Annotated in this window: 99 protein-coding genes, 4 tRNA genes and 1 pseudogene (2 of these 104 cut by a window edge); 43 read left to right on the forward strand and 61 right to left on the reverse strand. The window is 38.5% G+C overall.

The window, feature by feature from the left end:
• Positions 1 to 484: the 3' portion of a universal stress protein gene (locus RI845_RS12915; RefSeq protein ID WP_348386577.1), read on the forward strand. Its footprint begins 380 nt before the window's first position; 484 of the gene's 864 nt are visible here — the last part of the coding sequence; the start codon falls outside the window, past its left edge; its stop codon occupies positions 482 to 484.
• 127 nt (positions 485 to 611) lie between these two features.
• Here RI845_RS12915 and RI845_RS12920 read toward each other — a convergent pair whose 3' ends face one another.
• From RI845_RS12920 to pspA, 4 genes are all read right to left on the reverse strand, one after another.
• The gene (locus RI845_RS12920; protein ID WP_348386578.1) at positions 612 to 1,691 is read right to left on the reverse strand and encodes an NAD-dependent epimerase; all 1,080 of its coding nucleotides are present in this window, start codon (positions 1,689 to 1,691) and stop codon (positions 612 to 614) included.
• A 159-nt stretch (positions 1,692 to 1,850) separates the two neighbouring features.
• Complete coding sequence (gene pspC, locus RI845_RS12925) at positions 1,851 to 2,282, reverse strand: envelope stress response membrane protein PspC (protein ID WP_348386579.1); 432 nt, start codon at positions 2,280 to 2,282, stop codon at positions 1,851 to 1,853.
• Positions 2,279 to 2,509: an envelope stress response membrane protein PspB gene (gene pspB / locus RI845_RS12930; RefSeq protein WP_348386580.1), complete on the reverse strand. Its 231-nt coding sequence runs from the start codon at positions 2,507 to 2,509 to the stop codon at positions 2,279 to 2,281. The genes pspC and pspB overlap by 4 nt, the downstream gene beginning before the upstream one ends.
• Positions 2,510 to 2,554: 45 nt before the next feature.
• Positions 2,555 to 3,253, reverse strand: coding sequence for a phage shock protein PspA (gene pspA / locus RI845_RS12935; protein ID WP_348386581.1), 699 nt, complete (start codon positions 3,251 to 3,253; stop codon positions 2,555 to 2,557).
• A 199-nt stretch (positions 3,254 to 3,452) separates the two neighbouring features.
• Here pspA and pspF point away from each other — a divergent pair, with 199 nt between their 5' ends.
• From pspF to RI845_RS12965, 6 genes are read left to right on the forward strand one after another with little or no spacing between them, the layout of a single operon-like run.
• The gene (gene pspF / locus RI845_RS12940) at positions 3,453 to 4,547 is read left to right on the forward strand and encodes a phage shock protein operon transcriptional activator (RefSeq protein WP_348386582.1); all 1,095 of its coding nucleotides are present in this window, start codon (positions 3,453 to 3,455) and stop codon (positions 4,545 to 4,547) included.
• On the forward strand, positions 4,537 to 6,180 hold the full coding sequence (locus tag RI845_RS12945; protein ID WP_348386583.1) for an ABC transporter substrate-binding protein: 1,644 nt from the start codon (positions 4,537 to 4,539) through the stop codon (positions 6,178 to 6,180). Before pspF ends, RI845_RS12945 begins: the two co-directional genes overlap by 11 nt.
• Before the next feature lie 2 nt (positions 6,181 to 6,182).
• Positions 6,183 to 7,211 carry an ABC transporter permease gene (locus RI845_RS12950; RefSeq protein ID WP_348386584.1) on the forward strand — a complete coding sequence of 343 codons (1,029 nt, stop codon included), beginning with the start codon at positions 6,183 to 6,185 and terminating at the stop codon, positions 7,209 to 7,211.
• Entirely contained in the window at positions 7,201 to 8,094 is an 894-nt protein-coding gene (locus tag RI845_RS12955) for an ABC transporter permease subunit (RefSeq protein WP_348386585.1), read from the forward strand. The genes RI845_RS12950 and RI845_RS12955 overlap by 11 nt, the downstream gene beginning before the upstream one ends.
• Positions 8,094 to 9,083: an oligopeptide/dipeptide ABC transporter ATP-binding protein gene (locus RI845_RS12960; RefSeq protein ID WP_348386586.1), complete on the forward strand. Its 990-nt coding sequence runs from the start codon at positions 8,094 to 8,096 to the stop codon at positions 9,081 to 9,083. The genes RI845_RS12955 and RI845_RS12960 overlap by 1 nt, the downstream gene beginning before the upstream one ends.
• Positions 9,084 to 9,085: 2 nt before the next feature.
• Complete coding sequence (locus RI845_RS12965; protein WP_348386587.1) at positions 9,086 to 9,865, forward strand: peptide ABC transporter ATP-binding protein; 780 nt, start codon at positions 9,086 to 9,088, stop codon at positions 9,863 to 9,865.
• Between the two features lie 59 nt (positions 9,866 to 9,924).
• Here RI845_RS12965 and RI845_RS12970 read toward each other — a convergent pair whose 3' ends face one another.
• From RI845_RS12970 to RI845_RS13015, 10 genes are all read right to left on the reverse strand, one after another.
• Positions 9,925 to 11,838: a SurA N-terminal domain-containing protein gene (locus tag RI845_RS12970; RefSeq protein ID WP_348386588.1), complete on the reverse strand. Its 1,914-nt coding sequence runs from the start codon at positions 11,836 to 11,838 to the stop codon at positions 9,925 to 9,927.
• 199 nt (positions 11,839 to 12,037) lie between these two features.
• Positions 12,038 to 12,310 (reverse strand): HU family DNA-binding protein, encoded by a 273-nt coding sequence (locus RI845_RS12975; protein WP_348386589.1) that lies wholly within the window; start codon positions 12,308 to 12,310, stop codon positions 12,038 to 12,040.
• Positions 12,311 to 12,599: 289 nt separating this feature from the next.
• Entirely contained in the window at positions 12,600 to 14,948 is a 2,349-nt protein-coding gene (gene lon / locus RI845_RS12980) for an endopeptidase La (RefSeq protein ID WP_348386590.1), read from the reverse strand.
• 326 nt (positions 14,949 to 15,274) lie between these two features.
• Positions 15,275 to 16,552 (reverse strand): ATP-dependent protease ATP-binding subunit ClpX, encoded by a 1,278-nt coding sequence (gene clpX / locus RI845_RS12985; protein ID WP_348386591.1) that lies wholly within the window; start codon positions 16,550 to 16,552, stop codon positions 15,275 to 15,277.
• Between the two features lie 172 nt (positions 16,553 to 16,724).
• Positions 16,725 to 17,312 carry an ATP-dependent Clp endopeptidase proteolytic subunit ClpP gene (gene clpP, locus RI845_RS12990; RefSeq protein ID WP_405054129.1) on the reverse strand — a complete coding sequence of 196 codons (588 nt, stop codon included), beginning with the start codon at positions 17,310 to 17,312 and terminating at the stop codon, positions 16,725 to 16,727.
• Positions 17,313 to 17,454: 142 nt separating this feature from the next.
• Complete coding sequence (tig, locus tag RI845_RS12995) at positions 17,455 to 18,765, reverse strand: trigger factor (protein ID WP_348386593.1); 1,311 nt, start codon at positions 18,763 to 18,765, stop codon at positions 17,455 to 17,457.
• A gap of 773 nt (positions 18,766 to 19,538) precedes the next feature.
• Positions 19,539 to 19,615 (reverse strand) — tRNA-Pro (locus RI845_RS13000).
• Positions 19,616 to 19,648: 33 nt separating this feature from the next.
• A tRNA-His gene (locus tag RI845_RS13005) sits at positions 19,649 to 19,724 on the reverse strand.
• A 27-nt stretch (positions 19,725 to 19,751) separates the two neighbouring features.
• A tRNA-Arg gene (locus RI845_RS13010) sits at positions 19,752 to 19,828 on the reverse strand.
• Between the two features lie 143 nt (positions 19,829 to 19,971).
• A tRNA-Pro gene (locus tag RI845_RS13015) sits at positions 19,972 to 20,048 on the reverse strand.
• Between the two features lie 316 nt (positions 20,049 to 20,364).
• Here RI845_RS13015 and folD point away from each other — a divergent pair.
• Positions 20,365 to 21,219 carry a bifunctional methylenetetrahydrofolate dehydrogenase/methenyltetrahydrofolate cyclohydrolase FolD gene (gene folD, locus RI845_RS13020; protein ID WP_348386594.1) on the forward strand — a complete coding sequence of 285 codons (855 nt, stop codon included), beginning with the start codon at positions 20,365 to 20,367 and terminating at the stop codon, positions 21,217 to 21,219.
• Between the two features lie 231 nt (positions 21,220 to 21,450).
• Here the strand turns inward: folD and cysS are convergent, their stop codons facing one another.
• Entirely contained in the window at positions 21,451 to 22,827 is a 1,377-nt protein-coding gene (gene cysS, locus RI845_RS13025) for a cysteine--tRNA ligase (RefSeq protein ID WP_348389544.1), read from the reverse strand.
• 239 nt (positions 22,828 to 23,066) lie between these two features.
• Between cysS and RI845_RS13030 the strand changes: the two genes are divergently transcribed.
• Together RI845_RS13030 and lpxH are read left to right on the forward strand one after the other, a co-directional pair.
• Positions 23,067 to 23,558, forward strand: a complete 492-nt coding sequence (locus tag RI845_RS13030; RefSeq protein ID WP_348386595.1) for a peptidylprolyl isomerase — start codon at positions 23,067 to 23,069, stop codon at positions 23,556 to 23,558.
• Entirely contained in the window at positions 23,559 to 24,287 is a 729-nt protein-coding gene (gene lpxH / locus RI845_RS13035) for a UDP-2,3-diacylglucosamine diphosphatase (RefSeq protein ID WP_348386596.1), read from the forward strand.
• Positions 24,288 to 24,409: 122 nt separating this feature from the next.
• Here lpxH and RI845_RS13040 read toward each other — a convergent pair whose 3' ends face one another.
• On the reverse strand, positions 24,410 to 26,275 hold the full coding sequence (locus RI845_RS13040) for a DUF885 domain-containing protein (RefSeq protein WP_348386597.1): 1,866 nt from the start codon (positions 26,273 to 26,275) through the stop codon (positions 24,410 to 24,412).
• A 160-nt stretch (positions 26,276 to 26,435) separates the two neighbouring features.
• Positions 26,436 to 27,191 carry a tRNA isopentenyl-2-thiomethyl-A-37 hydroxylase MiaE gene (gene miaE / locus RI845_RS13045; RefSeq protein WP_348386598.1) on the reverse strand — a complete coding sequence of 252 codons (756 nt, stop codon included), beginning with the start codon at positions 27,189 to 27,191 and terminating at the stop codon, positions 26,436 to 26,438.
• Positions 27,192 to 27,374: 183 nt separating this feature from the next.
• Here miaE and RI845_RS13050 point away from each other — a divergent pair, with 183 nt between their 5' ends.
• From RI845_RS13050 to RI845_RS13065, 4 genes are all read left to right on the forward strand, one after another.
• A complete protein-coding gene (locus RI845_RS13050; RefSeq protein ID WP_348386599.1) occupies positions 27,375 to 28,034 on the forward strand; it encodes a TetR/AcrR family transcriptional regulator in 660 nt (219 codons plus the stop codon).
• 53 nt (positions 28,035 to 28,087) lie between these two features.
• Positions 28,088 to 29,455, forward strand: coding sequence for an aldehyde dehydrogenase family protein (locus tag RI845_RS13055; RefSeq protein WP_348386600.1), 1,368 nt, complete (start codon positions 28,088 to 28,090; stop codon positions 29,453 to 29,455).
• Positions 29,456 to 29,581: 126 nt separating this feature from the next.
• Complete coding sequence (locus RI845_RS13060) at positions 29,582 to 29,857, forward strand: hypothetical protein (protein WP_348386601.1); 276 nt, start codon at positions 29,582 to 29,584, stop codon at positions 29,855 to 29,857.
• A gap of 488 nt (positions 29,858 to 30,345) precedes the next feature.
• The gene (locus tag RI845_RS13065) at positions 30,346 to 30,945 is read left to right on the forward strand and encodes a Yip1 family protein (RefSeq protein ID WP_348386602.1); all 600 of its coding nucleotides are present in this window, start codon (positions 30,346 to 30,348) and stop codon (positions 30,943 to 30,945) included.
• A 174-nt stretch (positions 30,946 to 31,119) separates the two neighbouring features.
• On the opposite strand, the gene purF is transcribed toward RI845_RS13065, so the two are convergent.
• The 10 genes from purF to fabB form a co-directional block, all read right to left on the reverse strand.
• Positions 31,120 to 32,637, reverse strand: coding sequence for an amidophosphoribosyltransferase (purF, locus tag RI845_RS13070; protein WP_348386603.1), 1,518 nt, complete (start codon positions 32,635 to 32,637; stop codon positions 31,120 to 31,122).
• A gap of 27 nt (positions 32,638 to 32,664) precedes the next feature.
• A complete protein-coding gene (locus RI845_RS13075) occupies positions 32,665 to 33,147 on the reverse strand; it encodes a CvpA family protein (RefSeq protein WP_348386604.1) in 483 nt (160 codons plus the stop codon).
• An 89-nt stretch (positions 33,148 to 33,236) separates the two neighbouring features.
• The gene (locus tag RI845_RS13080; protein ID WP_348386605.1) at positions 33,237 to 33,893 is read right to left on the reverse strand and encodes an SPOR domain-containing protein; all 657 of its coding nucleotides are present in this window, start codon (positions 33,891 to 33,893) and stop codon (positions 33,237 to 33,239) included.
• Between the two features lie 20 nt (positions 33,894 to 33,913).
• Positions 33,914 to 35,176, reverse strand: coding sequence for a bifunctional tetrahydrofolate synthase/dihydrofolate synthase (folC, locus tag RI845_RS13085; RefSeq protein WP_348386606.1), 1,263 nt, complete (start codon positions 35,174 to 35,176; stop codon positions 33,914 to 33,916).
• 15 nt (positions 35,177 to 35,191) lie between these two features.
• Positions 35,192 to 36,055 (reverse strand): acetyl-CoA carboxylase, carboxyltransferase subunit beta, encoded by an 864-nt coding sequence (accD, locus tag RI845_RS13090; protein ID WP_348386607.1) that lies wholly within the window; start codon positions 36,053 to 36,055, stop codon positions 35,192 to 35,194.
• Between the two features lie 244 nt (positions 36,056 to 36,299).
• Positions 36,300 to 37,079: a tRNA pseudouridine(38-40) synthase TruA gene (gene truA / locus RI845_RS13095; protein ID WP_348386608.1), complete on the reverse strand. Its 780-nt coding sequence runs from the start codon at positions 37,077 to 37,079 to the stop codon at positions 36,300 to 36,302.
• A 268-nt stretch (positions 37,080 to 37,347) separates the two neighbouring features.
• Positions 37,348 to 39,372, reverse strand: a complete 2,025-nt coding sequence (locus RI845_RS13100) for a FimV/HubP family polar landmark protein (protein WP_348386609.1) — start codon at positions 39,370 to 39,372, stop codon at positions 37,348 to 37,350.
• A 188-nt stretch (positions 39,373 to 39,560) separates the two neighbouring features.
• Entirely contained in the window at positions 39,561 to 40,577 is a 1,017-nt protein-coding gene (locus RI845_RS13105; protein WP_348386610.1) for an aspartate-semialdehyde dehydrogenase, read from the reverse strand.
• 56 nt (positions 40,578 to 40,633) lie between these two features.
• Entirely contained in the window at positions 40,634 to 41,752 is a 1,119-nt protein-coding gene (locus RI845_RS13110; protein WP_348386611.1) for a 4-phosphoerythronate dehydrogenase, read from the reverse strand.
• A 166-nt stretch (positions 41,753 to 41,918) separates the two neighbouring features.
• Positions 41,919 to 43,130 carry a beta-ketoacyl-ACP synthase I gene (gene fabB, locus RI845_RS13115; RefSeq protein WP_348386612.1) on the reverse strand — a complete coding sequence of 404 codons (1,212 nt, stop codon included), beginning with the start codon at positions 43,128 to 43,130 and terminating at the stop codon, positions 41,919 to 41,921.
• A 200-nt stretch (positions 43,131 to 43,330) separates the two neighbouring features.
• On the opposite strand from fabB, the gene mnmC reads away from it, so the two are divergent.
• Positions 43,331 to 45,364, forward strand: a complete 2,034-nt coding sequence (mnmC, locus tag RI845_RS13120) for a bifunctional tRNA (5-methylaminomethyl-2-thiouridine)(34)-methyltransferase MnmD/FAD-dependent 5-carboxymethylaminomethyl-2-thiouridine(34) oxidoreductase MnmC (RefSeq protein ID WP_348386613.1) — start codon at positions 43,331 to 43,333, stop codon at positions 45,362 to 45,364.
• Between the two features lie 24 nt (positions 45,365 to 45,388).
• Here mnmC and RI845_RS13125 read toward each other — a convergent pair whose 3' ends face one another.
• From RI845_RS13125 to RI845_RS13135, 3 genes are read right to left on the reverse strand one after another with little or no spacing between them, the layout of a single operon-like run.
• Positions 45,389 to 45,676 (reverse strand): YfcL family protein, encoded by a 288-nt coding sequence (locus RI845_RS13125; protein ID WP_348386614.1) that lies wholly within the window; start codon positions 45,674 to 45,676, stop codon positions 45,389 to 45,391.
• A 47-nt stretch (positions 45,677 to 45,723) separates the two neighbouring features.
• Entirely contained in the window at positions 45,724 to 46,860 is a 1,137-nt protein-coding gene (locus RI845_RS13130) for an ATP-NAD kinase family protein (RefSeq protein WP_348386615.1), read from the reverse strand.
• 1 nt (position 46,861) lies between these two features.
• A complete protein-coding gene (locus tag RI845_RS13135) occupies positions 46,862 to 47,446 on the reverse strand; it encodes an elongation factor P hydroxylase (protein ID WP_348386616.1) in 585 nt (194 codons plus the stop codon).
• A 160-nt stretch (positions 47,447 to 47,606) separates the two neighbouring features.
• Between RI845_RS13135 and RI845_RS13140 the strand changes: the two genes are divergently transcribed.
• The gene (locus tag RI845_RS13140; protein ID WP_348386617.1) at positions 47,607 to 48,071 is read left to right on the forward strand and encodes an Lrp/AsnC family transcriptional regulator; all 465 of its coding nucleotides are present in this window, start codon (positions 47,607 to 47,609) and stop codon (positions 48,069 to 48,071) included.
• A 75-nt stretch (positions 48,072 to 48,146) separates the two neighbouring features.
• On the opposite strand, the gene RI845_RS13145 is transcribed toward RI845_RS13140, so the two are convergent.
• The 5 genes from RI845_RS13145 to RI845_RS13165 all read right to left on the reverse strand — a co-directional run bounded on the left by RI845_RS13145 (position 48,147) and on the right by RI845_RS13165 (position 58,678).
• Complete coding sequence (locus RI845_RS13145) at positions 48,147 to 48,875, reverse strand: tetratricopeptide repeat protein (RefSeq protein ID WP_348386618.1); 729 nt, start codon at positions 48,873 to 48,875, stop codon at positions 48,147 to 48,149.
• A 274-nt stretch (positions 48,876 to 49,149) separates the two neighbouring features.
• Positions 49,150 to 50,292: a molecular chaperone DnaJ gene (gene dnaJ / locus RI845_RS13150; protein ID WP_348386619.1), complete on the reverse strand. Its 1,143-nt coding sequence runs from the start codon at positions 50,290 to 50,292 to the stop codon at positions 49,150 to 49,152.
• Between the two features lie 108 nt (positions 50,293 to 50,400).
• Positions 50,401 to 52,323: a molecular chaperone DnaK gene (gene dnaK, locus RI845_RS13155; protein WP_348386620.1), complete on the reverse strand. Its 1,923-nt coding sequence runs from the start codon at positions 52,321 to 52,323 to the stop codon at positions 50,401 to 50,403.
• 220 nt (positions 52,324 to 52,543) lie between these two features.
• Complete coding sequence (locus RI845_RS13160) at positions 52,544 to 53,593, reverse strand: HD-GYP domain-containing protein (RefSeq protein ID WP_348386621.1); 1,050 nt, start codon at positions 53,591 to 53,593, stop codon at positions 52,544 to 52,546.
• On the reverse strand, positions 53,594 to 58,678 hold the full coding sequence (locus RI845_RS13165) for a response regulator (protein WP_348386622.1): 5,085 nt from the start codon (positions 58,676 to 58,678) through the stop codon (positions 53,594 to 53,596). It abuts the gene before it with no gap.
• Between the two features lie 86 nt (positions 58,679 to 58,764).
• Here RI845_RS13165 and RI845_RS13170 point away from each other — a divergent pair, with 86 nt between their 5' ends.
• Positions 58,765 to 59,661, forward strand: coding sequence for a response regulator (locus tag RI845_RS13170; protein WP_348386623.1), 897 nt, complete (start codon positions 58,765 to 58,767; stop codon positions 59,659 to 59,661).
• A 97-nt stretch (positions 59,662 to 59,758) separates the two neighbouring features.
• Here the strand turns inward: RI845_RS13170 and grpE are convergent, their stop codons facing one another.
• The gene (gene grpE, locus RI845_RS13175; protein ID WP_348386624.1) at positions 59,759 to 60,394 is read right to left on the reverse strand and encodes a nucleotide exchange factor GrpE; all 636 of its coding nucleotides are present in this window, start codon (positions 60,392 to 60,394) and stop codon (positions 59,759 to 59,761) included.
• A gap of 179 nt (positions 60,395 to 60,573) precedes the next feature.
• Between grpE and nadK the strand changes: the two genes are divergently transcribed.
• The 3 genes from nadK (at position 60,574) to RI845_RS13190 (ending at position 63,872) form a co-directional block, all read left to right on the forward strand.
• Positions 60,574 to 61,455 carry an NAD(+) kinase gene (gene nadK / locus RI845_RS13180; RefSeq protein ID WP_348386625.1) on the forward strand — a complete coding sequence of 294 codons (882 nt, stop codon included), beginning with the start codon at positions 60,574 to 60,576 and terminating at the stop codon, positions 61,453 to 61,455.
• Positions 61,456 to 61,714: 259 nt separating this feature from the next.
• Entirely contained in the window at positions 61,715 to 63,379 is a 1,665-nt protein-coding gene (gene recN, locus RI845_RS13185) for a DNA repair protein RecN (protein WP_348386626.1), read from the forward strand.
• A 151-nt stretch (positions 63,380 to 63,530) separates the two neighbouring features.
• On the forward strand, positions 63,531 to 63,872 hold the full coding sequence (locus tag RI845_RS13190) for an outer membrane protein assembly factor BamE (protein WP_348386627.1): 342 nt from the start codon (positions 63,531 to 63,533) through the stop codon (positions 63,870 to 63,872).
• 100 nt (positions 63,873 to 63,972) lie between these two features.
• Here RI845_RS13190 and RI845_RS13195 read toward each other — a convergent pair whose 3' ends face one another.
• From RI845_RS13195 to RI845_RS13245, 11 genes are all read right to left on the reverse strand, one after another.
• Entirely contained in the window at positions 63,973 to 64,905 is a 933-nt protein-coding gene (locus RI845_RS13195) for a hypothetical protein (protein WP_348386628.1), read from the reverse strand.
• Position 64,906: 1 nt separating this feature from the next.
• A complete protein-coding gene (locus RI845_RS13200) occupies positions 64,907 to 65,611 on the reverse strand; it encodes an anti-sigma factor (RefSeq protein WP_348386629.1) in 705 nt (234 codons plus the stop codon).
• The gene (locus tag RI845_RS13205) at positions 65,604 to 66,152 is read right to left on the reverse strand and encodes an RNA polymerase sigma factor (protein ID WP_348386630.1); all 549 of its coding nucleotides are present in this window, start codon (positions 66,150 to 66,152) and stop codon (positions 65,604 to 65,606) included. Before RI845_RS13205 ends, RI845_RS13200 begins: the two co-directional genes overlap by 8 nt.
• Before the next feature lie 130 nt (positions 66,153 to 66,282).
• A complete protein-coding gene (locus RI845_RS13210; RefSeq protein ID WP_348386631.1) occupies positions 66,283 to 67,188 on the reverse strand; it encodes a hydrogen peroxide-inducible genes activator in 906 nt (301 codons plus the stop codon).
• 392 nt (positions 67,189 to 67,580) lie between these two features.
• On the reverse strand, positions 67,581 to 67,826 hold the full coding sequence (locus RI845_RS13215) for a DUF1161 domain-containing protein (protein WP_348386632.1): 246 nt from the start codon (positions 67,824 to 67,826) through the stop codon (positions 67,581 to 67,583).
• 267 nt (positions 67,827 to 68,093) lie between these two features.
• Positions 68,094 to 69,359, reverse strand: a complete 1,266-nt coding sequence (locus tag RI845_RS13220) for an inorganic phosphate transporter (protein WP_348386633.1) — start codon at positions 69,357 to 69,359, stop codon at positions 68,094 to 68,096.
• Positions 69,360 to 69,370: 11 nt separating this feature from the next.
• A complete protein-coding gene (locus tag RI845_RS13225) occupies positions 69,371 to 70,048 on the reverse strand; it encodes a TIGR00153 family protein (protein WP_348386634.1) in 678 nt (225 codons plus the stop codon).
• Positions 70,049 to 70,281: 233 nt separating this feature from the next.
• Complete coding sequence (gene phoU / locus RI845_RS13230; protein WP_348386635.1) at positions 70,282 to 70,986, reverse strand: phosphate signaling complex protein PhoU; 705 nt, start codon at positions 70,984 to 70,986, stop codon at positions 70,282 to 70,284.
• Positions 70,987 to 71,002: 16 nt separating this feature from the next.
• Positions 71,003 to 71,827, reverse strand: coding sequence for a phosphate ABC transporter ATP-binding protein PstB (gene pstB, locus RI845_RS13235; protein WP_348386636.1), 825 nt, complete (start codon positions 71,825 to 71,827; stop codon positions 71,003 to 71,005).
• 45 nt (positions 71,828 to 71,872) lie between these two features.
• Entirely contained in the window at positions 71,873 to 73,507 is a 1,635-nt protein-coding gene (pstA, locus tag RI845_RS13240) for a phosphate ABC transporter permease PstA (RefSeq protein ID WP_348386637.1), read from the reverse strand.
• 20 nt (positions 73,508 to 73,527) lie between these two features.
• Entirely contained in the window at positions 73,528 to 75,768 is a 2,241-nt protein-coding gene (locus tag RI845_RS13245) for an ABC transporter permease subunit (protein ID WP_348386638.1), read from the reverse strand.
• Positions 75,769 to 76,084: 316 nt separating this feature from the next.
• Here RI845_RS13245 and RI845_RS13250 point away from each other — a divergent pair, with 316 nt between their 5' ends.
• The 11 genes and pseudogenes from RI845_RS13250 (at position 76,085) to RI845_RS13300 (ending at position 83,390) form a co-directional block, all read left to right on the forward strand.
• Positions 76,085 to 76,504: a VOC family protein gene (locus RI845_RS13250; protein WP_348386639.1), complete on the forward strand. Its 420-nt coding sequence runs from the start codon at positions 76,085 to 76,087 to the stop codon at positions 76,502 to 76,504.
• Positions 76,505 to 76,716: 212 nt separating this feature from the next.
• Positions 76,717 to 77,181 (forward strand): hypothetical protein, encoded by a 465-nt coding sequence (locus tag RI845_RS13255; RefSeq protein ID WP_348386640.1) that lies wholly within the window; start codon positions 76,717 to 76,719, stop codon positions 77,179 to 77,181.
• 80 nt (positions 77,182 to 77,261) lie between these two features.
• On the forward strand, positions 77,262 to 77,753 hold the full coding sequence (locus tag RI845_RS13260) for a hypothetical protein (protein WP_348386641.1): 492 nt from the start codon (positions 77,262 to 77,264) through the stop codon (positions 77,751 to 77,753).
• Positions 77,754 to 77,844: 91 nt separating this feature from the next.
• On the forward strand, positions 77,845 to 78,216 hold the full coding sequence (locus RI845_RS13265) for a hypothetical protein (protein WP_348386642.1): 372 nt from the start codon (positions 77,845 to 77,847) through the stop codon (positions 78,214 to 78,216).
• Positions 78,217 to 78,331: 115 nt separating this feature from the next.
• Positions 78,332 to 79,033, forward strand: a complete 702-nt coding sequence (locus RI845_RS13270) for a DUF6090 family protein (RefSeq protein ID WP_348386643.1) — start codon at positions 78,332 to 78,334, stop codon at positions 79,031 to 79,033.
• A gap of 154 nt (positions 79,034 to 79,187) precedes the next feature.
• Entirely contained in the window at positions 79,188 to 79,565 is a 378-nt protein-coding gene (locus RI845_RS13275; RefSeq protein ID WP_348386644.1) for a DUF1428 domain-containing protein, read from the forward strand.
• Positions 79,566 to 79,660: 95 nt separating this feature from the next.
• A complete protein-coding gene (locus tag RI845_RS13280) occupies positions 79,661 to 80,389 on the forward strand; it encodes a hypothetical protein (RefSeq protein ID WP_348386645.1) in 729 nt (242 codons plus the stop codon).
• Positions 80,390 to 80,443: 54 nt separating this feature from the next.
• Positions 80,444 to 80,893, forward strand: coding sequence for an acyltransferase (locus RI845_RS13285; RefSeq protein WP_348386646.1), 450 nt, complete (start codon positions 80,444 to 80,446; stop codon positions 80,891 to 80,893).
• A gap of 41 nt (positions 80,894 to 80,934) precedes the next feature.
• Positions 80,935 to 81,192 carry a hypothetical protein gene (locus tag RI845_RS13290; RefSeq protein WP_348386647.1) on the forward strand — a complete coding sequence of 86 codons (258 nt, stop codon included), beginning with the start codon at positions 80,935 to 80,937 and terminating at the stop codon, positions 81,190 to 81,192.
• A 127-nt stretch (positions 81,193 to 81,319) separates the two neighbouring features.
• Positions 81,320 to 81,541 (forward strand): annotated as a pseudogene (locus RI845_RS13295) (helix-hairpin-helix domain-containing protein); the annotation flags it as partial.
• A 340-nt stretch (positions 81,542 to 81,881) separates the two neighbouring features.
• Positions 81,882 to 83,390, forward strand: coding sequence for a hypothetical protein (locus RI845_RS13300; RefSeq protein WP_348386648.1), 1,509 nt, complete (start codon positions 81,882 to 81,884; stop codon positions 83,388 to 83,390).
• A 149-nt stretch (positions 83,391 to 83,539) separates the two neighbouring features.
• On the opposite strand, the gene RI845_RS13305 is transcribed toward RI845_RS13300, so the two are convergent.
• The 3 genes from RI845_RS13305 to RI845_RS13315 are packed head-to-tail and all read right to left on the reverse strand — an operon-like array spanning position 83,540 to position 86,930.
• The gene (locus RI845_RS13305; protein WP_348386649.1) at positions 83,540 to 84,154 is read right to left on the reverse strand and encodes a DsbA family protein; all 615 of its coding nucleotides are present in this window, start codon (positions 84,152 to 84,154) and stop codon (positions 83,540 to 83,542) included.
• Positions 84,155 to 84,172: 18 nt separating this feature from the next.
• The gene (locus tag RI845_RS13310) at positions 84,173 to 85,525 is read right to left on the reverse strand and encodes a sensor histidine kinase (RefSeq protein WP_348386650.1); all 1,353 of its coding nucleotides are present in this window, start codon (positions 85,523 to 85,525) and stop codon (positions 84,173 to 84,175) included.
• Entirely contained in the window at positions 85,515 to 86,930 is a 1,416-nt protein-coding gene (locus tag RI845_RS13315) for a sigma-54-dependent transcriptional regulator (protein WP_348386651.1), read from the reverse strand. Before RI845_RS13315 ends, RI845_RS13310 begins: the two co-directional genes overlap by 11 nt.
• Positions 86,931 to 87,159: 229 nt before the next feature.
• Here RI845_RS13315 and RI845_RS13320 point away from each other — a divergent pair, with 229 nt between their 5' ends.
• From RI845_RS13320 to RI845_RS13335, 4 genes are all read left to right on the forward strand, one after another.
• Positions 87,160 to 88,506 (forward strand): efflux RND transporter periplasmic adaptor subunit, encoded by a 1,347-nt coding sequence (locus RI845_RS13320; protein WP_348386652.1) that lies wholly within the window; start codon positions 87,160 to 87,162, stop codon positions 88,504 to 88,506.
• An 89-nt stretch (positions 88,507 to 88,595) separates the two neighbouring features.
• Positions 88,596 to 89,276: an ABC transporter ATP-binding protein gene (locus RI845_RS13325; protein WP_348386653.1), complete on the forward strand. Its 681-nt coding sequence runs from the start codon at positions 88,596 to 88,598 to the stop codon at positions 89,274 to 89,276.
• Between the two features lie 48 nt (positions 89,277 to 89,324).
• Complete coding sequence (locus RI845_RS13330; protein ID WP_348386654.1) at positions 89,325 to 91,844, forward strand: ABC transporter permease; 2,520 nt, start codon at positions 89,325 to 89,327, stop codon at positions 91,842 to 91,844.
• Between the two features lie 58 nt (positions 91,845 to 91,902).
• Positions 91,903 to 94,335 (forward strand): ABC transporter permease, encoded by a 2,433-nt coding sequence (locus tag RI845_RS13335; protein WP_348386655.1) that lies wholly within the window; start codon positions 91,903 to 91,905, stop codon positions 94,333 to 94,335.
• A 39-nt stretch (positions 94,336 to 94,374) separates the two neighbouring features.
• Here the strand turns inward: RI845_RS13335 and RI845_RS13340 are convergent, their stop codons facing one another.
• The 11 genes from RI845_RS13340 to RI845_RS13390 all read right to left on the reverse strand — a co-directional run bounded on the left by RI845_RS13340 (position 94,375) and on the right by RI845_RS13390 (position 104,601).
• Positions 94,375 to 96,414: an efflux RND transporter permease subunit gene (locus RI845_RS13340; RefSeq protein ID WP_348386656.1), complete on the reverse strand. Its 2,040-nt coding sequence runs from the start codon at positions 96,412 to 96,414 to the stop codon at positions 94,375 to 94,377.
• A gap of 283 nt (positions 96,415 to 96,697) precedes the next feature.
• On the reverse strand, positions 96,698 to 96,922 hold the full coding sequence (locus RI845_RS13345) for a hypothetical protein (protein WP_348386657.1): 225 nt from the start codon (positions 96,920 to 96,922) through the stop codon (positions 96,698 to 96,700).
• A gap of 24 nt (positions 96,923 to 96,946) precedes the next feature.
• Positions 96,947 to 97,504 carry a ferritin-like domain-containing protein gene (locus RI845_RS13350; protein ID WP_348386658.1) on the reverse strand — a complete coding sequence of 186 codons (558 nt, stop codon included), beginning with the start codon at positions 97,502 to 97,504 and terminating at the stop codon, positions 96,947 to 96,949.
• The gene (locus tag RI845_RS13355) at positions 97,501 to 98,118 is read right to left on the reverse strand and encodes a 4'-phosphopantetheinyl transferase family protein (RefSeq protein WP_348386659.1); all 618 of its coding nucleotides are present in this window, start codon (positions 98,116 to 98,118) and stop codon (positions 97,501 to 97,503) included. The genes RI845_RS13350 and RI845_RS13355 overlap by 4 nt, the downstream gene beginning before the upstream one ends.
• Entirely contained in the window at positions 98,111 to 99,244 is a 1,134-nt protein-coding gene (locus RI845_RS13360; RefSeq protein ID WP_348386660.1) for an SDR family oxidoreductase, read from the reverse strand. Before RI845_RS13360 ends, RI845_RS13355 begins: the two co-directional genes overlap by 8 nt.
• Positions 99,237 to 100,145: a class-II aminoacyl-tRNA synthetase family protein gene (locus tag RI845_RS13365; RefSeq protein ID WP_348386661.1), complete on the reverse strand. Its 909-nt coding sequence runs from the start codon at positions 100,143 to 100,145 to the stop codon at positions 99,237 to 99,239. Before RI845_RS13365 ends, RI845_RS13360 begins: the two co-directional genes overlap by 8 nt.
• A complete protein-coding gene (locus tag RI845_RS13370) occupies positions 100,135 to 100,398 on the reverse strand; it encodes a hypothetical protein (RefSeq protein ID WP_348386662.1) in 264 nt (87 codons plus the stop codon). Before RI845_RS13370 ends, RI845_RS13365 begins: the two co-directional genes overlap by 11 nt.
• Positions 100,395 to 101,252 carry a diiron oxygenase gene (locus RI845_RS13375; RefSeq protein ID WP_348386663.1) on the reverse strand — a complete coding sequence of 286 codons (858 nt, stop codon included), beginning with the start codon at positions 101,250 to 101,252 and terminating at the stop codon, positions 100,395 to 100,397. The genes RI845_RS13370 and RI845_RS13375 overlap by 4 nt, the downstream gene beginning before the upstream one ends.
• Positions 101,249 to 102,199 (reverse strand): 3-oxoacyl-[acyl-carrier-protein] synthase III C-terminal domain-containing protein, encoded by a 951-nt coding sequence (locus tag RI845_RS13380; protein WP_348386664.1) that lies wholly within the window; start codon positions 102,197 to 102,199, stop codon positions 101,249 to 101,251. Before RI845_RS13380 ends, RI845_RS13375 begins: the two co-directional genes overlap by 4 nt.
• 9 nt (positions 102,200 to 102,208) lie before the next feature.
• Positions 102,209 to 102,775, reverse strand: a complete 567-nt coding sequence (locus RI845_RS13385; protein WP_348386665.1) for a methyltransferase family protein — start codon at positions 102,773 to 102,775, stop codon at positions 102,209 to 102,211.
• Complete coding sequence (locus RI845_RS13390; RefSeq protein WP_348386666.1) at positions 102,775 to 104,601, reverse strand: AMP-dependent synthetase/ligase; 1,827 nt, start codon at positions 104,599 to 104,601, stop codon at positions 102,775 to 102,777. The genes RI845_RS13385 and RI845_RS13390 overlap by 1 nt, the downstream gene beginning before the upstream one ends.
• A 532-nt stretch (positions 104,602 to 105,133) precedes the next feature.
• On the opposite strand from RI845_RS13390, the gene RI845_RS13395 reads away from it, so the two are divergent.
• The 8 genes from RI845_RS13395 to RI845_RS13430 form a co-directional block, all read left to right on the forward strand.
• Complete coding sequence (locus RI845_RS13395) at positions 105,134 to 106,441, forward strand: hypothetical protein (protein WP_348386667.1); 1,308 nt, start codon at positions 105,134 to 105,136, stop codon at positions 106,439 to 106,441.
• 365 nt (positions 106,442 to 106,806) lie between these two features.
• Entirely contained in the window at positions 106,807 to 108,435 is a 1,629-nt protein-coding gene (locus tag RI845_RS13400; protein WP_348386668.1) for a TldD/PmbA family protein, read from the forward strand.
• A 30-nt stretch (positions 108,436 to 108,465) separates the two neighbouring features.
• Complete coding sequence (locus RI845_RS13405; RefSeq protein ID WP_348386669.1) at positions 108,466 to 109,815, forward strand: TldD/PmbA family protein; 1,350 nt, start codon at positions 108,466 to 108,468, stop codon at positions 109,813 to 109,815.
• Between the two features lie 72 nt (positions 109,816 to 109,887).
• Entirely contained in the window at positions 109,888 to 110,586 is a 699-nt protein-coding gene (locus RI845_RS13410) for a DUF4159 domain-containing protein (RefSeq protein ID WP_405054021.1), read from the forward strand.
• Positions 110,587 to 110,598: 12 nt separating this feature from the next.
• The gene (locus RI845_RS13415) at positions 110,599 to 111,603 is read left to right on the forward strand and encodes an AAA family ATPase (RefSeq protein WP_348386670.1); all 1,005 of its coding nucleotides are present in this window, start codon (positions 110,599 to 110,601) and stop codon (positions 111,601 to 111,603) included.
• 8 nt (positions 111,604 to 111,611) lie between these two features.
• On the forward strand, positions 111,612 to 112,526 hold the full coding sequence (locus tag RI845_RS13420; RefSeq protein ID WP_348386671.1) for a DUF58 domain-containing protein: 915 nt from the start codon (positions 111,612 to 111,614) through the stop codon (positions 112,524 to 112,526).
• A complete protein-coding gene (locus RI845_RS13425) occupies positions 112,527 to 113,918 on the forward strand; it encodes a BatA domain-containing protein (RefSeq protein ID WP_348386672.1) in 1,392 nt (463 codons plus the stop codon).
• On the forward strand, positions 113,911 to 115,343 hold the 5' portion of the coding sequence (locus RI845_RS13430; RefSeq protein WP_348386673.1) for a hypothetical protein. 973 nt of this gene lie beyond the right edge of the window; the window shows 1,433 of its 2,406 coding nt (coding positions 1-1,433); the start codon lies at positions 113,911 to 113,913; its stop codon lies off the right edge, out of view. The genes RI845_RS13425 and RI845_RS13430 overlap by 8 nt, the downstream gene beginning before the upstream one ends.

Genomic DNA, 115,343 nt, shown 5'->3' on the forward strand with positions numbered 1-115,343 from the left:
TCATGCTCCAATATTAATTGCCGCAGATAAAAAGTGGCATAAAGCTCGAAATGTATTGGCGACAGTCGATTTAGAAACAGAGTTACCACACAAAAAGCAATTAAATGAAAAGGTGCTTAAAAACGCAAGTATTATTGCCAAGCAAATAAATGCTGAATTACACGTTTGTTATACTGTGCCATTTTCACCGCTGTTAAGAAAACTTGGTATCATTAATAAAGACAAATTAGAGAGTGAGCATAAGGCAGAGTTACAAGAAAAATTGATTCTGTTAGCGCACAGTTATGGAATCAAGCCTGATCAAATTCACATTAAAGCCGGTCAGGTAGATAAAGTTATCACCTCAGTAGCAGCAAACTGTAAAGCCAGTATAGTAGTAGTTGGCACCTTGGGTAGAGTGGGTTTAGAGCAAAAATTAATAGGAAATACTGCTGAAAGTATTTTAACGTTGCTTAAAACTGACGTATTAGCTATTCCAACATAGCCAAAGTAACGAATCACGAATACATTGTATTGATAGAGCCGAATTACGAATACGTTGCACTGCGCATACGGTACTTCGTACCTTCGAAGCGTAGCGTATCCGAAGGTGCAAAGCGCCGTATTCGTACCTAGTTATAAAACTCTTTATACCACTTAACGAAGTTTTCTACGCCTTCAGAAACACTAACCGCAGGTTTATAATCAGTGACTTCAAACAAGTCTTCTACTTCTGCATAGGTTTGGTAAACATCACCTGGTTGCATATCCATAAAATTCTTTTCAGCTTTAATACCTAATGATGTTTCCATCGCTTCAATAAAGTCTAACAACTTGACCGGATTGCCATTGCCAATATTATAAATTGAATAAGGTGCTGAGCTATTGGCAGCTGATCCCGTTTCAACAGTCCAATCTGCTCGAGATTTTGGCACAATATCTTGAATTCGAATGATGCCTTCAACAATGTCATCAATATAAGTAAAATCGCGGCGCATATCGCCATGGTTAAAGACATTTATGGCTTTACCTTTGGTGATAGCATCGGCAAAGAGTATTGGCGCCATATCAGGACGCCCCCAAGGACCATATACCGTAAAAAATCGCAGGCCTGTTGTCGGCAACCCATAAAGGTGTGAATAAGTGTGCGCCATTAGCTCATTAGACTTTTTAGTGGCAGCATACAATGATACAGGGTGATCGACACTGTCACTGGTTGCAAAAGGCACTTTAGAATTTAATCCATAAACAGAACTAGATGATGCGTAAACAAGATGCTGAATATTATTGTGTCTGCACCCTTCTAATACAGTTAGATGACCGACTAAGTTAGAATCAGCATAGGCTAGTGGATTTTCAATGGAGTAACGAACACCACCTTGGGCGCCTAAATGAATCACTCGATCAAACTTTTCATTACAAAACAGTGCTGCTATGCCGTCCCTATCGGCTAAATCAATCTTAATAAAAGTAAAATTACCGTTAGCATTTCGACTCGCTGAACTAGTCACAATATCTGAGCCAACGGCGATGTTTAACATGCCATTGACGACAGAGTATTTTTCAAGCTTGTTCAAGCGTGCTAATTTTAAATTAACGTCATAGTAATCATTTAGATTATCGATACCGACCACATCATGGCCCATTTCACATAAACGTTCACTGACAAAGTGGCCGATAAAACCGGCTGCGCCAGTAACTAAATATTTCATTTCCTTAAACAACCTATGCTTGTGTAATCTTGATTTAATGTCTCAGGTCTTTCATAAAACCTTTATTATAAAATAAGCATAGTGGAGTTTTCGCTTTTTGTTCAATTCATAAAAAGCAAAAAGGCCGCAAATTGCGACCTTTATAAACGAGATAAATATTTATAATTTATTTATTTCTCTTGAAACGGTAAATTCTGGTGAAGTTACGTATCGTTCCATATTGCGTAGTTCATGTTCTAATGATTTAAACTTAAGGCTAATGTCTCGAACAGCTTGTTTAGGTAATTCACCAGCTTGCCAAATTTTTGCTTTAACTTTAATAGATTCGTTAAAGATTTCTTCTTCATGAATTTTTTCTTTAACATTTTTGGCAACTTGTTTTGGTGAAAGTCGACTCGGTTTTTTATCTAAAATAAACCAACCTGCTATGTACAATATAACAAACCAGCCCATACCAAGTAATACACCTGACACAACCAATATTCTTACTAGCCATGCTTCCCAACCAAAGTACTCAGCCAACCCGGCACATACACCGGCAATTTTTCCTTTTGTGGGGTCACGAAATAATTCGCCTCTGCTTTTACTCATACTTTCTTTCTCCAGTCTGGAGTTTCAGCATCTAAAATAGCTTCAAGAGTTTTTATTCTTTCAGCCATTTGATCTGCTGTTTCAGATAAATCTGACAATTGTCTGTATTCATCTTCACTTAAACCTTGGCTTATTTGTCGCTTTGAACGGTAATGTAAAATTAACCAAATTGGTGCAACAATAACCATAAATATAATAATTGGTGCCATTAAAAGACCTGGATCCATCGTAATTCTCCTTAACGATTGAGCTTAATATATGATAAACGTTTGTTATTTTTTAGCTTTGCTAGTTTTTGTAGCTGCTGCTTTTTTTGGTTTTTGCATTTTAGCCTTTAGGGCCTCAAGCTCATTATCAATACTATCATCAGTTTCTAGATCTGCAATTTCGTCTGCTAAAGATTTCTTACCCAGATCATACGAATCAACTTGTGCTTCTAAATCGTCAATTTTTCTTTCGTAGCGATCGAAGCGACTTAATGCATCCTCTACTTTGCCACTATCAAGTTTACTTTTCACCTTTAAACGAGAGCTCGCTGTTTTACCGCGCATAACGATAGCTTTTTGACGAGCTTTAGCATCTGCTAATTTTTCTTGTAGTTGTGAAATTTCATCTTGTAGTTTTGCAATGTGATCATCAAAGCTATTTAATTCATCAGCCATTGATTGCGCAGTCTCTTCACATTTATTTTTTTCTACTAATGCAGCCCTTGCTAAATCATCACGTCCTTTACTTAACGCTAATTCAGCTTTTTGCTGCCAAGTTTGAGTATCACTTTCTAAACGTGTTATTTGACGGGTTAATTCTTTTTTATCTGCTAGTGTTCGTGCTGAAGATGAACGTACTTCTACTAAAGTATCTTCCATTTCTTGAATAATTAAACGCACCATTTTTTCTGGATCTTCAGCCTTATCTAAGATGCTGTTGATGTTTGAATTGATGATATCTGTAAACCTTGAAAAAATACCCATAATAACTTCCTCGTATCATTAAACTTTAATAAATTGTAATTTTATACCTATGCCAATACATTCATTATTGATGCCAAGTTTTCAAATTACCATAACCCATTGTTTATAAAGAAATTAATTATAAGTAAAAAGACTTTTCAGAACGCCGTTAATGAAATACACTATTTGTTAGTGAAAAAAACCAATAATTAGGTCACCTATGGCCCGCTTTAAACAACAAGACAATTTGATTGGCCAGTCTAATAGCTTTTTAGAAGTACTGGAACATATCTCACAAGTAGCTCCTCTTGCTAAGCCAGTGTTATTAATTGGTGAGCGAGGGACTGGTAAAGAGCTTGTCGCCGCTCGCTTGCATTACCTATCTAAACGATGGGATCAGAGCTATATAAAACTTAACTGTGCAGCATTAAATGAAAACCTTTTAGACAGTGAACTTTTCGGTCATGAAGGTGGTGCATTTACTGGCGCAAGTAAACGTCATGAAGGTCGCTTCGAACGCGCTAATGGCGGTACATTATTTCTTGATGAACTCGCAAATACTTCAGGTTTAATCCAAGAGAAGCTACTGCGTGTAGTTGAATACGGAGAATTTGAACGTGTAGGTGGTTCTCGCACAGTAAAATCGGATGTACGCTTAATCGCCGCAACCAATGAAGATTTACCAATGCTTGCCGAAAAAGGCGAATTTAGGGCCGACTTACTTGACCGTCTAGCGTTTGACGTAATCACCCTACCGCCTCTTAGAGAGCGCGTTGAAGACATTTTAATTCTTGCAGAGCATTTTGCTATTACTATGGCAAGGGAGCTTGAGTTTGAATTGTTCAGTGGCTTCACTGAAAAGGTTAAAAAAGCGATGCTAGCGTATCGATGGCCAGGCAATATTCGCGAGCTTAAAAATGTTGTGGAGCGCAGCGTCTATAGACATAACAATCCACACCTGCCGGTTAATCAGTTAATAATTGATCCTTTTGAGTCACCTTTTAGACCGAACAATCGCATTAAAACTGCCGACAGACAGGCCTCAACAGAGGATGCGAGTCAAGATATCACCTCAATAGCTAACTCTGATCCTGGTATTGCTAAGGCAAGTAGTTCATTATCACCATTACAGTATCCTGTTTCCTTAAAAGACATGTCTAATGAATACGAGATCACGTTATTAAAAGATGCATTAGCATCATGTCAATTTAACCAAAAGAAAACAGCAGAAGCGTTAAAATTAACCTACCATCAATTAAGAGGTTACTTAAAAAAATACAATCTATTGGAAAGTAGTGAGACTGATGAAAGTTAACTATTGGTTAGCAATTAAAAAAACTCCACTCGTTATTGTAGCGGCATTATTTACATTAATAGTAAGTAGTTGTGGAAAAGTCGGCAGCGACTCAATTTTGACAGAAGGTATCGTATATTGCTCTGAGGGCGCTCCAACTTCATTTAACCCGCAGTTGGTTACGACAGGCACCACTATTGATGCAACTTCAAAGCAAATTTATAATCGCTTACTAGATTTTGACCCAGGCAACTATGGTAAAGTCCCTGCATTAGCGAGATCATGGCATGTAACCAAAAACAATAAGTTGGTCACCTTTTATTTGCGTAAAGATGTGAAATTTCATCAAACGGATTATTTCACTCCTAGTCGCAACATGAACGCAGACGACGTGATTTTCAGTTTCAATAGGATCCTCGATAAAGAACACGCTTACCATCAATCGGTCGATGGAAAATTTCCCTTTTTTCAAAGTGTAAAGTTTAGCGAGTTAGTCAAAGATGTAGAAAAAATAAACGAGCACACTATTCGATTTCGGTTAAACCATCCGCAAAGTTCTTTCCTTGCCAATATAGCGGCACCGTTTTCAGTCATTTTATCAAAAGAATATGCTGATCATTTGATCGAACAAGAAAAAGATCTCACGTTATTAGATAGCTTACCAATAGGAACTGGTCCGTTTAAATACAAAGACTACCGAAATGGCTCGCTAATAAGGTTTGAACGCCATGACGATTACTGGCGTAGGAAAGTAGATATTGAAAAGCTGTTATTTAACATCAGCCCTGATAATACCAGCCGTTTAACGAAACTTCTCACTCATGAGTGTGATGTAATTTCTTACCCTATCGCTACGCAAGAAATAGCATCTAGGCCAGATCTAGCCTTAGAGCAAGTTACTTCTTTTAACGTTGCATTTCTTGCCTTTAATACAAAAGTGCCTCCGTTTGATAACCCTCTGGTGCGTAAGGCTGTCGCTCATGCGATTGATAAGGAGGCCATCGTTAGTGCCGTGTACTACGATCAAGCAGAGGTAGCCCAATCTCTTTTACCAAAAGCATCCTGGGCTTATTCAGACCAAGTAGAAGAAATTGCCTATTCAAAAGATCTCGCCAAAAAGTTATTAAGCGATGCAGGTTTAGCTGATGGCTTTAGTATTGATGTTTGGGCTGTACCGGTTCAAAGAGCATATAACCCAGATGCGAGAAAAATGGCAAAATTGATCAAATCCGATTTAGCTGATATTGGTATCGAGGTGAATATAATCACTTTTGAATGGGCTACTTTTTTGAAAAAACTTGCCAAAGGTGAGCATCAATCAGTGCTCATAGGCTGGGCTGCAGATCATCCTGATCCAGACAACTTTTTTTCTCCTTTGCTTAGTTGCGCATCAGTTAATACCGGTGGTAATAGAGCAATGTGGTGTAATGAAGAATTCGATCAGCTATTGCAAAAATCATTGCTAACAAACAATACCAGCACACGAAAAAATCTATACCTTCAGGCACAACAACTACTCCAAGAGCAGTTGCCCATTTTCCCTATTGCCCATGCAAAACGTGGCCAAGCTAAAGTTAAAGAAATAGAAGGCAATATTCTCACTCCATTTGGCGGTATTAGTTTCGAAGATGTCCGTAAGAAAGGAGCTGATTAACGATGCTTAACTTTACCTTACGACGCTTAAATTTACTGTTTTTCACCCTACTTATGCTTTCTATCATTTCATTTAGCTTAAGTTATTTGTTTCCGGGTAATGAATTGGTTAATTTAACCGGACAAGTAAACGCCGACGAACAACAACTTGCGCACCTTACCGAAGTTTACCAAATGGATAAAAGTATTTTCCATCAATACTTTGCTTATGTTGGTCAAATATTTGAAGGCAATTTTGGCATATCAATGTCTAGTCAAACTCCAATAAGTGTTGAGTTAGCGACTTTTTTACCCGCAACTATTGAGCTGTGTTTAGCCGCCTTGTTCATTGCTTTATTACTTGGTGTACCATTAGGCTTTTTAGCTGCGATATTTCATAACAAGGTAGTTGATAAGGTAATTTTAACCTTTGCCATGATTGGTTATTCTATTCCAGTTTTTTGGTTGGCATTAATATTAATTCTGGTATTTTCCATTACCTTGTCGTGGTTCCCCTCTTCTGGGCAATTAAACTTATTATTTGAAATTCCGCACGTTACTGGTTTCAAATTTATTGACATAATTTTGAGTGAAAGCCCTTACACCTGGCAAGCTTTAAAAGACGCTTTTATGCACATTATTATGCCAGCATTTGCTGTTGCCATGGCGCCAATGACTATATTCATTCGTTTAGCGCGCACTTCTATGCTCGACGTCTTAGAGTCTAATTATATTAAAGCAGCAAAAGCAAAAGGATTATCACAAACAAGCATTATTTATCATCATGGCATTCGTAACTCCTTAGTCGGCATTGTAAGACAAATAGGGCTAAACTTTGCTAACTTGGTGACCATAGCTATGATTGCAGAAGTAATATTTGATTGGCAAGGAGCAGGCAGTTGGCTTATTCAAAGTATATTTGAACGTGATTATACCGCAATACAAGGCGGCTTAATCGCCTTGGCAACATTTACGTTCTTTATCAATATTTTGACAGATTTTCTCTACGCTGCGCTTAACCCATTAGAGAGGCATAAAAAACATGGCTCGTGAGCATATTTATTCAGAGGAAGAATTTCCTTCACCAATTAGACAGTTGTGGTACACCTTTCGAAATACTCCTGTAGCAATGATTGGGTTCAGTTGTTATTTATTTTTAGTATTTATAGCCGTATTTGGCAGCTTTATTACGCCTCATGATGTTCTTGAAAATAACTTAGATCAACTGTTAGTGCCGCCCGCCTGGAGTGATGAAGGTAACATTAGTTACTTATTGGGTACCGATGATTTGGGTCGTGATATGTTATCTCGCCTAATTCACGGTACTTCTTTGACCTTTGGTTTGAGTTTTGTTGTGGTTATTTTTGCGATGACTATTGGGGTTATAATTGGTTCTATATCGGCGATTACCCGCGGAGTTAAATCAAGCTTTTTAACTCACTTTCTCGATGTTATTTTGTCAACACCATCGCTTTTACTCGCCATAATCATTGTCGCAATTTTAGGGCAAGGCCTTGAAAATGTGCTCTGGGCTATTGCTTTAGTGTCTATTCCTCAGTTTATTCATGTCACTCGTAATGCGATAAAAGAAGAACAAAAAAAAGGGTATGTGTTAACGCCTATTCTAGATGGTGCAACAGAAACAAGAGTATTAATTACCTCTATATACCCTAACATTATTGATAAAATTATTATCCAAGCTACGTTAGCGCAATCTGCTGCTATTTTAGATATTGCAGCATTAGGTTTTCTTGGTTTAGGTGCGCCTGTGCCAATGCCAGAATGGGGGTCTATGTTAAAAAATTCATTAGACTTATTTTATATTGCACCTTGGACCTCTTATTTGCCTGGCCTAGCCATTTTATTTACAGTGGTAGTAACCAATTTAGTTGGTGAAGGGCTTCGTCATTCTTTAAAACTACAAAAAGATAATTAATGAATTTACTCGATATAAAAAATTTAAGTATTGAATTAACTAGCCACGGTGAGAATATCTTAGCCGTTGATAGAGTATCCATGGCAATTAAAGACGGCGAGATTAGAGGCTTGGTAGGTGAGTCTGGCTCAGGCAAGTCGATCCTTGCACAAGCAATAATTGGCGTATTAGATGATAAATGGCATGTTGAGGCAGATAGGTTTCATTGGCAAGGCAAAGATTTATTACGCCTTCCATTGGAGGAGCGAAAACAAATTATCACCAAAGATGTCGCAATGATATTTCAAGAGCCAATGAGCTGTTTAGATCCGACCAATAGTATTGGCGAACAAATAGAAGAATCATTAGATAGTAAGCAATTCTCGGGTTATTTTTGGCAAAAAGCTCAGCAGAGAAAAGCTGCGGCAGCAAAGTTATTGCATAAAGTTGGTATTAAAAATCATCAAGCTTGTGCTAAAAGTTACCCTCACCAGCTTACCAATGCGTTATGTCAACGGGTGATGATTGCAATTGCACTAGCGAAAAGACCTAAGCTGCTTATTGCTGATGAGCCAACAGCATCGATGGAAGCGTCTAACCAAGCTCAAATATTTCGCTTATTAGCCAGCCTTAACCAACTTAAGAACATGTCCATTTTACTAATCAGTCATGAGTTAGAAAAGATCAGTCATTGGACCGACTATTTAACTGTAATGTACTCTGGACAGTTTGTTGAAGCAGGTACAACCGAACAGATATTCAATACGCCTTTTCACCCATATACAAAAGCGCTCATTGCGAGCACGCCTAGAGCCAAAAATGACGTAGAAAAAAAATCTCGCTTACATGCAATGCCAGGTAGTATTCCTGGTTTGCAACATTTGCCAATTGGCTGTCGTTTAGGTCCACGCTGTCCAAATGCACAAAAGAAATGTGTTCGAGCTCCTCAGATTGAGTCATACCATGGTCACCAGGTTAGTTGTCATTTCTCTCATCGTGAGGATTATTGATTTTGACAAGTTTAATTGAAGTTAAAAATTTAAGTAAGAGCTACAAAATAAAATCAAACTGGTTTAAAAAGAAATCGGTTACAGTCTTACACCCTATTTCATTTAAATTAGAAGCAAAAGAAACCCTTGCTGTAATTGGTGAAATTGGCTCAGGAAAATCTACGCTAGCTAAATTATTAGTGGGTGCAGCAAGACCAACCACTGGCGAAATCAGCTTGAATGGCCAGCATCTGCAAACGGGTAATTTTAAACAACGTTGTCAGCACGTGAGAATGATTTTTCAAAATGCTGGCGATACCCTAAACCCAAGTTTAACCATCAGGCAGCAACTTGAAGAACCTTTGCTGCTTAATACTCGCTTGGATGAAAACGAACGTAAAGCCGTTATAAGAGCCACATTGCATAAAGTAGGCTTGTTGGCCGATCATATGCATTTTTACCCTCATATGTTCTCTGGGGGGCAAAAACAGCGCATTTCGCTTGCTAGAGCAATTATCTTACAACCACAGTTGGTTATACTTGATGAAGCGCTGGCTTCGTTGGATTTATCCTTACGCGCGCAAATGATTAATTTATTGCTCGATTTACAACAACAAATGGGGCTTGCCTATATCTTGGTATCACATGATATTGACGTGGTTCAACATTTTAGTGATAAATTGATGGTGTTGCGTGAAGGTAAAGTTGTGGAATACGGAAATACAAGCGATGTACTCGCTAACCCTAAAGATAAATTTACTCGTAAGTTAATATTGTCGCAAAGAAAAACGAGAGTAAAATAATACAATCAGTATAAAAAAAGGCCGCTAATGCGGCCTTTTGTGTTTTCAACGTTAACTAATTAAAGTAACGGTGAAGAGTTTGTTGGTAAGTTACGTGTGATCTCTGCATTTGCTTTAAGGTTAGCAATATAACCTTCAAACACAGCTTGTGATACTGTCATTGCTTGTTGTTGTGCAATATTCGCATCCGCATCACCTGCAACGCCTTCAGTAACACTTACTAATTCAACAACAGCATAATCACCTGAAAGCATTAACGTGCTTGCTGCCGATACTTGACCTTCAACCGGGTGAGCTAAAGTAAACGCTTGCTTGGTAATATTGCTGCTTACTTCTGCGCCATTACGAGTGATATTATCAGCTGCAACAAAGCTAGAACCAGTAGCTGCAAGGTCTGCAGTAACGTCTTCGCTCGCTAATACTTTAGTTAGTATTGCTTCGCTTGCTTGTTGAGCCGCTTCGCTCGCTTTGTTGTTAACAAGTTGAACCTTGATTTGCTCAGACACTTCAGCTAACGGTTTCGTTGTTGCATCTTTATGTTCGCTAACACGAACAACCATTGCAAGCTCATCTGCTGCTACTTCAACAACATCTGAGTTCATTTGATCAAGTAGTACAACATCTGAAAAAGCAACTTCAACGATATCACTATTATCAAATGGCGCAGCATTATTACCACGAGTTAACCAGTTACTGGTTTTAATATCAGCATTGATTACGCTTGCAGCTTCTTCAAGAGAGTCAGGAGATTCAAAAGCAACTTCAGCCATTTGAGTCTGTAAGTCGTAATAAACTTCCAACGCTTTATCCGTAGTAATTTGCGTTAAAATGTCGGCTTTAACATCAGCAAAAGCTTCTGTAGAAACCTCTTCAATGTCAGTTAATTTAATGATGTGAAAACCAAAATCAGATTTAACAACGTCACTAAGGTTATTTTCTTTCGTTAATGCAAAAACTGCTTTATCAAATTCAACATCCATAGCGCCTTGTTCGAACCAATCTAAATCACCGCCATTCTCACCAGAGAATGTATCAGCAGAAAATTCCTTGGCAAGTGCAGCAAAATTTTCACCCGCATTCACTTTAGCTAAAATGTCGCCAGCTTGTTGCTCAGCAGCTTCTTCATCGTCGCCAAATTCAATTAGAATATGTGAAGCACGACGACGCTCTGTTGTAGAGAAAGAAGAAAGGTTATCATCGTAATAAGCCTGAACTTCACTGTCTTCAACAACTACGTCCTTTTTGATATTAGCAATATCAAGACTAATGTATTCAACTTTTACTTGTTCCTGAGTAGCAAAACGAGCTTGGTTTTCTTGATAATACTGATCAATTTCTTCATCAGTTACTTCAACAGTTGCTTTAAACTGTTCTGCAGTAATTGTTGCATAGCGAATGTTACGAGTTTGATTTGTTAATTTAACAGTCAAATCTTGTTGGTATGGCATGCTGAACTCAGTTGCCATAATACTTTGCATTAATTGGCGACGAGCCATATCTACACGTAAGTAATCTCTAAATGCAGACGGTTGGTAAAAACCAGCTTGGTTAATTACCATCAAGTAGCGATCGTTATTAAATACACCATCAACTTGAAACTCTTGCATTGAATAGATAGCTTCTTTTATTTGCTGATCACTAATGCGAATATTTAATTCACGAGCGTTTTGATCAAGTAGTTCTTCGTTAATCAAGTTCTCTAGTACATTACTACGCATAGATTGCATGTACATATCGTTACCAGCTAACTGTGCAAACATTTCACCGTATTGTTGTTCCATACGATTACGTTGATTTTGATAAGCTTGGTCAAATTTTTGTTGGCTTATTTTTTCACCATTTACTGTGGCTGCTGATGTATCTACAGAATTGGTATAACTACCAACACCGGCAAATACAAATGTTGCAATTACTAAACCTAAAATAACTTTGGCTGTAATTCCTGAAGAGCCTTCTCTTATTCTTTCTAACATGTGTGTCTCTTTAACATCGGGCAAAAAAATTCAATTCACGATTGTAGCAAACCCGTCAGCGAGCTTGAAGTATTAATATACAAAAAGTGGATTTATTTTTGGTATAAAAAAAGCCGACTCAAGTCAGCTTATTTTGCACAAATATGTGCTTATTCTCCCGAGCCATGAATGGCTACGGTAAGTAAACTAAAATTTAATTTTAGTTTACAGCGTCTTTAAGCGCTTTACCGGCTTTAAACGCTGGAATTTTAGCTGCTGCAATTTCAATTGTAGCACCAGTTTGTGGGTTACGGCCTTGACGAGCTGCACGGTCACGAACTGAGAATGTACCAAAGCCAACTAGAGCAACTTGCTCACCAGCTTTTAGTTCATCTGAAACGGCATCGATAAAAGAATCTAAAGCACGGCCAGCCGCAGCTTTAGAAATGTCAGCACCAGCTGCGATTTTTTCGATTAATTGAGACTTGTTCATTTTGTCTTCCCCTTTAATTGTTATTATTTGGAACTTAAAAAATACTCGGACATTTTATATCAGGCATTTTTAGCTACTGCAAGCTCCAGCTATTAAAAATATTGTTTATATTAAAATCAATTAATATCGGTCTGTACCTTGCTGCGACTATCCTGTAGAGCAGGCTAAACCTTAATTCGATAATCAGATTAACACAGATAAATTGTTTGAAAAGCCTTAATTTACAGTTTTACCAACTTTTCATGTAAAAACGTTCACTTTTCAAACAATATCGTACCAGTCAGCGAATTTAACTGGCAACAGACCACTTATCAGGGGACTCAGCTAAAGCAAGATCGAGTACATCATCAATCCATTTTACTGGATGTATTGCTAAATCAGCTTTAACGTTGTCTGGGATATCTTTTAAATCACGCTCATTATCTTTTGGAATAATTACCGTTTTAATACCACCTCGATGTGCAGCTAATAGTTTCTCTTTTAAACCACCGATAGCTAAAACTTCACCACGTAAGGTAATTTCACCTGTCATAGCAACATCGGCTTTAACCGGATTACCAGTTAAGCTGGACACTAATGCTGTACACATTCCAATACCGGCACTTGGTCCATCTTTAGGTGTTGCACCTTCAGGTACATGTACATGAATATCACGTTTTTCATTAAAGTCAGCGTTAATTCTTAAGCCTTCAGTTCTACTTCTAACAACCGTCATGGCTGCTTGAATCGACTCCTGCATAACTTCACCAAGTGAACCGGTAAACTGTAATTTTCCTTTACCAGGAACAGACGCTGCTTCAATCGTTAATAGTTCACCGCCAACTTCAGTCCAGGCAAGACCTGTTACTTGGCCAATACGATTTTCATCTTCAGCTTTACCGTAGTCACAACGTTGTACACCTAGGAACTCTTCGAGGTTTTCTTGATTAATTACTACTTTTTTAATGTCTTTATTAAGCAAGATTTTTTTCACTGCTTTGCGACATAACTTTGAAATTTCTCGTTCTAAACTACGTACACCGGCTTCGCGAGTGTAGTAGCGAATAATGCCAATAATGGCGCTATCTTCAATGTCGATTTCAACATCTTTTAAACCATTGCGTTTGATCTGTTTTGTTAACAAATGATTGCGAGCAATATTAAGTTTTTCATCTTCGGTATAACCTGATAAACGAATTACTTCCATACGATCTAATAACGGGCCAGGTATGTTCATACTATTTGATGTGGCAACAAACATAACATCAGATAAGTCATAATCAACTTCCAGGTAGTGGTCGTTGAAGTTGTTATTTTGCTCTGGATCTAAAACCTCAAGTAATGCAGATGCCGGATCACCGCGCATATCAGAGGCCATTTTATCTATTTCATCTAAAAGAAATAATGGATTTTTAACCTCAGCTTTCGCCATTTTCTGAATCAACTTACCTGGCATCGAACCAATATAAGTACGACGATGCCCGCGAATTTCAGCTTCATCTCTTACGCCACCTAATGCCATACGTACATATTTACGGCCAGTAGATTTAGCAATTGATTGACCTAAAGACGTTTTACCAACCCCAGGAGGGCCAACAAGACATAATATAGGACCTTTAAGCTGGGTCACACGTTGTTGCACGGCTAGATATTCAAGAATACGTTCTTTTACTTCTTCTAAGCCGTAGTGATCTTTATTTAATACATCTTCTGCCAGCTTAAGATTACGCTTTAACTTACTGCGCTTTTTCCAAGGTACAGAAATCATCCAGTCAATATAACTGCGAACTACCGTAGCTTCAGCAGACATCGGTGACATCATTTTCAGTTTTTGCAGCTCAGCCAAAGTCTTTTCTTTAGCTTCTTTAGGCATTTGTGCTTCATCGATTTTTTTCGCTAATTGCTCAGCTTCATCTGGCACATCATCCATATCGCCGAGTTCTTTTTGAATGGCTTTCATTTGCTCATTCAAGTAATACTCGCGCTGGCTTTTTTCCATTTGTTTTTTAACGCGGCCACGTATTTTCTTTTCAACTTGTAAAAGGTCTATTTCACCTTCCATAAGTCCCATTAAATACTCTAAGCGTTCGCCAACATTAATAATTTCGAGAACGTGTTGTTTGTCTTGTAATTTAAGCGGCATATGAGCTGCCATAGTGTCAGCAAGTTGCTCTGCACTATCAATACCAGAAACAGACGTTAACACTTCTGGAGGGATTTTTTTATTTAGTTTTACGTACCCTTCAAACTGCGAAACTGCGCTGCGCACCAATACTTCATGATTATCGATATCGCTTTGTTCAGCTTCTAAAAAGTCTACATCGGCAATGAAGTACTCTTCTGTTTCTGTGAATTCTTTAATATTGCCACGCTGCATACCTTCAACGAGTACTTTCACCGTACCGTCAGGTAATTTAAGCATTTGTAAGATCGTGGCAACAGTACCAATTTGAAATAAATCTTCAGCTTGAGGGTCATCAACACTGGCATCTTTTTGCGCTACTAGGAAAACTCTTTTGTCATTTTCCATTGCACGGTCTAAACAACGAATTGATTTTTCACGGCCTACAAATAATGGAATAACCATTTGTGGATAGACAACGACATCACGTAAGGCTAATACCGGGGTTTCTATTTGTCCTGAATGCTCTATAGTCATGGGAAATTCTCTTGGAAATGTGATGTTTTCACCTAACTTATCTTTCTCTATTGTTTTTGTTCTAGGGATAAAATAGTAGGCAGTTTTTTAACTTTCTATTAGAGTATATGGGGATAGGGTTAAAGGATTCAATAACTAAAACTAAAAAATTGAAAATAGTCATTAGTTCGAATACGTTTTACTTCGAATACGCTTTGCTTCGAATCCGCTGACGCTTCGATTGCTACTTCGTAATTCGGAATGAAATGTATTCGTGATTCGTTACTTGAACATAAAAAAACCAGTCACTAAGGACTGGTTTTTATGATAGCTAAAACTTTTATGTTTTACTCGTTCGCTTGTTTTTCTTCAGGCGCTTCAAACATGATGATTGGTTTTGTTTCACCTTTAATCACGGTTTCATCAACGACAACTTTACTTGCATCAACTAACGATGGTAAGTCATACATTGTATCAAGTAATACACCTTCAACGATTGAGCGAAGACCACGAGCACCGGTTTTACGAACCATTGCTTTATTAGCGATAGCTTTAAGTGCATCTTCTCTAAACTCTAGCTCAACACCTTCCATATCAAACAATGCAGTAAATTGCTTAGTTAGGGCATTTTTAGGTTCTTGCAAGATTTGAATTAAAGCATGTTCATCAAGTTCTGTTAATGTAGCAACAACAGGTAAACGTCCGATAAACTCAGGAATTAAACCATATTTAACTAAATCTTCAGGTTCAACGTTTTGAAAGCTTTCCGTTAATGTTTTTTTAGAATCACTGTCTTTAACTTTAGCGCCAAATCCAATGCCTGTGCCTGTGATTAAACGTTGCTCAACAACTTTATCTAAACCGGCAAATGCACCACCACAAATAAACAAGATCTTAGAAGTATCGACTTGTAAAAACTCTTGTTGTGGATGCTTGCGACCACCTTGTGGTGGAACTGCAGCAATAGTACCTTCAACAAGTTTTAATAATGCTTGTTGAACACCTTCACCTGACACGTCGCGGGTGATTGATGGGTTATCTGACTTACGTGAAATTTTGTCGATTTCATCAATGTATACAATACCACGTTGAGCTTTCTCAACATCGTACTCACATTTTTGTAAAAGCTTTTGAATAATGTTTTCAACGTCTTCACCAACATAACCAGCTTCAGTTAATGTTGTTGCATCGGCCATGGTAAACGGTACATCCAGCATACGAGCTAGTGTTTCAGCAAGTAATGTTTTACCAGAACCCGTTGGACCAATTAATAAGATGTTAGACTTACCTAATTCAACACCATTATGGCTATCGCCATTTCGTAACCGCTTATAGTGATTATAAACCGCTACAGATAATACTTTTTTAGCATGTGACTGACCAATAACATAATCATCAAGATTTGCTCTGATCTCTTGCGGAGTTGGTAATTTATCTGACTCTGTTTTAGGAGAAATATCTTTAATTTCTTCACGAATAATGTCGTTGCACAGTTCTACACATTCATCACAAACAAATACTGAAGGCCCAGCAATAAGCTTTCTTACTTCATGTTGGCTTTTGCCACAAAAAGAACAATACAATAACTTTTCGTTATCACCGCTACCTTTGATCTCGTCGGTCATACGGTTTTCACCTCAATCTAAACATAACCTATCAATACATTCGTTATTGATAGCGCCCTTTGCAGGGACAAAAAATTCTAGTTTCATTGTTAAGTATGTTCACAAATTACAATTTTAACAATGTGAACATATTATAACCTCCAAATTATTGGAGTATTAATTCAATTACTGACTATCTCTTAGTTAATATGGAGTCAACTAAACCATAATCAACGGCTTCTTGAGCACTTAAGAAATTATCTCTGTCAGTATCTTTTGCTACCTTGTCATATTTTTGACCGGTATGATCTGACATTAAACGATTAAGCTTCTCTTTAATAGACAGGATCTCTTTAGCATGAATTTCAAAATCAGATGCCTGACCTTGGAAGCCACCTAAAGGCTGATGAATCATCACTCGTGCATTCGGTAAACAAAAACGCTTGCCCTTTTCACCAGCTGTTAATAAAAATGCGCCCATACTTGCCGCTTGTCCCATACATACAGTACTAACATTTGGCTTAATGAACTGCATTGTATCATATATAGCCATACCTGCAGTTACCGAACCACCTGGCGAATTGATGTATAAGAATATATCTTTCTCAGGGCTTTCTGACTCAAGGAACAACATTTGCGCGACAATAAGGTTAGCCATATGTTCTTCAACTTGGCCGCAAAGAAAAATAACACGTTCTTTTAATAAACGAGAATATATATCGTACGAACGTTCACCCTTAGGTGTTTGCTCAACAACCATAGGTACTAATGCATTTTCGATTGGTGTTGAATTATTATTGGAATTAAACAAAAAAATATCCTTAAAAAAATAAAAATGGCTTATATGAAATACATATAAGCCATTTAAGCTATTGCAAGAGACAATGTCAATGCAAAAGACAATTAAACCACGTAAATAACTACTATGCGTTAGCTTGTGGGTTCATGATGTCTTTGAAAGCTGTTTTTTTATTTTTAACAGCAGCTTTTTCTAAGATCAATTCAACCGCTTGCTCTTCTAAAGCTACGTGTTGCATTTGTTGAAGAAGTTCTTGGTTGCCCATGTAGTAATCTACAACTTCTTTTGGATCTTCGTAAGCTGATGCAGCTGACTCGATTAATTCTTTAACCTTGTCATCATTAACTTTTAATTCGTTAGTTTTAATTACTTCACCTAGTAATAAACCAACTTTAACACGACGTTCAGCTTGTTCTTGGAACATTTCAGCTGGAAGTTGTGGCATGTTCTTAGGGTCCATTTGACCACCAAACTTTTGCATAGCTTGTTGACGTAACACATCAACTTCTTGAGTAACTAATGCTTTTGGCGTGTCAATTTCGTTTGCAGAAACTAAACCTTCAAGTACTTGCTCTTTAACTTTTGCTTTTACAGCTTGCGTTAATTCACGTTCCATGTTCTTTTGAACTTCAGCGCGAAGGGCTTCAATACCACCTTCTTCTACACCGAATAATTTCGCAAACTCTTCATCAATTTTTGGAAGCACTGGGCCTTCAGTTTTGTGAATTACGATATCAAACTCAGCTTCTTTACCTTTTAGGTTTTCAGCATGGTAATCTTCTGGGAAAGTAACGTTGATTGTTTTCTCTTCGCCAACTTTCATACCAGTAATTTCTTTTTCGAAACCTGGGATCATGCGACCAGCGCCTAATTCAAGTTCGAAAGCTTCGGCTTTACCGCCTTCAAATTCTTCGCCATCAACACGACCGTTAAAATCTAAAGTAAGCTTGTCGCCCTTTTTAGTTTTACGCTTGTTTTCTTTCCAAGTTTTGTGTTGGTTTTGTAAAGTAACAAACATTTCATCAAGATCTGCTTCAGTTACTTCAACAGCAGGCTTTTCAACTTTAATTGTTTCTAAACCAGCAAGTTCTACTTCAGGGTAGATTTCAAATGTTGCATCAAACTCTAACTCTTTACCTTCTTCGTTGCTCTTAGCTACGAATGCAGGACGACCAGCAGGGTTTAATTTTTCAGCTACGATTGCTTCTACGAAGTGACGTTGCATTAATTCACCAGCAACTTCTTGACGTACTGATTTGCCGTAACGCTTCTGGATTACAGAAGGTGGCACTTTACCAGGACGGAAACCGTTGATTTTTTGTGTTTTTGCGATTTGACGCAAACGGTTTTTTACTTCTACATCTACTGTCTCGGCAGGAACAGAAATTGATACTTTACGTTCTAAGCCTTGAGTAGTTTCAACTGAAACTTGCATTTTTGTACCTCAAATTCTGACGTTTATAACGCCTATTAATGCATCTCTATATATTTACCAGCAAACAATGCGCTTACTGCCTGTTCATCAGCCATTCTTATAATGATTGATGAGTCGAAAGATTAATCAATAACCTTTCGTAAAAAAGATGTTCTATCGTCTATACAACATAGACTCGATTAAAATGTGACGCGGAATTATAGCTATGCTAACCGCAGGTGTAAATAGCTGAGTTAGTAACTAATGCGCTTCAATGTAAATACAACCAAATTTTAAGCTGATTTTCAGCAAACAACGGCCTGTGAAGCACACAATTAGTGAAGTTATTGTTCTTTTTACTAACAACGACTTAGCATAGCGATACGTCACGCTAAGCGTTTATATATGGGCTTAGAATCAAAAAACAACAGTAAAAAGTAGAAAATTAAATTATTTTGTAACTGAACTGCTTTAATTTCGAATACGCTTTGCTTCGAATACGCCCTGCTTCGATTGCTGCTTCGAGATTCGAAATGAAATGTATTCGTAATTCGATACTAAAGTTAACAGTACCCAAACGTTGCTTTTGAACTTGAATATAAAAGGAGTTTAATTACTGAAAAAGAAGTGGTCGGTGATGCAAGATGTATAAAATACGTCCTGTATTTTCCCCTTCGGGCGCACAAGTGCGTGAAATTTTGTTCCAGACAAAATTTTAAAACTTGCTTCGCAAGTTCGAATATTTGATGTTTAGAGTATTAATACGATTTTGAGCATTGGGAGAGATAAAGAAGTGGTCGGTGATGCAAGATTCGAACTTGCGACCCCTTGGACCCAAACCAAGTGCGCTACCAAGCTGCGCTAATCACCGATATTTATACTTCATTCTTCTAGGGAGAAGAAATGGGGTGGCTAATGGGATTTGAACCCACGACAACCGGAATCACAATCCGGGGCTCTACCAACTGAGCTATAGCCACCACTGTATTACTTTTGCCATTTGGAAATGGCACGCCCTAAAGGATTTGAACCTTTGACCCACGCCTTAGAAGGGCGTTGCTCTATCCAGCTGAGCTAAGGGCGCAAAACAATCTTTACAGGGTATATTAATTTAAAACTTTTTCAAATTAATAAGTTAGATAAGTGGTCGTTAATGTAAAAACTCGTCAAGAATCGAACTTGCGGTTCTTGATTAACTTAAAACATTTTGAAACCACCAAAGAAAAGTGGTCGGTGATGCAAGATTCGAACTTGCGACCCCTTGGACCCAAACCAAGTGCGCTACCAAGCTGCGCTAATCACCGATATATTTTCTTGCCAACACATCACTGCGTTAACGGATGCGCATATTACCTAGCTGACCGTATGGCGTCAAACACTTTTTATAAAAAAATGTTTGTTCGGTTGTTTTTACGCCATTTTGTGCAAAAACCGACAGATTTTAACAAAAACGCACAAAAACAAAGCTGATTTACTAGTAGAAACTAGAAAACATTCGGCCTTATATTAAGCTCAGTAAAACAATCCCCTAAAATTAGTACATTGCTCGTCAATTTACTATCAGGATGCCTAGTTTTATGCGAAAATAGCGCCAATTTTTCACAACTACATTCAAACACAATGACAGCACAGCTTATTGACGGTAAAGAAATTGCCAAACAAATTAGACTCTCGGTAAAAGAGAAAGTACAAAAACGTATATCTGAAGGAAAAAGAGCTCCAGGTTTAGCCGTTGTACTCGTTGGTAGCGATCCTGCATCAGAAGTTTATGTTGGTAGCAAGCGCCGTGCTTGTGAAGAAGTTGGTTTTATTTCGAAATCGTTCGACTTACCCGCAACAGCAACACAAGAAGACTTATATAATTTAATTGATGAACTAAACAATGATCAAGAAATTGACGGTATTTTGGTACAGCTACCTTTACCTGAAGGACTAGATGCTAATTTAATTATTGAACATATTCATCCAGATAAAGATGTAGATGGTTTTCACCCGGCCAATGTAGGTAAGTTATGCTTGCGTCAACCGGGCCTTCGTCCTTGTACTCCTAAAGGTATTATGACCTTAATTGAATCAACGGGCGTTAAACCGCACGGTTTAGAAGCTGTTGTTGTTGGCGCATCAAATATTGTTGGTCGTCCAATGACCTTAGAGTTATTACTTGCGGGTTGTACAACAACTACTACGCATAGGTTTACTAAAAACTTAGAAGCTCGTATTCGCCAAGCTGATTTAGTGGTAGTTGCAGTAGGCAAACCTGAGTTTATTCCAGGCGACTGGATAAAAGAAGGTGCAATAGTGATCGATGTTGGTATTAACCGTTTAGAATCTGGCAAGTTGGTTGGTGATGTAGAGTTTAATGTTGCTAAAGATAAAGCTGCATTTATTACCCCTGTACCAGGTGGTGTTGGCCCTATGACTGTTGCAAGCCTAATTGAGAATACTCTTATCGCTTGCGAAGACTTCCATAGTTAGAAACTAGAAACTAGAAACTAGAAACTAGAAACTAGAAACTAGAAACTAGAAACTAGAAACTAGAAACTAGAAACTAGAAACTAGAAACTAGAAACTAGAAACTAGAAACTAGAAACTAGAAACTAGAAACTAGAAACTAGAAACTAGAAACGATAATAAAAAAGGCTTCAATATTGAAGCCTTTTTTATATTAGTTTAATGGATAATTACAACGGTTACGGAACGTTCAAACTAGCCTTTACGCCAAGTAGTTTTTCCAGCGCTATCTTCTAAGATCACGTTCATCGCTTTTAACTTGTCACGAGCATCATCAGCCATTGCCCAATCTTTATTGGCGCGTGCTGTATTTCGTTGCACAATTAATTGCTCAATTAACTCGGCGTCATCGTCGCTACCCGCTTTAAAGAACTCTTCAGGCTCTGTTTGAGCGATACCGATAATTGCACCAAGTTTTATTAAAATAAATGCCAACTCCCCTGCTTTCGCTGGTTCATCAGTTTTTAAGCGGTTCACTTCTTTTGCTAACTCGAAAATAACCGGCAGTGCTTCTGGCGTATTAAAGTCATCGTTCATCGCTTTTTCAAAGCGCTCAACATACTCATTGCCAGCTAGTTCAACTTCAACCGGTGCAACACCACGTAAAGAGGTATAAATACGCTCAAGTGACGCTCGCGCTTGCGTTAGGTTTTCTTGCGAATAGTTTAACTGACTGCGATATTGGCTAGATACTAAAAAGTAACGAACCGATTCAGCATCGTAAGTCTCTAAAACACTACGCAAAGTAAAAAAGTTATTTAATGATTTAGACATTTTAACTTTATCAACTTGTACCATTCCACCATGCATCCAGTAATTTACATACGTGGTATTTGAAGCACAACATGATTGCGCTATTTCATTTTCATGATGTGGGAATTGCAAATCACTGCCACCACCATGTATATCAAAATGATCGCCTAAATGCTTTGAGTTCATTGCTGAACACTCAATATGCCAGCCTGGTCGACCTTCTCCCCAAGGAGATTCCCAAGATGGCTCTCCTGGTTTTGCCATTTTCCATAATACAAAATCCATTGGATTATTTTTGGCGTCATCAACATCGACTCTCGAACCAGCTTGCAGCATTTCAAGGTTTTGCATACTCAACTTGCCATAGTCTTTATAAGACAGCACATCAAACATAACATCGCCATTCGAAGCAACGTATGCGTGCTTGTTAGCAATAATACGTTCAATCATCTCAATGATTTCAGGCATGTGTGTAGTAACTTTTGGATCAATATCTGGGCGCGCAACATTTAATGCATCCAAATCAGCATACATGTCTGCTGTCATACGCTCAGTTAAACTTTGACAAGTTTCATTATTTTCCGCAGCTCGTTTAATGATTTTATCGTCAACGTCAGTAATATTTCTAACATGAGTTAAATCATAACCGAGATGTCGAATGTATCTGGCAATTACATCAAACGCTACGTAAGTGCGAGCATGGCCAATATGACAATGGTCATAAATAGTAATACCACAAACATACATACCCACTTTTCCAGGATTAATTGGTTTAAACTCTTCCTTTTTACGGGTTAACGTATTGTATATCTGTAACATTGCTTCTCTCATTTATGCGCTAAAAGTTAAATCTTAATTTCGCGCAATTGTACCCGAACTAAAAACTATAAACTAGAAACTCAGCGCTAAAAGCACTGATATATTCATTTTTTATCCGATATTTCTCATTTTTAACACAAGTTTGTCGGTTCTTCATTCTTTTGGTCTTTACAGAATATCTCACTAGGTTACAATTCATCCCATAAATGCCGAATGGCAACTAACATAGGAAACAAGAGATGATCACTTTTAAAACAAATTTAGGCGATATTAAAATCGAATTAGACTTTGATAATGCACCTAAAACAGCTGCAAACTTTAAGCAATACTGTGAAGACGGTTTTTACAATGGCACTATTTTTCACCGTGTAATTAAAGGCTTTATGGCGCAAGGCGGTGGTTTTGAATCTGGCATGAGCGAAAAAACAACTCGTGGTGCTATCGATAATGAAGCAAACAATGGCTTAAGCAACACTCGCGGCTCATTAGCTATGGCTCGTACTCAAGATCCTCATTCAGCCTCTGCACAATTTTTTATTAACTTAGTTGATAACACATTCTTAGATTTTAAAAACGAATCAGTACAAGGTTGGGGATACTGTGTATTCGCTAATGTTGTTGAAGGTATGGATGTTGTTGATAAAATGACATTAGCTGCAACTGGTCGTAATGGTTACCACGACGATGTACCATTAGAAGACATTACAATAGAGTCTGTTGAGGTAGCATAATTGCTCACTTACTTTATTGCTGATTTACATCTAACTCAGGAGCGAGAGGATATAACCGATTGCTTCCTGAGTTTTTTGCGTAATGAGGCACCAAAAGCTGAAAAGCTTTATATTCTAGGCGACTTTTTTGAGTTTTGGGTTGGCGATGATGATGACGATGAATTTGTCTTAAACATTGCTAGGCAATTAAAAACCTTAAGCGAAAAAGGCACAGAGCTGTTTTTCATTGTTGGCAATCGGGATTTCTTACTTGGTAAAAAATACGCGAATAAAGCCGGAATGACCTTATTGCCAGATATTCAAGTTATCGATTTATACGGTAAAAAAACGGTGATTATGCATGGCGATTCGCTTTGTACTAATGATCTTGAATATATGAAGTTTAGAAAAAAATCCCGCTCTTGGTGGTGGCAAACCATAGTGCGATGTTTGCCGTTATCTACACGTAAAAAAATGGCGCGAAACTATCGAGCCAAGGTTGCACTGCGGGCAGAGAATCATAAGCCGCAAGAGATCATGGATGTTACCCCAACTGAAGTGGTTAAAACCTTGGAAGAGTTTGATTCACAATTAATGATCCACGGTCATACGCACCGTCCAAATGTACATCAACTCGATGCTAATGGTAAAGCTGCAAAGCGCATAGTATTGGGTGACTGGTACGAACAAGGCTCATACTTAAAAGTAACCGAAGATGGATTTGAGTTGTTGAACTCCTCGTTTAAATAACACAGAAAACTTAAACATCCCTCAATAATTGTTTCAATAAAAAAGAGCGGCTATTGCCGCTCTTTTATTTCAACTTATTATTCAAGCTCCCGAACTAGCCGGACATGAACTGAACTGCTATATCACTTTTGACTTGCTACCCAAGTGTTCACGCGACGCTCTAGTAGGTCTAGTGGCATTGCACCGCCACCTAGAATAGTGTCATGGAATCCGCGAATATCAAACTTGTCACCAAGTGCAGTCTTAGCATTTTTTCTAAGCTCTAAAATTTTCAGCATACCAATTTTATAAGCCGTAGCTTGACCAGGCCAAACAATGTAACGGCGTACTTCTGATACTACTGCTTCTTCAGGTACTGGCGTTTTAGATTTAAAATAAGCAACTGCTTCATCTTCAGTCCAACCTTTAGAGTGCAAACCTGTATCTACAACTAAACGTACTGCTCGCCATATTTCGGTAACTAAACGGCCAAAGTCCGAATAATCATCTTGATAAGCACCCATTTCTTTGGCGAGTAACTCAGAGTACAAGCCCCAACCTTCGCTGTAAGCGGTAAATCCTGCTTGAGTTCTAAATTCAGGAACAGAAGTTAACTCTTGGGCGATTGATATTTGCATATGATGGCCAGGATTACCTTCATGATAAGCAATGGCTTCCATTTCATTTTTAGGCATGGCACTCATATCTGACAAATGCGCGTAATAAACACCAGGACGAGAGCCATCTGGTGTACCAGCATTATAATGTTGCGCTGCGCCATCTTGTTCTCTAAATGCTTCTACACGTTTAACCACAAGATCGGCTTTCGGTAAGATGCCGAAATACTTAGGTAATTGCTCATTAATAAATGCCAGGTAAGTTTCGGTATCGGTAATGTAACCTTGTCTACCTTCATCGGTATTTGGATAATAGAACTGCTCACCTTTATCTACATGTTTGAAAAACTCTTGTAAGCTGCCCTCGAAACCAACTTTGGTTTTAATTGCTTCCATTTCAGATGTTAAGCGTGCAACTTCAGATAAACCAATTTGGTGAATTTCGTCTGCGGTTAGTGAAGTAGTGGTATTGGTTTTTAAACGGAAGTTATAAAATGCTTCACCATTTGGTTGTTTGCCAACACCTGTCGCGATTTCATCAGTATTACTGATATCTTCTTTAAACCAAGCAACTAATGCCTGGTAACTTGGCAAGAAGTTGTTCATTAACGCTTGTTTGCTATCCGCTAATAACTTGTCAGCCGTCGCTTGCTCTATAGTTTTAGCTTCTAATAACGCATTTACTTTGCGGTTAGCATCAGCCCAAAGTGCCGAATCTTGGTTCTGTTTATCAAAAGGCGCACCGGTAATTAAATTTTGTGCTTGCTCAATAACCCCTTCGTAAGCGAATCTTGGTGGCCTAACGCCCTTTTCCGCTCTTTTCTGTGCTCTTTCCAGTAGAGTGTTTATCGCAGTAGAAATACCGGCAATACGTTTGTTGTATGCATGCATGTCTTCTTCGGTATCAACCTTGTGAAAGCTAATTAAAAACTGCGCAGCAAATGCTTGAATACCCTGCATCTGAGTGAACACATAACCGTTTTCTCTAAATTGCTCGCCTTCAGCGTCACGTTCATATTGATAAACCCATATGTCGTAAGAAAGCTTTGCTTCATCGGTTAGTAAATTGTAATCAAAATTCTTTTTAAGCTCTGCCACATTATCAGCTTGCCATTGCAATTGGCGCTTTTCTTCAGCTTCACTCATGTCATCAATTTGGTCATACATTTCTTTACGACCTAGAAAGGTCATCCAAATTGGACTCATTTGTAATTGAGCTTCGTGTTTAGCTGCAAACCATTCGTTTAATCGCTCGGTTTCAGTTTGTGGACTCTGTTCTGTTTGAGCCACACTTGTTTCAGTGGTTGGCTTTTTTGCTTCAACTGAATCAGCGGCAGGTTGGCATGCACCTAATAAAACGGTGATGCCAAGTAATGGAATAATTTTTTGCATTGGTTAACTTCCCTACTATTTTTATTATTCTGAATGCCAAAATGGCAAAAATACCTAAAAATAATAGACAGGTTATAAGATAAAGCAACAGCTACGCTCAAATAATACGTAACAATTTATTTACAACTTATACTTACTTGCTAGTTATAGATAAAAATAATTATATCGGTAAGCCACTATGAAATTTAAAATCTTCATCTTCTGAGGCAATTAATTTAGCTTCTACTTCACCAAAAAACTTCACTCTCTCAGAGATGTCTTTTCCAGCAACTTGTTCAGCTAACGCAAGGTAATCTTGGTAGTGACGAGCTTCTGAACGAAGTAAAGACACATAAAACTTATTCAACTCATCATCTAAATGTGGTGCAAGCTTGGCAAATCGTTCACACGAACGCGCTTCAATATAGGCCCCACAAATTAACTTATCAATTAATGTTTCTGGTTCATGGGTTTTAACATGCTTCATCATGCCTTTTGCGTAGCGCCCTGCACTAATGTTTTCATAAGGGATGTTACGATCAGTCATAATCTCAAGCACTTGATAAAAATGATGGATCTCTTCTTTGATTAACAACACCATTTTATCAATTAAATCTTGGCTGTAATTAGAGTTACTCTTAGAAACGATAGTTTTGGACAACTTATTGGCCTTAGCAAGTTCCGCTAAACTGCCAGTCTTTTTATAGATGAATTGCTCAAAAGGGGCAAGCCAAGCTAATAATGCTGCGCCGCTTTCTTGGTCGACAGCATACTTTCGTATTAACCACATAGCCGTTTGTGCGGCTTTTAATTCACAAATTAAATGGTCCGTTAATAGAAGCTGCAAATGTTCAGGCTGCTTCGCTTTTTCTATCCACGCATTAGGTGTTTCACATTGTAAAAAAGAGTGTATTGGTGCTAATAGCGTTGAGTACATGCTAAGTCTCTATTGAGTTTTTGCGCAGTTTACCATAACGGCGTATTAGAAAAACCAGTAAAATTATTGAAATAATAATATTAACAAAAAAGTTGCTTATTTGGACTGTAGCATTTAAGTTAATGACTTAATTTTCATTGAGCTTTTTTCCCCACACAAAGCAATAACAAAAGCTAGGGTCATATGTCAACAGCACAAGTAAATAGAAGATCTAAGGGTGAGAAAACCCGCTTAAAGATATTACACGCGGCAATTGAAATCATTGCAGAGTACGGTATTAAAGGCACAACGCATAGAGCTGTAGCCGCTAAAGCAAACACGCAACTTTCTTTGACCACTTATTATTTTAAAGACATAAAAGAACTGGTTAGAGAAGCGATAACCTTAAGTTCAGATATTATTCTTAACTCTACCCAAGATGAATGGCACCAAGTATTTACACTACTAAAAAGTTTTGATGCTGTTACTTTACGAAAAATTTCAGTTAAAGAGGCTATCTGCAAAGAACTTAGCCAAATTGCCGCTGATCATATGTATCGAAATATCATTAATAACCGCACTACACTGGCCGTTGAACAAGTGTTTTTTACTGAGATGCTTTATTCTGAAGAGTTAAAAGACCTAGCTAAAGAGCACATAAACGCCCTATTAATTCCATTTACCCGATTTGCCTCTTTTTTTAATAAAGTAGACCCTGAAATAGATGGTGAATTAATGCTAATCGCAATTACTCGGCTCCAATATAAATACTTAGGTACGCCTAAGGATGAAGTTAATTCAGAAGAGTTACATAAACTTATAAAACGTCAAATTAGCTGGATAATGGGCTTGAAACGTCAGTAAATAAGCACCATTAATAAATAATAACAAAGCTTTGAGAGCGTAAAGGTACCGTTTTGGATTTTAAAAACTTATTCGAACAACAAAAAGAATTTTTCAATAGCAATGCAACCAGAGATATTAACTGGCGAATTCAGCAGTTAAAACAAGTTAAACAACTTGTAATTGAAAACGAAACAGCGCTGTTAGATGCGCTTAAAAGTGACCTAAATAAACCTGCTCAAGAGGCATGGATCACCGAACTATCATATATTACAGGTGATGTAGATCATGTTATAAAGCATTTACGTAAATGGGCTAAACCTCGTAAGGTTAGAACTCCACTTGTGGTAATGCCAGGTAAGTCATTTATTCAACCAGAGCCATTAGGTTCAGTGTTAATAATGGGCGCATGGAATTACCCGGTACAACTTGTTATGGCACCATTAGTGGCAGTAATTTCCGCAGGAAATTGTGCGGTTATTAAGCCTTCAGACTTAGCTCCTGCGGTTTCAGCTGTTCTTGCTAAATTAATACCTCAATATTTAGATAATAATGCATTCTCTGTCGTTGAAGGAGCTATTCCAGAAACTACGGCGCTATTAGAGCTCCCTTTTGATCATATTATGTATACAGGTAACGGTGCTGTTGGTCGCATTGTAATGGCAGCTGCGGCAAAACATTTGACTCCTGTAACATTAGAGCTTGGTGGAAAAAGCCCTGTTTATTTAGATAAAAGCACTGATATAAATATAGCTGCACAACGCTTAGCTTGGGGCAAATGGATGAATGCAGGACAAACTTGTATTGCGCCAGATTATGTCCTAACTACTAAAGAGATGGTTGAGCCATTAGTAAAAGCATTACAGCATCAAATCAACGAGATGTTCTCTCAAGATCCTGCAACAAGTAACAGCTATGGACGCATTGTAAACAAGCGCCATACTGAAAGGCTTTCAACTTATCTAGATAGTGGTGAAGTAGTACAAGGCGGTAATTTTGATGCTGAACAGCAATATTTTGAACCAACAATTGTAGTTAACCCTGAATTAGACTCAAAACTAATGACGGAAGAAATCTTTGGGCCTATATTTCCAATTATCACTGTTGATAATTATCTTTCTGCCAAGGAATTGGTGATCAAAAGAGATAAACCGTTAGCGGCTTATATTTTCACTAAAGATAAAAACCAACAACAGGATTGGATCAACACTATTAGCGCAGGAAGTCAGTGTATTAATGACGTAATAATGTTTAATGCTGTACCTGAATTACCATTTGGTGGTACAGGCTCTAGTGGTATGGGACGATATAGTGGCAAAAGTGGCTTTGATAACTTCAGCCATTTAAAATCAATACTGAAACGTCCATTTTTAAAAGATCTCCCGGTTCGATTCGCGCCTTACACTGATTTCAAGTTTAAATTACTGCGTAAAATTAGATGATTTAATTGTCCTGAATTTATTTCAGGATCAATTCAGTTACTATCCCCTATTAAAGGCAAGTTATCGCAACACGTTAACTTGCCTTTGCTATAATTAATTCTCCAAAGATCAGTTAGTAGAATATCAATGAGCAAAGATGTAAAAAAACTATTGGCAAATCATGAAGATTTAATTCATAGCGAAGGCTTAAAAGTCCTCTCTCATGTGCAGCGAAAAGAAGATGATTGGTACATAAACACCTTAATGCTTGAAGGCGTAGACGTGCCATTTAAATACAAACGCAAGCAGCCATATAAATCACTAAAAGGCACACAAGTAAACCTTACCTATTACCGTGAAGTGAATATCATTGCAGGTTTAGAATTTGAAACAATGAAAGTTGTGCGATTAAAGCAAAATTAACTTTACTTAAGGAACGAATCTCGAATACATTCCATTCCGAATACGTTTCACTTCGAATTAAGAGGTAGCAATCGAAGCAAAGCGTATTAGAAGTAGCGCAGCTACGTATCCGGAGCAACGCATATTCGAAACTATTTTTTTAACGAATCACGAATACATTTCATTTCGAATTACTAAGTAGATCTCGAATACATTCCATTTCGAATTACGAAGTAGTTTTTTGAAACTACACTACCATTGCAAAACTCACAAAAAGATCCTGAAATGAATTCAGGACGTCTAAAACAGAGTTTTTTTCCTAAAATTGCTTTTTTTTTGGTTGTTTATCAAACAAGTCTTGACGAATTGTTCAACATACTACATAACTTATATAAGCAGATTAAAAAAATAACAAAATAAATAAATCGCATCTGCTCAGTAGTTGTTCAAGAAATATACAAACAATTATATTTTCTTGGATATGGGGATAGTGAAAGAGGAAGTTATAAATGATATTAAATCACATTTGGGGCTTATATACCCATCCAAAAGAAGAATGGAACGACATTGATACTAAGCATGAAAGTATGCTCTATGGCTTAACTCATGTTCTGCTTGTTGCATTAATTCCATCAATTTGTGGTTATTATGCCGCAGCACATATTGGTTGGAGTATTGGCGCAGGCGATCCAGTTAAAATAACCGAATCCAGTGCATTAATATTAGCTAGCGGTATGTATGCAGCTATTATTGCAGGGGTTTTTCTTCTCGCCTATTTAATCCAATGGATGGCTCATACCTTTGATGCTACACCAAACTTTACACAATCATTAGAATTAGCTGCTTATGCCGCTACTCCGGTATTAATGGTTGGCTTAGCCGCCTTGTACCCGGTGTTATGGTTTGTGGCCCTAGCAGGTATGCTAGCAATAGCTTATTCTGTTTACCTACTTTATTCAGGTGTGCCAATTATGATGCATATCCCTGAAGAGAAAGGTTTTATCTATGCAAGCTCGGTAGTAACGGTAGGATTAGTGCTGCTAGTGTCTATCTTAGTCGTAACAGCAATGTTTTGGACTTTAGGTTTTGGACCAGAGTTTATGGGTTAAGTTTAACTCAGAGCATTCAACAAAAAAGGCGCATTTTGCGCCTTTTTTCTTTGAGTAACGAATACATTTCATTCCGAATACGTTGCACTTCGAATTACGAAGTAGCTATCGAAGCGCAGCGTATTCGAAGTTACGTAGTAGCGTATTCGAAGTAGCGAAGCTACGTATTAGAAACTACTCAGCACCTTCATTATGCATATCTAAAATAGAATCAGCTTCTTTGTCTGAGCCTTCTTTATTGTCGTTATTACGCAGAGCATCAAGTTGCTCAAGGTAATCATGATCAATATCTTTAGTTATGTAATGGCCATTAAATACTGATGTTTCAAATTCTTTAATGTCTTTGTTACCTTTACCAACAGCACTGATCAAATCTTCTAAATCTTGGAAAATCAGTTTATCAGCACCAATTAACTCACAAATGTCATCATTTTCACGGCCGTGAGCAATCAACTCGTTCGCGCTTGGCATATCAATGCCATATACGTTAGGGAAACGTACTTCAGGCGCAGCAGAAGCAAAGTAAACTTTCTTTGCGCCAGCATTACGTGCCATTTCAATGATCTGCTCTGACGTGGTACCACGTACAATTGAATCATCAACCAGTAAAACGTTTTTACCTTTAAATTCCGCTGCAATAGCATTCAATTTACGTTTAACTGATTTTTTACGCTCAGCTTGACCTGGCATGATAAACGTACGACCAACGTAACGGTTTTTTACAAAACCCTGTCGGTAAGGAATATCTAATTCATGAGCTATTTGTAATGCAATATCACATGAGGTTTCTGGAATTGGAATAACCACATCTATTTGATCATCTTCCCATTCACGAGAAATCTTCTTACCTAATGCGGTACCCATTTCAACACGAGAGCCGTAAACAGACATTTTATCCATTGTTGAATCAGGACGTGCAAAGTATACAAATTCAAAGATACAAGGGTTGTATGCAGGGTTTTGCGCACACTGCTGGCTAAATAACTGGCCATCTTCAGTAATGAAAATAGCTTCACCAGGGGCTACATCACGAATAAACTCAAAATCACAGGCATCTAGTGCTACTGACTCTGATGCAACCATGTATTCAGTGCCCTGTTCAGTTTCACGCTTACCGAAAGCTAATGGACGGATGCCATGTGGGTCACGAAATGCTACTAAGCCATGACCAACAATTAAAGCGACCGTGGCGTATGCACCGCGAACATGGCGATGAACATTGCTTACCGCTTTAAAAATATCTTCAGGGGTCAGATCTAAGCTGTCTGATTTTTGTAATTCATGAGCAAAAACATTAAGTAAAAGCTCTGAATCAGATGTTGTATTTACATGACGACGAGCATTATTGTATAACCAATCTGCTAATTCTTCAGCATTGGTTAAGTTACCATTATGCGCTAAAGATATGCCGTAAGGAGAGTTTGAAAAAAATGGTTGGGCTTCAGAAGAACTCGATGTTCCTGCTGTAGGGTAACGAACATGCCCTATGCCAATATCACCTTGAAGTCTAAGCATATGTCTGGTGTGAAATACATCTTTTACCAAACCATTCGCTTTTCTTAGTCGAAACTTGTTATCACTAATTGTAACAATACCAGCGGCATCTTGGCCACGGTGTTGAATTACTGTTAAAGCATCATATAGAGCTTGGCTTACTGGTGATGTACCTACTATGCCAACAATACCGCACATGAATCTTCTCTCCGCAAGAATATTGAATTAAGTTAGAAAACTTGATGTAGTTTTGATGTAATCAAAGAACCACTCAATTACTACCCTAAATTCAGGAATTAAAACTGCCTGTTGCCACCAAGTGCTCGACGGTGCTGGAGTAAACGCATCCATGAAAAAGAGTATGGCACTAACAACTAACGCCCCTCTTAATGCTCCAAACGCCAAGCCAAGAACTCGGTCTGTTCCAGACAATCCTGTTTTTGTTACTAGTTGCCCAATCAAATAATTGATCAGTGCCCCTAAAATTAAAGTCGTTACAAATAATATTGCGACAGCCGCTGCATTTCTGAACATCGGATCGTTAATATTTGTTAAATATGCCGCCAAGTCCTGATAAAAACTACTGGCCACAAAAAAAGCAGACACCCAAACAATTAACGACACGGCTTCTTTAACAAAGCCTCTGATTAAACTGATCAGTGTTGATATGCCTATTATTATTAGGATGGCATAGTCGATCCAAATCATATGCAAATTTTCCTACTTTTGTTGCGGCGCATTCTACCAGAATCACCGCTTTAGTTACTACTGATTTATTGCTTTTCTACCAAACCAAATTACTTGTCGATTGGTTGAAATACTGCAATTCGTCCCTGTACACCACTTAACTGTTTAAGTTTCACTAACTTAGCCTGCAAGGATGCTTTATTAATTTCTGGACCAATGAAAACTTTAGTTAAATTGCCGGCAGCAGTTCTGATCGGTTTAGTAAACACCGTGTAACCGGCTGATTTTAATTTTTTAACCAATTGATCAACATTTTTCTTATGTTTAAAGCTACCGAGCTGAATTACATAAGACTGGGTCTTTTTAACGGTAGGCGGAGTCACACTGATAACCTTAGGTTTATCCGTTGTGGCTGTTGTGTTTTGTGTTTTAGGTTGTTCAGCAGGTTTGGCTGCAACTTGTGTGCTTGCTTGTTTTATTGGTGGTTTTATAGATAGTTCATCGGCTGAATGGGTTATTGCTTGCTCGTCATTATCGTCAAGAGCAACATCGTCTGCTAAAGGCTTAGCTTCGTTCAACGTGTCAAAAGATTCGTTAGGAAATGCCTTTATGTCAATTTTCTTAACAGGTTTAGCGCCTTCTGGTACAGCTTCAAACTGTGCCTGATAAGCTTCTTTTTCCCCATCAAACACATCTGGTAAAAATATAATTGCAGCGGCGGCAACAATGATAGTGCCTACAATTCGGTTTTGAAACGGCGTCGACAAAACGGCTCCTTAAATCTTATTTAAAATTCTGATTTTTTAATTTTGGCTACCGTAAAAAACGAGCCAAAAATGAGAATCATGTCATTATTATTCGCATTAGCTAAAGCTATTCTATAGGCATCAACAACATTGTCAAAGCTATTACAGTCAATATTGGCATCTTTAAGGATTTGACTCAATTTTTGCTGCTTAGCACCTCGTGGTATTGATAAACTAGACACGTACCAAAAATCGACACAATCAAACATTTCAGCCAAGGTCCCCTGAATGTCTTTATCGTCTAGCATGGCCGTAATAGCATGCACTTTGCCATTACGGTTTGCTTTCACAAACTTATTCAAATATCGTGCTGCGTGTGGATTATGACCAACATCTAACACAACTAAAGGCTCTGATTTTACAATTTCGGTTCTACCTTCAAGTTTTGTTTTATCAATCCAGTGAGCAACTTTTTCTTCGCTCAATGTTATACCTAATACATTCAAAACCATTAACGCTGTTGCCACATTATCACGTGGGATAAACGGTGCGGGTAGATTTGTGAGCAGAGCATCATCCGCTTGCCAAGACCATGCACTGGCTAAACCTTTGCTGGACAGATGAAAGTCTTTATTTCGTATTTTTGTTATACAGCCTAAATCGACACTGTAATTAAGAACACTCTGAGGAATATCTAGATCGCCAATGATAAGTGGCGTGTTCGCTCTGGCAATACCGGCTTTTTCATAGCCAATAGCTTCTCGGGTGTTGCCTAAAAATGCTTGATGATCAATATCGATACTGGTAATTACAGCAACGTCGGCATCAATAATATTAGTGGCATCCAGTCGACCACCTAAACCTACTTCTAAAATTAGGTAGTCGGGCTTCACTTTCTCAGCAACTAGAAGCGCTGCTAGAGTGGTATATTCATAATAGGTTAGCGATATTTCTTGGCGCGTTTGCTCAATACGGCTGAAGGCTGCAATTAAACGCTTGTCATCAACTAATTCTTTATTAATACGTAAACGTTCATTGAATTTTTCAATATGAGGAGAGCTGTATACCGCGACACTGTGCCCTTCACTTTGCAGGGCATTTTCAATAAACGCACAAGTGGTACCTTTGCCGTTAGTACCTGCAACAGTAATAACCTTTGATGCGTTTAAAGAAATATCTAAGCGTTGAACAACTTCTCTGATACGAGTTAAGCCCATATCAATTTCGGTTGGATGAATAGACTCTAAATAAAAAAGCCACTCATCTAGGCTGGCTAGCTTCAAGTGGCTGTTTTGTTGATTCATAAAAAATCTTATAAATTAAATGGTTGGTTCTGGGTGACCCATAAATTTGGCGATCATACGAGCAAGAGTTGAACGCATTTCGCGGCGGTCAACAATCATATCTATAGCACCATGATCCAGTAAAAACTCAGAACGTTGGAAACCTTCAGGTAATTTTTCACGAACGGTTTGTTCAATAACTCGTGGTCCAGCAAAACCAATTAATGCTTTTGGCTCACCAACATTGATATCACCAAGCATTGCTAAACTGGCGGATACACCGCCCATTGTAGGGTCTGTTAATACAGAAACGAACGGTAAGCCTTTCTCACTCATTTTCGCTAATGCTGCACTGGTTTTAGCCATTTGCATTAAAGAAATAAGCGCTTCTTGCATACGTGCACCACCACTGGCAGAAAAACATACAAGTGGTAAATCATGCTTTAAACACTCTTCTGCGGCTTTAACAAATCTAGCACCTACAACCGATGCCATTGAACCACCTAAGAAAGAAAACTCAAACGCTACAGCAACGATTGGCATACCGGCAAGTTCACCGCGAAGTGCTACCAAAGCGTCTTTTTCACCTGTTGCTTTTTGTGCAGCAACGATACGGTCTTTATAACGTTTTGAATCTTTGAATTTAAGCTTATCTTGCGGCTCTAATTCTTTACCTAATTCAGTTTTTTCGCCCTGATCTAAAAATGACTCTAGACGCTTACGTGCAGTAAGACGCATATGATGGTCACACTTAGGACAAACACCTAATTGGCGTTCAAGTTCAGCCGTGTATAACACAGCACCACAAGAGTTACATTTACTCCAAACACCTTCAGGAATATTACGCTTACTTGAAGACGATGTTTTCGGTTTTGGTAGAATTTTTTCAATCCAGCTCATAATTTGAGTATACCTTTGTATTGGTAATTATTTTCAGCCGCGTAAACGTAATCATTTAGCCACTGAAATATTAACTTTTTTGCTTATCAAACATGAAATTATCAGATCAATAAACTTATAAAATAAATTAGCGCCAATTTAACCATAAATCGCCTATCAATTTATAGTAAAAACTGGTCTGTTGTGTCGTATTTTACCTTAAAATCAACACTTTTGCCTACTTTTTAAGCGATAGTCGAATAATTTACAAAAATAGCGGGCCATTTTCAGTCTGTGGAATATTAAAGTGTTCCGGGTAATCAACTTCAATAAAATACAAGCCACCTGATGGTGCTGTCATTCCGGCTTTGCATCTATTTTTGTGTGCCAATACTTCATCAATCCATTGAACCGTTTCAATTTTACGGCCTACACGCATTAAACTGCCTGCAATATTTCTGACCATGTGATGCAAAAATGCATTTGCTTTAATATCAATAACGACATATTCGCCCTGGCGAAACACATTACAATGAATAATGGTCCTTATCGGTGAATGAGATTGACAATGCACAGTACGATACGAAGTGAAGTCATGCTTGCCAACTAAGTGTTGGGCAGCTTCATGCATCAATGTAGCGTCTAAATGATCATGGCAATGGCTCAAGCCTTTATGAAAAATAGCGGGTCGCTTTGTGCCATTATAGATTATGTACTTATACCGTCTTGCTGTAGCACTAAAACGGGCATGAAAGTCTTCAGTAACCGTCTGACTCCACTTTACCGATATATCTTTTGGTAAATTAGTATTTACCCCTAATGTCCAGGCGCGATCACCTCTATCGACAGGAGAATCAAAATGTATCACCTGCCCTGTTCCATGTACGCCTGTATCTGTACGACCAGCACAAACGATCTCAGTTGGTTGGTTTACCACAACTGAGATTGCTTTTTCTAACTTTTCTTGAACACTCGCAACATGGCTCTGGCGCTGCCAGCCGCAATAATTACTACCATCGTATTCAATGCCTAATGCAATTCGCATCTATTACTAACCTTCTAACTCAACGAAATAAGCTAACTAAAAATTTTCGCTATTATCATCTATTTTGCATGGCAATGCTAATATCTAAGAAAGAGAACTGCACTCGATGTTTCACAACATTGCTATTCAGCTATATTGAGCATTTGATAGTCCCATAAATGAGAATACCGGCAATTGCCGGTATGTTACATCAGGGATGAGGGAATGCCGACCAGCCATGAATGGCTTTGAAGTCGGCTCACATCTGAAATGCTAGAGTGCTCGCATGCTATTTTATAGAATACAAAAGATCTTGTGCTTGCTGTTGCTGACCGGAGTTGCCAAGTTTCATCACACTTTTCAAAATGACGGCAGCATTATCCAAGTCTCCAATTTCTATATAAACTTGGGCTAAATCTAATTTAGCATTAACACCATGCTTATCATCATCCACGTTTACATGACTTACCTGTGACGTGAATTCCGGAAACTCATCTAAACCTACGTCAATTTTATGTTGGTCAAAAACACTTTCATCTAACTCTTCTGCTAATGCCGACTCTTCAAGCAAGGTATCAACAGCAATAAAGTCTTTTTCTAGCTTTTCTTCTGTAGCAGTGTCCAGTGCCTCGGGCTCTACTCGAGCTTTTACCTCTGTGGTTCTACGTAATTGGGTAACATTGCTTGGCGGCTTTATATGCTCAGATTCAGCAGATATTTCTGCGAGTAATTTATCGAACTCTACGTCATCAAAATCGTTAATTTCATGTACTTCAGAGCTGTTTGTTTCATGCTCTTCAGCGCTATTTATTGTTAAGCTTTCGTCATTAGATTCAACAGGAGTAACAAGCTCATCTAGCGGCGCTCTGGCTGAGCGAAGTTTTGCTGGCTTTGATTCTTCCTCAAGCATGTCGTCAATAATTTGTTCAATATCTAAATCATCTTCGGTAGCTTGAATTTTTACATTATCTTCATTGCGATTATCTTGCACGCCACCTGGTACTAGCTTAGCGAGCAACTCTTTATCGTCCAGGATTTCAAGTTCTTGCTTTTCAGGCGTAAGATCCATTGAAGTAAAAGCAGTAACAACATGTTCATTTTCTGAAGGAGTTGGAGTACTTTCTGTAGCCGTAACTTTCTCGGTTTGCTCTATTTCAGATACTTGTTCAGACTTTTCAGCTACAACAACTGGGGCTTGGGCCTGTTCATTAATTGGCTCTTTTACACTTTCTTCAATTGAAATCGTTGGCTGTTCTTTTATTTCAACTTCATTAGTGTTTTCAGCTGTTGGGTCTACAGCAATATTACTTGTCGTCTGTTCCATCTTTTTACGACGAGACACTAACACAAACAAAATAATAACTAATATTGCTAATAAACCATTAATAGACCAATACGTCATTGGGTTATTAAAAAACCCTTGCTGCTGCTCAGTAAGTTTACGCTGCTGGGCCAATAGTTTCTGTTCACGCATTTTTGCTTCTTTAAGCAATGCATTTTGCTCGGCCAGCTTGTCATCCATTTGCGCTTGCATCTCAGTTGCTTTTGCAACCTCATATTGCAAATAGGACAGCTGGTCATCAACAGCATTCAAACTTTCTTTAAGTTCACTATTTTCTGCTTTTAGAGTGACAACAGCTTCTTCTTCAATGACTTCTACTGTTGCAGCATCAGTTTGAGTGGTTAACTCTTTAACATCGGAAGCGGCGCTTTGCTCTACAAGAGCCTCAACGACAACTGTTTCTTCGGTATCAGCAACAGCTGCAACGGTAATGTTTTCAGATGATTCAACCGCCTCTGTAGAGTCTGCGGTTGCTGTTGTTTCTAATTCACTCTTGGCAACATCAACAGTTTCAGCTGTTTCTGCTTGTTGAGCATTACCGTATGGGTAAGGTGCAACTTGACGGATTTCTTCAAGAGTTGGAATTCGCAGAAATTGCCCTGCAACCATGGTATTAATATCGTTTCTTAAAAAGGCATTTGGGTTGGTATTAAACAATGCCATCATCACTTGATAATTCGACACGGTAGTATCTGGACGATGAGCAACTGCTATTTTCCACAAGGTATCGGTTGTTAGAATAGGTCCATATGAGGCTTTATTATCTTCATCAAAATTTTGACTTGAAGCGCTGGTATTTTCTGAATCCGTAAGCGCTGAGCTGGCAGTTGATGTGTTAACATTTTGACTTGTGTCACTCACCGGTACTAGTTCATCTTGTGCAAAAGCATGCAAAGGTGAAACTAGAATGAAAGCAGCACAAATTGATTGTGTTATCGTTTTAAATAACGACTTATTGTTATTGTCAGCCATGAAAAGATCCGTCCTATTCTGAGGCAATTTTTTTATTTATGTTAGCAAAGAGGGTCTAGAATCTCTTTTGCTTATATTTTTAGCTATTAGATACTATAAACCAGAAATAACGCGGATCCTATTAATATTTTCCGAGCCAATTTCTGGTTTATTTGACGCTGAATTTTACGAGTAAACGTTAAGCGTGTTTATAAATAATCTTTAACTAACAGTTCTGCAATTTGAATACTGTTCGTTGCCGCGCCTTTACGCACGTTATCGGCAACAATCCACATGTTAATACCGTTTGGATGAGAGATATCTTCACGTACACGGCCAATAAACACATCATCTTGACCGCTGGCATCACTCACTTGAGTTGGGAAGTCTTCATCTTTAGCAGCAAGTACAACACCAGGCGCTTGAGCAAGTAACTCTTTTACTTCTTCTGCAGACGTTTGTTGTGTTGTTTCAATGTGCAAGGCTTCACCATGCCCATAAAACGATGGTACTCGAACAGCTGTAGGGTTAACCAGAATACTTTCATCGCCAAGTATTTTCTTTGTTTCCCAAACCATTTTCATTTCTTCTCGGGTGTAACCATTATCTTCAAAAGAATCAATTTGAGGAATAGAGTTAAACGCTATTTGGCGAGAGAAAGCTTCAACTTTCACTGGTTTGCCAGATAATAAATCAGCACATTGCTTTGCTAATTCTTCAATAGCTTCTTTACCTGCACCTGAAACAGATTGGTAAGTACTTACATTAATACGTTCAATACCAACTGCATCGTAAATAGGTTTAAGAGCGACCATCATTTGAATTGTTGAACAGTTCGGATTAGCAATAATATTGCGATTACGGTAATCAGCTAACGCTTGTGGATTAACTTCTGGAACCACAAGTGGAATTTCAGGGTCATAACGATATTCAGACGTATTATCAATAACAATACAACCAGCATCGGCAGCAATAGGCGCAAATTTTGCTGACGTACTGCCACCGGCAGAGAAAAAGCCAATTTGAGCTTGGCTGAAATCAAACGTGTCGGCATCAAGAACTTCAACACTTTGGCCATTAAATTCAATAAATTCACCAGCACTACGGCTACTTGCTAATGGATAAAGGGTATTAACCGGAAATTTTCGTTCTTCAAGAATTTCCATCATGTGCTTACCCACTAGGCCCGTTGCACCTAATACAACTACATCAAATTTTTGTGCCATTTTCTTTCTCTACTTAATTCACTGGATTAATTTAATTTCTGCTACTACTTAATGCTCTAAACTTTAACCTTAAAGCCAAGGTTTTTTAATGTCTGTGGCCAGCTGTGCTGGGCCGATAATTCTAACGCACTAAACTCTCTTCTAACAGGGTAATTTTTACGTAAATAGTCAAAAGATTTAATATTTAGCTGTTCTCGGAAGATTTTATCATCTCGCCTTACATCATAAACATCAAAAACTCTCTGTTTTACTGTAATTAGCTCGTTATTGGGATGCTGCTTTTCATACTCAAATTCGGCTTTAGGTAAAAACTGCTCTAACTGTTTTTCAATGGGCTTATTAGCAAGTTTAGATAATGCCTGATAAAGCATCTCGGTGCCACGAGCTTTTCCTTCTAAGCTATAACCAGCAATGTGTGCCGTGGTTAACTCACAAAAGGCGATCAACTCCGTTAGAATCTTAGGTTCATTTTCCCATACATCCAACACAAGATGTGGTCCTCGATTATTCTGCTTTAATTGTAATAGTGCTTGATTATCAATGACTTCGCCGCGACACGCATTGATTAATATTTGCTGTGATGAGAGTTCTGTGAGCACAGCTTGATTAAACATGTGATAAGTACTGTGTTCACACTCTTTAGTGATCGGTACATGCAATGAAATAATGTCACAGTTAACTATCTCGTTTAATGAACTAAATGTTCGAGCATCACCAGACTTTTCTAACAAGGGATCACATAATAAATAGTTAATACCCAACGCATCTAACTTTTCAGATAAACGCGTTCCTGTATTGCCTGCTCCCACAATACCTATCGTTTTTGTTTTTAAATCAAATCCTAACCGCTCTACCAACACCATCAGCGCACTTAAAACATATTCTGCTACTGATATGGCATTACAACCAGGTGCATTGGTAAAAACAACATTTCTTTGCTTTAAATAACTTTGGTCAATATGATCAAAGCCAATTGTCGCTGTGCCAACAAACGTTAACTTGGTATTTAAATGCAATAATTGTTCATTGACCTTAGTAATGGAGCGTACTAATAAAACATCTGCATCTTTAACTTGCTCCGCACTTAGCTCTCTACCTGCAAACGGCACAAGCTCGCCAAAGTCATGGAAGAACTCCTTGGCATAAGGAATGTTTTCATCGTAAAAAATTTTCAATTTTATTTACTCAATACTAGTCATAGCAATTAGGTCCGAATGAATTAGCCCTTCGGAGATTACGTCCGAATAAATTAGCCCTTCGGGGATTACGTCCGAATAAATTCGGACCAACAACCAAAAAGGGCCGGGATATACCCAGCCCTTTAAAATAAACAATTAGTGTTTATTTATATTTCTTCATTACTAGTGTCGCGTTAGTACCACCAAAACCGAAGCTGTTTGACATAGCCAGGTTAATTTCAGTATCAAGCTTTTCAGTAATAATGTTTAAGCCTTCAGCTTTTTCATCTAACTCATCAACGTTAATTGAAGGAGCAACAAAGTTGTTTTCCATCATTAGCATTGTATAGATAGCTTCATGAACACCTGCAGCACCTAATGCGTGACCAGTCATCGCTTTAGTTGCAGAGATCATTGGAGAGTCATGACCAAACACTTCTTGGATTGCGCCAAGCTCTTTAACATCACCCACAGGAGTCGATGTACCGTGCGTGTTTAAGTAATCAACTTTGTCTTCAACACCGTGCATAGCTTGTTGCATACAACGTACTGCACCTTCACCACTTGGAGCTACCATATCGTAACCGTCAGATGTTGCACCGTAACCTACGATTTCTGCATAAATGTGTGCACCGCGAGCAAGAGCATGTTCTAACTCTTCAACAACAACCATTCCGCCGCCACCAGAGATAACAAAACCATCGCGGTTTGCATCATAGGTACGAGAAGCTAGTTCTGGCGTATCATTATATTTAGTAGATAACGCGCCCATACCATCAAACATCATAGCTAATGAGTAATCAACTTCTTCACCACCACCAGCAAATACAACATCTTGCTTGCCTAGTTGGATTAACTCTGCAGCATGACCAATACAATGAGCTGATGTAGCACAAGCAGAACTAATAGAATAGTTAACACCTAAAATTTTATATGGTGTTGCTAAACAGGCTGAACATGTACTCGACATTGTTTTAGGTACCGCATATGGGCCTACACGACGAATGCCTTTTGCGCGAAGCGTATCTGATGAATTAATTACGTTCATTGAAGAAGCGCCACCTGAACCGGCAACTAAACCAGTGCGAACATTTGATACTTGCTCATCAGTTAGTTTTGCATCATCAATTGCTTCTTGCATAGCAATATAAGCATAACCTGCAGCATCACCCATAAAGCGCATAACTTTACGATCTATATGCTCACTAGGAATAATGTTAGGTTGTCCCCAAACTTGGCTTTTTAAGCCATTTTCATCAAAACTTTCTGCACGGCTGATGCCTGAGCGGCCATTTTGTAAAGATTCTAGTACTTCGTTTGCATTGTTACCTATACTAGACACAATACCAAGACCTGTAATAACTACACGTTTCATATATTTAACCATCGTTAATTGATTTAATTGTGCGTATCATACTACGAAAAATTGTCGATCTGGTCTGTCCAGTGTACAGTTGTACGCTGATTTACCTTAGACTTTAGTAGATAATCGCTCGACTAAGGGTTAAAATTTAACAAAATTAACAGTTTAATGCACTATTTTTTGTTCATATTTAATAACAAGGTTTCTGCTTCGTGGTACAAATAAAAACGGCAAAAGTGAGTTTTAATGATGATGGAACCCCATTTTCTGCAGAGTTTGACGATATTTACTTTGATAGCAACCAGGGTTGTTCACAAAGTGTACAAGTGTTCGTTGAAGCAAATAATATCCCACATGTTTGGCAAGATCACAGTGAAGATTCATTCGTTATTGTTGAGACCGGCTTTGGTACTGGCCTAAACTTTTTACTTACGTTAGATCGCTTCGTTAAATTTAAACAACAAAGCAACTCTGCTTTGACCCTGCACTTTATCAGTACAGAGAAATTTCCATTAACTAAAAATGACCTCGCAACTGCCTTAGCTTTATGGCCAGAGTATGCAAAATACAGCAGTGAATTACTCAGTCACTACGATTTGCAAGAGGAGCAACTAACCGTATCATTTGCAGATATTGATGTTAGCTTAACTATTTTGTTTTCTGATTCAACCAAAGCATTAGCCAGTTTAAACATACCAGGCCAAGGGTTAGTCGACTGTTTCTATCTTGATGGTTTTTCACCTGTTAAAAATCCTGAAATGTGGAACAAGGGGCTATTTTTACAACTCGCCAGGATCGCCAAAAAAAATGCGACTCTAGCAACGTTCACCGTTGCCGGAATTGTCAGGCGCGGCTTGGAAGAAGTGGGATTTAAAGTGAGTAAGCTCGCCCATGATAAAGCTGACATTCAAAACAATGAACGCCTAGCTGAAAAGTCGCAATCTTTAACTGCAACATTTAAAGGCTTGAGAAAAGGCAAACCATTAACCGGCTTTAAAGTACGTGAAAAAGTTGAAAGTTCAAAACATGCCACAATTATTGGTGGAGGCTTAGCCAGTGCTTGCGTTGCACTAGCCTTGGCAAAAAAAGGCATTCAAGTAACCTTGCTATGCAAGGACGAAAACCTTGCTCAAGGTGCCTCAAGCAATGCTATTGGCGCTATTTATCCATTGCTACATCAAAATAAAGATACGATAAGCAATTTTTATCAGCTCGGATTCGAGCGCTCATTAACGCTTTATCAAGACTTATTAGCGCAAGGCTACAAATTCAGCCACGGCTTTAATGGTCTTATAGAAGTGTCATATAAAGAGGCACTGGTAAAAAGACAGGCTGTATTTGCTAAAAACCAGGTGTGGCCAGAAAACTTAATCCAAGCGATAACTGCACAGCAAGTAAATGATATAAGTGGTGTTGGGGTAAATCATCCAGGGCTATATATGCCAAGAGCCGGTTGGGTTTGCCCGCCTGAGGTTGTTAATGCGATAACCCAAGCAGCAATAGATACTGGTAAAGTAAAAGTGAAAACCAAGCGGACACTTGTTGCAATTAAAGCGTTAGAAAATGATCGTTGGCTTATTACAACTCAAAAAGGGCAAAAGCAAGAGCAAAAACAAGTGCAAAATCTGATCTTATGTACCGGAGCAGACAGTTTGCAAATTGATGCCTTAAACGACCTACCGTTATCGATAGTACGCGGTCAGGTTAGCCAAATGAAAACCAACGAAAAAATCAATAATTTAAAAACCGTGCTGTGCCACAAAGGCTACCTTACGCCGGTAAATAACAGCGTGCATTGTATTGGCGCAACATTTGATAAAGATGATGCTGATTTATCATCTCGTTCAATCGATGATACGTATAATATTGAGATGTTAGAGCGCTGCTTGGGCGACATAGGCCACTGGACTGATGAAGATGTAATTACAAGTAAAGCTAGATTACGCTGCTGTACCCCTGATCATTTGCCTGTTGTAGGTCGTTTGCCTGAAATTGATTTACACAAACAATACTATGCACATTTAAGTAAAGACAAAAACTGGCATTACCAACAAGTTGCCCCATTAAAAAATGGCCTTTATGTTTTAACTGGTTTGGGCGCTAGAGGTTTATGCTCAGCCCCCCTACTTGCTGATATTCTTGCCGCCGAAATTTGCAACGAAGACTATCCTGTCGATGAAGAAATGCTCTTTAACTTATCACCAAACCGATTTGTGATCCGTGATCTGATAAAATCAAAGAGCTAACTTTACGCTCTAATGTTATCAAGTTTATTGAGCACGACTGAACATAGGTTTAATTGCGCGCCAGAACTCAACAACAATGGCCTGATCAGGAGCAGATAACTCATCTTGAGCAGCAAGTATTTGCTTATCAACGTATGAGTAAAGGTTTGTTGATAATGGTTGTTGTTGGTGACCAAATTCAACGGCTGCCACTTCTAAGAAACCCCGCAGGTAACTACTAGCAAACAATTGATCATCACAATCTAATTCAATTAAGCCATCGAAATAACAGAATAATTGTTCAAGGTTTTCTACGTTTTCAGTGTTTATCATTTTCTACTTTTAATTTAAATCGTGAATGTGTTTGTGTGTTATTGCGTTTACTCTAAACCTGGGCTCGCAACGGGGTATAATACTTGGTCATGAAAACCGGTAACTACCGGTATAAAACCAGATAATTCTTTATCTAATTGTTGGCAACCTGTATCAACAATAAGTGGGCGATTATTAAGTGCTTGTAGTTTACTTTTGGTGGCAACGACTATAATATTATCCTTTCCAATAGCGCGGATCACTCGCGGACTTAATTGTTGATTGCCTCGACCAAAAATATGGCCCTGACCACCAATCACCGTAATAACCAATTTAACCACAGATTCTGAATTCACTACATACTGATATAGCTCACTTTCAATCACGTCGCTGTGCAATAGCTCTTGCTCTTGCAACACATCAACACCCAATAGAGTATTAGCGATAGCAAGTTCATCCATAATAGCTGCAACCGTTGAACCTGAGCCGATCACAAATAATTCGTCATCCATAAGCTCAATGACATGAGCCGCAATGTCCATCAGCACCATTTCATCCGTTTCTTTACCGCCCGACTTTACTGCTTGTATATATTGCAACTCGCTTGGAATTTGCATTTCACCATAGCGACGAGCTTTTACAACACCAGTTCGAAACGCTGCTTCATCAATATCCATAACATCAGCATCAAAAAATGACACCAATTCATTATTTATCATTTGCTCAACAACCCGACCGGCTGCTGTTGGTGTTAGTGCGTATACGCCCGAGTGAATTTTACAACCAGCAGGAATTCCTAACACAGGAAAATAACCATCAACTTGATGGCACACATTACGGGCGGTGCCGTCACCACCAGCAAATAACAGCAAGTCTACGCCTTTATGCTGTAATGCTTTAACTAACTGCTCAGTATCTTCAGGCACAGATTGAGTGCCCGAGTATTGATATACTCGTTCAACATTAAAGCCCAACTCTGTTGCTATATCTTCGCCCATATCGTCATTGGCGGTAAAAATGGTAATTTTATCTTTATATGGAAGCAGCACTTCCAGTGCCAATTTAGCTCGTAAATTAGCCTTTGGTGTTGCCCCTAAGCCAAGAGCAATTTGAGCTGTATCTTCACCGTCACTGCCCTTGAGCGCAACACTGCCGCCAATACCGGCAATAGGATTTACTAAAAATCCCAATTTAAATTGTGTCATATTAAATTATGCTTTCCATTGCGACGGTTGTGTTTGTATTTGTTTGATATAGAGGATGACTAAATTCGAACATCTCTGCTGTTAATATCAAACCTGGTTGGTAAAAATCGATAAGTGCGTTAATAAATAAACCGGCTCTGTTGGGAAAACCATGTTCTAAATAATTTAGAACTTGCTCAAAGACTTTAGTTTGAAAACCATACCTGTCGACTTCGATACCAGATAAGTTGTCGGCAGAAACATTAAACTTGAAGCCACTGGCAATACAAAATGCCCATTCAATTGCTTGTGGTTTAATTTCTACCTGTTCAAATTCTTTTTGCTGTATTGCATCGCGCCCATCAGGAGCATACCAATAACCAAAATCTTCTAATAAACGTCGCTCTTTACCCGCGATACACCAATGTGATATTTCATGAAATGCACTGGCATAAAATCCATGGGCAAAAATAACCCTATGATAACTACAGCTTTTATCTGCTGGTAGGTATATAGGCTCATCATCACCTTTCACCAAGCGAGTATTTTCAGACAGTGAAAATTGTTCAGAGAATATATGAATTAAATCTTGATAGTTGTGCGTCATGGAAATAGGCAGTAACAAATAATTGCCGATATTTTAGCAATAAAAACTGACAGCGTAAATCTGCGTGATTTTAAAATTATTAACCTGATCTAATATTCACTTTACGATATAGTGAGTGCTACTACCAACTTCACTAACAATAATTTACAGAGAACCAACGATGAAGAAGCTTGATGATGTCGACTTGCAAATATTAACCTTGTTATTCAAAGATGCGGACACCACCAACAAAGATCTTGCCGCATCTATTGGTATCGCCCCTTCTACCTGCTTGGAGCGAGTTAAACGGTTAAAATCTTCAGGGGTGATCAAAGGGTCTTTTATTGACGTAAATTACAACACCATAGGCGGTAATATTCAGGCCATGGCAGCGATTCAATTACAGCCTTACTCTGAACAGATTGTAAATTTATTACGCGATGAGCTTCTACCCTTACCTGAAATTGTCAGTATGTTTCATATGGGCGGTGCATTTGATTTTTATATTCATATGTCAGTTAAAGACACTGAGCATTTACGACGATTTGTCTTTGAAGCAATTACATCTCGGGATGAAGTAACAAATGTGGAAACTGCATTAGTTTTTGAACACAGTAGAAGCCCAGAAATACCTAATTTCAGTTAATAAAGCCAAAGGGGAATAGTAGCTTAATAAATAATATCAGCTACTCTCTCCTTTGAAGATTAATAGCCGTACGATTTAACCCTCAAAGCTAAACGGCTGGTAATCATTTTCGTCAGGGCTAATTTTCAAATATAATTCATCGGCACGTTCACGAGCACTTTTAATTTGTTCTCTAGATAACTTTTTAGAGTCCATATTCATGCTTTGTTCTGCAGGTTCATAACCATTAAACGCGGCAACGCGATTCCAAATATAAGACTTTTCTATGTCTTTGCTAACACCTAAACCATCAAAGTATAGTAGCGCCAGGTTGAATTGTGCCAAAGCAAAGTTTTGCATGGCAGCATCTTCATACCAAACAGCAGCATTGCGATAACTTTGCGTAACTACCTCACCCTTTTGGTACATCAGCGCCAGGTTGAATTGAGCTGCGGCCAAGCCTTTATCTGCAGCTCGACGAGTATATTCAAAACCTTGTGTTGTGTCTTTAGTACAGCCACGGCCTTCAAGATACATCTGTGCGATGGCAAACTGAGCTTCAGCAATTCCTCGGTTTGCAGCACGTTGATATAGCTCAAATGCTTTAACCTGATCTCGCTTAACACCCTGACCATTTTCATAAAGGGTAGCTTGGTGATACAACGCCGGTGGATAACCCAAGTCAACAAGTGGCTTTAGCTCTTCAGTAGCTTCAATAAAGTCGCCCCTATTGATCATATCTAACGCTTCATCATAACCAGATAATGCAGGGCTAGTAACGCTTATTAATAAGGTAAATAGTAAGAATTTTTTATTAGAAAACATTCGGTTAACTCCTAATAATTGATGTTTTTATTATAGTCTAAATTATTAATCTGATGATATATATTTTTAGAAACGAGCAGAAAAAGTTCAGCCCTTCAATTTTGGTTGGCGTGAGCGTTATGGTGAAGCAAGCTTCCTATGAACTTCCTGAACTTGTTTCAGGATCTACCTTTATTCTTAGATCCTGAAACAAGTTCAGGAAAAAATTAATATAGATTAATTAATAAAAAAGGCTGCAAATGCAGCCTTTATTAATAACAGTTTTAGTAAGCTGTTATTTCAAACCGTCAAAGAAGTTTTTTACGCCATCAAAGAAGCCTTGTTCTTTTGGACGAAAATGGGCAGCGGCTTTACCTTCACCCATACTAGCTTGTAACTGCTCTAGTAATTCTTTCTGTTCAGATTTTAAGTTTACTGGTGTTTCTATGACAACCTTACACATTAAATCGCCAGTAATTGAACTTCGTACTGATTTAACACCTTTGCCACGCATACGGAACATTTTTCCAGTTTGAGTTTCGCTAGGTATTTTCAGTTTAACTTTACCGTCTAATGTTGGTACTTCAATTTCACCACCAAGTGCTGCAGTAGTAAAACTAATTGGTACTTCGCAGTACAAGTTATTTTCATCTCGAACAAATATGTCATGATCTCGTACATTAACTTGTACGTATAAGTCACCTGCAGGAGCGCCCATTTCACCGGCTTCACCTTCGCCAGATAAACGAATTCTATCACCAGTATCTACGCCAGCAGGAACCTTAGCAGATAATGTTTTAGTTTTCTCAACACGGCCTTGTCCACGACATGATGTACATGGCTCTTTAATCACTTTACCGCGACCAGAACATGTAGGACAAGTTTGTTGTACAGCAAATAAGCCTTGACGCATTTGTACTTGGCCATGGCCGTGACAAGTTGAACAAGTACTAGCTGAAGTACCTTTTTTAGCACCGCTACCGCTACATGGATCACAATTTACATAAGTTGGTACTTTAAGCTCTACAGTTTTACCTTTAACAGCTTCTTCAAGACTCATATCTAAGTTGTAGCGTAAGTCTGAACCACGTCGGTTTCGAGATTGACCACCTCGGCCACCGCCGCCGCCACCAAAAATATCACCAAAGATATCACCGAAAGCATCACCAAAACCGCCACCGCCGAATCCACCGCCACCACCGTGACCGCCTTGTTCGAAAGCTGCATGACCGTATTGATCATAAGCAGCACGCTTTTGATCATCATTTAAAATTTCGTAAGCTTCTTTAACTTCTTTAAATTGCTCTTCCTTACCCTTATCACCTTTAGTTCGGTCAGGGTGGAATTTCATTGCTAAGCGTTTATAGGCTTTTTTAATATCACGTTCACCAGCGTCTTTCGACACACCTAGAACTTCATAATAATCACGTTTTGACATAGTTATCTTTACTTTAAAATAATCGTTTGCAAACAATAAAGCGCTGACTAATCTTTTCGATAGCAGCGCTTCATTAAATATCTAATCTAAGCTGTGCTTAGTTAGCTATTATTTTTTGTCGTCTTTAACTTCTTCAAACTCAGCATCTACTACATCGTCTGCAGATTGAGCTTGTTGCTCTTGACCTTCAGGAGCTGCGCCGCCTTGAGCTTGTGCTTTCGCTTGAGCGATTTCCATAAGTTTTGCAGACGCTTCAATTACTGCTTGAGATTTGGCATCAATTGCTTCTTTGTCGTCGCCTTTGATAACGTCTTCAAGTTCAGTTAAAGCAGCTTCAATTTTCTCTTTATCTTCAGCTGGTAAATCATCACCCGCTTCAGTAATTTGAGTACGAGTAGCATGAACCATACCGTCAGCTTGGTTACGTGCAGTAACTAATTCTTCAAACTTAGCATCCGCATCAGCATTAGCTTCAGCATCACGTACCATTTGCTCTACTTCATCATCAGACAAACCAGAAGATGCTTTAATGGTAATTTTTTGTTCTTTACCAGTATTTTTATCTTTAGCAGTTACGTGCAAGATACCATCGGCATCGATATCGAAAGTAACTTCGATTTGTGGAGTACCACGTGGTGCAGCATCAATACCTTCAAGGTTAAATTGCCCTAAAGATTTGTTTAAAGATGCTTGCTTACGCTCACCTTGTACAACGTGTACAGTTACAGCAGATTGATTATCTTCAGCTGTTGAGAATGTTTGTGACTGCTTAGTTGGGATAGTTGTGTTCTTATCGATAACCTTAGTCATCACGCCACCCATTGTCTCAATACCAAGAGATAAAGGAGTAACGTCAAGAAGAAGAACGTCAGTAACATCACCTGATAAAACACCAGCTTGTACAGCGGCACCAGAAGCAACAGCTTCGTCAGGGTTAACATCTTTACGAGGTTCTTTACCGAAGAAGTTAGTAACTGCTTCTTGTACCATAGGCATACGTGTTTGACCACCAACCATGATTACATCAGTGATATCAGACGTTGATAAGTCAGCATCAGCTAGAGCAATTTTTAATGGCTCTAATGTCGCTTTAACCATATCTTCAACAAGTGACTCTAACTTAGCGCGAGTTACTTTGATGTTCATGTGCTTAGGACCTGAAGCATCGGCCGTGATGTACGGTAAGTTAACATCAGTTTGTTGTGCAGAAGATAACTCACACTTAGCTTTTTCAGCAGCTTCTTTTAAGCGTTGCATAGCTAGTGGATCAGTTGTTAAATCCATGCCTTGATCTTTTTGGAACTCAGCTACTAGGTAATTGATTAAACGGTTATCGAAATCTTCACCACCTAAGTGTGTGTCACCGTTAGTCGCAAGTACTTCAAATGTGTGCTCGCCTTCAACTTCATCAATTTCGATGATTGAGATATCGAATGTACCACCACCTAAGTCGTATACAGCAACTACGCGATCGCCTTCTTGCTTGTCCATGCCGTAGGCAAGAGCAGCAGCAGTTGGTTCGTTGATGATACGTTTAACATCAAGACCAGCAATACGACCAGCATCTTTAGTCGCTTGACGTTGTGAATCGTTAAAGTATGCAGGAACAGTGATAACAGCTTCAGTTACTGTTTCACCTAAGAAGTCTTCCGCAGTCTTTTTCATTTTTGCGATTACTTCAGCAGAAATTTGTGGTGGAGCTACTTTTTCGCCTTTAGCTTCAACCCAAGCATCACCGTTGTCAGCTTTAACAATACCAAATGGCATGATAGAGATGTCACGTTGAACTTCTTTGTCTTCAAAACGACGACCAATTAAACGCTTGATAGCGAATAAAGTATTTGTCGGGTTAGTTACAGATTGACGTTTTGCTGGTTGACCAACTAAAGTTTCGCCTTCAGCAGTGTATGCGATAATTGAAGGAGTCGTGCGATCGCCTTCAGCATTTTCAATAACACGTACGCTATCGCCATCTAATACAGCAACACATGAGTTTGTTGTCCCAAGGTCAATACCAATAATTTTGCCCATTTGAGGATCTCCACTTAAAATATTTCAGATAATTCTTTGATATTCAATAAGTGGGGTGGGCTGAATTATATTTCAATAGAAAAACTAAAAAAAAACTAAAAAAATTAAAAAAAAGTGAACTTTTTATTAAAACGCCGAAAAAACGGTGGTTCACTTAGATAAATAACGGCTATTTTTATATTATTTACTCGATTGGATTGAACAAAGAGGAGTTAATCTCCTATTCGTTGCCATATGTCGTACGTTCATGCTCATCTGCGTACTCAGTCATAATCTCTTTGATTTGCTCTATACAATTTTTAAACGGCTCGATTAAATCAGGATCAAAGTGCTTCCCGGCTTGTTCATCCAAGTAATTAAAAGCTTTTTCAACCGTCCAAGCATCTTTATAAGGGCGCTTAGACGTTAACGCATCAAACACATCTGCAATAGCCACAATGCGTGCACTTAAAGGAATGTCTTTGCCTTTAAGTTGGTGTGGATAGCCACTGCCATCAAATTTCTCATGATGATATATACAAACTTCAACGGCTAAACTAAGCAAGGGCGAGTCATGATTCCCCAAAATTTCAGCGCCATAATCAACATGACGCTGCATTTCTTTCCATTCAGACTCATCTAATTTGTCAGGTTTAAGCAAAATGTTATCGGCAATACCTATTTTACCAATATCATGCATAGGCGCAGCATCAAAAAGCAACTCTGCCCAATCACAGTTAGCGTTAATTTCATCAGCCAAAAACTTTGAATAATAGCTCATTCTAATAACATGCATGCCAGTTTCATTATCTTTGAATTCAGCAGCACGACCTAAACGTCGAATGATTTGAGCTCGAGTATTTTCCAGCTCTTTTGTTCTTGCCTTAACTTTGTTCTCTAATTCTCGTTGCTGATTATATAACGCAATTTGAGTTTTAACCCGAGCTTGCACAATTGGCACACTAACTGGCTTGGTAATATAATCAACAGCACCTAGAGCAAAACCAATTTGTTCGTCTTCAATTTCAGATTTAGCGGTAACAAAAATAACTGGGATATCAGAAGTAATCGGGCTCGCTTTTAGACGACGACAAACCTCATGGCCATCCATGCCTGGCATCATCACATCGAGCAAGATCAGATCAGGCTTATGTTTTGAATTAGCTATCTTTAGTGCCAACTCCCCATTTAAAGCGGCTTTAACTTTATAAAATGGTCTTAAAATTCCATTCAATACGTCAATATTATCGGAGTTATCATCTACTACTAGCACTGTTGCTTGTTCGCTCATTTAAATTTCCATATCGTGAGTGTTTAAAAAATCTCGTAATTGCTCAGCCGCCAAGTCAAAATCATAACCTTCAATACTTGCTATAATTTTTTCAAACTGTTTTTTAATTATTGCATCAAATAGATCATCTGCAATTTTTTCAGCCAACTCGTTTGCATCTGTATCAAACTCGTTCACCATAGAAAGTAACTCAATTAACTTGGGCTGCAATTTGTCCAAGGATACTTCTTCAACGGGTGAATGAGCTATGTCGGAAGGTGTTTCAACATTTTTATGTTCAAAAAACTCGATAAGCTCAGACATCACACTTTGTAATTTTTGGCTACATAACTGAAATTCGGTACTAATAACTTCAGTATCGTCTTTATTCGAACAAGCGGTTTCCAAAGTCCCTGCTTGCTGTTGCAAAGTGGTGGCGCCAATATTCCCTGCTGCCCCTCTTAATGTGTGGGCGATTAATACCGCATCTTTAAGTTGCCCTTCAGCCCAAACTTCACCAAAGTTAATATAAAAATCACTTTGATTGCTCATAAATTTTTTCAATAAACGAACGTAAAGTTCTGAGTTCCCACCACTTATCGCAAGTCCAGCCTCAACATTTATATGACTAAAATTAGCCAAAGCTATATCGTTTACGGCTTTATTTGAGTAATTGATACTAGTTATAGACTCTTCAACAACTCGTTTTTGACTGGCAGATAAACCCGAGGGTTTAAACCAGCGGTTCATGGTTGAAAACATTTCTCCTAGGTTAATAGGTTTAGCAATATGATCATTCATACCTGCATCAATCACTTTTTCTTTATCACCTGCCATGGCATTGGCAGTCATGGCAATGATAGCTAAGTTAGGATGATCCTGACGAATAATACCTGTTGCAGTATATCCATCCATAATTGGCATCTGTAAATCCATTAACACTCCGTCGTAACGATGAGCATTTACCATTTCTACTGCTTGCTCGCCATTTTGCGCAAGCTCTACAATGATGTCAGCCTGTTTCAACAACTCAATTGCTAACTCTTGGTTAAGCTCATTATCTTCAACCAGCAATATTTTACAACCTGCCAACGCTTGTTGATATTCTCTAATTTCATCAGTTTTCTTAATTTTACGTGTCGTCGCAATATATGATTGCCCCATCAAACGCATCATTTCATCAAACACTGATGATGCGGTTACCGGTTTTGCTAAAAAGCTGTCTATTGATTTTTCACCAATAGAATCGACATGCTGTTTTATTTCCTGCTCACCATGAGCGGTAACCATAATAAAGTGTTTGGTTTTATCTGAGACTAAATTCTTTAGTTTATTAATTGTTTCAATGCCATCAATCCCCGGCATTTTCCAATCAATCATGGCAAAGTCAAATTCGCCTTCATAAGCTTGCGCAACCGCGATAGCCTCCAAGCCATTACTAGCGGTTGTTACATTGCATTTAAATGAGTGCATAATGTTGCTTAATACATCAAGCGCCATAGCATTATCATCTACGATCAATACATTTTTATCGGTTAACATTTGCATTTGTTCATTACTAAATTTTTGCTCTAATTCACCTTCAGGTAAATTAAGATAGATATCAAAAAAGAAACAACTACCTTTACCGATTTCACTTTCAACCCATATATCTCCATCCATTATCTCTACAAGATTTTTACAGATAGTAAGACCTAGTCCTGTACCGCCATATTTACGTGTTGTAGATGAATCGGCTTGTGAAAAAGATTTAAACAACTTTTTCTGTTGCTCTTCACTCATGCCAATACCGGAATCTTGTACTGCAAAGCGTAATTTAACTCTATTATCTGCAGAGCTGACGAGCTTAATCGAAATAACAATTTGGCCCTGCTCAGTAAACTTGCTTGCATTACTGGCTAGGTTAACAAGTATCTGATTTAATCGCAGTGGATCACCTTTTACAAAAACAGGCACATCGGTTGAAATGTTAAACAGTAACTCCAAACCTTTTTCGTGAGTTTGTATGCCAATAATATTTGAGAGATCATGCATGACATCTTCAAGGTGAAAGTCGACATTTTCCAGCTCAAGTTTGCCCGCTTCAATTTTTGAAAAATCAAGAATATCGTTAATGATGCCTAATAATGACTCTGCTGCTTTATTGACTTTCTGAATATAATTGCGCGGTTTATTTCCCATGTCGTATTCAAGCGCTAAATGTGACATACCAATAATTGCATTCATTGGTGTGCGTATTTCATGGCTCATATTTGCTAAAAAATCTGACTTGGCTTTGCTGGCATCATCAGCTAAGTTTTTAGCTTCAAACAGTGCTTTTTTGGCCATGTTCTCTTGAGTAGTATCACGAATAGAAATAATTACTAAATCTTCACCGTGTAAAGAGACAGGCGTATATACAGATTCAACTTCAATTGTTTGTCCACTTTTAGTGAGCATATCCAACGTACCGTCATCAATGCCACTACGGTGAATAATAGGGTCTCGCCAGTACTCATTGGTAAAAGCATGATGCTCATCCCGTCGGTGTTCTGGGACAATAGTGGCCAAGGGTTTACCTATTAACTGTTCAACTTCAAAACCTAGCATTCTTTCAGCGGTTGCGTTGGCTTGTTCGATGATGTCATTTTTGTTAACCACCAGCATAGTTATCGGGGCTGACTCTAATATTCGGTCTAAGCGCTCTCTTTCTTTTAACCTTCCGCTAATATCTTTAAACGCGATCACCGCTGCAAGTTCATCGCCCGCAGAAGTAATTGGCGCGACACTATATTCAACAAACACCTTATGGCCATCTTTATGCCAAAAGAAATTATTAGGAACATGCACTACTTGTTGCGACGACAAAGCATTAAAAATAGGACTTTCACTTATCTGATGTTTGCTGCCATCTTCATTGGTATGATGAAATAATGTTAAGTGCGGCTGACCAATAGCTTCTTTTTCACTGTACCCGAGTAACTGACTTGCAGATTCATTAAAGAATACACATCGGCCGTCTTTATCAATGCCAAAAATACCATCGGCTACAGAGCTTAAAACCGTGCGGTTCTTACTTTCTGAACGCGCTAACGCTTTCGTTCTTTCATTTACAATCGCTTCTAATTCATCTTTTGAGCGGTTATTGATTTCATTGGCTCTACGAGAAATAATAAACATAAACGCTGAAAGCGCGATAATAATTAACGCTGTTGCAACCAGTATGCCGATCAATAAATCTCGTAATTGCAAATACTCTTGTTGCGACTCGTCAAAATCTATTTCCACAACAGTAGACAAACTAAACTTTTCATTCCATTGCCACATACCGACAACATATTGCTCTCGATAATCTATGTAACCAGTCAAATCTTGTCCGGAAGCCCCAAGTAACGTACTTTGCACAATGCTGTTTTGCTCTATATCTGGTAGCGATACGTTAAGAATACTTGATTGGTTTTTGGATAATTTACCCAAACTGACTAATTGGTTTGTAAATCGACTACCTGAAACTAAAAACCCGCTACCATCTATTGCATAAGCATCGAACGACTCTCCATATTTAGCGCGAGTAAATATACTGGTAAAACTTTTATTAGGGTTGAAATTTAACGCAAATACCGCGATTACATTACCTGTGCCATCCGTAACAGGTGTGGCGATATAAAGTAATGCCTCAGATGATTTTCCACCATTATTTTCAGAAGTTCTATCTCTAACGGCAGGAAAAAATTTAGTTTTGCCTGCAAGCACCTGATTAAATATGCCCGGACGTTCCTTTATTAACACACTGGTTTTTCCGGTTAATTGTTCTGCATTATTAAACAAGTTAACACCATCTAAAGAGATAATATTAAAATCACGAGAATTGATTGTTGTTGATGGTCTGGCAGCAAAAAAGTCATGTAACGCATTTCTATTTATTTGCTCATTTTTAACATTTTTATTTTTTATTGAAGTATTAAGATCTCTCACTAACCTTTGAAATTTCTTTAACCGGCTTATGCCTTTAACGAGTGACTCTCGTGAGCTATACCAGCCTTTTAAATCATCATTAATTATTTCTTGGTTTAATGCTAAGACCCCTTCGACTTTTACCAACGACTTTTTCTTATAGTCTTTTAAAAAAACGGTTGTCGCCACGCTCACAACCATCACAATTAATACGATAATCATGATGTAGATAGCTTTAAAGCGCTCTGTACCAAACTTAATTGCTATTTCATCTGCATATTTACGACCTTTTAAAATAATAAGAACAACAATAATAAGTGCCAACAAAATAGATAAATAAAGAGGATAATTTATTTTTATTATCTCTATTGTTGGCTCGCGTTGGTCAAAGGAAGCACTCCAATCTAACTGCAGTTGTTGCCAGGCCTCTTCCCCCAGTTGCTCAATGCCCCAATTTAATATTTCAACTAACTCTGGCTTTTCAGTATCTACGCAAAACCCTAATTCAAATGGGGCGAAACCATCAAGGGCTATTGAACGAAAACGGTTCTCGCTTTGTTCCCTCTCGGCGTAAATTAGGTTTAATGACGTGGTAACAAAACCATCTAATTGCCCACGATTCATTTGTTCTAAACCTGCAACTAAATCAGTGACTTGTATGACATTTTCAGCGCCAACCAGAGCCTTAGCATGCTCGAAATTTGAGTATGCTTTAACCACGCCAATTTTTGTCGTTGATTGTATATCTGATATTGATGTTATGTGGGAAAGTGTTGGTACGACCAAAACTGACTTTCTATTGAGAATTGGTTTAGTGAATAATACTTGTCCTTTGCGAGTGTCACTGCGAGCACATAGCGGTATTGCGTCAAGTTTGTGTTCTTGCACAGCTCTGTACTCATTTGCAAACGTTGTAGCAGAGATAACGATTAATTCAACAGGCAAAACTTTATTTAGCTGTTTGCGGTACTCTGAGCCAATACCAACGGGAACCCCATCTTCATCAGTATAATCTAATGGAGCTAATCCAGAATCAATACCTATAGCTATTTGAGGGTTTGCTTTTGCCCAAGCTTTCAATGCTGGAGACAACTCGTTTGCTGATGTTGTAAAGCAACAGAGTAAGGCAATAATTGTTGCTATTAGGGCAATTAATTTATTTAAGTTATTCATTAATAGTTAATTTTTTCAGCTTTTATTCTAGTATATAAAGAGAATGAGAAATTGCGACTTTTTAGTTTGAATTGAAGAGAACAAACATGCCACAAGATGCATTAGCGTTACTACAGCAAAAATCGGTTCTTATCGTTAATTTCAATCCACAAGATGAACTTAACTTTGACTCCCGATTTAACGCTTTCAACTTCAGTAAAAACGTTGCCACATCTGTTGAACAAAGTAAGAGTTATCTGCAAATTAAAAAGTTCGATTTAATTATTAGTTTTTGGGAGAACATAGATAATGAAAATATTTTTGAGTTATTGAGTTTTGTTAGAAACAATGAACAAAATTACAAAATTCCTTTTATTGTTATTTCTAACATTATTACCCCAGTATTAATTGATAAACTTATTAAACATGGGATTACCGAATATATTGTACCGCCTTTTAACCAGGCTATATTGACCGAACGGTTACTGCATGCAATTAACTTTCCTATCAGAAATCAACCTCAAGCTATTGCTGACAAATTTAAAAGTAGCCGCTTTGCAGCAAAAACTACACTTGAAGAAATTCAGATTCTAGTGGTTGATGATGTAGCAATGAACATTGAAATTATTATTGGAATTTTAAAGCCGACATATAAAGTAAAAGCAGCAAACAACGCGAGTTCAGCAATGACGGTTTGTTTGTCAAACTCACCTCCAGATATAATATTACTCGATATTATGATGCCTGATATTGATGGCTTAACCTTTTGTAAACAGTTAAAGCGCAACCCTCTGACGCAAAACATTAGAGTTATTTTTACAACGGCCTTATCTGAGGTAAGTGACGTAATTAAAGGATTTGAACTTGGTGCAGTAGACTACATAACTAAGCCAATTATCCCTGAAATTTTATCAGCTAGAGTTAAAACTCATTGCCAACTAATTCTGCAACACCACGCCATGCAATGGCAAATAGATAACTTAATCAGAAAAACAAGAGAGTAAATTACGAGGATGACTGCATTGCTTCATCCTTGAAGCAAAAAAAGAGCTAGAAAGATAACTTTCTAGCTCTTTTAATCATCTAAATATATTCAGATGATTAAGCTTTAGAAACCATAACCATAGCAGGACGAATTAAACGACCATTTAGCTCGTAGCCTTTTTGCATAACAGCAATAACAGTATTTGGCTCTACACCTTCAACTTCTTGCATAGACATTGCTTGATGCAACTCTGGATTAAAAGGTTGATCTTGTGGGTCAACGGCTTTAACACCAAATTTCTCAAGTCCTGATGATAAGCCTTGTAGAGTTAAGTTAACACCTTCAAATATTGCTTTTTGCTCTTCGGCTTCAGCATCAATGGTTGCTAAACCACGCTCTAGGTTATCAACTACGTTTAGCATTTCACCGGCAAACTTTTCTAATGCAAACTTTTTCGCTTTATCAACTTCTTGAGCACTACGACGGCGCATATTGTCAACTTCAGCTTTAGCTCTAATAACAGAGTCTTTTTGATCGGCAACTGTCATTTGTGCAGCAGCTAATGCTTGTTCAAGCTCAGCAATTTTTTGTTGCTCAGCACTCAACTCAACAACCACTTCTTCTTCAACCACTTCGGCTGTTGCTTCAGTTTGTTCAACATCGTTTTGCTCAACAACTTGCTCTTCAGTTGTATTTACTTCAGCTTCTGTTGCTGAAACGTCTTTATCAGTATTTGTTGACTCAGTAGTCATCGATAACTCCACAATATCATTTCGCCCAAGACAGGACTTATTTTTCATAATTGTGGTAATTATGGGGGCTTTATTAAAGGTTTCAAGGACATTTTTTAACTATTTGCTAATTGCGCTCTTTACAATAGGAAAAATGTCGGTAAAACTGCCATAATAAACAATATATTAGCGCTATTCGAATGAGTAAAATGTATAAAACGATAGGCCTTATCGGAAAACCCGAACATGAAGGCGCATTAGCGACTATCGCTGCCCTTCATCATTATTTAGAAGGCAATGACTATATCGTCATGATCGAAACATCGGTTGCCAATAAGTTAAATAAAGCAGATGCCCATACCTTTGATATTGTTGATATTGGCAAGCAGGCTGATTTAGCAATAGTTGTTGGCGGCGATGGTTATATGCTGGGGGCCGCACGAGTGTTATCCAGTTTCGACATTGCCGTGCTTGGTGTTAACCGTGGCAACTTGGGTTTTTTAACTGATTTATCACCAGATAACTTAATAGAACCTCTTGAAGCAATTCTTGACGGACGTTCTAAAACTGAGCAACGCTTTTTAATTCAGGCCGAAGTATATCGACATGGCCAATTAAAAAGCTCAAACAGTGCAATGAATGAAGCGGTACTGCATCCAGGAAAAGTTGCCAGTATGATGGAGTTTGCCGTTTATTTAGATGATGTATTCATGTTCTCGCAGCGCTCTGACGGTATTATTGTATCTACACCTACGGGTTCAACAGCATATTCAATGTCAGCTGGTGGCCCAATAATGACGCCAACCCTAAACGCCCTTTCGTTGGTGCCAATGTTTCCACATACACTGAGCTCTCGTCCTATTGTGGTTGATGGTGACAGTGAAATAAGACTGGTAGTAGCCACAAATAATCATGAAGAATTGCAAGTGAGTTGTGATGGTCATGTGATTTTGGCTGTGATGCCTGGCGACGAAATACGCATAAAAAAATGTAAATATACACTTCGTTTAGTCCACCCTCTCGATCATGACTACTTTAATGTTTTAAGAACAAAACTTAGTTGGGGCAATAAAGTTTATTAGCACATTAGGTAAAAGTAACAGTACTTTTACCTTCTCAACTTGTCGGCGCAGCATCATCCCTGAGCTCGCCGAATTGCTACCATCCATGGTAATTCGGCATACCTTCATCCCTGAGCTCGCCGAATTGGTACCATCCATGGTAATTCGGCATACCTTCATCCCTGAAGGTAATTTAAATTTGCATTCATAAATAAACACTGATAACTTTACTGTATAAATCAACAGTACTTATTTCATTAATCAATAATTGAGTGTGATCATGTTATTAAATTTAGCCATAAGAAACTTCGCCATCGTCAGCTTTGTTGAAATAGACTGGCACAAAGGCATGACCACCATCACAGGTGAAACCGGTGCTGGTAAATCCATTGCCATAGACGCATTAGGGTTGTGTTTAGGTAGTAGAGCATTAGCCAACACGGTTAGGCCAGGTACCAGTAAAGCTGAGCTAACTGCAACCTTTGACATTACCGATACCCCAAAAGCATTAAAGTGGCTTGCTACTCACGACTTACAACAAGATGATGAATGTATCGTAAGGCGAGTAATAAGCGCCGAAGGTCGCTCTAAAGCATACATAAATGGCAGTCCTGTGCCTTTAGCTCAATTAAAAAATCTTGGCCAATACCTATTAAATATTCATGGTCAGCATGATCATCAATTACTAATGAAAAACCAGGAACAACGTCAATTATTAGATGATTATGCGAATCATCAACAAATGTTAACTGAGCTTAAGTTTTACCAAAACCAGTGGCGTGAACTGAAAAGTGAACTAGAAATTCTTCAACAAAATAAACAACAACGACTTGCTCAACAACAGCTATTACAATACCAAGTTAAAGAACTTGATGAGTTTGCCTTGCAGGCGAATGAATTTACCCAACTGGAAGCCGATTTCAAGCGTAACAGTAATGCGCAGCAATTACTGATGCTTTCTGAACAATGCGTACAAGAAATATCAGCGGATGAGCAATTTAATCTTCTCAGTCAATTACAAAAAGCAACTGAACACTTAAATCAACTCGCAGAACTCGACCCCAGCGTTGATTCGATTGCAACATTAGTGAATGAAGCGAGAATACAATTTGAAGAAGCAAGCCATGATCTAATTGAGTATCAGCAAAGTATCGACTTGAACCCGCAAACATTTGCATTAATCGAAGAGCGTTACTCTACCGCAGTAGATTTAGCGAGAAAGCATAAAGTAGCGCCAGAAAGTCTGGATAGTTTTCACAGTGAAATTTGTAAAGAATTACATGCTATTGCATCTGATGATTCACGCCTTGAACTCATTCATGATGAAATGGATGCTTGTCTTTTGGCGTACAAAGAGCTCGCTTGCAAACTTAGAGCAAGCAGAATTAAAGCTGCAACCAAGCTGGAAAAAGCGATCACTAAGTCGATTAGACAATTGAATATGCCCGATGCAATATTTAAATTAGCGGTAGATGAAAAAGACATAAATGAGCCAACTGCACATGGTACGGATAATGTTGAGTTTTTAGTAAGTATGAATCCAGGGCAACCGGTAGAACCAATAGCCAAAGTTGCATCTGGTGGCGAGCTATCAAGAATAAGCTTAGCCATCCAAGTGATTTTAGCTGAAAAAATTGTCACTCCCACCCTAATATTTGATGAAGTTGATGTTGGGATAAGTGGACCTACAGCAGCCAAGGTAGGCCAGCAATTAAATAAACTTGGAGAATCTACACAAGTCATTTGTGTAACTCATCTGCCACAAGTAGCCAGTAAAGGGCACCAACAATTATTCGTAGCAAAGCTGAGCGACGGAAAACATACTCAAACCAGTGTTACAGAACTTAATCTTGATGCCAGAGCAAACGAAATAGCTCGTTTATTGGCAGGGGATGAAATAACAAAAACAAGTTTAGCGAATGCGAAGGAACTTTTAGCGGGTTAATTAATCTATAGTCTTAATCTTGAAAACTGCAGGATTTCATAGGAAGGTAAGAATAATTATGATAAATTTTGCAAATATATGACAAAAACCTTTAATCTCTTAACTGGCTTGGTTATTATCCTTGCTCAGCAAAGATAGGAATAAAAAATAGATGTTATCTCGCGCAATAATTTTAAGCTTGGCATTATGCTTAGTTTCGGGCTGTGTTTATAGAATAGACATACCCCAGGGTAATTACCTAGAACAAAAACAAATTGATAAATTACAAGTAGGTATGACTAAAGAACAAGTTAAGTATGTACTTGGAAACCCAGTAATAAGAGACAGTTTTAACAGTGATACTTGGTACTATGTTTATGAGTTTCTTTCGGGTAAAGATGAAGCGTTTAATAAACGTAAAAAGTTAGTTTTAAGTTTTGATGGTGACATACTCACCAAAGCTGAAGGTGATTTTGAGGTTGGTGAAAACTTCCACGTACCTATGGGTCAGTAATCACAGTATCTAAAAATATTTAAAGCCCAGTATTTCACAATACTGGGCTTTTTTAATTCATGGATGAATTAACTTAGAATTGCCAATTATCTATTTCTAACTAAAACTGATAGCCATTAGCCTTACTTAGTAACCCGGCAGCATCAATACGCTCAAGTACACAGTTCTTAACGTCTAACTTGTTAAAAACCAAAACTTTGTCTTTCGTTCGTCCATGCTCTGTTGTTCCTGCACCTTTAATTATCATTGAAACATATTCAGAGTCGGGTAACTCTTTCAACCCACCACCATAACTACACAGAACATCAGTAATACTTGTTTCTAGTTGTGCATAAAACATTTGTTGCTGTTTGGCTTTTTCAGCTTGTAATTTTTTCACTTTAGCTCTGTATTCATCAGCACGTTTTTTAACTTTTAACTTAGCCTGTTCAATCGCTGCTTTGCGCTTCTCAAGCTGAGCTACCTCTTGTTGATATTCCGCTTTTTCATCGTCATCTAAATGCAGCTTTTCATAGTTCAAATCACGCTCTTCACGTGCTAAATCTCTTAACTCATAAGAAAGCTCGCGTTCTTGTTCTCGCAATTCTCGCTGTTCTTCAACTTCATAACGCATACTCTCATTTGCTATCTCCATCGCTATCGCAGCTTCTTCCATCGCTTCTTCAATAACGATCTCAAAATTTTCACCAAACAATTCCTCGCCTTCATGCCCTTTTGGACTGCGTGGCGCTAATGGAGCTCGCGGTGCTACTGGCATTACAGGCATAACCGGCGGCGCAACGCTATAACCATAATGTCTAACTCGTGACACATTAAGGTTAAACACAACACCCTGCCCTGCTAGGTAATGGCTTTCAATACGAGTAAGTTGAGCTCCTTTGTTGTCGTTTTGTTTCTTAATTGAGGTTTTAATAATATCGCTCATAATGTCTAGCTGTTGATGCAATTTATCAAAATCCATAGCATTGGCATTACTGCCAAACATCACTGATGCCAATGCCAGAGGTAAAACCGCTTTGTTAATATTTTTCATTTTATTGCTCCTGCACAGGTTGTTCAAAGTTTGCTTTATTAAGCATTGGGGAATTTAATTTGTTATCAATTGATTGCGACTGCAATGCATATTCAAGTTTCTGAAAACGTAACTTTTGATCAATAGCGTCTTCGTCACGTTGCTCATTTACAAACTTAACAAAGCTCGAAATGTCTTCTTTACGTTCTTGTCTGGCGGCACTCATTAAATAAGTGGCAAGTTTTAAGTTATTGTCTTGCTGGTCATCTTTTAAATCCGCTGCATAATTTGCCATAACAACTTGTTGCTCGGCGGCAAATTCTTTTAAACGTAGGTTAATAAGCTTGTCAACGTCGGCAGAATTATGTTGAACACTATTCCCACCAAAATTCACCAAAAGCCCATTGTCTTGCATGACTAATTCAACTTTAAAAATGACCAGGCAAATAGCAAATAATGAAAATGCCATAGACATTGCGGGTAGTCCTTGCCATTGCCACCAGGGTTTTGACTCTACGTTAAAAGTACTTTCCCGATCCCAAGCTGGAACGTCTTGCTCTTCATAACAATGTACTTGCTGTTCAATGAAACGTGCTGTTGCAAGTCTTTGCTGCATAGCTTCGTCATCAGCAATATCTTGTTCAAATTTCATGCTTTGCTCTGGGCTTAACTTTCCATCTAACCATAATTTAAATTCATGATCTTTTTGATTTTCTGAATTAGACATAATCTACCTCCAAAACACCTTTTAATTTATCCAGCGCGCTATATAAACGCGATTTGACCGTATTACTTGATATACCGAGTTGACCAGCGATCTCATCAAAAGTGAAATGCTGAAAGAATTTCAGTTCAACGACGGTACGTTGATTTATCGGTAATATTTTCATCGCCGTTGCTAATGCTTCAGACTGTTGTGATTGTTTTATATCATTCTCAGGGCAACTATCACTAATGTTGGCTTCTTGCTCAGGTTCATCATCAAGAGATTGATGGGGCTTCTTCCGCCGGTAATATTCAATACAACGATAATGGGCGATTCGAAACAGCCAGCTTTTAAATTTACTATCGCCGCGAAACGAAGCTAAATTTTTAAATACTGCCATGAAGATATCTTGTAATAAATCAAGCGCATCATCAGGGTTACTAACCATTCGTAATGTATAGTTGTAAATCGGCTTTTCATAACGTTTTAATAACGTCATCCAAGCAGATTTTTTCCCTTTTAAAGCAAGGTTTATCAACGTTTCGTCACTGCGCTCAAACAAAATATTTACCTAGCGAATTAATCATTGTTATTTCTTTATTTATATCGATTTACTATATATGTAGGAAGGAATAGAAAAAAAGTTTGAAAGTTTTGAATTATTTTTCAACTTTATTTTCTTAAGACGTTTATTAAAACAAGTCAGTGATCACTTTAGCCAATAAATTAAAGGTTTCAGAGCGAAGACTGCCGTTTCTTTCCAGCATTGCAATTTCTCTATATGGGTGTTTATTTAGCTTTTGAACCGTTAAATATGCATGCCCGGCAATCCCCTTGTTTATCGCCATTTCAGGTAAAAAGGTTAAGCCATTATGGTGAATAGTCATTTGCAAAAGTGTAGCTAATGACGTTGCAGCAAAAGGGTTTATTTTCGATTGGTTCACTAATTTACACGCTGATAATGCGTGGTCAGTTAAACAATGCTCCTCTGATAATAAAAATACACTTTCGTCTGGTATATTTTTATATCCTTCATCGCTTATCACTTGTTTTACTAGCTCTTCGTTACCGGCCAAATAGAACTCATCGTTGCCTAAATGGGTTTGTTTAAAGTTATGACTATGTTTGTTATCAATAGGTAAAGCGAGAATAGCAATATCAATGTCACCGTTAGCCAGTTGTTTGAGCAACTCATCGGTAGGTGCTTCTTTGATAAATAATTCAATATCAGGTAATAATTTTGAAGTGGCAGATATCACATCAGTTAATAAAAACGGTGCAATAGTAGGTATACAGCCTAAATATACATGGCCTTTACTTATTAGGCCCTGCGACATTGAAAACTCAACTAAATCAGTAGCACTATGAATTAACTGCTCTGCCATTTTTACAACAGCTTTACCATGTGCAGTAAAGACAAAACTTTTATGGTCACGCTCTATAAGCTGACAATCTAAAAGTTGTTCAAGTTTGATAATAGCGCTGCTGAGGGTTGATTGACTGACAAAACACGCATCCGCGGCGCGATGAAAGTGTTGATGATCGTTTAATGCGAGTAGGTATTGCAGATGCTTTAAATTTGGTAAATGTGTGTTCATCGATATTTTCAATCAAATTTACAATAGTAGGTTAATAAATTTAATCTATAAATTGAGTTTTTGCCAATATTAAATTTATCAACCTAGAACAGGAAATGGCAATTTGCAGTCCATCTTCCTTGAAGCAAACAGAAAATAAACCGTTTTTAATAGGGATATTATATATGCCGCGCTAACATGGATGTTAATGAGCGGTCCATGGCATTTCTGCATATAGCTCGTCCATGAGCTTTACAAACCTAGAACCATCCTTGGTGGTTTGCATTCCATCATCCTTGAAGCAAACAGAAAATAAACCATCCATGGCATTTCTGCATATAGCTCGTCCATGAGCAAAAAAAAAGCTCATCGATGTCGATGAGCTCTTCAGAGAAATTAGAATTTTAAAGGTTTTAGCCTTTATATAAGTTCTTGTATAGAACTTTTTGAGAGCCAGCTTCACAGCTGCCTACAACTTGATAACCATCATGATCTTCGACTTCATCATTATCAACAACTAACAAATCAAAATTTTCTACGCCATTGTTTGAAATTTTTGTATGTATTTCATCTTTTAATTCATCACAGTCTTTAACTTCTGCTTGCGCTGAAACTGAGAATAATAATGCACTGGTAATTAATACGATAAGTTTTTTCATGGATGATTCCTTAAGTAAGTTGACTGGGGATATATTAACAACCTGCCTAAATAATACTGCAATAGTTTGTTAGTAATTTGTTACTTTAATGTTAACGCAACTTTTCATTCCATGGCTTTGCATTCTTCCAATACTAAAGCTGTATACGCGCAAACAAGTTCATGCCAACTAAAGTACTCACCTTGGTTGGTTCGAATTTATTCGGACGTTAAAACCAAAAAGGCCAAGCGATATGCTTGGCCTTTTTATTCGATAATGTAAAAGCGTTTACATGAACGCGCCTTTAATCATCCAGAAGAACATAATTGATAAACCGGCACCTACAGGTAACGTAACAACCCAAGACACAACAATGTTGCGTACTACACCTAAGTTGATTGCAGCTATACCGCGGGCCATGCCCACACCTAATACAGCACCAACTAAAGTTTGTGTAGTTGAAATAGGCAAACCAGTACCAGAGGCAACAACAACCGTACAGGCTGCTGCAAGTTCAGCAGCAAAACCTCTACTTGGTGTTAAGTGAGTAATACCTTTACCAATTGTCGCGATTACACGATGACCGAACAAAGCAAGACCGGCAACAATACCAATACCACCTAGAGGTAAGATCCACCATGCTAGTGCAGATTTAGATGCGATTTCACCATCGTTTCCTACAATAGAAACAACAGCGGCTAATGGACCGATTGCATTGGCAACATCATTTGAACCATGAGCAAATGCCATACCACACGCAGTAATTACCATTAATACAGCAAAAACTTTCTCAACATTAATGTAGTTAGCTCGACGGTTTTTAGACTCTTTAAATTTCAATCTTGAAATAAAGAATTTACCAATAATTGCTACACCAACCGCTACAGCAATTGCATACAAGTAACCTTCTACTGAGCCAATGTTTAAACCAATATGTTTTAAACCTTTTTTGATTGTCACTAAAGACAATACAAAACCAGCTAAAAACATATAAAGAGGAACCCATTTTTTTGCTGATGCTAAAGGGTTATCGGTGTCGAAAATAAGCTTTTGCGCACTGTTAAATATCACAAATGCGAAGACCCCGGCTATAAGCGGCGTTATAATCCAACTACCAACAATACCACCAACTGAACCCCAATCAACGGTATGCATACCAACACCAATTGCTGAGAAGCCAACAATGGCACCAACAATTGAATGCGTAGTAGACACTGGCCAGCCCATATAAGATGCGATAAGCAACCAGGTACCCGCTGCAAGCAGTGCTGAGATCATACCGAACACTAGGAGTTCAGGTGTATCAATGTAAAAACTTGAATCTATTATGCCTTTACGAATAGTAGAAGTAACTTCACCACCCGCTAAATATGCACCGGCAAATTCAAAAATCATTGCAATAATAATTGCTTGTTTAATCGTTAACGCTTTCGAGCCTACAGAAGTACCCATAGCGTTAGCAACGTCATTTGCACCAATGCCCCAAGCCATAACAAAGCCGACTATGGCAGCGAAAATAACTAGGGTAGAACCGTAATTAGCTAAAATATCCATTAGAATCTACCTTATCTTGCTAACATAATTTCTAGTCGAGCACCTACACGCTCAGCTAGATCTGCTAAATCACCAACCCATTCGATAATTTGATATAAAAACATTACATCAATAGGGTTCATATTTTCTTCTAAGGCCATTAAAGCTCTACGAAGTTTGATTTGCATATAATCAGTATCGTCTTCAATAGAAGCCAATTCGATTATCATTTTTTCTACTAGCTTTACTTCACGGCCACGAAAGCCAGTCTCTAGTAAATCATCAAGTTCATTGATGGCATCTGCAGCTTGCTTTATCGCATCGATACAACGCGTTAAGTAGCTATTGAAATCATCTGATAACTCAGCTGGTATAACCAATTGACGACCTAAAATACGTCCTGAGATATCTTTTGCTTTATTGGCAATTTTATCTTGTTGGCTTACAAGCTCTAAAACATCAGTACGCTGTACTGGCATAAAAATTCCGCCCGGTAATTCATTACGAATATCGCGCTTCATTTTATCTGCAGCTTTTTCAAGCGAAGAAATATCTTTACGAATTTTCTCAGCTTTATCCCAATCACCTGCGGTACAAGCAACAAAGAAAGAAGGAAGAAGATCAGCACATTCATTTACTTTACGAATATGTTGCTCTAACGGCTTTAACGGCGATTTTGCAAAAACGCCAAGGATTGTATTTCCACTCATATTTTTTATCCTGCAACTATATAGTGTTGCTTGTTAAAATCTTGGCAAATATACCTTATTTACCAGATAATTTAAAAGTTTAACTTATGAAAAACATGCTATTTTTTCTAACATAACCTAATATGTTCAAAAAAAATACAACTTGTTCTAAAACGACTAACTTTGCATCAAGTTTAGCTTACTTATTGCAAAATTAAATTTTTTAATTCCATATTTAACTAGCTCAATTATTGCTAGAAAATACTGGGAACATCCTTTTCTGATATGTGACGTATTACCTTACCTTTTACAAAGTAAATAATATATTCACAAACATTTTGACATCGGTCACCAATGCGCTCTAACGCTCTGGCAGACCAAATCACCGACATAATTGATGGTATAGAACGAGGGTCTTCCATCATGTATGTCATTAATTGTCGCATTAAAGCCTCGTATTCACGATCAATACGACTGTCACTTTGATGTACTTTTAATGCAGCATCAAAATCCATTCGAGTAAAAGCATCTAAGGTGTCATGCAAAGTTCCTAATACTAAACGACCTAGGTTATCCAAGTTTAATAATAAATCTTGTTGTTTAGCATTAAATTGTTCTAAGGCTACTTTAGCAATCTTTTCAGCTTCATCTGCTATGCGTTCTAAATCAGCAATGGTTTTTATAATTGCCATCACTAAACGTAAATCACTTGCCGCTGGTTGGCGCTTTGCAATAATACGAGTACACTCTTCATCAATGGTTACTTCCATTAAATTTATTTTGTAATCGCTGGAAAGTACTTTTCTAGCCAACTCTTCGTTATTTTCGCTTACCGCAGTTAATGCATTTTTAAGCTGCTGTTCTACCATGCCGCCCATGTTCATCACATTATTGCGAACTGCATCAAGCTCTTGGTTAAATTGGCCAGAAATATGACGGCCTGTATCAAACGTATCCATTAATATTTCTCCTTAATTAACCATAACGGCCGGTAATATAATCTTCTGTCTTTTTCTTTGCTGGGGTCGTAAATAGCGTATTGGTATCGCTGTACTCGATTAGGTCGCCCATGTACATAAACGCAGTTTGGTCTGATACTCGTGCAGCCTGCTGCATGTTGTGAGTAACAATAACTACTGTGTACTTTTCTTTTAGCTCAGTAATTAGTTCTTCAATCACCAAGGTAGAAATAGGATCAAGTGCCGATGTTGGCTCATCGAGCAACAGTACTTCTGGTTCAATTGCAATTGCTCTAGCGATTACTAAACGTTGTTGCTGACCACCAGACAACCCTAAGGCGCTGTCATGAATTCTGTCTTTCACTTCTTCCCACAATGCGGCAGCACGAAGTGATTTTTCACAGGCTTCATCTAATACACGACGGTTGTTTTGGCCAATTAAGCGCAAACCATAAACTACATTTTCATAAATTGATTTTGGAAAAGGATTCGGACGCTGAAACACCATTCCAACTTTACGACGAAGCTGTGCAACATCGACATGTTTACCATAGATATTTTCACCGTGCAGATCAATTTCACCGTCAATTTTACAGATATCAACCAAGTCATTCATGCGGTTAATACAACGTAATAACGTGGATTTACCACAACCACTAGGGCCGATAAACGCAGTTACTTTACCTTTTGGTATTTTCATTGAAATATTATTAAGCGCTTGTTTATCACCGTAGTGAAGGTTTAGCCCTTTAATTTCCAGTGCAACTTGTTCAGCGGGTAAATCATTAATATCTACCGTTTGCTGGTTTTGCATTAATACTTCTGGAGCTACATTAATCATCGTAAATTTTACTCTGTTTAAATTTTAAATTTATTGTGCTTAGTATCAGTGCTCTAACGAACGATACTTTTCACGTAATCTGTTTCGAATAGACACTGCGGTCATATTCAGGCCAACAATAATGGTGACCAATAAAAATGCTGTCGCGTACACCAACGGTCTAGCCGCTTCAACGTTAGGGCTTTGAAATCCTACGTCATATATATGGAAACCTAAGTGCATAAACTTGCGTTCTAAATGTAAGAACGGGAAGTTACCATCTAGTGGTAATGTAGGTGCCATTTTAACAACCCCCACTAGCATTAATGGTGCAACTTCGCCGGCAGCACGGGCAATTGCCAATATAATTCCGGTCATAATTGCAGGGCTTGCGATAGGTAAAATAATACGCCATAAGGTTTCTGCTTTCGTTGCGCCTAAGGCTAACGAGCCATGACGCATACTAGAAGGAATACGTGCTAAGCCTTCTTCAGTAGAAACAATGACCACAGGTAACGTAAGTATAGCTAACGTAAGTGCCGACCATAGAACGCCTGGTGAGCCGAACGTAGGGTTTGGCAACGATTCAGGGTAAAATATTTGGTCAAGTGAGCCACCTACCATATATACAAAAAAGCCTAAACCAAACACACCATAAACAATTGACGGTACACCGGCTAAATTGATCACCGCAATACGAAGTAATTTAGTAAAGCCATTATTACCAGCATATTCATGTAAATAGATAGCAGCAACAACACCAAGTGGCGCAACAATAACGGTCATTAGCAATACCATTAACACCGTACCAAATATGGCAGGGAACACACCGCCTTCTGTATTCGCTTCTCTTGGGTCGTCAATTAAAAAACTGCTTATTTGACTGAAAAACTTACCAATTTTTTCTATTAAAGTTAACTGGTTGTTAAAGCTAACTTGCATTACCTGTTCAAGGTTAATTTCTACTTGCTCACCGCCCATAGCACGTACAACAATTTTGTCGCGTTGTACGGCACTGCGCATAACATTAAGCTCTTCTTCTAAGGCAAGATACTCATCATTAAGTGATTTTCGTTGCTGTGCAAATTCAGCTTTAAGATCATCGGTTAAGGTGTTTTCAATTTCAGCTTTACGCTCTTTTAAGCGAATAGTCTCCAAACCATAATTAATTGCACCAATATCCGTTTTTTGCAAATCTTCAATGTCATCTTGTAAGGTGTTTACTCTTTCTAAAAAGCTGTCTAGTTCGCTAATAGATACTTGCTTACCATCCATGAACACTTGTTCTATGAAGCCGTAAAAATTACCATTTGTACGACGTTCAATAACAACCACATCTGCTGGCTGGGTTTGCTTGGTGATAAGTGGCTCAACAATCCAACGAAAGTCTAAACTTACTAATTCACGGTTACCGGTTTTTATTAAAAATCGTTCAATAGTAGCAGCATCTTTAGTGTCAATATTGGTATGCGCCAATTGTTCTACAGGGATGCGTTCAACATCATATATTTCACCAATAACTGTTGAAGTCTCGCCGCTTGGACTGATCATTTCAAACTGGTGAATCTGTGCTGGCCAAAAGTAAGTTAAGCCACGAGACGCAATTAACCACAATAAACCCACAACCGAAATCAAACTGATTGATACGCCTGCTGCACTTAGCCAAACCCAAGGAGAGCCTGATTTAAACCATTTATTCATTTCTATAATTCCTAAAATTCTTACAGCGAGCTATATTTTTCACGTAAACGCTGACGTACAAACTCAGCGAGCGTGTTAAAAATAAAGGTGAATATAAACAACACAAAGGCTGCTAAGAATAAAATTCGATAATGAGAGCTGCCCACTTCTGACTCAGGCATTTCTACCGCAATATTTGCTGATAACGTACGCATGCCCTGGAATATGCTCCAGTCAATAACAGGTGTATTACCGGTTGCCATTAGTACAATCATAGTCTCACCTACAGCACGGCCTAAGCCCATCATTACTGCAGAGAATATACCTGGGCTGGCAGTAAGTAATACCACTTTAATCAAGGTTTGCCATTGGGTAGCGCCAAGCGCTAATGAACCCGAGGTTAAATGCTTTGGTACTGAAAATATTGCATCTTCGGTCATTGAGAAAATAGTAGGGATAACAGCAAAGCCCATTGCTATACCAACAACCAATGCATTACGTTGGTCAAAGTCTATGCCTAAGTCATTGGTGATGTATTGGCGCATGTCGCCGCCAAACATGACATCTTCAATAAATGGCGAAATTTCAAATGCCAATAGTCCGGCAACAATTAGTACAGGCAATAAAATAAGTGGCGCAAACGCTTCAGGTAAAATCAATTTGATTTTTTTAGGCACCTTGTACCATGCAAATGCGGTTGCAAACGTTGCCAGTGGTAATAGGATAACCAATAAGAATACCGCGGGTAGATATTCCTCAATAAGCGGTGCTAACCAAAGCCCCGCTAAGAAACCTAATATAACCGTTGGAAGTGCTTCCATTAATTCAATAGTAGGCTTAACCGTTTTACGCATTACCGGAGGCATGAAATAAGCGGTATAAATGGCTGCTGAAATCGCAATTGGCACAGCAAACAACATTGCATAAAGAGCGGCCTTCATGGTACCAAATGAGATAGGTACTAATGAGAACTTTGCTTCAAAGTCATCAGAGCCCGAAGTAGATTGCCAAATGTAGTCTGGCTCAGGGTAACCTTCATACCAAACTTCTTGCCACAATGCCGACCAGGTAACTTCTGGGTGTTCATTATGAACACTGAAAAGCTCAATCGATTGTGCATTACCAATTACTACACCATTTGCTCGTGGTGCGATAGCAAACGGTTGTTCGGCATTATCAAGTAGCTTCCCCTGCCAAAGCTCAGCTTCAGAGGTGGTATAGTAAACACCTACTTGCCCGGTTGGGGTTACCGCATAAAAGCTTTTGCGATAAGTTTCAGGATAAATAGCAGCAACAGCTTCGTTGTCGCTTACATTAAATGAACGAATTAATTGAAAATTTCGGCCTTTTTCACCAGCAACCTCAAAGTATTGATGCACCTTGCCGTCACTTGTACCAAACAACACCGAGCTACTGCCAGACAATAATGTAGTAGACGTTATGTTTGCGCCAGATTCATAAACTGGATTAAAGATGGCCTTAACAGGCACGTCGTATTCATCGCTTAAATCAAAAATACTTACAGAGTTATTTTCAACAGCAATTGCCATAGATAAGTCTGGTGTAATTTCAACAAAGTCGAGACTTTCTACATCGTCTTTAATTAATTGAAATTCTGTTGAAAACTCAGGGTCGTAATTAAAGTCATCTTCAGCAATTAAAGAGGTTTTAATTAAGCGGTTATCATTGGTTAAGGCAACAACAACTGCGCGCTCTTCGGTCATTGCAAATGAGAATATTGATAAAGCGTTTTCATATTCATCAATAATGATAGGTTGTTCACCCAATGGGTAAGCAACACTTGGGCTAATTGTTCGTGTATCAGCAACAAAGCTGGCCTTAAACGTAGGTTGAATAACCCTGATTAAACCATCGGTTGTTAACAATACATATTGATTGGTGTTCGTGGTAAATACATCTAGTAATGTATCTTGCTCAGAAATTAGTTTTTCAGAAAGCAATAAATCACCAGTTTGGTGAGTATCATTTGCTTTCAGTTGGTAAAAATTGATCTCACCGTTACTGTTAATATTAAAAGTTATTTCTTTTAACTCATCAACGCCAACAGCTAGGTTTTGTGAAACTTGAGTGTCTAATTTTGTTTCTATCAAAGCAAGTTGTTCTACACTTGCTGATTCAAAAACAGGTTTAACTACATACACTAGGTACATGAAAATAAGCACGAGGGTAAACAATACACTCACACCACCAACAGAAATAAGCCATTTTGCCAGTTTGTTTTTAACTTGCCTTGGCTCAAAAGATTTTGCAGAAATTGTCACTTTGCAACCTTAAAATAAGTGTTCTTTATTCGACACTAGAAATTATAAGACAGTTATGTGACAGTTTTATTACAACAAAGAAATAGTCGACATTTAGTCGTTCAAACCTCCTCCCAAACAAGGCATACAGGGAATTACGTTTATTGGTAATAACCCTAGTGTAAACATTATTTTCCTTAACGTTCATATACTAAAAGCATAATTCAGCCCGTAAATAGCACTTGGCAACCAAAGCCATTACTATCGTATTAATTTCAGTTTGATTATATAAAAAACAAAAACTGTATCTCATCACGTTAAATCTCAAGGAGGATTTATGTCCAACTGCTTACATCTTGCCATTCCTGCGGGCGATCTCAACACAGCGATAACATTTTATTGCGACGTACTAGGTTGTAAAACGGGTAACCGCGAAGAAGGTCGCTGGATAGACATTGATTTTTGGGGCAATGAATTAACCATACACCAGAGTGAAGAACGTTTACCAACCGTAAGACATAACGTTGATATGGGTGCAGTAGCTGTCCCCCACTTTGGTATACATTTACCAGAAAGCGAGTTTCAAGCATTAAAACAGCGCATTGAAAAGGCAGGTGTTCCTTATTTAGACGAGCCTTATCGTCGTTTTGTCGGCACTGAATATGAACAAGAAACCTTTTTTATTGAAGATCCTAACGGTAATGTTCTTGAAATGAAAACCATGGTAACCCCAGAGGTAATGTTCAAAGTCAATTAAGCAATACACTTATGCAAGGGGCAATGAGCAATATTGCCCCTACTTCACCTCTTCAAATCACACATTTTTTCATTGTTTACTTTTAGTAATAAATATTTTTTAATTTTAATTGTATGATATTTATAGATATTAATGTAAGTTGGTGCTTATCAAAGTAGACTGTAATTACTGATAGTTCTACATAATAAGCTGTTATAAGTCGCTGGAGAATTATGGCTCGTCGAAAGGAGTTAGGCAGTATCGCTAGCGGTATTATCGGTTCATTCAATAGTCGAAATAATGATATTGATGGCTATTGGGCTATCGGTAAACTTTACAATCTTGTCGTTCAGCATGAAATAAAGGCAGTCTTTGTCGACTTGAGAAGTAAAAAAATAACTCCACTTTCAAACGACTTTGATTTGATGATTAGCAATTATCACAATATGCTCAATCGATTGTTGGTAAAACATAATATCCCATCGGAATGGGTTATCTCGGTAAAAATCTCTGTAGCATTTGAAGCAGAGTACGAAAACAAACATCACTATTGGCGAAGCGCATTAGGTAACCCTTGCAATCTTAAGTGTGATATTTTGGATGATAATGGTCGCCATCATGTAGCATATGCTTATAACAACTGCATGCCTCACGATCCGAGTAGGGAAAGTCAAAGCAGTAGAGTAGGCAACTTATAACAAGCCAATTAAGCGGGATTGCTAACAGTTTGATGGCACCGCCTCGTACACATTTTAGCAAGCTATTTTCAGCCCCTTAAATGGGCGCTATACGTATCAAGGAGTTCATGGTGTTCTTTTCAAATCTCTTCGGGCGAAAAAAGAGTGTTACATTTGAAGTTCCTGAATTAGGGGCGTTTGAATACTTTAAAGATGAAGTAGATGAATATTGGCAGATTGAGAATCCTGTCGGAAAACTTCCAGAAAAATTTGATTTCGGAGCCATAGATGGAAATCTAAATGGCCCGAGAGAAGATGCTTTGAATGAATTTATCAAATTAGCAAGAAAACCAGAAGTTTTATTCACCTACTTAAATGATCTTTTTTTCCGAGAAATTAAGCCTACTTTCGGTCAATTGTCAGTGGAAGATGTGCGTTCAAAGTTTTACCTTAAATCGCTAACGTGCTCGGAGAAAGGAAAATTTGAATTTGGCTTTCACGCTATTGAAAAAGACGTGTTTGTAGAGCTTTTCTTCAGAAATGGAATAGTGAAGGAAGTACATATTGATGAAGGTTGTTGTAAATACGTATAACAAGACAATCGAGCGGGACTGCCAACAGTTGGCTTTGCTCCTTCGTAGCCAATCTTAGCCAACAAATTTTTTTGCCCATTGTTAGGGCGTTATGTGTACAGGAATTATGCGTCCGGAGTTGAAGCAAAAGTTAGATAAGGAGATATCAAAAGGTAAACACAAAAACTTTCGTGTTTGGTCTTTGGCTTTTCTTGCCTTAATTATTATTCTCTGGCTTGTTGTAGGACTCTCTTCTAACAATTCTATAGCTGTTAATGGAGTTGTTATCAGCCAACACGCATCATTACGTGATGATGGACACAAAATTTATCTCATGGTCAAAGTGCCAGACAGAGAAACTCTCGTAAAAGCACCTCTGCCTAAGCATTTACCGATTAGACGCAATGTTAAAGTTGAGTTGCGTAAACATCAGTCGACTTTGTTCGATACTTATAGATATTCGTTTGTGCGTTACTTAGAGTAAAGTAAACATAACAAGCTGTTTAGCAAGGACAAAAAACAGTTTATGGATGTGTCAAAATCGCACAATCTTATGTAGACTAAGATTAAAACAATATGAATTAATCAAAGGCTAAGCAATGAATGTACCGAAACTCCCTTGGAACAAGATAATCGGTGAAGGCGCCCTGATTATCGTAGCCGTGTACTTAGCGATATTCTTAGAAGGAGTTTCACAAGATCGAGTAGCGAGGCAATCAGCTCATACAGCACTGGCCCAAATGCTAGAGGAAATGCGAGAAGATCGAGCCGACGTTAACGAAATCCGTGCAGAGCAATTCATCAGAGATAAACAATATCAAGCGTTGGAAAAGTGGTTTTCAAATCCCGACTCTATACCTTTGGACTCAATGAAAGAAGCAATTGACGCAATATTTCTTGAAAATAGAACACTATATCCACGACGTTCGGCGTGGGCAACAATGGTTGCCGCGGGGCAATTAAGCAAGCTAGATGCGCCTGACTTGGTGGCACGTCTTGGTAATTTTTACGAGAGCAGAACAGCACGAATTATCGATAACGGCAATGATTTCGACGAAGGGCTAAATGATTTGGGACGCAATTCAGTCCCGAAAGTTTGGGATTCGGGTAATGCTCGACTGCTGACGACTGATGCTCGCGAGCTTGCTACTGTTCGAAATCAATTTCGCTACATTCATATCGGTTGGAACTTGTGGTATCTCGATGCGTTGGACAGCTATGGGAAAACCCTAGATTCTCTAATATTCGAAATAGAGACATACCTTGAGAAAAACAACTTTGAAATGAAACCTGTAGAATGACCTCATCACATAACAAGCTGCGGCACTGGCTTTATGATGTCTCTTAAGGATATTTAATTGGAACAGTACTTTGATGGATTGATGAGAGTTAAAATAAAGTCAAAGATAGAAGAGTGGAAATGAAACTCTACTAGAAGTCACTACAGAGAAAATTATGTCTAATTACATTGATGGCTTTGTCTTTCCCATTTCTCGCGTTCGCCTAAACGAATACAAGTGTTTAGCTGAAGCAGCTGCAAAGATTTGGAAAGAACATGGTGCGCTTGACTACTGCGAATTTGTTGGTGACGATATGGAGCTTGCAGGTACACGTTCGTTTACTGATGTTTTAAAGGCAACAGAAGATGAAACCATAGTGTTTGGCTGGGTAGTATTTGATTCTCGTGAAACACGTGACTTGGTAAACCAGAAGGTCGCGGCTGATCCAAGAATGGCTGATTTGATTGAAGTTTCTAATTCTGGGTTTAATGCTGAGCGAATGGCTTACGGTGGCTTCAAGCCTCTCGTTGAAACTTCTACTCCAAACGCCTAATAACAACTTATTTTAAAGCAGAACTGCAAATATTTTGCTTGGTTTCGCTTCACACATATTTTGCCAATTATTACTAAAAGAAAAAAGGATTCTTTATGCGCCGCTTTTCAATTGTCCCCCTGTTACTCAGTTGTTTTTTCTCAAGTACCTTATTAGCAGAAGAACGTATTAATCAAATAAATTATGCTGCCGTCGGCAATGTCCCTAACGATACAATGAAAGAAATAGAAGAGACTGTTGATTTACACTACAGGCGGATAATTAAAAATTTCAACGTAAAAGATATGCCACCTGTAAGCATTAAAATTTGGCAAGACCGTAATGAATTTGAACAATCATATGGAGATGATGCTAAATATGTTCAAGGTTACGTAGTCCAAGATTTATGGGAGGCTCGCTTTTTTAATGGGCGACCTGAGTTAGGCTTGGGTGTTGTGCACGAATATACTCACCTAGTGACATTAGCAGTTAACCCTACTTTCAATAACAATCCTCGTTGGTTATGGGAAGCTACCGCTATTTATGAATCAGGCCGCCCACCTGTGCCTGATATATCCAAGTTAAAATGTTTTTCTGCAAACTCCTATCCAACTATAGAAAGTTTGGAGCAGCACCCATTCAACATTTACAAGGTTGGCTACTTTTTGACAGACTTTATTATTTCAAAATGGGGACATGACAAACTAGTAGAGTTAGTGAAATCTAATGGCAATATTAACTTAACTCTTAAAGTTACAGTTAAAGACTTCGAGAAAATGTGGCTGTCGTTTTTACAAAAGAAACACAAACTCAATTTTAGTGAAACATCTGAGAAAAATTGCTAACAACTTTCTTTTTATGGCAACATAACAGGATGTTTAAAACGGGGAAAGGTCAGCATGCATAAATCCATCTCATTAGGGAGATATGTTAAAAAGCGAAATGGTGTACCATTAGGGGCGCCTGGCTCTTTACAAGCCATGCTTAAGCGGTCGTTTGGTGCAGAATCTTTTTATGTATTCTGGCAATACTGGAACCCTATTTGGGGCTACTATTTATCTCGCAATGTTATGCGGCCTTTAAATAGAGTACTCCCCATTTGGCTCTCAATTTTATTAACTTTTACAGTAAGTGGTGCACTTCATGATATTGCTGTAACAGTCATTAAATGGCAGGCAACTTTTTTCTTTGCGCCATGGTTCACATTAATGGGAATTATTGTATTAGTTTCAAAATTATATAATATTTCATATCAAGGTGATTCTTTGCTTATCCGTTCATTGTTTAATTTGTTTTATATTGTGTTTAGCTTCTGTTTAACAATAGTTTTTCAGCGTATGTATGGCTAACAAGCAGTTAAAAACCTCTTAATGAGGTATTAGAGAAATTAGTGAAAAAATTTAAATTCAGCATACTTATATTAATGTCTATGGTTTTGTTTTACCTCTACGCAGTGGCGAGCTCTCCTTTGCCTGTTCAAGTTATTGATAGCGATAACTCGGGTATCGTTTCTTTAATAGAGGCCATGGATACATTTGATATCGCTGAGCGTTCAATCATTCGAACAACTGAAAATTGTACCCAATATTATTGGCTTAAAGATGGTTTAACGGTTCATGAGGTATGTGTAGCAAAATCATCGAACTAACAAGGTATTTAAGCAGGAAGTGCTTGAGTACAAAACAAACGAGTCTTGGATTCCCGCCTTCGCGGGAATGACATCTACAAAATGTGAGCAGTTACCGCATCATAACTAACCTGCCAATGTTGATAAAGCCACTATAAAAGACTTTATTATATTGGGTATAAAAGAACCTTTTGAATTGGTTGGTAGAGATCCATATAAAATGTATAACGACCTTTGTAAGGTAACCAATCAACACCATGATCCTTGTGTTATCGATGTTTTTATTTCTGCTGTTCGGTATATGGAAGGTGGAGCTGCTAAAAAATGGTGGGAATTTACCTCAGAGAGAAAAGAACATCAGAGTAAATAAAACTCATTTAATAGCCTATGAGCATAATAGGCCTGTTATTTCTGACACGATTGAGTTTCGTTTTTAATTAAGTTAACGCAATCAATACCTTACTCACTGTATTTAACAGCAGGCTTTCTTTCAGAAAATAGATTGTTAAATTTATAAGAATTCTAATCAAATAATAAAATTGTACATCCTTGCAATATTGATTTTTTGAACTATAACTAACGGCATATTTAAAGGATTAACGGGTATTTCATTGTCAAGGACGTCCACCAATCTCGTCCTGCTGTTTTCAACTTTCATATCGCAGTAGTTAATCTTTCCTTTAACGGATGTTAATAGGGAGGGAATCATCATGTTTGCATCCATTGTTTGCTCAAATACCACTCAAAATACTAACCTCAATTTCTTTGTTAAAATTACTATTTGTATAACCTTAAGCCTACTCATAGCTATACCCGCAAATGCGGCAAAAGGTGGAAATGGTAAGGGAAATGGAGGGAATGATCCAGGCGACCCACCAGAGCCTTTTATAGATGTTGTATATACATCACCTGACAAATTTCTTGATGGGTTATCAAATCCCTATGAATTCTTCTGTAGCAGCAGAAATGGAAACACGTTGTCATGGGACTTTTGCTTAGGTGCAATATTCTCTGACGAATTAAGGCTTAGCCACATCAATGAAGAAAATAATGTAAATCATGGTAACACTTTTGGAACTTGGTCTCCATCTGGTGATTACTTATTGCTTAATAATGACCGCCAAGTTCTAAATGAAGGATCAGACTCTGAATTAGAAATTGAGCATTTTTCAATATCCGATTATCCAAAAATAGTAAAGACAGACTCTAGTGGTGCTGTTGGAGATGGCACTGACGATTCTCCCCATATAAGAAAGGAAGAACAAAAATTTCGTTTACAAGTAAATCAATTAGACTTGCCTGAAGGAGCTGAGCATTTGTATAACCAATTTGGAATATTTGGACGTACACAATGGATATCATATAAAGGTACACAGTATATATTAGCCTTAGCGGCAGATCGCTATATTCCTGATGGGCAAAGTGTTTTCTATAAAAAAGTATATCTAGCTTTTTGGGAAGTAATTAATTGTGGTGAACATTTATGCATTGGTGGCTCAGGTGAAGATCCGGTACCAAACAATGAAGCTCTTCCTCCGGCCTATTTCGCTAATAAAGTCTTTCAACTACCAACTACTAGGTCTGATCCTCTAGAGTTTCATGCTGTGAACTGGGGAGGGATAAATGATGAACCAGATTATATAGTTTATAAAGCTGCAAATGCTGTGGATTATGATAATGGATTTTGGAATGAACAAATTATTGCTTTTGAACTCGATTACTTCCTCGGTGTATCTGAACCAGAGGAGCTAGTTGAACCAGGTGTTATAATTGAAGAAGGAACTGCGAAGCTTAGCGGTAGGGATACACCATTAGATTTGAGGGGCTATTCGGTTTTTGATGGTGGCATTATCTTCAATCAATTCGGTCCCAAAAGTAAAGGCGGAAATAGCCAAATACTATATTACCACTGTCCTAGGAGTGATGAAGATACGATACCTAACTGTGGTTGTACAGACGATTATTTTGATTCCTGTTCCATGGCAACGCTCATTTTAGATACAAACTGGTTCGAAGGTTCGGAAGTTACCCCCTCAATTTCCTTTGCAGTATCTTCTGACGGTAAATATGCTTTAAGTGGTGCTGACGATGGTACTTATCTTCTTGATTTAGCCGAGGCTATTGGAAGTCAAGGTAATACTTCAGCGAATTGGATAAAAATTAGTAATACTACTCACTATGAATCTAAACTGTCATTCAAGCCAATGAGTAAAAATTAAATGTCTGCTGTTAGCAGTCCTTTCAGGACTGCTTTTAGTATTTAAAGATAATCTACAATTGAAAATGTTTAAGGTAAAATTAAATGATTTTAGCCGACTTTGGCACAAAGTAGCCCTATCTTGGATTCCCGCCTTCGCGGGAATGACATCTACAAAATGTGAGCAGTTACCGCTTCGTAGCTAGTCTGCCAATGCTGATAATCAATTGGTATCGCCTTTAACTCTCCGTTAATTGATAATACCAATGAGGGAAACCCTCGTATCGGCATATCACTCACAAAGCCGATTTCATCAATTAATTGCAGCTGTACCTCATTACTTAGCATCTGCTGTTCAAACATCGCAGCATCAAGGCCTAACTCAGTTGCAAGGCTAACGAGTGTATCAATATTAGATGGGTTCTTTGCGTTTAAGTAATACGCTTGCTGAACGGCTAAATACATTTCTTGTTCAAGGTTATGCTGTCGAGCAATTAACATCGCACGACACGCAGGGTAAGTTGATCGCCTTGGCTGGCAAGACGTCCAAAAATCATGGTTGAATTCGGTGCCCAAATGCGTCGCTATTTTATGCCAAGTTTGTTGCAAAAAATTCTGCATATCAGTCGGCATTGGAACATCACTGTCTGGCGCTAAACCACCAACTTTGTATTGTATGTTTACCAGTGGTTGCAGCTGTTCTTGTAACGTCTGCCAAGTAGGCCTATATCCCCAACACCAACTGCACATCGGATCATATACATAATATAACGTAGGCTTATTCATCGCTAATCCAAGTAATGGCTAAAAGGTTAATCTGAACAGAGCGCCGCCCATTGCGCTTTGCTCTAATTTCACATTACCACCATGCGCTACCATTACCTGTCGAGTTAATGCTAAACCAACGCCAGACCCTTCTTTTTTTGTAGTGAAAAAAGGCACAAATATCTTTTTAGCGATTTCTTCAGGTACGCCATCGCCATTATCAGCAATATCAATAACGGCATGACCACGTTTATTCAAATAGGCACTCATTGTTACCGCAGGGTTTGCTACATGGCTTAGCGCTTGTTCTGCATTTTGTAATAGGTTTATTAGCAGTTGCTCAATCATATCTTTATCAACATTAACATCTAATTCTGCGGGCTGAATGTTCGAGCTAAAGCTAATACCTTTATCTAACCATTGTTGGGTGCCAAGCAGGGTAACTTGGCTAAATATATCGTTAAGTTTTACCATTTTCTTTTTAGGCGGTGGCAAACGTGTTAAACGACGATAACTGCCAACAAACTTGGTCAAACCATCACTTCGGCGTGCAACGGTATGTACTGCATCCGACACGTCTTCTAATGACTCAGCCAAGTCAGGGTGGTCGGTTATTTTAGACTTTGCATCATCTAATAAGTCGACCGCGGTTTTCGATAATGACGCTACAGGCGTAATACTGTTCATTATTTCATGTGTTAATACTCGTACTAAGTCTTGCCAGGCTTGCAGTTGCACTACATCTAACTCGCTTTGAATATTTTGCATACTCATCAGCTTTTCTTGTTTACCGGCAATAATAATTTGAGTCGATAAAATGGTGAGTTGCTGCTCCATGTCATCAACTTCAAAAGTAACCAGGCGTCGCTCTCCCGGTTGAAGTGTTTTTATAAGGTTAGCGAACTCCTCGCCAAATTGGCTTAAGTCGTCAAGCTTAGTAACATGGTTTGAACCAAATAACCGGCGTGCACTATTATTCCACAGGGTTATTACCCCGTCTGAATGCACACTCATTAATGGTACTGGAACATGTTCAACCATCGCTTTTAAATGCCTAAGCTCTTCCTCTTGGTTGGTACGTACCGCTTGAAAGCGCTTAAGAATATCGGTAAAGGCATTACCTAACTCGCCAAATCCAGCGCCTAAGTTTTTCATTTCAAATCGTTGTGAATAATCAGCATAGCGGGCAGCATCTAAAAACCGAGCCAATTCGGCATTTGTTTTAGTAATAAAGCGAAACACCATAATGCACTGCACAATTAAAAACAGTGACGTTAATATTGTTGCGGCGTGATAACCGGGAGTGGTGATTAAAAAAGTTAACAAAATAAGCGTTAGCATAACCACAACGGTACGTAAGGCGATCATTAATGAGAATTTTTTAAAACCCATGTTTTTCCATCCTTCTATAAAGCGTAGCGCGCGTTAAACCTAAATCTTTTGCCGCATGACTTATGTTGTAATGATGTTTTTGCAATGCTTGTTTAATCGCGTTTTTTTCTAACCTATCAAGGTTTAAATCGTCATTATCTACTTCGCTACTACTATTATTTAACGAAACTGGGGCAACCATATCGCCAGCTTGATTGGGCGTTGGGTCCAGTTGAAAATCTATCGGCTCTAATTCGCTGCCTTGCGACAAAATTATCGCTCTTTCAATGGCATGCCTTAATGCTCTTACATTACCAGGCCATGGATAATTTTCGATGGCGGTTAAAGCACTTGCTGACAATGGTTTATCGGGTTTGTCATATTTTCGGGCATATAATTTAATGTAATGATTGGCGATCATTTCAATATCTTTATTGCGCTGTCTAAGGGGTGGTAAATCGATTTCTACAGTGTTTAACCTAAACAGCAAATCTTGCCTAAACCTAGACTCTATAGACAAATCTTGTTTGCTCACATTCGTTGCAGTTATCACTCTTACATCGATTGGCACTGCTAAATTTGCACCTATTGGGGTAACCATACGTTGTTCTAGCACAGTTAATAACTTGGCTTGTAAATGTAGTGGTAAGTTACCTATTTCATCTAAAAATAAACTACCGCCGTTAGCCGCTTGTAACCGCCCTACTCTGTCTTCTTTGGCGCCAGTGAATGCGCCTTTTTTATGACCAAATAGCTCACTTTCAAATAATGACTCTGATAATGAGCCCAAATCAACAGACATAAACACTTCATTACAGCGTAAACTTTGGGCATGAATTTCACGGGCGATAAGCTCTTTACCTGTACCGTTTTCGCCTAAGATTAATACATTAGCATCGGTTGGCGCAGTGCGTTCAATTAATGAAAACACCGTTTTCATTGCTGGTGAATTACCAAGTAGCGCTTGACCTGACTTTGCGCCACTGACTTCTGCCAACACCTTATTAGTATTGCGAAGAACTTTTGCTTCTGTTCTTGTTCGGCCTAACTGTACAGCTGCTGAAAGCGTTGCTACAACTTTTTCATTTTGCCAAGGTTTTGCAATAAAATCGGTAGCTCCCAACTTCATCGCGTCAACGGCAACATCAACACCACCATGAGCAGTGATCATGATCACGACTGCTTGCGGATCAATCTCTAGAATTTTTTCAAGCCACAAATACCCTTGTGCACCACTACTCTCGCCAGGGCCAAAATTCATATCCAATAAAATGGCATCAAACTTTTGCCCACTCAATAAACGGGGAATATTTTCTGGCTGATTGCATATCTGCACACTTGAGAAATGTCTTTTAAGCAATAACTTACCTGCAACTAATATATCTTCATCATCATCTACGATGAGTATTACGCCATCTTGCTTCACGTTAACCCTAAACAAATTTTTAACAATTTAATAACTGTTCATTATCGTACATCAACTGTTCGTATTCGTACAGTAGCTAATGTTCATTATCGAACACACAAACAACAAAACAAGCAAATACAATGACTTACGATATGGCACGGTAGTTGCAACTTTACCGGTAGAGCAAAGCAAATTACTCACGTTATCGACTAACCGGGTAATTTAGCTTAATGAGGACAGTTAAGATATGGGTACAATTACACCAATGGAACAAACATCGAAAGCCAAAAAAGAAATTAAAATGCCAGCGAAGAAATCTAATAACTCTTCAAAAGCGGTATCTGGTGCTGGCATGGACCGCAAGGTAACCCGTAAACAAAATCCGTTAAAAAAATGGTCTGGTATTGCAGTGTTAGCAGCCGCTATTTTTTATCTTGGCTACCAATTTATTACATCACCAAGTGGCAGATCATTAAGCGTTGATCAAAACCGAATCGTCGTTTCTACCGTCACCAGTGGTACTTTTGAAGACTTCATTCCTGTTAGAGGCAGAGTAACTCCAGCAAAAACCGTTTATTTAGATGCCATAGAAGGCGGTCGAGTAGAACGAATTTTAGTTGAAGATGGCAGCGACTTAACCAGTGGCGACTTAATCGTTGAACTATCAAATGCATCATTACAACTTAATGTGTTAGGTAACGAAGCTAGAGTTGCCGAGCAGTTAAACAATATGCGTTCAATCGAGTTATCGCTTGAGCAAAACCGCCTACAACACAAACGTAACTTAGTTGACATTGATTACCAAATTAAAATGTTAACTCGCCAATTAGAACGTGAACAACAATTGGTAAACACAGGCTCGGTTGCGCAAACCAAATTTGACGATACTCGCGATACGTTGCAGTGGTATAAAAATCGTTTAACCATAACCCTGGAAAGCCAAGCATCAGATACCCGCATGCAAAGTGAACAATTGCAGTTTTTAAAAGAAACCAGCAAACGTTTGGAAGGTAATTTAGAAATTTCACGTAAAAACTTAGAAAACATGAATGTGCGTGCCCCAGTAAATGGCAAGTTGTCAGGTTTTAATGTTGAAGTTGGACAAAGCATTGGCCGCGGCGAACGTCTTGGCCAAATAGACACCCCGAATGATTACAAACTTACGGCAAATATTGATGAATTTTATTTAGGCCGAGTTGATTTAGGGCAAAAAGCTCAATTTGATGATTACCAACTGGTGATCTCAAAAATATACCCACAAGTTCAAAATGGTCAGTTTGAGGTAGATTTTAAATTTATTGGTGAACAACCTTCAAACATCCGCCGCGGTCAAACTATTCAAACCAAATTAACCTTAGGCGATGAAACCAAAGCCCTGTTAATTCCAAACGGTGCCTTTTTTCAAGATACCGGCGGCAACTGGATTTTCGTAGTTACCGCAGATCAAAGCCAAGCAGTGAAACGCACTGTTCGTTTAGGCCGCAGAAATAGCCGTTTTATAGAAGTATTAGATGGCCTAGAAGAAGGCGAGCAAGTGGTAACAAGCCCGTACAGCAGTTACCAAGATATGGAACGTTTGAACTTAAGCAATTAGTAATAATTACTTAATTAAATAACAAATAAATTTACCAACAATAACTTTATAACGAATACGAATTACAACGATATATAGGAATAATAATCATGTTAAAACTACACAATCTATCTAGAGTTTATCAAACCGACGAAGTTGAAACAGCAGCATTAAACAGCGTCAACATTGAAATTGAACAGGGCGAGTTTGTTGCCATTATGGGACCGTCTGGTTGCGGAAAATCAACATTATTAAATATTGTTGGCATGTTAGATAACCCGTCGACTGGCCAGTATATGTTTATGGATGAAGACATTTCAGATTATAGCGAAGCACAACTTGCCGCTATTCGTAAGCATAACATCGGCTTTATCTTTCAAAACTTCAATTTAATTGAAGAACTGTCAGTACAAGAAAATATCGAGTTGGCACTGCTTTATCACAACATCCCTGCAGCAGAGCGTAAAGAGCGTGTGGCTAAAGTAATGGACAAAGTAGGTATTGCTCACAGAGCCAAACATATGCCAAGCCAATTATCTGGCGGACAACAACAGCGTGTTGCCGTAGCGCGTGCGGTGGTTGGCGATCAAGCGATGATCCTTGCCGATGAGCCAACAGGTAATTTAGACAGTGCCCATGGCCAAGAAGTTATGGAAATGCTGCAACAGTTGAACAAGGAAGGCACCACAATAGTAATGGTAACGCATAGCCCGGCACATGCCGATTATGCTCGTCGTACTATTAATTTATTTGACGGTCATGTAGTGACTGAAAATGTAAGAGCCGCTTAATCATATATTCAAGCTTAGTAAAATTTTTGCATCAACAAGGACACCATCATGTTTCGTAATTACTTAATTACAGCGTGGCGTAACATCATCAAAAACGGCATGTTTTCGTTCATTAATATCTTTGGCTTAGCCATTGGCTTAATGAGCTGTATTTTAATCATGTTATTTGTGCGTGAAGAGACGGGCTATGATCAATGGATCAAAGATAGCGATCGATTAGTTAGGTTGCATACCGCATATTTAATGCCTGATAGACCGCCATTTTTAACCGTAAACTCTGCGGGCAAAATGATGGAGGCGCTGCGAGATTATGCTAAAGGCGAAATTGAAGACGGTGTAAGAGTACTTAATTTTGGTACCACGGTTAGACAAAACAATGATGCATTTTCAGAAAGGATCAACTTAGTCGACGGTAGCTTTTTTGATATTTTTGACCTGCCATTTGAACATGGCTCGAAAGTGAGTTCATTTAAAAAGCCTTATGATTTGGTTATTACTGAAGAGTTGGCGATAAAGTATTTTGGTAAAACGGACGTTATTGGTGAAACGATGACCATTTGTTGCGTTGCTGATGATCCGACTACATTGCCAATTACCGGGGTGTTAAAAGAATTACCCGGTGCTACTCACCTTGATTTGAATATGATTGTGTACTTACAACCTTCGTTGTTTGCCGACCAACCAAATATTTTAGATACCTGGAATAGTGTCAATGTAATGACCTATTTTAAGATGCACCAAGGCGTGAGCGTTGCTCAGTTGCAAGAGCGTATTGAGTATTGGATAAACAATGAAAGCCCTTTTGTGCAAATGTTTAAAGAAAACATGGGTGAGCTACCAACCGATACCAAACTCACTGATATGGTAAAACACCGAGTAATGGCCGTTCCCGATTTGCATTTACAAGCAAGAGAGCATGCCGGAAGCATGGGAGATGTTACTCCTATGGGCGATTTAAGAATGATATACACCTTCATGATTGTTGCCGGCTTAATACTACTGATTGCTTGTATAAACTTTATGAACTTGGCAACAGCAAGAGCGAGTCAACGAGCGAAAGAAGTCGCAATGCGCAAGGTAATGGGTGCGAGTCGTAGACAAGTTGCAACTCAGTTTTTAGGTGAGGCTATTGCCTTAGTACTTATTTCACTGTTGTTTGCTTTAGTCGCTGTTGAGGCTGCATTGCCTTTATACAATTCGGCGCTGGGTCGTGAGCTTGAGTTACGTTTATTTGAAGACGCTGATTTAATTTTATCACTGGTAGGTACATCTTTGCTGGTTGGCTTAGGTGCTGGCATTTACCCTTCGCTTTACTTATCACGCTATTTACCTGGACACATATTAAAATCTAGTAAGGGTGCTGAATCAACAAGTTCATCAACACTTCGTACTGCTTTAGTTGTGTTTCAATTTGCCACATCTATTGCACTTATTATAAGTACGGCTGTGGTTTACGGACAAACGGTATACGCAAACTCTATGGATGTTGGTTATGAAACCCAAAACAAGCTGATATTAAATATTAGAAGCGCCGATAACTTAGAAAGTTTAAAACAAGAACTGTTGAACTTGCCAGAGATAAGCTCTGTGGTATTTTCATCTGAATCGCCAACTCAAGACAATGAAAATAACAACGGTTTCAAATTATTAGGGCAAGAGCAAGAAGGCTCTAAGAGTCAAGGCGAGTTACTTAATTACCACAACATGGGCTACGGATTTTTTGAAGCATACGATATTAAACCTGTTGCTGGCCGCCTATTTGATCAGGCCCATGCTACTGATGAAATAAAGCCCATAGCAGAAGACGAAAACCGCATTGGCAACGCTAACGTAATATTAAACGAAACTGCGGTTAAAAAGTTTGGCTTTACCAGCCCACAACAAGCGATAGGTAAAACACTTGAAACCGATGTATTTAGAGCTGGTAAGTATCACCTAACGATTATTGGCGTGATACCAGATGTTTATTTCCGTTCAATAAAGTTTGGTGTAAGAGCTAGTGCTTACATGTTGAACCCTGAACGTTTTCGTATGGCAAGCTTATCGTTTAACACTAATGATGTCTCAAGCCTGCTACCTAAAATAGAAACAATTTGGAAAGCCAATGTGCCTATGCAGCCTATTAACTTACAATTTTTAAGTGAAATGATGAAAGCGCAATACGCTCAAGAAATGGCGCAAGCGAAATTATTTTCTGCCTTCTCAATATTAGCAATACTGGTAGCTTGTTTAGGATTATATGGTTTGGCCGCTTTTACAGCAGAGCGAAGAACAAAAGAAATTGGCATACGCAAAATAATGGGTGCCAGAGTAAGAGACATCGTATCACTACTGATTTGGCAATTTTCTAAGCCAGTTATCATTGCCATGTTATTCGCTTGGCCATTGTCAGTGTACTTAATGCTGCAATGGTTAGAGGCTTTCCCATATCGAATTAATACCTATTGGTTATTACCTATTTGCTTAATTGCAGGAGGTAGCGCCTTATTAATTGCTTGGTTAACCGTTGGTGGCAATGCAGCGAAAGTTGCCCGTTCAAACCCAGTTAACGCACTGCGTTACGAGTAACTAAGCCGAAATAAATAAGAATTAAACCGAATTAAATACAAAAAATAAAGGAACACTTATGTTTCAAAATTATATAAAAATAGCGATACGTGCATTAGCAAAAAATAAGCTTTATGCCGCGATAAATGTAATAGGTTTAGCCATTGGTCTTACGGTTTATTTATTCGGAGGCATTATTGCCGAATACGAAAAAAATCATGACACCATGTATGAAAACCATCAACGTACATACACCGTTGGTTCAATCATGTCTCCTACTGCAAACATTGGTGTTAAAGAGCTCGACAATACCTATTCAGCAATGGGGCCATTAATTGGCGCCGAGCTTGAAGAATTGGATGCGTTTGCTCGCACAATTAGACGTGGTTACCTGTTAACCATTGGCGATAATCATTTTCATGAAACCGTTAAGTTTACTGACAAAGAGTTATTGGATATTTTCAATTTCAATTATATTGCTGGTGATGCCAAGGCTCTTGTAGACCCTAAAGGTTTAGTATTAACTCGCGACACAGCGATGAAGTTTTTTGGCCGAACAGATGTTGTTGGTGAAACGGTATTATTGAATCACGAATTCGATTTACACGTTACCGCAGTAATTGAAGAAATCCCGCAAAATAGTCACTTTAATTCGTCGTTTATCAGCGGCGCAGTAACTATGTTCGCGCCATTAGAAGCGCTTAACCGTATTGATGATTGGGATTTAGCCGGTAATTGGAACAACATAAGTGGTGGTAACCAGGTTTACGTGATGACTAAAGAGGTTATGCCGCTAGATGAGCTTAATCTTAAGTTGAATGCCATTTTTGACCGTCATGTAGAGCCTGAAATGAAAGAAAAATTTATGGCTTCTTTAAACGCTCACCACCTTAAAGATACTAATGTTGCCATTTGGGATATGGTTGGCATGCCAGTTATTGAAAGTATTCAAATATTAGGCGTATTGGTGCTTATTATCGCAATAGTTAATTACACGAACCTTGCTACCGCACAAAGTATTGGCAGAGCCAAAGAAGTTGGTTTGCGTAAAACATTAGGGGCAAAACGTCGTCAGCTCATGATGCAGTTTTTGACCGAGAGTATGACCATAGCCTTTATATCAATGATTTTGGCGATTGTATTTTTGGAGCTGTTGGTACCTCAATTTAACAACGCCACCGATAAAGTCGTAATGTTAGATTATATTGGACTACTTCCATGGTTACTTACGACGACAGTAATCGTTGGCCTTATTGCCGGTGCTTACCCAAGTTATTTGATCACCAAAACTACTCCAATTGATGCATTACGAGATCTAAACGGCAAGGGCGCAAAAGGTAGCTTTTTCCGCTCGTTAATGATCGGCACGCAATTTATGCTGTCTATTTTTATGCTCGCTTTAGTAATGATAGTATTTTTTCAAAATGAAAAAGTACAAGAAAGCAGTAATATTTACCCAAAAGATGAAGTGTTAGTACTTGAAAAAATGTCGGTTGAATCGATACGTAAAAGAGAAAACACCCTGCGCAATGAATTATTGCAATTACCTGATATAAGCAGTGTGACCTTTACAGCTCAAGTACCATTTGAACAAAGCAACAGTCAACGGGAAGTGAGTAGAGTTAAAGGAGATGAAAACAGTGATGTTCAAGCAAACATAAATGAAGTTGATCATGACTTTTTAAAAACCTTTGACGTACCGTTGGTTGCAGGCAGAGACTTCTCAAGAGATGTGCTTGGTGATGAACGACGCGATATTGAAAACCGTAGAGCCAATGTTATTGTCAACGTGTTATTAACCAAAAAGCTTGGTTACACAACCCCAGAAGAAGCTGTAGGGGAAACATTTTGGGGTGAGCAAAGTGAAGAAGTAGAATCATTTCAATACGATATTGTCGGTGTAATGGAAGATCAAAATCTATTAGGCTTGCATAATAAAATGAAAGCGTGGATTTTTATTAACAACCCCGTTCCACATCGCTATGGTGCAATTCGAATTCGAAAAGGCGCTTCTGCCAATATAATTTCAGAAATAGAAGAAGCATGGAAACGAGTATTACCCGACTACCCTATTCAGCATAAGTTTTTGGATGGCTTATTCGCCCAGATTTATCAAATTTATAAAACCATGAATGGCGTGTTAGCGGGGTTTGCAGGTATCGCATTATTGCTGGCATTAATCGGCCTATTTGGTCTGGCTGCATTCATGGCACGCTCTCGTACCAAAGAAATCGGCATTCGCAAAGTTATGGGTGCTTCACTACCACAAATTGTTAAATTGCTATTGTGGCAGTTTTCAAAGCCGGTAATGTGGGCGATTATTTTTGCCCTCCCATTGGCTTACTTTACGTCAAACATGTATTTGCAATTTTTTGCCGAGCGAATCGACTTACAAATACCAATTATTTTAATGTCAGGCATTATCGCGGTAGGTTTAGCTTGGATTGTAATTGCATTGCACGCCTTTAAAGTGGCAAGGGCAAATCCAATATCGGCACTGCGTTACGAATAAATCTTCGGGTTTTACCTAAAAAACAACTCTAAAGGGACTTCACATAATGTTATGTGCAGTCCCTTTTTCATTACTTGAGGGTGTTAATGCTAAAGAATAGAGCGCAGGTAATAGCACTATATCTGCCATTAACGCGGCAACAAACGTAACACTTGCAATGACTCCCATATCATTAATTGCAATCAGTTGATTACTCGTCATAGATAAAAACCCTGCAACTAATGCTAGTGTCGTATACATAACACCTTTACCTGCATGGTCTAGCATGGATTTAATTTGCAGTTGCGCTGACAAGCCTTGTTTCGCTAAAAGCCTTAGTTTTGTGAGTAAATGAAAGCTGTTATCTACCACAATACCAATAGCGATAGCTAACACAACCGCGGTGCCAATCCTTACCTGTATGCCAGTGAATGCCATAAAGGCAAGAGGAATTAAAATAGGTAAAAAATTTATAATTACGGCGATTATTATTAACCGTTTTTCTTTTAAAGCGACCATAATAATGGGAATTATAATGATGAAAGCTGCGCATAAAGTGATGATCATATCCATCAATATTTGATCCATCCCTTGTTGGGCTAACCACCACTGCCCTACTATATCCACCTTAAACTCTCTGCCTAAATACTGCTTAGCTAAAGATTCTATCTGTTCTTTATACAGCATTGCTTGCTTAGAGCCGATGTCTGAAATACGAACTTGCACAGCAATTACTGAATTATTGTCATTAATTAATTCAGCAAGGTTTAATTGCTCCGCAGGTAGTTGGTGTAATTGCTTTATATAATATTGATATTGGGGTTGCTCGTAATGTTGAGGAAAAAAATCAAAAATAGAACGTACTGAATCGGTATGTTTTAATGCTTTAATTGCCGACACAAAAGTGCTGATTTTATCGGCTGAGTGTTTAGTTAATATCTCACTTTCATCAACTCTGCTGACGCGAATATCGGGCCCCAAAAAACCACCAAACTTTTGCTCTAATAATGTTTGCGCAATACGTACAGAATGCTGTTTAGATAACTCTTCATTAAATTTTTGCTCTATGTTTATAAAGTTAAAACTAAGTAATGAAACCACAACAACGCCAGCGGTAAACAAGAGAACTCGGTATGGTTTAAGCGATGCGAAGTTAGCCAACTTATACATTATTACCACTGCGGTTTTGGTCAGATAATTTTCAACAACCTGAGGTTTCAAGGCAATATTTCTCAGTAAAAATGGAATTAACAATTGGTTTGCCAGCCAAAGCTGAATAACTGCAACAGCAACTACCAGTCCAAAATCTTGGATGATAATAAGCTTCGCCATAAGCAAAGAAAAGAACCCGGCAGAGGTAGAGATAGACGTGTAAAAGCATGCTGGCGATGTACTGAACAGCATTTGTTCAATCGCTTCTTCGGTATTTTTATTTTTTGAATATATCCGCAGAAAAGCAATGACCATATGAATCGCATCGGCAACACCTATAACCAGTATAATCGCAGGAACCACACTGTTGATTATGGTAACAGGTATATTAAACCACCCCATAACACTAAGGCAGGAAACAATAACCAAAAACACCGGAGTGAGCACTACAACTAATACGCGCCATTGTTTAAGTACTAAATAGATCAATAACGCTACGAATAATGTCGTTAAGGTAGTTGCAATTAATTGGTCAATTAAAATCTGATCAGCATAAGTTGCTTCAACGATTGACACGCCAGAGCGATACACTTGGGTATCGGCAGGTACGTAGCTATTAATGTAAGCATCTATTGTGTCAATAATAGCCCGTCGTTGCTGTAAATCAGTTAACGGAGGAATAAGCTTAACGGCTAACAGGGTATACTTTTGATCTTTTGATAACACCAAACGGTATGCTTCAACATTCTCAGCAATTTGCTGCAAATGTTTGTCCAATTTTGGTTGCTCATTATAAATTTCAGCTGGAAACTGCGGTATTAGTTTTAAGGTTGGTGGGTCAACCAATGATGGCACCGCTGTTAAGTTTGCCAAAGTGGTTAAGCTAACCACTTGCGATACACCATTAACGCTTTGTATTTGTGACGACAACTCGTTTAGGCTTGTCACAAAACTTGGCTGTAAGATATGCTGATTCTGCAAAATAAAAATAACATAACTACCTGAAGCCTGACCAAATGTTTCCTCAAACTGCTGGGTTATATGATATTGCGAACTTTGCGTCAGAAAAAAAGGTTTGAATGAGAAATCATAGCGAAGCTGAAAAACACCAAGGCTTAATGCGCACCAAACAATAAAACACGGCAGTAAAGTTAACAGCTGCTTTTGGCCAATCAGCTTCTGCAAGTTTAGATACTTAAGATGAACCTTAGTATAGAAATCCATACCCAAATTAATCTATGTTAAACAGTTCCTGCAATTGACCAACATTTTCAACACTTTTCAATTCTATTTGGCCAAAACTGATCCCGTACAACTCTTGCATTTCGATGATCAGCTCAACTAAAGTGAATGAATTATCGACTAAATCCAGCATTTTAGTTTTTGCGTTAATTTGCTCTTTCGGACATGCCAAAATATTAGCCATGTCTGAAAAGAATTGTTTTTCATCTACCATTTTGTCCCCCTTACCGGTACGGGCCTAAGCCGTAACCATCATGGTTTCGATTCTGTCCTGATACTCATCTGTTACTTTTAGGTAAGCATCTTTATCTGCCTGCATAAAACGTTTAATTGTTGACTGTACTTCATTAACGCCATATTCAGCTTCCATATCTTTTAGGGCTTTACGTACCCACTTTAAGTGCCAAACTTCTTCACCAATAATAGTATCTAATGTTTGTAGTACAATTTTTGGTTGTGTAATTATTTTTCTATGATGAGAATATTGCTCAAAAACCCTTAACTCAAACACATGGGTAATGGCCAAAACTTCCATTAAATTTGAAGGCAAACCCGCGGCCTTTAAATAATAATCCTGATAACTCCTTTCAAGTTTTATTGGCTGCATGTTTAATTGCTTTAAACAATTCCCCCAATACCTTGAATGCTGCGCTTCATCAGCAAATTGTTGAGTCATGTTGTGTTGAATAATACCGGGTTTCATACTGCGCGCCAGCTGGCCAAAAAACAGCGCACCGGATATTTCAGATGTCCGATAAAAACTCAATAACCAGCGTATATTTTCGTTAATATTCATATTGAACTCCTTTGACAAAATGCGACACATAACGCACCAACACCATTAACAATACATCTATAGCGTAATTGCCAATGTGGATGGTTAACAACGGTAGCTACACCAGCACTTGCACTGGGTTTATCTAATTTAAAATCAATAAGTCCTAATTTTTCATTGTTCATTGTGGCTTTAAATAATGCTTCTTTAACGGTCCAAAGTCGGACAAACTCCCGATCAAACTCTTTACTGCATAAAGAGGATAACCAACGCTGCTCTGCGTTATCTAAAAACCACTCTGCCATTTTTGGCTTAACCTTGTGCCAAGTTTCAAAATCAATCCCTACTCCGCAAACATCACTTATTGCAACGGCAATAGCTGAGCCATTACTGTGGGTTAAGGAGTAAGATGAATTAGGAAAACTTAATTGTTCTGTATCTAAGCTTCCCCCTCTTTTTTGCAATAATGTTTTTAATGCATTACGCCCTTTTAACCAGTCGGTTTTACGTGACTGTGTCGTAAAAGAGTCATATTGCTTTCTTTCATTGATAGTCAATTTTGACAGTGCTAACGGTTGCGTGCACATTTCGACTGTCACGTCTTTACCTGACCATTGGCTTAGCAATTTATTCATCGACCTTCACTCCTTGCTTGGCAATAGCGATACTTTTGTTGGGGCTGATTGCTTTGCCCCATTTATTGTTGATTAAGTATGAGCAAATCTTCGGGAGCATGTCTTTCACTTTAAAATTAAGATCTACTGTAGTCTGTGACTGAGCTCTTGAGTTTTTGACTATTTTGTTTGTATATAATTGCTGACTAAAAGGCGCCATAACAGCAAGCGCTTGGCCTAATATACTGCCTAAAGATTGTGTGCCATCAATAAGCTTTTGAAATGTTGGCCAGCTGGCAAATCGGGGTTTTAATATTCTTTTCTGCTTAAATTCATCGTATAAGTTGAACTGGCAATACACTTCATCAATGAGGTTTCCTAATGCCAAAGAGTGTTCATCATCAATTGATGAATGGAAAAAGCCACGGCTTTCATTAAGTAGTAGCTGACCACATAATTGTGCAGACGTATCTCTTGTAGTTAAATAGATTTTTGTCGACTCTTCACCAGGCATTACGGCCAGTAGGCCATAAAAAAGTAACCGCAAGGTTTGATGAAATACATTATATTGATGTACTTCGCCTAAATCATTATCGGCCACTATGGTAGCCACTCGCACAATTTGCCAAGGCAAAGCAGCAAATTCGTCTAGGAGTACCTGTTCGGCGTTAAACTTGGACCATTCATAATGATTGGCAAATGTCGGCGTTGGGCTAATAGGCTGCTCGTTAATAACCTTGGTATCCAAGCCGGCGACATATAATGTGCTGATCAGTGAAACACATTTAAGTTGTTGGCAACGCTGAGCAAACTGTAAAAGCTTGCGTGTGCCCAACACATTTACCTGATAAGCATCTTCTTTTTCGACGGCAAAGTTTGTCAGCGCAGCACTGTGAATAATATGAGTGATCTCTGCTGAGTTTACATCCGCAAATACCGTGTCATCAGTAAGATCGCCATAATAAAAATGGCAACGCGAATTGTTTAAAAGAGTTGCCAACCGTTGCTTTTTAAGCTCGATTGATTGTTGAGACGACGCCTTCACCCATAAGCACAATTGTAAATTGCTGTTAGCAAGTAAATAGCGGGCAATTGCATGACCAAGATAGCCATCAGCGCCGGTAATTAACACCATACCTTTACTCATAACTCTCTCCCAACGGCCAAGAAGCGATGTTTTTGCCATGTTGGTAAAATAAAGCAAACAACCAACGCTCTAACCCGAATGCAACGCAAGCAGACTTTGCCGGTTGCTCTCGGTAAGAAATATTGTAGCAATCGGCAAAAAAGCTACGGTGATCATTTATTGATGCAATGGCTAAACCACTCTCTAAACTTAATTCTTGCTTCACGGGCTCAACAATTTGGCTTATGGCTTTAGTGTCATGGCAAGGATCAAAAAATGGGTCTGTAGCCTGTCGCCAAGTAGCTTTAATACCGAGTTCATCAACAAGTGAAAGGATAAATGCTTTCGCACTTTCCAGAAAATCGCTTATCCCCTCAGAGTCAGAAAAACAGACAACCTCACGCATAGTAAAGTTCCACTGACGCTGCAGTGGCGCATAATATTCTTCACGGCGATGACACATACATTTGGTCGTTAGATATGTGGTGTCAGCAATATTATTATCTTTAAAGCGATGATAAAAATGATAACAAGCAGCAGGTGTTAAGACTTGTTTAGTCGCTTGCCAGTCGACATTGTCTGTCACTGCAGTTTTACTGCCTTGTTTAAACTGATGTAGATTGTCTACTTCAAGTTTTGGCGTATGGGCAAACGTGGCCAAATGAGGAAATGATGCACAGTACCCCGTTGGTGCAAGGTCTTGCACTGAAATGAAATTTGGAAATAAAAACTCAGTTGCATTGAGTTTCTCAGCCCACTGTAAAATACGCGCATCTAACAGAGTTAAACATTGTAATAAATCACCTGAAATAGCAGCATGACCATCCATATGCCACTGTAATCCGTGCCATTGAAATTCACGCCAATTCGATTCATCTAATTGCTCAATACGATTAATACCAGTTCCCATTTCAGCACACATCACAAGCCTCCAAGGTATAAAATGTATTTGCTATTATCGAAATGGTTTTAAAACACCCTGGCGTTAGCTGTTCAATAACAATTCTGTTTCCGCTGCTTTGTTCAAGTAATAGTAATAGGTCAAGTACTTGAAATGACGTTATCAGCCGATTTTCAAGCAAAGGCGTTGCATTACTTATGCTATTAAAATCAGTACTTGAATTAACGCGCTGCAAACATTGACGAACTAATTTTTCTGCTTCTAGTTTATTCATGCCACATCTCCAAGTAATTGTTGATGGTAAAACCATGCTAACCGTTTGTGCTGTAGTTTATCTCTGTGTTGCTTAGCTGGTTCGCTATTAAATACAGTCAGACTTAAACTGGCACAATCGGTTAAACCTGCGTCAAAATATGCATCAGGACAATAAAATTGCTTCCAGGTATTATGCAAAAAGCCATTCAGGTGTTGGTTTATCTGCTGCAATTTATGTTCATCAATACGATCATGCAACTCAGTTAACCAATACTTTAAAAAGCCTAAGCCAAAAGCTAAATGGCGCGACTCTTCTAGATGATGTAAACGGTTAATTTCACTAACAATACCAACAACCTTACTATCACCAGCGATTTGACGGTTATATTCATCAACGATGGTTTCAAAGATATAAATTCGAGCAAACAGTAAAAGCAGCTCTATCTCATCATCTCGGGGAGCACCTATTTCCAACGCGCGTAATGGATAAATTTTATTGGCATACTGAATACAAAAGCGCGAAAAATACATCATATGTTTCGCTTCTTCTTCAATAAAGTGCAGTAAATATTCTGACATCTCTAACGATGGAAAATTGAATAAATGACTGCTAACGGCGTTTATCAAATATTTCTCACCGTGCACATTTAAACTGAAAAAGTTTATTGCTTCATAAAAGCTTAATTTCTTTTTCTGCGCATCAGTAAACTCATACCATTGCTCGCTGCCATATATTGAGATTAACTCAGGTTTGAAGCACCATTGGTTTTTCGGTAACACCGAAGGCCAGCTAAGGGCGTCAGGGGTTAAAAACTGCTGCTCTGACATTTGCGTTAACTTTTTCAGTTGGGTAGTAAACTTTGCAGTATTCATACTTTTTCTACCACCATACATTGCCAATTACTGCCAAACCCTGCCATAAACAGTAATATCAGTTGGCCTTTTTTTATTTTTCCACTGTCATCGAGTTTTGATAGATTAATGATATTGTCAGCGCTGATCACATGGCCTACGTGCGCTAATGACTCAAACCACGCTTTGTCCTCATCAATGCCTAAAAGGGCGGCAAGAATTGACCAAGCTTTAGCATTAGTATTTTGCGGAATAACCCAGTCGATAGCGTCAATGGGTTTATTTATTTGCATCAGGGTTTCGTTAATTAACTGATGTATATATGAGAAGTAACTGCCCACGGTTTCATCATCACTTGCACATGCCTGTGCACCGTTGGTAATGTGCTTAACCGTTAAAATTCGAAATCCTTGTGGTTTTCTCGACACTAAACAAGCAGCACCACCATCTGAAATTAGATTGTACGCTTGCTCGTAATATGCATTCTCAGGGAAGTTATCAGCGCTAATGCATAGCACGTTGTTAATATTTTCTTCCGCTGCTAAAAAGTTTTTAGCAATGCGAATACTACCTAACATACAAGTACATGCTTGTTGGGTTAAACCAATAACAAAAGCGTTCTCCATGCCAAATTTCACTTGCAGTTTACTGGCAGGAAACACCATTAAATCTTTTACATCTCGACTCTGTTCAAACACTTCATGTTGATGACAGTTAGCATTTTGCGGTAGACAATTTGCGTAAATAATACAGTCAACGTCAGCCGTATTTATTTTACTATCTTGCAATGCTTTACATGCCAGTTGATATGCGTTTTCATCAGCAGAGCAAACAAAGTGCTGTTCAAATCCAGACGCTTGCAAAGCTTGAGCTGAAGAAACTAATACACCGGCCTTTTCAGCCTCACGAATTGTTCTTAGCTCAGAGCCCAATGAAGTCCCCAATTGTTGTAAGTAGGTATCAGTCATAGTTACCTCTTATGGCAACTTAGCAGGGATAAAACGGCCAGTAGTGCTCATATACCCTTGGTACTTGCTACCAAATACTTGAGTTAATCGCGTCTCTTCACGTTTAGCTGTTAGTGTTAGGACAATACAGCTATAAACGCAGCACCCTAAAATCAAATAGTGTGGAAATAACAGTAAGCTTGCACAAAATGCTAAGAAAAATGCAGAATAAAACGGATGTCTTATTCTTTTATATGGTCCCCAAGTGACCAACTCTTGTGGCTGATCATTTACTTGATGCCATAACGCCGGTTTAAACTCATGCGCATGTATTGTGCTTGCGATAAGACCGATTGAAGCAATACTAAATAATGCCGCGCAGATTTGAGCTAATTCAAACCACAGTTGTGAGGGATATTTTAAGCTCGTTAACATGCCAACAAAACCCAAAATTAACACCACAACCACAACCAAAAACGGTAATGCCGTGCAACACCATTTTAGATTAAACGAACCATCACGACGGAATATGATTAACGGTAAGCTGGCAATTAAAGCGAAATTGCTCATTACCAAAGTGAAAGATACGGTATCCATTATTCGACCTCCTTCTGTTGAGCGTGTTGTTGCACAATTTGTTCAACCTGTATGCGTTTAATTTTTCTTGTAGTTGAACGAGGTAAATCTTGCGAAAGTACAATAACGATATTAGGTCGCTTCCAACGTGCAAGCGTCTCACTTTTTTGTTCAATAATGTCTGTGAGTCTGTGCTCAAGTGCATGTTTGTTTTGATTTAGCTCTGCAATTAATTCATCACTTGCCACAACAACAGCACACACTTGTAACCGGCCTTTATTGATTCCTTTATTGGCCGTTAAAGCGACCACACAACCCTCTTTAATATCAGGATGAGCAAATAACTGTGGCTCTATCTGTTCAGGTTGTAAATTTTGGCCGTCGGCTAAAACAATGGTATTTTTCTTTCGACCGGTTACATAAAGAAAACCTTTTTTGTCGATATAACCCAAGTCACCAGTGTGTAACCAGCCCTGGGGATCAATTGTTTGCGCCGTTAATGTTTGATCATCAAAATAACCTGCCATCACATGATGACCGCGAGTAAGAATTTCACCAACAGCATAAGTATCTAATTGATTCTTTTTGTCTATTTTTACTTCACAGCCAGGTAGTGGTTTACCTACTGAACCATAACGATTTTTATAGGGAGTATTGGCACTGATCACCGGGCTCGTTTCTGTCATACCGTAGCCTTGATATATGGTAAAACCAAGGTTGGTAAAAAACTGCAATGTGGCTTTATCCAGTGGCGCCCCGCCGCAAACAAAATGTTTAAACTTATCGCCAAATTGCTGATGAATTTGATGAAACAATCGTTTTCTTACAATGGTTGGTAAATATCGGCTTGTATGAAAAAGCGCCTTAAACAATAACTGTTTCGCTTTTGGCTGTTGCGCAACCTTTTGTAAAATAGATTTTTTCATTAATGATAAAAACAGCGGTACTGCAATTAAGAAAGTTGCATTTTGAGTACGCATGGTTTTTAAAAGATCTTCAGGAATTAAGCTATTTAGATAACACACATGCCCACCACCCCACAGTACACCTAATAAGCCTGCTGATAATTCTAATAAATGATGTAAGGGTAATATCGATACACATACTTCTGCGCCATCGGTTTTCATTAGTCGATTTAAATTTTCGACCTGACCGACAATATTTCGATAGGTAATTTCGACACCTTTAAACTTTCCTGTCGTGCCCGAGGTGTAGCAAATCACTGCTTTACTGTTTAATTTAACTCGATGGTGATATTTACTAAACGATGTGACCGATGATTCAAGTGTGGTTAAATGCGCTTTATAACACTCAAGTTCAATAACAAAGTTAATGGTATTGAGTTGCTTTTGCAGCGTTACCCCTGTTGTAAACATGTGAGTAGACGCAATTAGCGCCTTAGGTTTTGCATCGTTTAAAATTAACAGTAATTCCACTTCTGTTAATTGTGGGTCAACTGGTACCACAATAGCACCGCAAGAAAGAATGGCTAAAAATGCGATAGCCCAATGTGGACGCGCTTCACTTAATAATGCAATTCGATCTGATCTGCGAACCCCTTTTGCTAAAAGTAATTTAGAAAACTGCTTTACTTCCTCAGACAGCTCGGCATAGGTGAATTGATCTTCAACATTTATCTCACCACCTAGCAAATGGCCCGATAAAGCTACTTGTGTGGAATATTCATTTGCCTTAGCTTGCAAAGTAGCAGCAACATCAACTTTAAATTCTGCTTGCGAGTACTGCTCTAGCCTGTCTACCAATAATGCTGTTTTCATGATTTCACCTTTTTCCAATAAGCCAATGCTCATTTTGAAAGTTCGATAGAGATCAAATTTTTTAGTCAAAATTTAATCTCCTTTTAATCAATGTTCAGTATTAAGGTGCAGAATTTGCGCCATATACACAAAACAACCTAAGCAATTGTTTTTAATAGATTATTTAAATATCAGTATTAAAACAACCAATAACTCAAAGTACATTTATGTATTTAAAACAAACATAAATGTCTTTTTCATTACAACAATCCATCACTCTATTCGCTATTTCTTCTAGCGCAGCAGTTAGCCACAAAGTATTAATCAACTTGTTCATACAATTTTGCATAACGACATAGCATTTATGTACAACAAAAATTATTTACTCAATTCTAACCAATCATTTAATCCTTTTATAAAACAACACATTAACAAGGATTGTAAAATCGGTTCAGTTCTTGCTCCTAGGTATTACTAGTGAAATGCATTTTGTAAAACTTACAAAATCAAAGTAGCTAAGAAGGTAATTTGATCAATAAAGCGTAGTTGAACTTTTGATGTTTTGCTTTCTGACAATTCCGCGAGAAGACTCCGGAAAACTAACCAATTGGAGACAACACTGATGAAAACGTTAATAATTGCGGCAGTTTTTATAAGCTTTACCGCGACAACCAACGCAGGCAGCACATACTTTATCGATCAAACTAAACTGCCATTTACAGCGTTACCAAATGCAACAGCATATTGGGGAGTACACACAAATGCCGGTTATCATATAGAAGTACCAGATAACTGGAATGGCGAGCTGGTAGTTTGGGCACACGGATTCAGAGGTTTTGCTGAAAATGAGCTTACTGTAGATAACCACCCAATGCGTCACTTTTTAATTGCGCAGGGGTATGCTTGGGCAGCTTCGTCATACAGCAGAAATAATTACGATGTGACCACAGCAGTACAAGACACCTTAGCTTTACTTAAAAGATTCAATGGTATTGTAGCAAGACCAGATAAAATCTATATGACAGGCTTATCAATGGGGGGCCATATTACAGCGGTTATTATTGAACAATTTCCTAATTTATTTGCAGGTGCTATGCCAATCTGTGGCGCCGTTGGCGATTATGAATCCTTTGATTTCATTTTAGACTTCAACCTGGCAGCGCAGCAGCTTGGTACTGGTTCTTCGGTATTCCCGGTAGAGCCTTTTACTTATGTAACAGCAACAGTACCCAGCATTAAAGCGAATCTAGAATCAGCGCCAAATATGTGGCCAACAGGATTAAATCAAAAAGGGGAAAACTTGAAAAACCTTGTAATGATGCGTTCTGGAGGTGACCGTCCAAACTTTGACAGTGCTTGGTATTACTGGAATACGTTTAGAAATATTGTAACGGGTCCTGGCAACTTCCTATTTGATCTGGGTTTAAGTGATGGCGTAATGCCAAGAAACCCTGGCAGTACCGTTGAAAACATCGATGTTGTATATCAGTTTGATACAGATCCAGAGCTTAGCGCTGAAGAACAAGCGTTTAATGATGCCGTATTTAGAATTGCCTTGGCGCCACAAAGCAAAAATCCAAATGGTTTATCACAGGTACCAGTGATTAGTGGCAACTTGCCAATTCCAGTTTTAACAATGCACAACATCGGCGATTTATATGCTCCCATTAATAATGAAATTGCCTATGCCACCAAAGTTAAACAACAAGGTAAACAAGACTTACTTGTCACTCGCGCTTATAAAGGTGTTGTTCACTGTGACTTCACCGCAAGTGAAATGGTATCGTCATTTTTAGACCTGGTTGACTGGGTTGAAAACGGCAATAAGCCTGCTGGTGATGATTTCTTAGATGCAAGCAATGTAGCTGCTGATGATTTTGGTTGTCAGTTTACCGATGGAGATCATTTATTAGGTGCAACTTGTCCATAATAAAAAGCCTAAAAATAAATTACACCATTAAAGCCTGGCTGAGCCAGGCTTTTGTTTTGCTTCGAATATATAAAATAGACTGGTATACCTACTTGCACATCTATTTTTTTTAATTGCATGGAACTTGCGGCTAAGTTGAGCTCGCTTTTTAAAACCAGCCCCCCATACACAATTTGTTACGTTTCAACTTTTATCTGCTTCAATTGCTGTGCTAACGTCGTATTATAAAATAATTAGCACCTTGATTTAGCAAAATTTAACTGCTAATTATATTAGCTTAAGAATTTAAAAGTTCCCTCTGCTCAATAGCTTACCTTAAAGTAGCGATGAGCCGTTATTAACATTCAACTGATAAAGGTCAGAAGATGGATAGACGTAATTTTATTAAATTTTCTGGTATCGGCATGGGTGCAATTGCCTTACCGATGACAGGAAACATAGTATCTGCAGCAGAAATGCTTGATACCCCAATGGACGTAGCTTACAAAAAGAAAATGGCAGATATTGCTTTAAATGCAGCAAAATCGATTGGTGCCACATATTGTGATGTTCGTATCGGTCGCTATTTAAATGAGTTTGTAACTTGTCGTGAAAAGCGCGTGGACAATATTGTTAATACCGAATCTGCAGGTATTGGCATAAGAGTAATTGCGAATGGCACATGGGGCTTTGCATCTACCTCAAATATGACTCCTGACAGTATTGCTAAAACAGCTAAACAAGCAGTTGCTATTGCCAAGGCGAACTCTAAGTTTCAAACCGTTCCAGTACAACTGGCACCAGTTAAAGGTGTAGGCGAACAAAGTTGGAAAACACCAATTACAAAAAATGCTTTTGAAATTCCTACCAAACAAAAAACAGAGTTACTGCTGGATGTAAACGCTGCTGCGATGGCAAATGGCGCTAATTACATAACATCTGTACTGTTTCTGGTAAACGAACAAAAGTATTTTGCATCTTCAGATGGCTCGTATATCGATCAAGATGTGCATCGATTATGGGCACCATTCTTCGCTACCGCTGTTGGTAAATCAGGCTTTAAACAAAGAACAGGTTTAGGCAATCCAGTAGGTATGGGGTTTGAATACTTAGACGGTAAAAAAGAAGATAAGATATATGTACAAGGCGCAAATGTAGGCTATAAAAATTCTTACGATATTATCGAAGATGCGGCAAATGCCGGTAAGCAGCTACAAGCCAAGCTAAAAGCACGTTCGGTAGAACCAGGCAAATACGATCTAGTATTAGATCCGGCTCATTTAATGTTAACCATTCATGAGTCCGTTGGTCACCCGCTGGAGCTGGACCGAGTATTAGGTTACGAAGCCAACTATGCTGGTACCAGCTTTGCCACACTGGATAAATGGCGCTCGAAAAAATTCCAATACGGTTCAGACATTGTTAATTTAGTCGCTGATAAAACCCAAGTGGGCTCACTTGGTCATGTTGGTTATGATGATGAAGGTGTTAAAACCAAAGAATGGGATCTGGTTAAAGATGGCATTTTAGTGAACTACCAAGCCACACGTGATCAGGTTCACATGATAGATCAAAAAGAATCGCACGGGTGTAGTTATTCACAAAGCTGGCGCGACGTACAGTTTCAACGTATGCCTAACGTATCATTAAAACCAAACGAAAAGGATCTAAGTGCTGACGACATCATTAAAGATGTAGAAGATGGCATTTATATTGCCGGTCGAGGTTCTTTCTCAATAGATCAACAACGCTATAACTTCCAATTTGGTGGACAGTTATTCTATGAAATCAAAAATGGTAAAATTACTGAACAAATTGAAGATGTTGCTTACCAGTCGAATACCCAAGAGTTCTGGAACAGTTGTGCCAGCCTTGCCGGTAAATCTGATTATCGCGTAGGCGGCTCGTTCTTTGATGGTAAAGGTCAACCTTCGCAAGTAAGTGCCGTGTCTCACGGGTGTCCAACAACGCGCTTTAATAACGTCAACGTTATTAATACAGCACGTAAAGTTTAATTTGGACAAATCTACTAATTTTGGAGGTAAATGATGACGATTTTATCAGAACAACAAGCAAAAAAATTATTAACAAAAGTACTTAAATATTCAAAAGCCGAGAGCTGTGAATGTAATTTAAGTGGTCAATTAAGCGGTAATATTCGCTATGCAAGAAATACGGTAAGTACTGCTGGCCAAGTGAGTGACATCACTTTGGCAGTGCAATCAACCAATGGATTGAAAACCGGTGTGGCAACCATTAATGAATTTGATGATGCATCAATTTTAAAAGTAGTACGCCGCTCAGAAGAGTTAGCATCTTTGGCGCCTGACAATCCTGAAACTATGCCATTATTTGGCCCACAAAAATATATCAAAACCAAAAGCTACTTTGATTCAACCGCCAGCGTTACTCCAGAGGATAGAGCGCAAGCGGCAGAAGATAGTATTGCACCGTCGAAGAAAAACAAACTAATTTCATCAGGTTTTTTAAACGAGACAGTAGCGTTTGAAGCAATCATCAACAATAAAGGGTTGTTTGCTTACAATACTGCCACTAACGTTGAATTTACGGTAACTATTCGCACAGAAGATGGTACTGGTTCAGGTTGGGTTACTCGTGACTTTAGTGATTACTCTAAACTTGATACCGCCGAAGCATCACAGGTTGCTATTCAGAAATCTATGGGTTCGGTTGACGCCAAGGCTATGGAGCCTGGTAAATATACGGTTATTTTAGAGCCCGCGGCAAGTATTGATCTATTAAGAAATATGGCATTTTCAATGGATCAACGTAGCGCCGATGAAGGTCGAAGCTTTATGAGCAAAAAGCCTGAAGAAGGTAAAGAAGGCGGTCCTACCAATAAACTTGGCGAAAAAATGTTTGATCAACGAGTAAACATGTACTCTGATCCAACTCATCCGGATGTTCCTACAGCGCCATTTGCCAATGATGGGCATAGTGTCGGCAGAACAGATTGGATTAAAGACGGTAAAGTGGTCAACATGCCAAATACGCCATATTGGGCTAATAAAACCGGGGTAGATTACAAACCAACAACTGCCAGTGGATTGCAATTTATCATGGAAGGTGGCACGGAATCGCTTGAAGAGATGATCAAAAACACCCGACGTGGCATTTTAGTGACACGCCTTTGGTATATTCGTCAACTCGATCCGCAGTCTTTGCTCTATACCGGCTTAACTCGTGACGGTACGTTTTATATTGAAAACGGTAAAATTAAATACCCAATTAAAAACTTCCGCTTTAACGAAAGCCCAATCATCATGTTAAACAACATTGAAGCTATGGGTAAACCACAGCGTATTAATGGCTGTATGGTACCTACGATGAAAATTCGTGACTTTACCTTTAGCAGTTTATCTGACGCAGTATAAAAGTAACTGGGAAAAACACCATAGCCTTGCTATGGTGTTTTTTACGTTCATTGGTTTAAATAACTGTAAAATATGAATAGACGTTCATTCATTAAAAGTTTAACTCTTACCCCTATTGCCGCATCGCTGTTAACTTCTTATAAGGTTATGGCAACCGATTATGACTTTTACTTTACCCGGTTAAGTTACGAATCTGGAGATTGGGAGGTAGATGAACGTATGCCCTCAAACGTGCTCAACTCATTAATTGAATACACTACTATAAAGGTTGACCTGACTGAACGAGTCATTGCCTTAGCTGACGAAGCGATGTTGTCTTCGCCCTTTTGCTATCTTGCTGGCCATCGTTTAGTGCAGTTTAATATGGATGAAAAACAAAATTTTAAACGTTATGTTGAAAATGGCGGTTTTATCTTTGTTGATGATTGTAACCACGACATAGATGGTTTATTTGCCCGTAGCTTTGAACAACAGATGGCAGAAATGTTTGGCAGTGAAGCATTAAAGAAAATCCCCAATAATCACCCCATTTATACCTCATTTTTTGAATTTGATGGGCCTCCAAATACCGGCTTGGAGTTAAATGGTTGGGGCGATGATTTAGTTCACGATTACCTAAAAGCAATTGAAATTAATGGTCGTATTGCTGTGCTTTATAGTAATAAAGATTTAGGTTGTGAATGGGATTATGACTTTAGAAACAAACGTTGGTTAGCAAAAGACAATACCCGCTTTGCTGTAAATATAGTCGTTTATGCAATGACCGCTTAATAGAGAAAAATCATGTCCAAATTAACAGAACAACAGATCAACACAAATTTAGAAAACTTAAGCTTGGTCGTCGATGAAATTGGCAAAGTGATTGTTGGCCAAAAAGACGTCATTGAAGAATTATTAATTGCCATCATTGCCGGAGGCCATTGTTTACTTGAGGGTGTACCTGGTTTGGCAAAAACCTTAATGGTAAGTACTCTGGCTAAAACCGTTGATTTAAATTTTCACCGAGTTCAATTTACCCCAGATTTAATGCCAAGTGATATTATCGGCACTGAAATTCTTGAAGAAGATCATGTTAGTGGTAAGCGCTTCTTCAAATTTCAACATGGTCCGGTATTTACCAATATTTTATTGGCCGATGAAATTAACCGTACCCCGCCGAAAACGCAAGCAGCGCTACTAGAAGCAATGCAAGAAAAGCGAGTAAGCTATGGCGGTAAAAATTATCCATTACCAAAGCCGTTTTTTGTATTGGCTACACAAAACCCAGTAGAACAAGCAGGCACCTATACCCTGCCAGAAGCGCAACTTGATCGATTTTTAATGTTGGTTCGTGTTGGCTATCCGAGCAAAGACGATGAAATTGAAATACTAAATCGCACCACATCAAATACTAATGTTGAGCTAAATACCTTATTAACTGCCGATGATATTATTTGTATTCAAAATTTGGTGCGTGATGTCGAAGTATCACCCGCCCTGCTGGCTTACATAACCGATATTGTCAGAGCAACTCGTCCTGGTGAGCATTTATCCGACTCATTAAAAGACTATATCCGCTGGGGTGCTGGGCCTCGTGCAGGCCAGGCTCTAGTTATGTGCGCCAAAGCCAAAGCTCTTCTTGATGGCCGTTTTAGCGTTACCATCGATGATATTCATAGCATTGCTCCTGCGGTATTAAGGCATCGAATATTATTAAACTTTCAGGCACAAGCCGATAATGTTATCCCAGATACTGTAGTGAAAGATTTATTAGCAAGTGTCGCCAAACCGATAAGTCCACTGGCTTAATTGCGCTCATGGAAACCTTTATCGATCCACGCACCTTAGCTAGAGTTAAAGACATGCCGCTGATTGCAAAAACAGTGGCTGAAGGTTTCTTGCATGGCTTGCAACCCAGCCAGCAACGTGGCATTGGCATAGAGTTCAGTCAATATCGAAGTTATGAGCCTGGCGATGAATTAAACCGTATCGATTGGAAATTATTTGCCCGTTCCGATCGATATTTTGTTCACGAAGCAGAGCGAGAAAGCGAAACAAAAATTTGGTTTGTACTTGATGCCAGTGCCTCCATGGCGCATCAATCTCAAGACAATCAAACTCAAATAATTGACTCAAACTGGAGCAAATTTGATTACAGCCGGCACTTAATTGCAACGCTTGCATATTTGGCACTTAAGCAGGGAGACTCGGTTGGCTTTATTGGCTTATCTACGGCTAGTTTAAGTTTTTTACCACCTCAAGGCGGCGATCAACAATGGCATGCAATTTTACAACAACTACACTCGATTTCACCTGGCAACAAATTTCCCGATAAGCGGTTATTAACGAAGCATATTAACGAGGTTCAAAAACCTGGTTTGGTATTTTTCTTGTCAGATTTTTATCAAGTTGATAACGAAATTTCAGATCTATTAACTCACATTGGCCACGGGCAAAGTGAAGTAGTTGCATTGCACATGCAATGCAACGATGAGTTAGTCTTTCCTTATAAAGGTGCTGTACGGTTTCAAGACTTAGAAAGCAACGAACAAGTGTTGATTTCAGCAACAACGGCTAAAGCCAGTTATTTACAAGCAATGCAAGCGCACCTGTTGTCAATAAAAAAGCATTTATCCAAATCCCAAGTTAATTACTATCAAGTTAATACCAGCGATCCACTTGACCAAGTACTGTTTGATTACTTAAGCCTGCGGGCTAAAGGCTTAGATTAAATGTTTAGTGTATCCTATCCGGCCTTATTATTGGGTTTGTTATGTTTGATCATTCCAATATTAATCCACCTGTTTAACAAAAGCCGTGGCCGATTAGTTAAAGTTGGTAGCATAGAGTTACTGCGCAAGCTAAAAACGAGCCAGGTACGGCAAGTAAAAATATACCGTTGGTTATTATTAATATTGCGCTTATGCATTTTTGCCTTAGCCACATTATTAATGGCTGAGTTATGGTTTAATAGTACGGCAATAAACGACAATACTCGTCAAGTTTTAGTCAGTAAACCTTGGTTAAAGTACGCCCAACAAGATGAAATTGAGCGTTTATTTAGTCGTCATAAAAACGATGACATTTATTTGTTAGGGCAAAAGCAACTCGCCTTAACACCTCATTTAGCAAAAACTTATAATGCTGACCTGTCTATAGCAAAACCTTTCGCGATTTGGCCTGATATTCATCAGCACATAAATGCGCTGAAAATCAATCAGCCAATGAGCATTTATATTACCAATGAAGTTCCACTAACAGAGTTAACGTCTGTAGAGCGGATAAAGCCAAATATTAGTGCACAGCAAGCAAAACAAATCGACTGGCAAATAAAGTCAATTTTAGATGACGCTACAAGTGAACACGTATCAACATTTACTGTGGCGATATACCAACAAGAAAACCGAAATATAAGCCCCCTTTTGACTGCTCTCGAAGCAATACAACGACATACAATCAGTTCATTAAGCGTATCAGTTGTGAATAACGAGCAACTCGAATCTGTACAGGCAGAGGTATTATTTTATTTAGCCGATAAACCATTGCCAGAATATTTAATCGAACGTATAAATCAGGGCATGGTGGTGATCAAAGATAATACGGTAATTGGTCAAAACATAACGAGCAACCAACAAACGGTTGTGCAACAAGGGCAATTTAATATTGTTTCCACACTGGAGTTATTGGCTCAAACAACAGTTTTTCGTTACGTTTCAGCATCGAGCCAATCAACCATAACACATCAAACTGATCAGCAAGCACTCACGCCAGTAAATACCTTTTGGTCGCTAAGTAATGGCGTTCACTTACTCGCAATAAACAGGTTTGGTTTAGGTAAAGTGATTGAGTTTTCTTCACGCTTTGAACCGCTGTGGTTTGGCCTAACTAAGCAAGCAGAGTTTCCATCCGTATTAACTTTACTCCTTAGCGAACACACGCAATTAAAACAATATCAAAATATTAAAATAGAGCAGTCGCAATTGCAGCTTGCGCATAACGGTATGGATAAACAGTACGACACTAATATGGTCACTAAACAGCCATTATTTCATTACCTAGCCTTATTATTAGTGTGTTTTTGGTTATTGGAGCGCCTGTTAAGTGAGAAGTACTACCGTGGCTAATACTAAGACAACCGCACAGTCAAACACTATGTCCAATGACAGTGCTAGAGATCAAAATAACAACTCCAACGAGCTGCCTACTGATATTGCTTTGCTCGTAAAGAAGTTATGCCAGCAAGCCAAACAGCGCTTAATTATTTCAAATTTGGTAAAAGTATTGCCGCTAATAGCGCTGTTGCTACTACTAAACAATATTCTTGCGTTAAATGTTAGCGTGCTGTTAGGCATTACTGTATTGCTTGTTATCTCGACATTGCTGCTAACCGTTTATGGCAAAATATTTAAGCGTATTACTCCTTTAAATATTTTGCTGCACTTGAATAGACACTACCCTGTATTTGAAGAAAGTGCACAGCTAATACTGGAAAATGACAAAACGAAGCTGTTGCAGCAATTACAAAAACAAAAAATTAAGCGTTTATTTTTAGCGGAATATCAACGTACCAGCTTTGCCCTAAGCAAACAAAAAATAGCCTATTTACCTTGGTTAACGGCTACCTTATTGATTAGCGTTATGCATTGGAATTTCGAGTTTATTGATGCTCACCTGAATACTTTCAAGGTGAAACCGACAAGTGCACCAATTCATAACAATGACGTAATATCAGTGCCAAGCATTGTTGAACAAAAGGTAAGTATCATTTCTCCTGAGTATACAAAACGAGAAACAATACATAGCGACAACTTAGATATAGAAGCTCTTGCGCAAAGTACCATACATTGGCAACTGAAAATGTCAGATCAAAGCCAAACATATTTTTTAATGTTTAGCGGGCAAACACCGATTGAATTAATAAAAACAGAGCAAGGCTGGTTTGAATTGAAACACCCGGTTACGACAACAGGGCTATATAGAATAGCCTACTCTGATCAGCACATTCCGCTTGAACAAGTTTATTCAGTTTCAGTTGGCAAAGATGAAAAGCCGAAAATAACCATAGTCACGCCACAAAAAACCATTACTGAAATTGCCAAGAACGCGCCAGCAACCATTCAAAGTAGTGTATTAGTCAATGATGACTTTGCCATTACCAAGGTTGAAATATTAGCTTCGGTGGCAAAAGGCTCAGGCGAGTCGGTAAAATTTAGAGACCAAACTTTTACCTTTGATTCATTTTCTGAAACGGACAAAGGCAGATTATATGAAAAGAATTGGGACTTAAACGCGCTGGGTATGGAGCCCGGCGATGAAGTGTACTTTACCGTATATGCTTCGGACAATCGTCAGCCAACCGTACAGCAAACCCGCTCGGCAACAAGCATTATTCGTTGGTTAGATGATGATATTGAAATTACCACGGCAGAGGGGATTGTAATTAATTTTGAGAGTGAGTATTTTCGCAGCCAACGCCAAATAATTATTGAAACCGAACAGCTTATCCTTGATAAAAATGACCTGAGTCAACAACAACTCAGAGCAATATC

The organism is Thalassotalea nanhaiensis (genome assembly GCF_031583575.1).
Taxonomy (GTDB): domain Bacteria; phylum Pseudomonadota; class Gammaproteobacteria; order Enterobacterales; family Alteromonadaceae; genus Thalassotalea_A; species Thalassotalea_A nanhaiensis.

Excerpts from the sequence above, each read along its gene's own strand:
- pstA (WP_348386637.1), bottom strand. The coding sequence starts at position 73,507 with ATGAATAAATGGTTTAAATCAGGCTCTCCTTGGGTTTGGCTAAGTGCA.
- RI845_RS13275 (WP_348386644.1), top strand. The coding sequence starts at position 79,188 with ATGTCTAATTACATTGATGGCTTTGTCTTTCCCATTTCTCGCGTTCGC.
- RI845_RS13370 (WP_348386662.1), bottom strand. The coding sequence starts at position 100,398 with ATGAATAAACTAGAAGCAGAAAAATTAGTTCGTCAATGTTTGCAGCGC.
- tig (WP_348386593.1), bottom strand. The coding sequence starts at position 18,765 with ATGCAAGTTTCAGTTGAAACTACTCAAGGCTTAGAACGTAAAGTATCA.
- RI845_RS13380 (WP_348386664.1), bottom strand. The coding sequence starts at position 102,199 with ATGACTGATACCTACTTACAACAATTGGGGACTTCATTGGGCTCTGAG.
- miaE (WP_348386598.1), bottom strand. The coding sequence starts at position 27,191 with ATGTACTCAACGCTATTAGCACCAATACACTCTTTTTTACAATGTGAA.
- RI845_RS13065 (WP_348386602.1), top strand. The coding sequence starts at position 30,346 with ATGATATTAAATCACATTTGGGGCTTATATACCCATCCAAAAGAAGAA.
- RI845_RS13255 (WP_348386640.1), top strand. The coding sequence starts at position 76,717 with ATGGCTCGTCGAAAGGAGTTAGGCAGTATCGCTAGCGGTATTATCGGT.
- RI845_RS13300 (WP_348386648.1), top strand. The coding sequence starts at position 81,882 with ATGTTTGCATCCATTGTTTGCTCAAATACCACTCAAAATACTAACCTC.
- RI845_RS13105 (WP_348386610.1), bottom strand. The coding sequence starts at position 40,577 with ATGGCACAAAAATTTGATGTAGTTGTATTAGGTGCAACGGGCCTAGTG.
- truA (WP_348386608.1), bottom strand. The coding sequence starts at position 37,079 with ATGCGAATTGCATTAGGCATTGAATACGATGGTAGTAATTATTGCGGC.
- RI845_RS13345 (WP_348386657.1), bottom strand. The coding sequence starts at position 96,922 with ATGGTAGATGAAAAACAATTCTTTTCAGACATGGCTAATATTTTGGCA.
- RI845_RS13200 (WP_348386629.1), bottom strand. The coding sequence starts at position 65,611 with ATGTCTAATTCAGAAAATCAAAAAGATCATGAATTTAAATTATGGTTA.
- RI845_RS13325 (WP_348386653.1), top strand. The coding sequence starts at position 88,596 with ATGTTAAAACTACACAATCTATCTAGAGTTTATCAAACCGACGAAGTT.
- nadK (WP_348386625.1), top strand. The coding sequence starts at position 60,574 with ATGAGTAAAATGTATAAAACGATAGGCCTTATCGGAAAACCCGAACAT.
- RI845_RS13075 (WP_348386604.1), bottom strand. The coding sequence starts at position 33,147 with ATGATTTGGATCGACTATGCCATCCTAATAATAATAGGCATATCAACA.
- folC (WP_348386606.1), bottom strand. The coding sequence starts at position 35,176 with ATGAATCAACAAAACAGCCACTTGAAGCTAGCCAGCCTAGATGAGTGG.
- RI845_RS13145 (WP_348386618.1), bottom strand. The coding sequence starts at position 48,875 with ATGTTTTCTAATAAAAAATTCTTACTATTTACCTTATTAATAAGCGTT.
- RI845_RS13100 (WP_348386609.1), bottom strand. The coding sequence starts at position 39,372 with ATGGCTGACAATAACAATAAGTCGTTATTTAAAACGATAACACAATCA.
- RI845_RS13385 (WP_348386665.1), bottom strand. The coding sequence starts at position 102,775 with ATGGATACCGTATCTTTCACTTTGGTAATGAGCAATTTCGCTTTAATT.
- RI845_RS13040 (WP_348386597.1), bottom strand. The coding sequence starts at position 26,275 with ATGCAAAAAATTATTCCATTACTTGGCATCACCGTTTTATTAGGTGCA.
- pspA (WP_348386581.1), bottom strand. The coding sequence starts at position 3,253 with ATGGGTATTTTTTCAAGGTTTACAGATATCATCAATTCAAACATCAAC.
- RI845_RS13060 (WP_348386601.1), top strand. The coding sequence starts at position 29,582 with ATGAGCAAAGATGTAAAAAAACTATTGGCAAATCATGAAGATTTAATT.
- RI845_RS13250 (WP_348386639.1), top strand. The coding sequence starts at position 76,085 with ATGTCCAACTGCTTACATCTTGCCATTCCTGCGGGCGATCTCAACACA.
- RI845_RS13375 (WP_348386663.1), bottom strand. The coding sequence starts at position 101,252 with ATGAATACTGCAAAGTTTACTACCCAACTGAAAAAGTTAACGCAAATG.
- RI845_RS13305 (WP_348386649.1), bottom strand. The coding sequence starts at position 84,154 with ATGAATAAGCCTACGTTATATTATGTATATGATCCGATGTGCAGTTGG.
- RI845_RS13280 (WP_348386645.1), top strand. The coding sequence starts at position 79,661 with ATGCGCCGCTTTTCAATTGTCCCCCTGTTACTCAGTTGTTTTTTCTCA.
- dnaK (WP_348386620.1), bottom strand. The coding sequence starts at position 52,323 with ATGGGCAAAATTATTGGTATTGACCTTGGGACAACAAACTCATGTGTT.
- RI845_RS13190 (WP_348386627.1), top strand. The coding sequence starts at position 63,531 with ATGTTATCTCGCGCAATAATTTTAAGCTTGGCATTATGCTTAGTTTCG.
- accD (WP_348386607.1), bottom strand. The coding sequence starts at position 36,055 with ATGAGCTGGATTGAAAAAATTCTACCAAAACCGAAAACATCGTCTTCA.
- RI845_RS13260 (WP_348386641.1), top strand. The coding sequence starts at position 77,262 with ATGGGCGCTATACGTATCAAGGAGTTCATGGTGTTCTTTTCAAATCTC.
- RI845_RS13400 (WP_348386668.1), top strand. The coding sequence starts at position 106,807 with ATGGATAGACGTAATTTTATTAAATTTTCTGGTATCGGCATGGGTGCA.
- RI845_RS13310 (WP_348386650.1), bottom strand. The coding sequence starts at position 85,525 with ATGGGTTTTAAAAAATTCTCATTAATGATCGCCTTACGTACCGTTGTG.
- RI845_RS12955 (WP_348386585.1), top strand. The coding sequence starts at position 7,201 with ATGGCTCGTGAGCATATTTATTCAGAGGAAGAATTTCCTTCACCAATT.
- RI845_RS13410 (WP_405054021.1), top strand. The coding sequence starts at position 109,888 with ATGAATAGACGTTCATTCATTAAAAGTTTAACTCTTACCCCTATTGCC.
- recN (WP_348386626.1), top strand. The coding sequence starts at position 61,715 with ATGTTATTAAATTTAGCCATAAGAAACTTCGCCATCGTCAGCTTTGTT.
- RI845_RS13030 (WP_348386595.1), top strand. The coding sequence starts at position 23,067 with ATGATCACTTTTAAAACAAATTTAGGCGATATTAAAATCGAATTAGAC.
- RI845_RS12950 (WP_348386584.1), top strand. The coding sequence starts at position 6,183 with ATGCTTAACTTTACCTTACGACGCTTAAATTTACTGTTTTTCACCCTA.
- RI845_RS12960 (WP_348386586.1), top strand. The coding sequence starts at position 8,094 with ATGAATTTACTCGATATAAAAAATTTAAGTATTGAATTAACTAGCCAC.
- cysS (WP_348389544.1), bottom strand. The coding sequence starts at position 22,827 with ATGTTACAGATATACAATACGTTAACCCGTAAAAAGGAAGAGTTTAAA.
- RI845_RS13365 (WP_348386661.1), bottom strand. The coding sequence starts at position 100,145 with ATGTGTGCTGAAATGGGAACTGGTATTAATCGTATTGAGCAATTAGAT.
- RI845_RS13360 (WP_348386660.1), bottom strand. The coding sequence starts at position 99,244 with ATGAGTAAAGGTATGGTGTTAATTACCGGCGCTGATGGCTATCTTGGT.
- pstB (WP_348386636.1), bottom strand. The coding sequence starts at position 71,827 with ATGATTAATGTAGCTCCAGAAGTATTAATGCAAAACCAGCAAACGGTA.
- RI845_RS13335 (WP_348386655.1), top strand. The coding sequence starts at position 91,903 with ATGTTTCAAAATTATATAAAAATAGCGATACGTGCATTAGCAAAAAAT.
- RI845_RS13125 (WP_348386614.1), bottom strand. The coding sequence starts at position 45,676 with ATGATAAACACTGAAAACGTAGAAAACCTTGAACAATTATTCTGTTAT.
- RI845_RS13395 (WP_348386667.1), top strand. The coding sequence starts at position 105,134 with ATGAAAACGTTAATAATTGCGGCAGTTTTTATAAGCTTTACCGCGACA.
- RI845_RS13130 (WP_348386615.1), bottom strand. The coding sequence starts at position 46,860 with ATGACACAATTTAAATTGGGATTTTTAGTAAATCCTATTGCCGGTATT.
- RI845_RS13330 (WP_348386654.1), top strand. The coding sequence starts at position 89,325 with ATGTTTCGTAATTACTTAATTACAGCGTGGCGTAACATCATCAAAAAC.
- pspC (WP_348386579.1), bottom strand. The coding sequence starts at position 2,282 with ATGAGTAAAAGCAGAGGCGAATTATTTCGTGACCCCACAAAAGGAAAA.
- RI845_RS13140 (WP_348386617.1), top strand. The coding sequence starts at position 47,607 with ATGAAGAAGCTTGATGATGTCGACTTGCAAATATTAACCTTGTTATTC.
- RI845_RS12975 (WP_348386589.1), bottom strand. The coding sequence starts at position 12,310 with ATGAACAAGTCTCAATTAATCGAAAAAATCGCAGCTGGTGCTGACATT.
- RI845_RS13265 (WP_348386642.1), top strand. The coding sequence starts at position 77,845 with ATGTGTACAGGAATTATGCGTCCGGAGTTGAAGCAAAAGTTAGATAAG.
- RI845_RS13170 (WP_348386623.1), top strand. The coding sequence starts at position 58,765 with ATGCCACAAGATGCATTAGCGTTACTACAGCAAAAATCGGTTCTTATC.
- purF (WP_348386603.1), bottom strand. The coding sequence starts at position 32,637 with ATGTGCGGTATTGTTGGCATAGTAGGTACATCACCAGTAAGCCAAGCT.
- RI845_RS13415 (WP_348386670.1), top strand. The coding sequence starts at position 110,599 with ATGTCCAAATTAACAGAACAACAGATCAACACAAATTTAGAAAACTTA.
- folD (WP_348386594.1), top strand. The coding sequence starts at position 20,365 with ATGACAGCACAGCTTATTGACGGTAAAGAAATTGCCAAACAAATTAGA.
- RI845_RS13220 (WP_348386633.1), bottom strand. The coding sequence starts at position 69,359 with ATGGATATTTTAGCTAATTACGGTTCTACCCTAGTTATTTTCGCTGCC.
- RI845_RS13165 (WP_348386622.1), bottom strand. The coding sequence starts at position 58,678 with ATGAATAACTTAAATAAATTAATTGCCCTAATAGCAACAATTATTGCC.
- dnaJ (WP_348386619.1), bottom strand. The coding sequence starts at position 50,292 with ATGTCAAAACGTGATTATTATGAAGTTCTAGGTGTGTCGAAAGACGCT.
- lon (WP_348386590.1), bottom strand. The coding sequence starts at position 14,948 with ATGACTATAGAGCATTCAGGACAAATAGAAACCCCGGTATTAGCCTTA.
- RI845_RS12945 (WP_348386583.1), top strand. The coding sequence starts at position 4,537 with ATGAAAGTTAACTATTGGTTAGCAATTAAAAAAACTCCACTCGTTATT.
- RI845_RS12920 (WP_348386578.1), bottom strand. The coding sequence starts at position 1,691 with ATGAAATATTTAGTTACTGGCGCAGCCGGTTTTATCGGCCACTTTGTC.
- RI845_RS13195 (WP_348386628.1), bottom strand. The coding sequence starts at position 64,905 with ATGAAAAATATTAACAAAGCGGTTTTACCTCTGGCATTGGCATCAGTG.
- grpE (WP_348386624.1), bottom strand. The coding sequence starts at position 60,394 with ATGACTACTGAGTCAACAAATACTGATAAAGACGTTTCAGCAACAGAA.
- RI845_RS13285 (WP_348386646.1), top strand. The coding sequence starts at position 80,444 with ATGCATAAATCCATCTCATTAGGGAGATATGTTAAAAAGCGAAATGGT.
- RI845_RS13215 (WP_348386632.1), bottom strand. The coding sequence starts at position 67,826 with ATGAAAAAACTTATCGTATTAATTACCAGTGCATTATTATTCTCAGTT.
- clpX (WP_348386591.1), bottom strand. The coding sequence starts at position 16,552 with ATGACCGACGAGATCAAAGGTAGCGGTGATAACGAAAAGTTATTGTAT.
- phoU (WP_348386635.1), bottom strand. The coding sequence starts at position 70,986 with ATGGATACGTTTGATACAGGCCGTCATATTTCTGGCCAATTTAACCAA.
- RI845_RS13405 (WP_348386669.1), top strand. The coding sequence starts at position 108,466 with ATGATGACGATTTTATCAGAACAACAAGCAAAAAAATTATTAACAAAA.
- RI845_RS12970 (WP_348386588.1), bottom strand. The coding sequence starts at position 11,838 with ATGTTAGAAAGAATAAGAGAAGGCTCTTCAGGAATTACAGCCAAAGTT.
- RI845_RS13420 (WP_348386671.1), top strand. The coding sequence starts at position 111,612 with ATGGAAACCTTTATCGATCCACGCACCTTAGCTAGAGTTAAAGACATG.
- RI845_RS13355 (WP_348386659.1), bottom strand. The coding sequence starts at position 98,118 with ATGAATAAATTGCTAAGCCAATGGTCAGGTAAAGACGTGACAGTCGAA.
- RI845_RS13270 (WP_348386643.1), top strand. The coding sequence starts at position 78,332 with ATGAATGTACCGAAACTCCCTTGGAACAAGATAATCGGTGAAGGCGCC.
- RI845_RS13320 (WP_348386652.1), top strand. The coding sequence starts at position 87,160 with ATGGGTACAATTACACCAATGGAACAAACATCGAAAGCCAAAAAAGAA.
- fabB (WP_348386612.1), bottom strand. The coding sequence starts at position 43,130 with ATGAAACGTGTAGTTATTACAGGTCTTGGTATTGTGTCTAGTATAGGT.
- pspB (WP_348386580.1), bottom strand. The coding sequence starts at position 2,509 with ATGGATCCAGGTCTTTTAATGGCACCAATTATTATATTTATGGTTATT.
- RI845_RS13210 (WP_348386631.1), bottom strand. The coding sequence starts at position 67,188 with ATGAACACACATTTACCAAATTTAAAGCATCTGCAATACCTACTCGCA.
- RI845_RS13350 (WP_348386658.1), bottom strand. The coding sequence starts at position 97,504 with ATGAATATTAACGAAAATATACGCTGGTTATTGAGTTTTTATCGGACA.
- RI845_RS13425 (WP_348386672.1), top strand. The coding sequence starts at position 112,527 with ATGTTTAGTGTATCCTATCCGGCCTTATTATTGGGTTTGTTATGTTTG.
- RI845_RS13050 (WP_348386599.1), top strand. The coding sequence starts at position 27,375 with ATGTCAACAGCACAAGTAAATAGAAGATCTAAGGGTGAGAAAACCCGC.
- RI845_RS13135 (WP_348386616.1), bottom strand. The coding sequence starts at position 47,446 with ATGACGCACAACTATCAAGATTTAATTCATATATTCTCTGAACAATTT.
- RI845_RS13225 (WP_348386634.1), bottom strand. The coding sequence starts at position 70,048 with ATGAGTGGAAATACAATCCTTGGCGTTTTTGCAAAATCGCCGTTAAAG.
- pspF (WP_348386582.1), top strand. The coding sequence starts at position 3,453 with ATGGCCCGCTTTAAACAACAAGACAATTTGATTGGCCAGTCTAATAGC.
- RI845_RS13160 (WP_348386621.1), bottom strand. The coding sequence starts at position 53,593 with ATGAGCGAACAAGCAACAGTGCTAGTAGTAGATGATAACTCCGATAAT.